Annotated in this window: 46 protein-coding genes; 23 read left to right on the top strand and 23 right to left on the bottom strand. The window is 73.5% G+C overall.

Translation table 11 applies throughout. The annotated features are described in order from the left end of the window. Together ACFWP2_RS27770 and xylB are read right to left on the bottom strand one after the other, a co-directional pair. The coding region (locus ACFWP2_RS27770) for an ROK family protein (protein WP_380456314.1) at positions 1-932 on the bottom strand (932 nt) is incomplete at its 3' end. A 12-nt stretch (positions 933-944) separates the two neighbouring features. After that, the gene (xylB, locus tag ACFWP2_RS27765; RefSeq protein WP_380456312.1) at positions 945-2,375 is read right to left on the bottom strand and encodes a xylulokinase; all 1,431 of its coding nucleotides are present in this window, start codon (positions 2,373-2,375) and stop codon (positions 945-947) included. Between the two features lie 96 nt (positions 2,376-2,471). Between xylB and xylA the strand changes: the two genes are divergently transcribed. Together xylA and ACFWP2_RS27755 are read left to right on the top strand one after the other, a co-directional pair. Further along, complete coding sequence (xylA, locus tag ACFWP2_RS27760; RefSeq protein WP_380456309.1) at positions 2,472-3,644, top strand: xylose isomerase; 1,173 nt, start codon at positions 2,472-2,474, stop codon at positions 3,642-3,644. A 246-nt stretch (positions 3,645-3,890) separates the two neighbouring features. Further along, complete coding sequence (locus tag ACFWP2_RS27755) at positions 3,891-6,062, top strand: glycoside hydrolase family 9 protein (protein WP_380456307.1); 2,172 nt, start codon at positions 3,891-3,893, stop codon at positions 6,060-6,062. A gap of 78 nt (positions 6,063-6,140) precedes the next feature. Here the strand turns inward: ACFWP2_RS27755 and araA are convergent, their stop codons facing one another. From araA to ACFWP2_RS27740, 3 genes are read right to left on the bottom strand one after another with little or no spacing between them, the layout of a single operon-like run. Further along, positions 6,141-7,646 (bottom strand): L-arabinose isomerase, encoded by a 1,506-nt coding sequence (gene araA / locus ACFWP2_RS27750; protein WP_380456305.1) that lies wholly within the window; start codon positions 7,644-7,646, stop codon positions 6,141-6,143. Positions 7,647-7,666: 20 nt separating this feature from the next. Beyond that, positions 7,667-8,362: an L-ribulose-5-phosphate 4-epimerase gene (locus ACFWP2_RS27745; RefSeq protein ID WP_380456303.1), complete on the bottom strand. Its 696-nt coding sequence runs from the start codon at positions 8,360-8,362 to the stop codon at positions 7,667-7,669. Continuing rightward, positions 8,359-10,062, bottom strand: a complete 1,704-nt coding sequence (locus tag ACFWP2_RS27740) for a ribulokinase (protein WP_380456301.1) — start codon at positions 10,060-10,062, stop codon at positions 8,359-8,361. Before ACFWP2_RS27740 ends, ACFWP2_RS27745 begins: the two co-directional genes overlap by 4 nt. A 422-nt stretch (positions 10,063-10,484) precedes the next feature. Between ACFWP2_RS27740 and ACFWP2_RS27735 the strand changes: the two genes are divergently transcribed. The 3 genes from ACFWP2_RS27735 (at position 10,485) to ACFWP2_RS27725 (ending at position 14,908) form a co-directional block, all read left to right on the top strand. Continuing rightward, positions 10,485-11,834 (top strand): PHB depolymerase family esterase, encoded by a 1,350-nt coding sequence (locus ACFWP2_RS27735; RefSeq protein WP_380456298.1) that lies wholly within the window; start codon positions 10,485-10,487, stop codon positions 11,832-11,834. Between the two features lie 478 nt (positions 11,835-12,312). Continuing rightward, positions 12,313-13,287: a glycoside hydrolase family 11 protein gene (locus ACFWP2_RS27730; protein ID WP_380456296.1), complete on the top strand. Its 975-nt coding sequence runs from the start codon at positions 12,313-12,315 to the stop codon at positions 13,285-13,287. 181 nt (positions 13,288-13,468) lie between these two features. Then, on the top strand, positions 13,469-14,908 hold the full coding sequence (locus tag ACFWP2_RS27725) for a non-reducing end alpha-L-arabinofuranosidase family hydrolase (protein ID WP_380456294.1): 1,440 nt from the start codon (positions 13,469-13,471) through the stop codon (positions 14,906-14,908). A 243-nt stretch (positions 14,909-15,151) separates the two neighbouring features. Here the strand turns inward: ACFWP2_RS27725 and ACFWP2_RS27720 are convergent, their stop codons facing one another. After that, positions 15,152-16,141 (bottom strand): LacI family DNA-binding transcriptional regulator, encoded by a 990-nt coding sequence (locus tag ACFWP2_RS27720; protein WP_380456318.1) that lies wholly within the window; start codon positions 16,139-16,141, stop codon positions 15,152-15,154. 330 nt (positions 16,142-16,471) lie between these two features. On the opposite strand from ACFWP2_RS27720, the gene chvE reads away from it, so the two are divergent. The 3 genes from chvE (at position 16,472) to mmsB (ending at position 20,467) form a co-directional block, all read left to right on the top strand. After that, positions 16,472-17,566: a multiple monosaccharide ABC transporter substrate-binding protein gene (gene chvE / locus ACFWP2_RS27715; RefSeq protein ID WP_380456292.1), complete on the top strand. Its 1,095-nt coding sequence runs from the start codon at positions 16,472-16,474 to the stop codon at positions 17,564-17,566. A 114-nt stretch (positions 17,567-17,680) separates the two neighbouring features. Further along, entirely contained in the window at positions 17,681-19,228 is a 1,548-nt protein-coding gene (gene mmsA, locus ACFWP2_RS27710; protein WP_380456290.1) for a multiple monosaccharide ABC transporter ATP-binding protein, read from the top strand. Between the two features lie 3 nt (positions 19,229-19,231). Then, complete coding sequence (gene mmsB, locus ACFWP2_RS27705) at positions 19,232-20,467, top strand: multiple monosaccharide ABC transporter permease (RefSeq protein WP_380456288.1); 1,236 nt, start codon at positions 19,232-19,234, stop codon at positions 20,465-20,467. A 125-nt stretch (positions 20,468-20,592) separates the two neighbouring features. Here mmsB and ACFWP2_RS27700 read toward each other — a convergent pair whose 3' ends face one another. From ACFWP2_RS27700 to ACFWP2_RS27685, 4 genes are read right to left on the bottom strand one after another with little or no spacing between them, the layout of a single operon-like run. Further along, positions 20,593-21,756, bottom strand: coding sequence for a macrolide family glycosyltransferase (locus ACFWP2_RS27700; RefSeq protein WP_380456286.1), 1,164 nt, complete (start codon positions 21,754-21,756; stop codon positions 20,593-20,595). After that, positions 21,756-24,008 carry a cytochrome P450 gene (locus ACFWP2_RS27695; RefSeq protein ID WP_380456284.1) on the bottom strand — a complete coding sequence of 751 codons (2,253 nt, stop codon included), beginning with the start codon at positions 24,006-24,008 and terminating at the stop codon, positions 21,756-21,758. The genes ACFWP2_RS27700 and ACFWP2_RS27695 overlap by 1 nt, the downstream gene beginning before the upstream one ends. A gap of 2 nt (positions 24,009-24,010) precedes the next feature. Beyond that, a complete protein-coding gene (locus ACFWP2_RS27690; protein WP_380456281.1) occupies positions 24,011-41,356 on the bottom strand; it encodes an SDR family NAD(P)-dependent oxidoreductase in 17,346 nt (5,781 codons plus the stop codon). A gap of 2 nt (positions 41,357-41,358) precedes the next feature. Beyond that, a complete protein-coding gene (locus ACFWP2_RS27685; protein ID WP_380456279.1) occupies positions 41,359-64,149 on the bottom strand; it encodes an SDR family NAD(P)-dependent oxidoreductase in 22,791 nt (7,596 codons plus the stop codon). Positions 64,150-64,992: 843 nt separating this feature from the next. Between ACFWP2_RS27685 and ACFWP2_RS27680 the strand changes: the two genes are divergently transcribed. Both ACFWP2_RS27680 and ACFWP2_RS27675 read left to right on the top strand, forming a co-directional pair. After that, entirely contained in the window at positions 64,993-66,162 is a 1,170-nt protein-coding gene (locus ACFWP2_RS27680; protein ID WP_380456277.1) for a cytochrome P450, read from the top strand. Between the two features lie 225 nt (positions 66,163-66,387). Beyond that, positions 66,388-67,473 carry a Rieske 2Fe-2S domain-containing protein gene (locus tag ACFWP2_RS27675; protein ID WP_380456275.1) on the top strand — a complete coding sequence of 362 codons (1,086 nt, stop codon included), beginning with the start codon at positions 66,388-66,390 and terminating at the stop codon, positions 67,471-67,473. Between the two features lie 272 nt (positions 67,474-67,745). On the opposite strand, the gene ACFWP2_RS27670 is transcribed toward ACFWP2_RS27675, so the two are convergent. Genes ACFWP2_RS27670 through ACFWP2_RS27650 form a run of 5 tightly spaced genes read right to left on the bottom strand, consistent with a single transcriptional unit; the run spans position 67,746 to position 72,964 of the window. Continuing rightward, positions 67,746-68,945 (bottom strand): cytochrome P450, encoded by a 1,200-nt coding sequence (locus tag ACFWP2_RS27670; RefSeq protein WP_380456272.1) that lies wholly within the window; start codon positions 68,943-68,945, stop codon positions 67,746-67,748. Next, positions 68,942-69,679, bottom strand: coding sequence for a tRNA-dependent cyclodipeptide synthase (locus ACFWP2_RS27665; RefSeq protein WP_380456270.1), 738 nt, complete (start codon positions 69,677-69,679; stop codon positions 68,942-68,944). The genes ACFWP2_RS27670 and ACFWP2_RS27665 overlap by 4 nt, the downstream gene beginning before the upstream one ends. Before the next feature lie 26 nt (positions 69,680-69,705). Then, positions 69,706-70,461, bottom strand: a complete 756-nt coding sequence (locus ACFWP2_RS27660; protein WP_380456268.1) for a TylF/MycF family methyltransferase — start codon at positions 70,459-70,461, stop codon at positions 69,706-69,708. Positions 70,462-70,520: 59 nt separating this feature from the next. After that, entirely contained in the window at positions 70,521-71,765 is a 1,245-nt protein-coding gene (locus tag ACFWP2_RS27655) for a hypothetical protein (RefSeq protein WP_380456266.1), read from the bottom strand. Further along, complete coding sequence (locus ACFWP2_RS27650) at positions 71,762-72,964, bottom strand: nucleotide disphospho-sugar-binding domain-containing protein (protein WP_380456264.1); 1,203 nt, start codon at positions 72,962-72,964, stop codon at positions 71,762-71,764. Before ACFWP2_RS27650 ends, ACFWP2_RS27655 begins: the two co-directional genes overlap by 4 nt. 252 nt (positions 72,965-73,216) lie before the next feature. Here ACFWP2_RS27650 and ACFWP2_RS27645 point away from each other — a divergent pair, with 252 nt between their 5' ends. The 5 genes from ACFWP2_RS27645 to ACFWP2_RS27625 all read left to right on the top strand — a co-directional run bounded on the left by ACFWP2_RS27645 (position 73,217) and on the right by ACFWP2_RS27625 (position 81,197). Further along, complete coding sequence (locus ACFWP2_RS27645) at positions 73,217-74,374, top strand: hypothetical protein (protein ID WP_380456316.1); 1,158 nt, start codon at positions 73,217-73,219, stop codon at positions 74,372-74,374. Positions 74,375-74,860: 486 nt separating this feature from the next. Next, entirely contained in the window at positions 74,861-77,713 is a 2,853-nt protein-coding gene (locus ACFWP2_RS27640; protein WP_380456262.1) for an AAA family ATPase, read from the top strand. Positions 77,714-77,841: 128 nt separating this feature from the next. Further along, complete coding sequence (locus tag ACFWP2_RS27635) at positions 77,842-79,410, top strand: SagB family peptide dehydrogenase (RefSeq protein ID WP_380456260.1); 1,569 nt, start codon at positions 77,842-77,844, stop codon at positions 79,408-79,410. Next, complete coding sequence (locus ACFWP2_RS27630) at positions 79,407-80,234, top strand: DUF6065 family protein (protein ID WP_380456258.1); 828 nt, start codon at positions 79,407-79,409, stop codon at positions 80,232-80,234. The genes ACFWP2_RS27635 and ACFWP2_RS27630 overlap by 4 nt, the downstream gene beginning before the upstream one ends. A gap of 6 nt (positions 80,235-80,240) precedes the next feature. After that, a complete protein-coding gene (locus tag ACFWP2_RS27625; RefSeq protein ID WP_380456255.1) occupies positions 80,241-81,197 on the top strand; it encodes a JmjC domain-containing protein in 957 nt (318 codons plus the stop codon). 36 nt (positions 81,198-81,233) lie between these two features. Here ACFWP2_RS27625 and ACFWP2_RS27620 read toward each other — a convergent pair whose 3' ends face one another. From ACFWP2_RS27620 to ACFWP2_RS27610, 3 genes are all read right to left on the bottom strand, one after another. Continuing rightward, positions 81,234-82,412, bottom strand: a complete 1,179-nt coding sequence (locus tag ACFWP2_RS27620) for a TfuA-like protein (protein WP_380456253.1) — start codon at positions 82,410-82,412, stop codon at positions 81,234-81,236. 3 nt (positions 82,413-82,415) lie between these two features. Continuing rightward, positions 82,416-83,585 carry a YcaO-like family protein gene (locus ACFWP2_RS27615; RefSeq protein WP_380456251.1) on the bottom strand — a complete coding sequence of 390 codons (1,170 nt, stop codon included), beginning with the start codon at positions 83,583-83,585 and terminating at the stop codon, positions 82,416-82,418. Between the two features lie 111 nt (positions 83,586-83,696). Beyond that, on the bottom strand, positions 83,697-84,860 hold the full coding sequence (locus tag ACFWP2_RS27610; protein ID WP_380456249.1) for a hypothetical protein: 1,164 nt from the start codon (positions 84,858-84,860) through the stop codon (positions 83,697-83,699). Between the two features lie 347 nt (positions 84,861-85,207). Between ACFWP2_RS27610 and ACFWP2_RS27605 the strand changes: the two genes are divergently transcribed. The 6 genes from ACFWP2_RS27605 (at position 85,208) to ACFWP2_RS27580 (ending at position 93,809) form a co-directional block, all read left to right on the top strand. Continuing rightward, on the top strand, positions 85,208-86,446 hold the full coding sequence (locus tag ACFWP2_RS27605) for a JmjC domain-containing protein (RefSeq protein ID WP_380456247.1): 1,239 nt from the start codon (positions 85,208-85,210) through the stop codon (positions 86,444-86,446). Positions 86,447-86,504: 58 nt separating this feature from the next. Then, positions 86,505-87,815 carry a JmjC domain-containing protein gene (locus tag ACFWP2_RS27600; RefSeq protein WP_380456245.1) on the top strand — a complete coding sequence of 437 codons (1,311 nt, stop codon included), beginning with the start codon at positions 86,505-86,507 and terminating at the stop codon, positions 87,813-87,815. Positions 87,816-87,859: 44 nt separating this feature from the next. After that, positions 87,860-87,994: a hypothetical protein gene (locus ACFWP2_RS27595; RefSeq protein WP_279383033.1), complete on the top strand. Its 135-nt coding sequence runs from the start codon at positions 87,860-87,862 to the stop codon at positions 87,992-87,994. 87 nt (positions 87,995-88,081) lie between these two features. Beyond that, a complete protein-coding gene (locus ACFWP2_RS27590) occupies positions 88,082-88,882 on the top strand; it encodes an HlyD family efflux transporter periplasmic adaptor subunit (protein ID WP_380456242.1) in 801 nt (266 codons plus the stop codon). Beyond that, positions 88,882-90,954 (top strand): cysteine peptidase family C39 domain-containing protein, encoded by a 2,073-nt coding sequence (locus ACFWP2_RS27585; RefSeq protein WP_380456240.1) that lies wholly within the window; start codon positions 88,882-88,884, stop codon positions 90,952-90,954. The genes ACFWP2_RS27590 and ACFWP2_RS27585 overlap by 1 nt, the downstream gene beginning before the upstream one ends. A gap of 110 nt (positions 90,955-91,064) precedes the next feature. Beyond that, a complete protein-coding gene (locus ACFWP2_RS27580) occupies positions 91,065-93,809 on the top strand; it encodes an NHLP bacteriocin export ABC transporter permease/ATPase subunit (RefSeq protein ID WP_380456238.1) in 2,745 nt (914 codons plus the stop codon). Positions 93,810-93,824: 15 nt separating this feature from the next. Here the strand turns inward: ACFWP2_RS27580 and ACFWP2_RS27575 are convergent, their stop codons facing one another. After that, positions 93,825-96,899: a lantibiotic dehydratase gene (locus ACFWP2_RS27575; RefSeq protein ID WP_380456236.1), complete on the bottom strand. Its 3,075-nt coding sequence runs from the start codon at positions 96,897-96,899 to the stop codon at positions 93,825-93,827. 129 nt (positions 96,900-97,028) lie between these two features. Between ACFWP2_RS27575 and ACFWP2_RS27570 the strand changes: the two genes are divergently transcribed. After that, the gene (locus ACFWP2_RS27570) at positions 97,029-97,232 is read left to right on the top strand and encodes a hypothetical protein (protein WP_380456234.1); all 204 of its coding nucleotides are present in this window, start codon (positions 97,029-97,031) and stop codon (positions 97,230-97,232) included. A gap of 328 nt (positions 97,233-97,560) precedes the next feature. On the opposite strand, the gene ACFWP2_RS27565 is transcribed toward ACFWP2_RS27570, so the two are convergent. The 3 genes from ACFWP2_RS27565 to ACFWP2_RS27555 form a co-directional block, all read right to left on the bottom strand. Next, on the bottom strand, positions 97,561-97,887 hold the full coding sequence (locus ACFWP2_RS27565) for a hypothetical protein (protein ID WP_380456232.1): 327 nt from the start codon (positions 97,885-97,887) through the stop codon (positions 97,561-97,563). Positions 97,888-98,025: 138 nt separating this feature from the next. Beyond that, complete coding sequence (locus tag ACFWP2_RS27560) at positions 98,026-98,388, bottom strand: hypothetical protein (protein WP_380456230.1); 363 nt, start codon at positions 98,386-98,388, stop codon at positions 98,026-98,028. Between the two features lie 198 nt (positions 98,389-98,586). Next, positions 98,587-98,808, bottom strand: a complete 222-nt coding sequence (locus ACFWP2_RS27555) for a hypothetical protein (RefSeq protein ID WP_380456228.1) — start codon at positions 98,806-98,808, stop codon at positions 98,587-98,589. A 483-nt stretch (positions 98,809-99,291) separates the two neighbouring features. On the opposite strand from ACFWP2_RS27555, the gene ACFWP2_RS27550 reads away from it, so the two are divergent. Next, positions 99,292-99,495: a cold-shock protein gene (locus tag ACFWP2_RS27550; protein ID WP_030918248.1), complete on the top strand. Its 204-nt coding sequence runs from the start codon at positions 99,292-99,294 to the stop codon at positions 99,493-99,495. Positions 99,496-99,599: 104 nt separating this feature from the next. Here ACFWP2_RS27550 and ACFWP2_RS27545 read toward each other — a convergent pair whose 3' ends face one another. Continuing rightward, positions 99,600-100,589, bottom strand: a complete 990-nt coding sequence (locus tag ACFWP2_RS27545) for a transposase (protein WP_380456226.1) — start codon at positions 100,587-100,589, stop codon at positions 99,600-99,602. Between the last annotated feature and the right edge of the window lie 132 nt (positions 100,590-100,721).

Raw genomic sequence — 100,721 nt, 5'->3', positions numbered from 1 at the left:
GCCGCCCGGCGCGCCCCCCGCCCGGCCGCCGGGGCGGGCGGGGGCGCGGCCCGCCCGCCCCCCCCCCCCCCCCCCACGGCCGCCTGGCCCGCGTACTGCTCCAGGCAGCCGCGCGCTCCGCAGGCGCACCGGACGCCGTCCGGGTGGACGGGGACGTGGCCGAGTTCGCCGGCGAAGCCGCGGGCGCCGCGGAACAGCTGCCCGTCGATGACCAGGGCGGCACCGATCCCGGCGTCCGCGGAGACGTGCACGAAGGTCTCCGCGGCCTGCTCGGCGTTCCAGTACTCGGCCAGGGCCCCGAGGTTGGCCTCGTTCTCCGGCTCGGGCACGGTGTCCCGGTCGGGCCAGTGGTCGGCGACGCCGACGGTGCGCCAGCCGAGGTTGGGCGCGCGTTCGACCCGGCCGGCGGGTTCGTTCGCCACCACCCCGGGCACGGCCAGGACCCGGCCCGCGACGCGCAGTCCGAGGGCGCGGGCCTCGGCCTCCGCCTCGGCGGCCAGCTCGGCGGCCTCCGCCAGCACCTGCCCGGCCGGGCGGCCGGCGTTCGCCCGTTCCACCCGGCGCCACACCCGGGGTTCGCCGCGCAGGTCCACGACGCACGCGCCGAGGTGCGTGACCCCGATCTCCAGACCGAGGCCGGCCGGGCCCCGGTCGCTCACCGCCAGCGCGCGCCCGGGGCGGCCGACCCGCCCGTCGGACGCGGTCTCCGCCTCGGTCAGCGCACCCCGCCCGATCAGCTCGTCGACCAGCGAGGAGACGGCCGCCCTGGTCAGGCCGACGCGGGCCGCGACGTCGGCGCGGGACAGCGGGCGGGCGAGCGGGCTGTGCGCGGCGACCGCGCCGAGGACCACCGAGAGGTTCCGCCGTCGCATGTCCTGCTGCGACGCGGGGCCGACGCCCTGGCCGTTCCTCGCTCTGCCGACCACTGTCACGCCGCGCCCCTCCTACCGGTCCCCGGCCGGGGCTCCCTGCAAGGCCCCGGCCCGACGCAGGGTACCGCTGATCCGTTCGAGCGCGTCCGTGTCCGGTGCGACGGGCTCCAGCACCGGGCCCTCGGCGGTGCGCCAGCGGCGTGCCACCGCGTCGGCGGGCTCGCCGGTGAGCAGGGCGGCGGCCTGGGCGGCCGCGCCGAGTGCGACGAGCTCCCGGGCGGCGGGCACCCGCACGGCCCGGCCCGAGAGCCGCAGGACGGTCCGCTGCCAGGCGCGGCCGCGGGCGCCGCCGCCGATCAGCAGCAGCGGCTCCTCGCCCGACGGGTCCTCACCGCCCGCGCGCAGCACGTCGGCCAGCGCGGTGAGCAGGGCGTGGGCGGCGCCGTCGTACGCGGCCTGGAGCAGTTGCCCCGGCGTGGTGTCGTGGCGCAGCCCGTGGACCAGGCCGGACGCTCCGGGCAGGTCCGGTGTGCGCTCGCCGTCCAGGTAGGGCAGCACCACCGCGGTGCCGCCCTCCTCGACGTCCTCGCGGTCGCGTCCGAGCAGGGCGGCGATCCGGTCGACGGCGAGCGTGCAGTTCAGCGTGCAGGCGAGCGGCAGCCAGCCGCCGAGGGCGTCGGCGAAGCCCGCGACCGTCCCGCTCGGGTCCACCGGCCGCTGCCGGCCGACGGCGTAGACCGTCCCGGAGGTGCCGAGGCTGAGCACCGGCTGCCCGGGCCGCAGGCCGAGCCCGAGGGCGGCGGCCATGTTGTCGCCGGTTCCGGCGGCGACCGGGGCTCCCGCGCGCAGCGCCGTCCCCGGGCGGACCACGCCGGCCCGCGCGCCCGGTCCGAGGACCCGCGGCAGCAGCGCCGGGTCGAGGCCGATGCGGTCGAGGAGGTCCCGGTCGTAGCCGTCCGGGCCCCACCAGCCCGTCCCGGACGCGTCGCCGCGGTCGGTCACGGCCTCCCCGGTCAGCCGCTCGGTGAGGAAGTCGTGCGGGAGCCGGACGGCGGCGACGCGGTCGGCGGCGGCGGGCTCGGCGGCGCGCAGCCAGGCCCACGTGGGGGCGGTGAAGGCGGCGGTCGGCAGGCTGCCGGTGCGGCGGGTGATCTCCGCCGGGCCGATCGCGGCCCGCAGCTCGGCGGCCTGGGGGGCGGAGCGGACGTCGTTCCACAGCAGCGCGGGGCGCACCGGCGCGCCGGTCGCGTCCAGGGTGACCAGGCCGTGCTGCTGGCCGGCGATCGAGACGGCGGCGGCGCGATCGGCCCAGCCGGTCCGTACGGCGGCCTGCTCGAACGCCCGCCACCACTGTTCGGGATCGCTCTCCCGGCCGGCTCCCTCGCTGACGGTGTGCGGGGCGCGGCCCTCGCCCAGCACCGTGCCCGTGTCGATGTCGACGGCGAGGGCCTTGGTGGACTGGGTCGAGCTGTCGACGCCGATCACGACACGCTGCTCAGCCATGTGTTCCTCCGCTGGGGTTCCTTCTGACGTCCCGGCATACTAATTTGTTGAGAGCCCTGACAAACACCCCCCTCGCCACCGATCCGGAGCCGCACCATGCCCAGCGACCCGCTCGCCCCCACCCCCGCGCACAAGTTCACCTTCGGCCTGTGGACCGTCGGCTGGCAGGGGCGCGACCCCTTCGGAGACGCGACCCGGCCCGCCCTCGACCCGGTCGAGACCGTCCAGCGGCTGGCCGGACTCGGCGCCTACGGCGTGACCTTCCACGACGACGACCTGATCCCCTTCCGCGCGGGCGAGGCCACCCGCGAGGAGGCCGTCAAGCGCTTCCGCGCCGCGCTCGACGCCGCCGGGCTGAAGGTCCCGATGGCGACCACCAACCTGTTCACCCACCCCGTCTTCAAGGACGGCGCCTTCACCGCCAACGACCGCGACGTGCGGCGCTACGCGCTGCGCAAGACGATCCGCAACATCGACCTGGCCGCGGAGCTCGGCGCCTCGGTCTACGTCGCCTGGGGCGGTCGCGAGGGTGCGGAGTCCGGCGCCGCCAAGGACGTGCGCACCGCCCTGGACCGGCTGAAGGAGGCCTTCGACCTGCTGGGCGAGTACGTCGAGCAGCAGGGCTACGACCTGCGGTTCGCGATCGAGCCCAAGCCCAACGAGCCGCGCGGCGACATCCTGCTGCCCACGGTCGGCCACGCCCTGGCGTTCATCAACGCGCTGGAGCGCCCCGAGCGGGTCGGCGTCAACCCGGAGGTGGGGCACGAGCAGATGGCCGGGCTCAACTTCCCGCACGGCATCGCCCAGGCCCTGTGGCACGGCAAGCTGTTCCACATCGACCTCAACGGCCAGTCCGGCATCAAGTACGACCAGGACCTGCGCTTCGGCGCGGGAGACCTCCGGCAGGCCTTCTGGCTGGTCGACCTGCTGGAGTCGGCGGGCTACGACGGCCCGCGGCACTTCGACTTCAAGCCGCCGCGCACCGAGGACTTCGACGGCGTCTGGGCCTCGGCGGCCGGCTGCATGCGCAACTACCTGCTGCTGGCCGAGCGCTCCCGCGCCTTCCGGGCCGACCCGGAGGTGCGGGCCGCGCTCGCCGCCTCCCGGCTGCCCGAACTCGCCCTGCCCACGGCCGGGGACGGCCTGGCCGGGCTGCTGGCGGACCGCTCCGCCTTCGAGGAGTTCGACGTGGACGCCGCCGCCCGGCGCGGCATGGCCTTCGAGCAGCTGGACCAACTGGCCCTGGAACACCTCCTCGGCGCCCGCTGACCGCAGTTCGCCCCCGGCCGGGTCGTGCCTCGCGCGCGTTCGACACGCCCGAGGCACGACCCGGCCCGCGCGCGTTCCCCGCCCGCGGGCGCCGGAGGACCGGATGCCCTGACGTCACGTCAGTGGCCGTTCGCGTTCGACGCCTTGACGCGGCCCTTGCGGGCTGGCTTGATGGGGCACGTGGGAGCGCTCCCACTCCGGAGCCCCCACCTCCCGCACCCTCCCTCACCGAGGAAGGCCCCACCCGTGCCTCCTGCCACCCCCGTCCGTACCGTGCCGCGCCGCACGGCCGCCGTGCTCACCGCTCTCGCCTTGGCCGGCGCCGGCCTGACCGCCGCCGCCACCGCGACCTCCGCCGGCGCGGCCACCTCGGTCGCTCCAGCGGCTCCGGCCGCCACCGCCGCCGACTTCCCCGTCCGGGTCAACCAGCTCGGGTACCTGCCGGACGGCCCCAAGCGGGCCACCGTGGTCAGCTCCGCCACCACTCCGCTGGCCTGGCAGCTCCGCGACGCCTCCGGAGCGCAGGTCGCCTCCGGCACCACTGCGGTGCACGGCGCCGACCGGGCGTCCGGCCAGTCCACCCACCTGGTCGACTTCGACGGGTACACCGGCATCGGCACCGGCTTCACCCTGGTGGTCGGCGGTCGGCCCAGCCACCCGTTCGACATCTCGGCGTCGCTCTACGACGGCCTCCGCACCGACAGCATGTCCTTCTTCTACCAGCAGCGCAGCGGCATCGCGATCGAAGCGTCGCTGGCCGGCGGCGCCTACGCCCGCCCCGCCGCCCACCTGGGCGTGGCGCCGAACAGGGGCGACACCAGCGTCCCCTGCCGGACCGGGGTGTGCGACTACCGGCTGGACGTGCGCGGCGGCTGGTACGACGCCGGCGACCAGGGCAAGTACGTCGTGAACGGCGGCATCGCCACCTGGGAGCTCGTCAACTCCTTCGAGCGCGCCCGCCGTTCCGGTGGCGACGCGGCGCTCGGCGACTCCACGCTCCGCGTACCGGAGCGCGGCAACGGGGTGCCGGACGTCCTGGACGAGGCCCGCTGGGAGCTGGAGTTCCTGCTGCGGATGCAGGTCCCGGCCGGCCGGCCGATGGCCGGCATGGCCTTCCACAAGATGCACGACGACACATGGACCGCCCTGCCGACCAGGCCGGAACTCGACTCCGAGCAGCGCGAGTTGCACCAGCCCTCGACCGCCGCCACCCTCAACCTGGCCGCCACCGCGGCGCAGTGCGCCCGGGTGTACGCCACGTACGACCCGGCCTTCGCCGCCCGCTGCCTGGACGCGGCCCGGCACGCCTGGGCGGCCGCCGAGGCCAACCCCGCGGTCCTGGCCCCGGCGACCGACAACACCGGCGGCGGCGCCTACGAGGACGCCGACGTCTCCGACGAGTTCTACTGGGCGGCGGCCGAACTCCTCGCCACCACCGGCGAGTCGCGGTACCGGGACGCGGTGACCGGCTCCCCGCACCACGCCGGGCCGGCGGACGCGTTCTGGTGGGGCGGAACCGCGACGCTCGGCCGGATCACCCTCGCGACCGTCCCCGGCGTCGCCCTGCCCGCCGACGACCTGACCCGGCTGCGCGGCCTGCTGACCTCGGCCGCCGACCACCACCTGTCCACCATGGCCGGACAGGGCTACGCGGTGCCGCTCGCCGCCGACGGCTACGTGTGGGGCTCCAACGGCTCCGTGGCCGACAACGCGATGGTGCTGGCCGTCGCGTACGACCTGACCGGTGCGCAGCGCTACCGGGCGGGAGCGCTGGAGTCGCTGGACTACCTGCTGGGCCGCAACGCCCTGGACCGCTCGTACGTCACCGGCTACGGCGAGCGCGCCTCCGAGAACCAGCACCACCGCTTCTGGGCACACCAGAACGACGCCTCGCTACCGCACCCGCCGGCCGGCTCCTTCGCCGGTGGGCCGGACGCGGCGCTGGAGGACCCGGTGGCGAAGGCGCTGCTCGCCGGCTGCGCACCGGCCGCGTGCTACGTCGACGACATCGGCTCGTACTCCACCAACGAGGTGGCGATCAACTGGAACGCCTCCCTCGCCTGGCTCGCGGCCTTCGCCGCGGAGCGCCGCGGCGCCCCGTCGGCCTCGTGCTCCGTGTCGTACGGGCTCGGCAGCTCGTGGGGCGACGGGTTCACCGCGACGGTGACCGTGCGGAACACGGGAACCTCGCCGGTCTCCGGCTGGACGCTCGGCTGGAACTTCGCGGGTGACCAGAGGATCTCCACCGCGTGGAACGCCACCGTGACCCAGTCGGGGAGCGAGGTGACCGCCCGCGACGCGGGCTGGAACGGCACCCTCGCACCGGGCGCCACGGCGGGCTTCGGCTTCCAGGCGACCTACTCGGGCACCAACGGGGCACCCGCCCGCTTCACCCTCAACGGCGGCGCCTGCGCCTGAGCGCCCGACCCCTCCCGGATGTGCACGTGCCGGCGGGGCGGCACCCGTGGCGGGTGCCGCCCCGAGGGGGCGACGGGCTCAGAAGCCCTGTGCCAGGCGGTGGTACGCCTGGTTCCAGCGCAGCTCCCGGGTGAACCGGCGGATCGTCGTGCCGCCGTCGATCAGCACCAGTTCGGTGCCGAGCATCTCCGCGAGGTCCTCCAGGTGCTCGGCGCCGAGCGCGCCGGTGAGCACCGTGTGGTGCGGCGCGCCGGCGGCGAGCCAGGCCTCGGCGGAGGTCCGGAAGTCCGGCCGCGGCCGCCAGACCGCGCGGGCCACCGGGAGCCTGGGCAGCGGCTCGGCCGGGTCGACCACGTCGATCTCGTTGGCGACCAGCCGGAAGCGGTCGCCCAGGTCCGCCAGCCCGACCACCACGGCCGGGCCGGGCGCGGCGTCGAAGACCAGCCGGACCGGGTCCTCCCGGCCGCCGATGCCCAGCGGGTGCACCTCGCAGGACGGGGTGGCGGCGGCGATGCTCGGGCAGACCTCCAGCATGTGCGCGCCGAGGATCAACTCCCGCCCGGGCTCCAGGTGGTAGGTGTAGTCCTCCATGAAGGAGGTGCCGCCAGGCAGGCCGGCGGCGGCCGCCTTGAGGGTGCGCAGCAGCACCGAGGTCTTCCAGTCGCCCTCGCCGCCGAATCCGTAGCCGTCGGCCATCAGCCGCTGCACGGCCAGGCCGGGCAGCTGGCGCAGCCCGCCGAGGTCCTCGAAGTTGGTGGTGAAGGCGCGGAAGCCGCCCGCCGTCAGGAAGGCCCGCAGGCCGGCCTCGATCCGGGCGGCGTAGCGCAGCGCGTCGTGCCGCTCACCGCCGGGGCGCAGGGCGGGGGCGAGCCGATAGCCGTCCTCGTACTCCTTGACCAGTTCGGTGACCTCGGCCTCGGATGCGGCGTCGACCGCCTCGACCAGGTCGTTGACGCCGTAGGTGTTGACCGAGACGCCGAACCGGAGCTGGGCCTCGACCTTGTCCCCCTCGGTGACGGCGACGTCGCGCATGTTGTCGCCGAACCGGGCCAGCTTGAGGGTGGCGAGTTCGGCGCGTCCGACGGCGGCGCGGGCCCACGACCCGATCCGGCGGGTGGTGACGGGGTCGCTGACGTGTCCGGCGACGGTCTTGCGGGCGACGCCCAGGCGGGACTGGATGTAGCCGAACTCGCGGTCGCCGTGGGCGGCCTGGTTCAGGTTCATGAAGTCCATGTCGATGGTGGCCCAGGGCAGTTCGACGTCGGCCTGGGTGTGCAGGTGGAGCAGCGGCTTGCGCAGGGCGTCCAGTCCGGCGATCCACATCTTGGCCGGGGAGAAGGTGTGCATCCAGGCGATCAGGCCGATGCAGTCGTCCGCCGCGTTGGCGTCGAGGCAGATCCGGCGGATGGCGCCGGCGTCGGTGAGCACCGGCTTCCAGACCACCTTGACGGGCAGTTCCGCCGAACCGTCCAGGGTCTCGGCGATCCGCCGGGACTGCTCGGCGACCCGGCGGAGCGTCTCCTCGCCGTAGAGGCCCTGGCTGCCGGTCAGGAACCAGACCTCGCGGCCCTCGATCGACGTCATGATGGGTGTCTCCTTGCTGGTCAGCGGGCGGGCTGCTGGCCGTACACGTTCTGGTAGCGGAGGTTGAGGCGGTCGATGTCGGCCTGGGCGATCGGCAGCGGTTCGCCGAGCTGGCGGGACACGTGCACGGTGCGGGCGACGTCCTCGCACATCACGGCGGCCTTGACGGCGGCCCTGGCGTCCTTGCCGATGGTGAAGACGCCGTGGCTCTTCATCAGGACGGCGGGCGAGCGGTGGCCGCGCAGGGTCTCCACGATGCCGCGGCCGATCGAGTCGTCGCCGATCAGCGCGAACGGGCCGACCGGGATCTCCGCGCCGAACTCGTCGGCCATGGCGGTCAGCACGCAGGGCACGGCCTCGCCGCGGGCGGCCCAGGCGCAGGCGTAGGTGGAGTGGGTGTGCACCACTCCCCCGACCTCGGGCATGTGCCGGTAGACGTAGGCGTGCGCGGCGGTGTCGGAGGAGGGGGCGTAGTCGCCCTCGACCACGTTGCCGTCCAGGTCGCACAGGATCATGGACTCGGGCGACAGCTCGTCGTAGGGGACGCCGCTCGGCTTGATCACCATCAGGTCCTCGCCCGGCACCCGGGCGGAGACGTTGCCGGCCGTCCAGACCACCAGGTCGTAGCGGACCAGCTCCTGGTGCAGGTCGCTGACCTGCTGCCGGAGCAGGTCGATCGGGTCGGTGGGGTCGATCGGGTCGGTGGGGTCGCTCATGATTCCTCACTGTTCTGCGTCGGGGCGGTGTCGCCCCATGCGGAATCGCGCAGTCGGCGCAGGCGGTGCAGCTGCTTGTCGGCGGGGGTGCCGAAGTGCTCGTGCAGTTCGCGGTACTCGGCGTACAGGGCGTCGTAGGCGTCGGCCCGGGCCGGGTCGGGCCGGTAGGCGGCGCGCTCGACCCGGCCCATCGCGGCGGCCGCCGCGCGCACGTCGGGGTGGGCGCCGGCCGCGACGGCGGCGTGGATGGCGGACCCGAGGGCGGGGCCCTGGGCGGAGACCGCGAGCGAGACCGGGCGGCGCAGGACATCGGCGTGGATCTGCATCAGCAGCTGGTTCTTCTTCAGGCCGCCGGCGACGATGAACTCGGTGACCGGGACGCCGCCGTCCTCCAGCGCCTCGACGATGGTGCGGGTGCCGAAGGCGGTGGCCTCCAGGAGCGCCCGGTAGACGTCCTCGGGGCGGGTGGCCAGGGTGAGCCCGACGAGCACGCCGGAGAGGTGGTGGTCGACCAGCGTGGAGCGGTTGCCGTTGAACCAGTCCAGCGCGACCAGGCCGTGCCCGCCGACGGGCTGGACGGCGGCCTTGCGGGTGAGCAGCTGGTGGGCGTCCTCGCCCCTGGCCTCGGCCTCGGCCAGGTAGTCGGCGGGCAGGCCCTGGCGCAGCCACCAGGCGAAGATGTCGCCGACGGCGCTCTGCCCGGCTTCGTAGCCGTACGCGCCCTCGACGATGCCGCCGTCGACGACGCCGCAGATCCCGGGGACGTCGGCGAGGGTCGCGGCGTTGACGACGTGGCAGGTGGAGGTGCCCATGATGGCGAGCAGCCGTCCGTTCTCGACCGCCTGGGCGGCGGGGGCGGCGACGTGGGCGTCGACGTTCCCGGCGGCGACCGCGATGCCCTCGGGCAGCCCGGTCCAGGCGGCGGCCTCGGCGGTCAGCGACCCGACCCGGGAGCCGAGGGCGGAGAGCGGGTGGGCCAGCCGGGTGCGGGCGAAGTCGGCGAAGTCCGGGTTGAGGGCGGCCAGGTACTCCTCGGACGGGTACTCGCCCTCCTGGAAGATGCCCTTGTAGCCGGCCGTGCAGGTGTTGCGGCTCTCGGCGCCGGTGAGCTGCCAGACGATCCAGTCGGCGGCCTCGATCCAGCGTTCGGTGGCGGCGTAGACGCCCGGGTCCTCCTCCAGGAGCTGCAGCGCCTTGGCGAACTGCCACTCGGCGGAGATCTTGCCGCCGTAGCGGCCGATCCAGCGCTCGCCGCGCTGGTGGGCGAGGTGGTTGATCCGGTCCGCGTGGCTCTGGGCGGCGTGGTGCTTCCAGAGCTTCGGCCAGGCGTGCGGGCGGTCGCCGAGGGCGGTCTCGGCGAGCGGGGTGCCGTCGGCGGTGACCGGCAGGACGGTGCAGGCGGTGAAGTCGGTGGCGATGCCGATCACGGTGGCCGGGTCGACGCCGGCGGCGGCGAGCGCCGCGGGGACCGCGGTGCGCAGCACCCGGCGCCAGTCCCCGGGGTGCTGGAGCGCCCAGTCGGGCGGCAGCTTCCGGCGGGTGCCGGGGAGTTCGTTCTCGATGACGCCGTGCGGGTACTCGTGGACGGCGGTGCCGAGTTCCTCGCCGTCGCTGACCCTGACCACCACGGCACGACCGGACAGCGTGCCGAAGTCGACGCCGACGACATGGCGCTCCGGGGAGTCGGAGGTTGGTGGCACGTTCACGTCCTTCGTAGCAGGTCGGGTTCGCGGTGCCGGCCGCCGGGCCGGGTCCGCGACGGTGCGGGGGCCCGGCGGCCAGTCTGCCCGTCCGGGGTGGACGGGGCCGCACGCGCCGGGCGGGCCGAAGCGGGCGGGCCGAAGCGGGTGGGCCGGCCCGGTGTGCGGGTTTCGCTCAGGTGAATTGTTAACGCTCACAATTCGCTGCGACAAGGGCCGGGGGGCGCGTTACCCAATCTTGACCGGCTCGCTCCGGCACCCCGGGCGCCCGAGTGGTGTTCACGCCCGTCTCCCGGGCCCGCCGCTCCCCGGACCGCGGCGACGGTCACGCGGATCCGGGCGCGTCCCGGGTGTTGTCTTTTCGGCGGTGACGCCCGAACAATACGTAACGCTCAAAACAAATTCGAACGGAGAGAGGTCCCGTGTTCCGATCCCGCTCCCTCACGTCCCGCTTGCTCGGCCTGGTCGCCGCGGTCGGCCTCGCGGTCGGCCTGAGCGTTCAGGCCGCTCCCCGAGCCGACGCCGCCTCGCTGACCCAGGTCACGGGCTTCGGCCCCAACCCCACCGGCCTGCTCATGCACCTGTACGTGCCGAGCAGCGTCAAGCCCAACCCCCCGATCCTGCTGGCGCTGCACGGGTGCCAGGGATCGGGGCCCTACCTCTACTCGAGCACCGACTTCGCGTCGCTGGCCGACCGGTACGGCTTCCTCGTCATCTACCCCTCGACCAACCCCGGCGGAAGCTGCTGGGACGTCTCCTCCGACCAGGCCCTGACCCGCGACGGCGGCAGCGACCCGGTCGGGCTCATGTCGATGATCACCTACGCGGAGCAGCACCACGGCGGCAACGCCGGCGCCGTGTACGTGACGGGGCAGTCGTCGGGCGCGATGATGACGAACGTGATGCTCGCCGACTACCCCGACGTGTTCAAGGCGGGGGCGGCGTTCATGGGAGTGCCCTACCACTGCTTCCACACCGGCTCGGTCCGCGACTGGAACGCGCCCTGCGCCCAGGGCCAGGTCTCCAGGACCCCGCAGCAGTGGGGCGGCCTGGTGCGCACCACGGGGTACCCCGGCTACACCGGTCCGCGTCCGCGCGTACAGCTGTGGCACGGTACCGCCGACACCGTCCTGAGCCACAACAACCTCGGCGAAGAGATCAAGCAGTGGACCGACGTCCTCGGCGTGAGCCGGACCCCGTCGGCCACCGACACCCCCGCGGGCAACTGGACCCGCACCCGGTACGACGACAACGCCCGCACCACCCAGGTCGAGGCGTACAGCCTCGCCGGGTTCGGACACCAACTTCCGGTTCAGGGCACCGCGATGGCCGCCCAGGCCATCCACTTCATGGGACTGGACTCAGGCTCCTCCGGCGGCGGTACGACCGGCGCGCTGCGGGCGGTGGACGCGGGGAAGTGTCTGACCGATCCGAGCACGACGCCGGGTGCGCAGCAGCGGATCTCCACCTGCAACGGCGGTGCGAACCAGACCTGGACCCGTACGCCGTCGAAGCAGCTGACCGTGACCGCGGGCGGCAGCACGCTCTGCCTGGACGCCGACGCGCACGGCACCAGCCCCGGCACCAAGGCGATCGTCTGGTCCTGCAACGGACAGGCCAACCAGCAGTGGCAGCTGAACGCCGACGGCACCGTCACCGGTGTGCGGTCGGGACTCTGCCTGGACGTGGCCGGTCTCGGCACCGCCGACGGCACGCCCGTCCAGCTGTGGACCTGCAGCGGCGGCAGGAACCAGCAGTGGACGCTGGGCTGACGCGCACCGCCGCCGGCCGGCACGCCCGCCTCGGCGGCTACCCGAAGCCACGCCGAAACTTTCGAGCCATCGCGGGCGAAGGTTCTTTCCCCATGCGAGGGTAGTCCCACGGGAGTCGGCAGAGTGCCGGCCAAGCCCTCCGGCCCGCCGTCGAACGTCGCGCTCCCGACCTGCGTCTGTTCTCGCGGGGACGGACTCAAGGGCGAGCGAATCTGTCGATCCTCCTGCCGAAAGTGTTGACAGCCCGTCAGGCACGGGCCAACACTGTCGCCGTCGACAGGTCCGAACCGCCTTGGAGCCGGGCCGCGTTCGCCACCCGACGTCGGGGTCAGCGACGTCGATGACGAGTCGACTCCGTGCACCCCCCTCGCCACTCCGTGCACCCCCTCGTGACGCCGTCCGGCCGACCAGCCCCTTCGCGGCGTCGGCGGCACGGGGCCGCGCCCACCCCCACCCCTCGGCAGGACGGATCCCTCCTGTGAACTCCCCCCACCCCAAGAGCCGTACGCCCGGCCGCTCCTGGCGGCTCGTCGGCAAGGCGCGCGTCCTCGCACCGGCCCTCGCGGCCGTCCTGATGCTGCCCGGCACGGCCGAGGCCGCGACCGTCACCACGAACCAGACCGGCACCGACGGCGGGTACTTCTACTCGTTCTGGACCGAGGGCACCGGTGCGGCCTCGATGGCCCTGAACGGCGGCGGCCACTACGGCACCTCCTGGAGCAACGCCGGCAACTTCGTGGCCGGCAAGGGCTGGCGCACCGGTTCGCGCAACCCGGTGACGTACTCGGGCACGTGGAGCACCAACGGCAACGCCTACCTGTCGCTCTACGGCTGGAGCACCAACCCGCTCGTCGAGTACTACGTCGTGGAGAACTACGGCTCCTACAAGCCGACCGGCACGTACAAGGGGACCGTCACCAGCGACGGCGGCACCTACGACATCTACCAGACGACGCGCTACGACGCCCCGTCCATCGAGGGCATCAAGACCTTCAACCAGTACTGGAGCGTCCGCCAGGCCAGGCGGACCGGCGGAACGATCACGGTCGCGAACCACTTCGACGCGTGGGCCCGGTACGGCATGAACCTCGGGACCATGAACTACGAGATCATGGCCACCGAGGGCTACCGGAGCAGCGGAAGCTCCGACATCACGCTGGGTTCCTCCACCGGCGGCGGCACCGGCGGCGGCTGCACCGCGACGCTCTCCGCCGGCGAATCGTGGAGCGACCGCTACAACCTGAACGTCGCGGTCACCGGGTCCAGCACCTGGAAGGTGACCGTGAAGGTCCCCTCCCCGGAGCAGGTCAGTGCGACCTGGAACGTCAACGCGTCCTACCCCGACGCCCAGACCCTCGTCGCCACCCCCGACGGCGCGGGCGACAACTGGGGCATGACCGTCGCGAAGAACGGCAGCACCACCTGGCCGACGGTCTCCTGCAGCGCCAGCTGACGCCCCGTACCGCTCACCGCGGCACTCCGGGCGCGGCCCCTCCGGCCGCCGCGCCCACCCCCTCGACACACGGCCGTTGACGGCGTCCGCTTCCACGCGACAGCGCGCCCGAGATTGTTAGCGCTCACAAGACTGTCGACAAGGCCGTGCGACGACTCCACCCACTCACAGAGGAGATCCCATGCGCGGAAGAAATCCCCACCGCAGGCGACTGCCCGCGGTGCTCACCGCCGCGGTCGCGGCCGTGACGGCACTGGCGGCCACGCTCGTCGCCGCCCCGGCCCAGGCGGCCACCAGCGGCGCCCTGCGCGGCGCGGGTTCCGGCCGGTGCCTCGACGTACAGAACGCCGGCCGGACCGACGGCGCGGCCGCGCAGATCTACGACTGCTCGAACGGGGCCAACCAGCTGTGGACGGCCGCCTCCGGCGACCAGCTGACCGTGTACGGCGACAAGTGCCTGGACGTTCCGGGCCACGCCACCACGGCCGGCACCAAGGTGCAGATCTGGACCTGCAGCGGCGCCGCCAACCAGCAGTGGCGGCTGAACGCCGACGGCACCGTGGTCGGCGTCGAATCCGGCCTCTGCCTGGACGTCACGGGAGCCGGCACGGCCAACGGCACCGCGGTGCAGCTCTGGACGTGCACCGGCGCCGACAACCAGAAGTGGACCGGCCTGACCGGACCGTCGACCCCGAGGCCCACCCCGACGGCCGGCACCTGCGCACTCCCGTCCACCTACCGGTGGTCCTCGACGGGCGCCCTGGCACAGCCGGCGAACGGCTGGGCGTCGGTGAAGGACTTCACCGACGTGGTGTACAACGGCAAGCACCTGGTCTACGCGTCCAACGTGTCCGGGTCCTCGTACGGCTCGATGATGTTCAGCCCGTTCACCAACTGGTCCGACATGGCCTCCGCCGGGCAGACCGGGATGGGCCAGGCCGCGGTGGCGCCCACGCTGTTCTACTTCGCGCCCAAGAACATCTGGGTGCTGGCCTACCAGTGGGGCCAGTGGCCCTTCATCTACCGCACGTCGAGCGACCCGACCAACCCCAACGGCTGGTCCGCGCCGCAGCCGCTGTTCACCGGCTCCATCCCCAACTCCGGCACCGGCCCGATCGACCAGACCCTGATCGCCGACGGCCAGAACATGTACCTGTTCTTCGCCGGTGACAACGGCAGCATCTACCGGGCGAGCATGCCGATCGGGAACTTCCCCGGCAACTTCGGCTCCTCCTACACCACGGTCATGACCGACACCGCGGCCAACCTCTTCGAGGCCCCGCAGGTCTACAAGGTCAAGGACAAGAACCAGTACCTCATGATCGTCGAGGCGCAGGGCGCCGGCGGACGCTACTTCCGCTCCTTCACCGCCACCAGCCTCAACGGCTCCTGGACCCCGCAGGCCGCCACCGAGAGCAACCCCTTCGCGGGCAAGGCCAACAGCGGCGCCGGCTGGACCAACGACGTCAGCCACGGCGACCTGGTCCGCGACAACCCCGACCAGACCATGACCATCGACCCCTGCAACCTCCAGTTCCTCTACCAGGGCAAGTCCCCCACCGCCACCGGCCCCTACGACCAACTGCCCTGGCGCCCGGGCGTCCTGACGCTCCAGCGCTGACCCGCCCGACCCGCGGTGTTCCCGATCGGGGGCGGCCCGGGCCGACACGGCTCCACCCGCCCGACGGACTCCACCGCATCGAGGAACCCCAGCCGCGCGCCGGCCGGGGTTCCTCCCGTCCGCGGGCCGGCCCGGCACACCACCGACCACCGGCCACCGGCCACCGGACGATCGGCTGTGCGCGGGCGCCCGGCTCGGCGGAGGACGTCGTACGGGGTCAGGGCGCCGTGGCCCGGCCACCGCTCAACGGCGGCCGACGGGGGCCACGCTGCGCCGCAACACCATCTCCGGGGAGACCTGCACGTGGGCCCGGGAGCGCGCCGCGCCCTCCAGCCCCTCGACCAGCAGCTCCAGCGCCCTGCGGCCGAGCTCGCCGAAATCCTGCCGCACCGTGGTCAGCGGCGGGCTGAAGTAGGCGGCCTCCGGGATGTCGTCGAAGCCGACCACGCTGATGTCGCCCGGCACCGACCGGCCGGCCTCGTGGAGCGCGCGCAGCAGGCCGAGGGCCATGTGGTCGTTGGCGCAGAAGACGGCGGTGACGTCCCGCAGCCCGGCGATCCGCAGACCCGCCTGGTAGCCCGAGCGAGCACTCCAGTCGCCGCGCTCCACGTGCGGCACGGCGGCCCCGGCCGCCTCCAGCGTACGGCGCCAGCCCTTCTCCCGGTCCTGGCTCTCCAGCCAGTTGGCCGGTCCCGCCAGGTGGTGGACGGTGCGGTGCCCCAGGTCGAGCAGGTGCCGGGTGGCCGCCTCGGCGCCGGAGAGGTTGCCCACCGACACCATGGGCACCTGGATCTGGTCGCCCGAACCGACCGCGACGAGCGGCACCGAGGTGGAGAGCCGGGCCACCGCGCTGACGGCCGAGGTCTGCGGCGCGATCACGACGACGCCCTCCACGCCCTGGTCGCGCAGCCGGTCGACCGCCTCCTGGACCGAACGGCCGTCCAGGGACCGCAGACTGGTCACGCTCACGAAGTACCCGGCGCTGCGCGCGGCCTGCTCGATGCCGTACAGCATCGCCGCGGGCCCGTAGAGCGTCGAGTCGAAGCTGACCACGCCGAGCGTCTGCGACCGGCGGGTGACCAGGGCGCGCGCGGCGGAGTTGGGCCGGTAGTCGAGCTCCCGGATCGCGGCCAGTACCCGCTCGCGGGTGTCCGGCCGCACGTGCGGGGCGCCGTTGAGCACCCGGGAGACCGTCTGGTGGGACACTCCGGCCAGTTTCGCCACGTCCGCCATCACGGGCTGGCGCTGTTCGGTCTCCGTACGGTCGGTTCCCACTCGCAGTTCCCTCCTCGGTTTGGACCACAGTACGCGACCGGATCCCCACCGGGTCGCGGCCCCCGGATTCCGGCGGCGGCCGGGCTTCCCGGCCCCGCCTGTCAGGTACCGAACCGTGATCCAGGGCTCTTGACGGTTCAAGTGTGAGCGTTAACACTCTTGTCTCGCCAGGCCGCAGCCGCTGCTCCCCCACCCGGGTGACCCCGCTCCGGCCGGCCCCGCTCGACCGCTCCCAGTCACCCAGCAGGGGTGCGCTGTGCCCGGTCGCGGAACATCACTGGAGGAACTGTGCGGAAGATTTCGGCGGGCCTCGTCGCCGCGGGCCTGGTGCTCTCACTGGCGGCCTGCGGACAGAGCGCCAACGGTGCCGGTGACGGCCCCGCCAAGGGCGATGCCAAGGGCGGCCTGGTCGGCATCGCGATGCCCACCAAGTCGTCGGAACGCTGGATCAACGACGGCGACAACATGGTCAGGGAGTTCCAGGCCAAGGGCTACAAGACCGACCTGCAGTACGGCGACAACGTGGTGGAGAACCAGGTCTCCCAGCTGGAGAACATGATCACCAAGGGTGCCAAGCTCCTGGTGATCGCCGCCATCGACGGTTCCTCCCTCACCAACGTGCTGCAGAAGGCCGCCGACGCCCACATCCCGGTGATCTCCTACGACCGGCTGATCCGCGGCACGGCCGACGTCGACTACTACGCGACCTTCGACAACCAGAAGGTCGGAGTCCTCCAGGGCAGCTACATCGTCGACAAGCTCGGCCTCAAGGACGGCAAGGGCCCGTTCAACATCGAGCTGTTCGCCGGTTCGCCGGACGACAACAACGCCACCTTCTTCTTCAACGGCGCGATGAGCGTCCTCAAGCCGTACATCGACCAGAAGAAGCTGGTCGTGCAGAGCGGCCAGACCGAGTTCAACCAGGTCGCCACGCTGCGCTGGGACGGCGGTGTCGCCCAGTCCCGGATGGACAACCTGCTGAGCAAGGCCTACACCTCCGCCCACGTCGACGCCGTGCTCTCGCCGTACGACGGCATCTCGATCGGCATCCTGTCCTCGCTCAAGGGTGTCGGCTACGGCACCGCCAAGTCGCTGCCGATCGTCACGGGCCAGGACGGCGAGCTGGCCTCGGTGAAGTCGATCATCGCGGGCGAGCAGACCCAGACCGTCTACAAGGACACCCGCCAACTGGCCAAGGCCGCCGTCCAGATGGGCGACGCGCTGCTGACCGGCGGGAAGCCCGAGGTCAACGACACCAGCCAGTACGACAACGGCGCGAAGACCGTCCCGGCGCAGCTGCTCCAGCCGGTCAGTGTCGACAAGGAGAACTACCGGAAGGTCCTGGTCGACAGCGGCCAGTACACCGCGGACCAGCTCAAGTAGCCCGCGGGGCCCGGTCGACGGGCCCCGCGCCGAACCGGCGGTGCGCGGCCCGGGCTTCCCGGGAGCCCGGGACCTCCCCGACCGCACCGCCCCGAACGATACGGACGCACACCCATGGCTGGACCCGTTCTCGAAATGCGGTCGATCAGCAAGTCGTTCCCCGGCGTCAAGGCGCTCTCCGAGGTCAACCTCAGCGTCGCCGCCGGCGAGGTGCACGCCATCTGCGGCGAGAACGGCGCCGGCAAGTCCACCCTGATGAAGGTGCTGAGCGGCGTCCACCCGCACGGCTCCTACGAGGGCGAGATCCTCTTCGAGGGCGAGCCCTGCCGGTTCAGGGACATCCGGGCCAGCGAGCAGCGCGGCATCGTCATCATCCACCAGGAACTGGCGCTGGTGCCGTACCTGTCCATCGCCGAGAACGTCTTCCTCGGCAACGAACACGCCTCCCGCGGCGTCATCAGCTGGCGCCGGACGCTCACCCACGCCGCCGAGCTGCTCCGCCGGGTCGGCCTCGACGAGAGCCCGCACACCCGGATCGCCGATCTCGGCGTGGGCAAGCAGCAGCTGGTCGAGATCGCCAAGGCCCTGGCCAAGAAGGTCAGGCTGCTCATCCTGGACGAGCCGACCGCCGCGCTGAACGACGAGGACAGCCGCAAGCTGCTCGACCTGATCCTCGCGCTCAAGGCGCAGGGCATCTCCTGCATCATCATCTCGCACAAGCTGAACGAGATCGCCCGGGTCGCGGACTCCGTGACCATCCTGCGCGACGGGCGGACCATCGAGACCATCGCGATCGGCCCCGGGGGCATCTCCGAGGACCGGATCATCCGCGGCATGGTCGGCCGCGACCTGGAGCACCGCTACCCCGAGCGCACCCCGAAGATCGGCGAGGTCGCCTTCGAGGTCGAGGACTGGAGCGTCCGGCACCCGATCGACCAGCAGCGCACGGTGGTGGACGGCGCCTCGCTGAACGTGCGGCGCGGCGAGATCGTCGGCATCGCCGGCCTGATGGGCGCCGGCCGCACGGAACTCGCGATGAGCGTCTTCGGCCGCTCGTACGGGCGGTGGGCCGCCGGCCGGGTCCGGCTGCACGGCCGGGAGATCCGCACCCGGACGGTGCCCGAGGCGATCGGGCACGGCATCGCGTACGTCACCGAGGACCGCAAGCAGCTCGGCCTCAACCTCATCGACGACATCAGCCGGAACATCTCGCTGAGCGCGCTGCGCAAGGTCTCCCGGCACGGCCGGGTCGACCGGCACCGGGAGGCCGAGGTCGCCGAGTCCTTCCGGCGCACCATGAACATCAAGGCCCCGACGGTGTTCACCCGGACCGGCACGCTCAGCGGCGGCAACCAGCAGAAGGTCGTCCTCAGCAAGTGGATCTTCGCCGAGCCGGAGGTGCTGATCCTCGACGAGCCCACCCGCGGCATCGACATCGGCGCGAAGGCGGAGATCTACACGGTCATCGCCGAGCTGGCCGCCGAGGGCAAGGCGGTGCTCGTCATCTCGTCCGAACTCCCCGAACTCCTGGGCCTGTGCGACCGGATCTACACCATGGCCGAAGGCCGGATCACCGGCGAGGTCGCCCGCGCCCACGCCACCCAGGAATCCCTCATGCGGCTCATGACCATGAGCGCCGCATCCAGCAACGAGCAGGTGTGAGGCATGGCCCAGACCGAGATCATCCCGGATTCGTCCCCGCAGGCACCGCAGGCCGGTCCCGGCCCCTCCCTCGGCGGCGTGCTGGCCCGCGCGCTGCGCGGCAACGTGCGCCAGTACGGCATGCTGGTCGCCCTCGCGCTGATCGTGCTGCTGTTCCAGATCTGGACGGACGGCATCCTGCTCCAACCGCTCAACATCACCAACCTGATCCAGCAGAACGGCTACATCCTGATCCTGGCGATCGGGATGATGATCGTCATCATCGCCGGGCACATCGACCTCTCGGTCGGCTCGCTGGCCGCCTTCGTCGGGGCCGCCGCCGCGGTGATGATGGTCAAGCAGCACCTGCCGTGGCCCGTCGCGGTGCTGGCCGCGCTGGTGATCGGCGCCCTGGCCGGCGCCTGGCAGGGATTCTGGATCGCCTACCTCGGCATCCCGTCCTTCATCGTCACCCTGGCGGGCATGCTGCTGTTCCGCGGCGGCACCCAGATCCTGCTCCAGGGCCAGTCGGTGGCGCCGTTCCCCAAGGGCTTCCAGAGCATCAGCAGCGGCTTCCTCCCCGAGGTCGGGCCGCACACCGACTACCACAACCTCACCCTGCTGCTGGGCCTCGCGGTACTGGCCGTCGCGGTCCTCCAGGAGGTGCGCGGCCGGCGCCGGACCGCCTCGTACGGGCTGGAGCCGCTCCCGCTCGCGCTGTTCCTGACCAAGCTCGCCGTGATCACCGCGGCCGTGGTGGTCTTCACCCTGCTGCTGGCCAGCTACCACGGCGTGCCGATCGTGCTGCTGATCCTCGGCGCGCTGCTGGTCGGCTTCGGCTACCTGATGCGCAACTCGATCATCGGGCGCCACACCTACGCCATCGGCGGCAACGAGGCGGCGGCCAAGCTGTCCGGGGTGAAGAGCAGGCGCGTCGTCTTCCTCGCCTTCACCAACATGGGCGTCCTCGCGGCACTGGCCGGGCTGGTGTTCGCCGCGCGGCTCAACGCCGGAACCCCGCAGGCCGGCATCAACTTCGAACTGGAGGCGATCGCCGCCGCCTTCATCGGCGGCGCCTCCGCCAGCGGCGGTGTGGGCACCGTCCTCGGCGCCATCATCGGCGGCCTGGTGCTCGGCGTGCTGAACAACGGCATGTCGCTGGTCGGCGTCGGCACCGACTACCAGCAGGTCATCAAGGGCCTGGTCCTGCTCGCGGCCGTCGGCTTCGACGTCTACAACAAGCGCCGGGCCGGCTCCTGATCCCGACAGCGGAACCACCCCGGATCCGCGGCTCGCCCCCGGCCGTCCTCCATCGGACGTCCGGGGCCGAGCCGCGTTCGGCCGGAGCGGGGGGCGGGTGCGGACCGCCCGGTGGCGCCCGGCCGCTACCGCGTCAGCAGCTCCTCCAGGACGTCCGCCCCCTTGGACGCTCCGCCCGCCCCGTACACGATCCGACTCAGGGCCTCCGCCCGGGGGCGGCAGGACCGGACCTCCTGGACGGCGTCGCGCAGGCCCTGCACGGTCGGCTCAGCGAGCGTCCTGCCGACCTTCAGCTCCTCCGCCCGCCGGGCGACCGCCCGCTGTTCCGGGATCTGCGGCACCGCCACGAAGGGCACCCCGTGGTAGAGGGACTCCATCACCGAGTTCATCCCGGCGTGGCTCAGGAACACCTCGGCGTGTCGCAGCACCGCCACCTGCGGCACGTGCGCGTGCACTTCGACGTTCGCCGGGATCGGGCCCAGCGACTCCTGGTCCAGCCCGCCCACCGCCATGACGACCTGCCAGTCGGTGTCCCCGAACGCCTCGATGCAGGTCCGGTAGAACTCGGGCCGGTCGTTGAAGACGGTTCCCAGCGACACCAGCAGCACCGGGTCCTGCGACCGGGGGCTCCACTCCCCGGCGGTCTGCCGGCTGCTCAGCGACGGCCCGACGAAGTGGAAGCGCTCGTCGAAGGTGTCCCCCGACATCTGGAACTCGCGGGGGATGAACACCAGGCTCGTCGGGGCCACGTAGCCGAACATCAGGTTCGGGTCCTCGAGGAAGGTGTGGCCCTGCGCGAACTTCCCCATGTCCTGGATCGCGGCCACCAGCCGGGGGTCGGTGTGGTCGAAGTCGGCCGGCAGGTACACCTGCGCCGCCGAGAAGGACTCGTTCTCCGCGAAGGTCGGCACCAGGGAGATCTCCCGCACCTCGAGCAGGTTCGCCAGCATCCTCCCGGTGAAGGTCACCGAGTCGTAGCACACCGCGTCCGGCGGGTCGGCCGTGAAGTGCTCGGCCAGGACGGGGAAGGAGGCACGCGCGTCGTCGAGGTAGTACTCCAGCGTCACGGCGAGCTGTTCCGCGGTGAAGTCGCCCCGCGCCGCCATGTCGGGCGGCAGCTGCGAGGGCAGGGTCACCGGCGACGCCCCGGCGGAGACGGCGGCGTCCATGGTGTCCGGTCCCGTGGCGTAGCTGACCCGGTGACCGCGCCGGACCAGCTCCTCGACCAGCGGCAGGGTCGGGTTCACATGCCCGGACGCGGGCGCGCTCACGAAGGCGAAATGGGCCATCAGCTCTCCTCCAGGACGACCGGCAGGGTCTTGTGCCCGTTGGTGAAGAAGGAACCCAGCGGCTCGAGTTCGGACGACGGGACGGCCAGCCGCAGCCGGGGGAAGCGGGAGAACAGCGCGGACAGCGCCGTCGCCGCCTCCAGCTTCGCCAGGGGGCTGCCGAGGCAGAAGTGCACGCCGTGCCCGAAGGTGAGGTGGTCGGCCCGCGACGGCCGGGTGACGGAGAAGTCCTCCGCGTCGGCGCCGTGCTGCGCCGGGTCGCGGCCGGCCGCGCCGTAGGACAGCAGGATCGCCTCGCCCTTGCGGATCCGCACGCCGTCCGCGGAGATGTCCTCCACGGCGTACCGCAGCGGCAGGTTCGGCACCGGCGCCTGCCAGCGCAGGGTCTCGTCCACCACGTCCTCCCAGGTGCTGGTCCCGGACCGGACCAGGTCGAGCTGGTCCGGGTGCGTGGCCAGCGCGTGGATGGCGTGGTCGAGCAGGTTGACCGTCGTCTCGAAGCCGGCGGAGATGGTCAGCAGCAGGGTGTCCAGCAGTTCCCGCTCGGACAGCCGGGTGCCGTCCGCCTCCTGCGCGGCGATCAGGTCGCTGGTCATGTCGTCGCCGGGGTCGCGCCGCTTGGCGGCCACGAGTTCCTTGAGCAGCATGTACAGCTCGCCGGAGGCGGCCTGCACGCCCGCCGGGTCCGCGTCGAGGCTGAACACCGCGTCCACCAGCCGCCGCAGGTCGGCGCCCGTCTGCGCGCTCACCCCGAACAGTCCGGTGATGACCTGGATCGGCAGCGGGAACGCGAACCGCGCGCGCAGGTCGACCGTCTGCCCCGGCGGCACCGCGGCCAGGTCGGCGATCAGGCCGGCCGTGATCTCCTCGACGCGCGGCCGCATCGCCTCGATCCGGCGCGGGGTGAACGCCTTGGCCACCAGGCTGCGCAGCCTGGTGTGGTCGCTGCCGTAGGCGGTGAACATGTTCTGCATCGCGACCCACATGATCAGCGGCCAGTCCGGCGGGATGTCGCCGTCGCGCCACATGGGCCAGTGCTTGTTCGCGTCCTTGGAGACCTTGGGGTCGAGCAGCAGCTTCTTCGTCAGGTCGTGCCCGGTGACGGCCCAGGCCGACACGCCACCGGGCAGTTCGACGGGCGTGGCCGGGCCGCGCTCGCGCAGGGCGGCGGCCTCGCCGAAGATGTCGCCGCCCGAGGGGTCGATGACGTACGCGTCGGCGGGCCGGGCCTGCGCGCGCACCGGCTCGGTGAGGACGGTGGTCGTACGGGGCTTGGGCGGCTCGGTGACCTCCAGCAGGGCCGCGGTGAACCGCGAGCCCATGCCGAGGCCGATCGACATGATGGTGTCGCCGGGCTTGAGGGTCTCGTCGTGCAGCAGGTGGTCGATGCCGAGCAGTTGGTCGCACGGCCCGACGTGGCCGAGCTCGCGCAGCATCGGCCAGGTGGTGCGGCTCAGGTCGATGCCGAGCGGCTCCAGCACGACGACCTCCAGCTGGGCCAGGCCCAGACCGGTGACGACGAACCTGGTGATGTCGGAGACGGCGACGCCGCCCTCCTTGGCGGCCTGCTCGACCGCGGTGACCAGTGCCCCGCTCATCAGCGTCAGGTACGGGGCCAGGCCGGTGACCTCGATCGGCGTACGGTTGCGGTGGCCCTCGGGGTCCGGGATCGTCGGGGTGGCCAGGACCTCCATCTGGGTCGCGGAGCTGTTGGCGGTCGCCACCAGCCGCGCCCGGCCGCCCTCGCGGTTGAGCACCGCCGCGACCGCGCCGTCGGCCAGGAAGATCCCGATGGAGGGCTGCCAGCGTTCCCACCGCGGCGGCAGGAACCGGGCGGTGGCCGTGACCAGGGTCGCGGTCGCGGCCGGGTCGGCCACCAGGTGCGCGGCGGCGGACTGCAGCGCGGCCGAGCCGCCGTTGCTGGTCGCCTCGACCTCGTAGACGAGGGCGTGGCCGAGGCCGAGGACGCGCTGGAGGTGGCAGGACGACGCCATGTGGTCCTGGTGGTCCATCTGGGCGTAGGCGGCCATGGAGATGTCGGCGCCGCTGTGGCCGGACTCGCGCAGGGCTCCGATCGCCGCGTGCACGGCCATCGCGTGCTCGGTGACGTCGTCGGAGTGGGTGAACGACACGAAGTCCGACAGCGCGAGCAGCCGACGCATGGTCTCGGTGTCGGGCACGGCCTGCGTCGCGGGCGTGCGGGGCGGCAGGTACCGCCCCGTTCCACCGATGTAGACGTTGTCCCAGATCATGATCAGTCCTTTCCCCTGAGTGCGGACAACCCGGCTCCGTATCCGCTGAAGTCGAGCAGCCATGTGCTGATGGCCAGCGCCGTGGCCGCGGAGTGCTCCTCCAGGACGGTGAAGTGGTCGCCCGAGACGGTGAGCACCTCCTGGACGGTGGTGGACAGCCGGGGCCACGAGCGCTTCCCGGTGCCCACCAGCAGCACCGGCGCGGTGACGGGCTCCGGGGCGCCGGCCAAGTCGAGGTAGCGGCCCATGGCCACCAGCCGGTCGTCGTCGACCGGCTGGACCTGGTGGGCGGCGTCGAGCATCCCGGTGAGCACACCCGGCAGGTCGTCGGGGTAGCCGTCGATGAGCACCACGGCGCTGGGCCGGGCCCCCCGCCGTTCCAGTTCCCTCGCGGTCTCCAGCGCCAGCCACGCGCCCACCGAACGGCCGACCAGCACCGGCTCGGCGACGGCGGACGCGGCCTCGGCGAGTGCCTGGACCAGGACGTCGGCGTCCGCGGGCAGCGGGTCGCCGGCGAAGCCCGGCAGGGTGACCGCCGTGACGTCGCGGGCGGCCTCCAGCGCCGCGGCGAACCGCCCGTACTCCTCGATGCCGCCGGACGCCAGCGCGGACGGCAGGCAGACCAGCGACGGCTGGAGGAAGCCGGTCGCGAGGGCGACCGTCCCGGCCTTGGGCGCGTCGGTGGCCGGGCTCAGCCGGGACGCCGTGGCCAGCAGGTCGAGGCCGTCCTGCGCGCGGCCGACGTCGACGGCCTTGCGCAGCAGCTGCTCCATCGGCCCGGCGACCCGGTTCTCCGGCGAGCACAGCTGCCCGTAGAGGTGGTTGACGAGTTGTTCGGGCGTCGGGAAGTCGAAGACGAGGGTCGCCGGGAGCTGGAGCCCGGTGGCCGCGTTGAGCCGGTTGCGCAGTTCGATGGCGGTCAGCGAGTCGACGCCGTGGTCGCGGAACAGCTGACGCGGGTCGTCGATCCCGCCGGGGGCCATCCCGAGGATGCTCGCGCTGTGTGTGACGACCAGGTCGAGCAGCAGGGCGCGCTGCTCGGGCTCGGGCAGGACTTCGAGCCTGGCCCGCAGGTCGCCGGGGCCGGCCGCCGGGACCGGCGCGCGCCGCGGCCGGACGAGTCCGCGCAGCAGCGCGGGCGGGGTGTCGATCGCCGCGAGGTCCAGGCGGACCGGCACCAGCACCGGGCGTTCGCCGACCAGGGCGGTGTCGAACAGGCCGAGGGCCTGCTCGGTGGCCAGCGGCAGCATCCCGGTCCTCGCCAGCCGGCGGTGGTCGGCCTCGGTCAGGTTCCCGGTGATGCCGCTGGACTCGGCCCACTGGCCCCAGGCCAGGGAGGTGGCCGGCAGACCGCGCGCGTGCCGGTGCTCGGCGAGCGCGTCGAGGAACGCGTTCGCGGCGGCGTAGTTGGCCTGCCCGGGGGCGCCGAACACTCCGGACGCCGAGGAGAACAGCACGAACGCCCGCAGGTCCAGGTGCTCGGTGGCCTCGTGCAGGTGCCACGCGGAATCGGCCTTCGAGCGCAGCACCGTGTCGATCTGCTCCGGTGTCATCGATCCCACCACGGTGTCGTCGACGATCCCGGCGGCGTGCACGACGACCCGCAGGTCGGGGATCGAGGCGACGAGATCCCTCAGCGCCGCCGGGTCACCGGCGTCGCAGGCGACCACGGTGAGGGCGTCGCCCAGCTCCTGCCGGAGCCCGGGCGGCTCGACGCCGCGGCGGCTCGCGAGCACCACGTGCGGGGCGCCGTGCCGCGCGACCAGGTGCCGGGCGACCAGGACGCCGAGGGTGCCGGTGCCGCCGGTGATCAGCACGGTGCCGTCCAGGGGCGCGCCGTCCAGGGGCCCGGCCGGGGCGGCCGGGGCGGCCCTCACCAGCCTCGGCACGAGGGCGGTTCCGTCGCGCAACTGGATCTCGGGTTCGCCGTCGCTCACGGCGGCGCGCACCGCGGCGGGGATCGCCCGTCGTGAGGCGGCCGTGCCGTCGTGCCGTACGGTCAGGATCCGCCCGGGGTTCTCGCTGTGCGCGCTGCGCAGGAAGCCGCGGGCCGCGGCCGAGGCCAGGTCGTCGCCGGTGAGGACCACGAGCCGGGCCGGCGTGTCGGTGGCCAGGAACTCCCGGACCGTGCCGAGCAGTTCCCGGGTCACCGCGTGGGCGGCCGCGACCGGTTCGCCCCCGCCGACGACCTCGTGGAGGACCGTCTCGGTGTCCGGGCCGTCCGGTGCCGCCATCGGGGCCCAGTCGACGGCGAACAGCGTCTTGGGCCGGCGCCCGGCCCCGGGACCGGCCGCTTCGACGGGCCGCAGGACGATCTCGTCGATGCTCACGACCGGCGTCCCGGCGGTGTCGGTGATCCGCACCGCGTAGGTGTCCGGCCCGGTCGGGTGCAGCACCACGCGGACCGTCGCGGCCGACCCGGTGACCGATACGCCGGAGAACGAGAAGGGCATCCGCGCCGGTGTGCCGCCGTCGCCGCCGTCCCCGGCCGCGAGGCCGGCGAGCAGGGTCAGCGGCTGGATGGCGGCGTCCAGGAGCGCGGGGTGGACGTGGTACCCGGTGAGCTGCGCGGGGTCCGCCGGGAAGCTCACCTCGGCGTGCAGGTCCTCGCCGTGCCGCCGGATGCCGGTGAGCCCCTGGAAGGTCGGCCCGTACTCGTAGCCGGCTTCGGCGAGCCGGTCGTAGAGCGAGCCGATGTCGATCGGCGCGGCCTCGCTGTCGTCCGCCCCCGGCACGGCCGTCCATTCGGCCCGTGTCGCCGGGTCCGCCGTCGGACTGAGCACGCCGGTCGCGTGGCGGGTCCACTCGTCGGGCTCGGCGGAGGTGCGGGAGTGCACGGTGACGGGCCTGCGTCCGGCGTCGTCGGGCGCGCCGACGGTGACCTGCACGTGCACGCCGTCCTGCCCGGACAGCACGAGCGGCGCCTCCAGGACCAGCTCGGACAGGACGGGGCTGGCCGTGTGCTCGCCGGCCTGGACGGCCAGCTCCACGAAGGCCATCCCGGGCAGCAGCGTCGCACCGAGCACGGTGTGCTCGGCCAGCCACGGGTGGGCGGAGGCGGAGAGCTTCCCGGTCAGCACCACGCCCTGCCCGTCGGGGAGCTTCACCAGGGACCGCAGCAGCGGGTGGTCGGGCGTGTCGAGGCCCTCCGACGGGATGGTGGGCTGGAGCCAGTAGTGCTGGTGCTGGAAGGCGTACGAAGGCACCCGCGCGCCCGACGTTCCCGCCGGCGCCGCCGTGGGGGGCGACCAGCGCACGGCGCCGTCCGCCCACAACCGCCCCAGCCCCGCGAACAGCCGCTCCGGAGAATCACCACCACGGCGCATCAGCCCGGTCCCCACCAGCAGCGGATGCGGACCCACCTCCACGAACCCGGTCACACCCTGGCCAGTCAGCCACTCCACGGCATCGGCGAACCGGACCGGTTCCCGCACCTGCCGCACCCAGTACCCGGGATCCCCCATGTCCACCGGACGCCCGGCCACCGTGGAAACCACCGGAATCACCGGCTCACCGAACGACAGGCCCGCGACCACCTCACCGAGTTCCTCCAGCACCGGATCCATCCGCGCCGAATGGAACGCGTGACTGACCGCCAGCCGCCGCACCCGGCGCCCGCGGCCCCGCCACACCTCGGCAACCGCCATCACAGCCGCCTCGTCCCCGGACACCACGACCGCGTCCGGCGCGTTGACCGCCGCCACCTCGGCGCCCGGCACCAGCGACCCCGCCACCTCCTCCGGCGACGCCTGGAGCGACACCATCGCCCCACCCGCGGGCAACCCCTGCATCAACCGGCCCCGCGCACCCACCAGGGCGCACGCGTCCTCCAGCGTCAGGACCCCCGCCGCATGGGCCGCCGCCACCTCACCGACGGAATGCCCGACCACGAAGTCCGGCCGCACACCCAGCCACTCCACCAGCCGGAACAGCGCCACCTCCAACGCGAACACCCCGGCCTGCGTGAACTCCGTCTCCCCGAGTACGCCTTCCGCGTCCTCGAACAGCACCTCCACCGGCAGGCCCAGCAACCCGCACACCTCGTCCAACACCCGGGCGAACACCGGGAACTCCCGGTACAACCCCCGCCCCATCCCCGCCCACTGACCACCCTGACCGGAGAACACGAACGCCGACCGGCCGGAGTCGCGGGCCTCACCGGTCACCAGACCGGAATGCACCTCCCCGCGCAGCAGGGCCGCCAGTGCCTCCGGTCCGGTCACCACGGCCCGATGGGAGAACCGGGTCCGCGCGGCGAGCGCGGCGGCGATCCCGTCCTCGTCGGGGGCCTTGGCCGCGTACGTCTGCAGCCTGCGGGCCTGGGCCCGGAGCGACTGCTCGGACTTGGCCGACAGCAGCCACGGCACCGGCACGACGGCCGCAGGGGCGGGCGCGGAAGCGGGATCGTGGGCAGCCGGCTCCGGGGCCGGGGCCTCCAGGATCACGTGCGCGTTCGTCCCGCTGATCCCGAACGCCGACACACCCGCACGACGAGGACGGCCCGCCTCCGGCCAGGGCCGGGCCTCGGTCAGCAGGGAGACCTGACCCGCCGACCAGTCGACATGGGAACTCGGCTCGTCGACGTGCAGCGTCGACGGCAGCTCACCGTGCCGCATCGCCATGATCATCTTGATCACGCCCGCCACACCGGCGGCGGCCTGGGTGTGGCCGATGTTGGACTTCACAGACCCCAGCCACAACGGCTCGTCCCGGTCCTGACCGTAGGTCGCCAGCAGCGCCTGGGCCTCGATGGGGTCACCGAGCGTGGTGCCGGTGCCGTGGGCCTCCACCGCGTCCACGTCCGCCGCCGACAGCCCCGCGTTGGCGAGGGCCTGACGGATCACCCGCTCCTGCGACGGACCGTTCGGCGCGGTCAGCCCGTTCGACGCACCGTCCTGGTTGACCGCGCTCCCCGCGACGACCGCCAACACCTGGTGACCGTTGCGCCGGGCGTCCGACAACCGCTCCAGCAGCACGACACCAGCGCCCTCGCCCCACGCCGTCCCGTCGGCCGCCTCCGCGAACGCCTTCACCCGGCCGTCGGCCGCGAGCCCCCGTTGACGCGAGAAGTCGATGAAGGCGGCGGGGGTCGCCATGATCGTGACACCGCCGGCCAGGGCCAACGAGCACTCACCCGAACGCAGCGCCTGCGCCGCCAGGTGGATCGCCACCAGCGAGGACGAGCAGGCCGTGTCCACCGACACCGCCGGACCCTCCAGCCCCAGCAGGTACGACACCCGTCCGGAGGTCACACTCGTCGCCGTGCCGGTGGCCACGTAGCCGTCCGCGTCGCGCGAGATCTGGTCCACTCCGCCCGCGTAGCCGGAGGCCCAGATGCCGGTGAACACGCCCGTCTGGCTGCCCCGCAACGACGTCGGATCGATCCCGGCGTCCTCGAACGTCTCCCACACCGTCTCCAGCAGCACCCGCTGCTGCGGATCCATCGCCAGCGCCTCACGCGGCGAGATCCCGAAGAACGCGGCGTCGAAGCCACCCGCGTCCCCCAGGAAACTCCCCGACCGCGTGTACGACGTCCCCGGGGCACCGGCCGGATCGTAGAGCCGACCCACGTCCCAGCCACGGTCCGACGGGAACTCCCCGACCGCGTCCACGCCACCCGACACCAGGTCCCACAGTTCCTGCGCCGAGCCCACCCCACCCGGGTACCGGGCCCCCAGCCCGACCACGACCACCGGATCACCCGATACGGGGATGCCTACCGTCACGGGCGCGACCGTCCCGCGCTCCTGGCCGAGGACCACCTCCCGCAGGTATTCGGCCAGCCGGGCCGGGGTCGGGTGGTCGAAGACCATCGTCGCCGACAGCCTGGTCCCGACCGCCGCGGACAGCCGGTTGCGCAGTTCCACGCCGGTCAGCGAGTCGAAACCGAGGTCCTTGAACGCCCGGTCGGCACTGACGGCCGCGCTGTCGCTGCGGCCGAGGACGGCCGAGGCGTGGGTGCTGACCAGGTCGAGCAGGATCTCGCGCTGCCGGTCCTCGGGGAGCGATCCCAGCTCGCCCGCCAGTCCGGTGGTCCCCACCGGCTTGCGGGTGCGGGTCAGCGCGCGCAGCACCGGCCGGTCGCCCAGGGCGGACACCTTGATCCGGGCCGCGACCGCCGCCGGTTCCTCGGTGTCCAGGCCCCCGTCGAACAGCCCGAGTGCGTAGTCGGTCGCCATCGGCGGCAGCCCCGCGCGGGCGAGGCGTTCACCGTCGGCCTCGGACATCCGCCCGGTCAGCCCGCTGGCCTCGGCCCAGAAGCCCCAGGCCAGCGACACGCCCGGCAGGCCCTGGGCACGCCGGTGCGCGGCCAGGCCGTCGAGGTAGGCGTTCGCCGCCGCGTAGTTGGCCTGTCCTGCCGCGCCGAGCGTGCCGGCCGCCGAGGAGAAGAGGACGAAGGCGGTGAGGTCCAGTCCCCGGGTGAGTTCGTGCAGGTTCCACGCCGCCCGGGCCTTGGGCTCCCAGACGGCGGCGAGGCGCTCGGGCGTGAGGGACTCGACGACGCCGTCGTCGAGCACACCGGCCGCGTGCACGACGGCCGTCAGCGGACGCTCGGCCGGGATCGAGTCCAGCAGGGCCGCCAGCGCGTCCCGGTCCGCCACGTCACAGGCGGCCACGGTCACCTCCGCGCCCAGCCCCTCCAACTCCTCACGCAGTGCCACTCCGCCACCGCTGCGGCTGACCAGCACCAGATGCCGCACACCCCGCTCGGCCACCAGATGCCGGGCCACATGACCACCCAGCGTCCCCGTACCACCGGTGATCAACACCGTGCCCTCGGGATCGACCGGCTGGGGAACCGAGAGAACGATCTTCCCCACATGAGCGGCCCGGCTCATGAACCGGAAGGCGTCCCGCGCGCGGCGGACGTCCCAGGTGGTGAGTGGTGGCAGGCGCAGCTCGCCCGCGCCGAGCAGCCGGACGGCCTCGGCCAGGATCTCCCCCAGCCGCTCCGGTCCCGCGTCGGCCAGGTCGAAGGCCAGCACACCGGGCCGGACGTCGGCCTTGCCCATCTCCACGAACCGTCCGCCGGGCGCGAGGAGCCGCAGGGAGGCGTCCAGGAACTCGCCGGACAGCGAGTTCAGGACGACGTCCACGGGCGGGAACTTCTGCTCGAACTCCAGGGTCCGGGATGAGGCGATGTGGTCCTCGTCCAGCCCCAGGGCACGGAGGGTGTCCCACTTGGCCGGGCCGGCCGTGGCGAACACCTCCGCCCCGAGCCGACGGGCCAGCTGGATCGCCGCCATGCCGACACCACCGGTACCCGCGTGGATCAGCACCCGCTGACCGGCCTCCAGCCCGCCCAGATCGAGCAGGCCGTACCACGCGGTCATGAACGCGATCGGCACGGTGGCGGCCTGGGTGAAGGTCCACTCGTCGGGGATGCGCACCAGCACCCGGTGGTCGGCGACGGATTCCCGGCCGAACGCGCCGGGCAGCAGCCCGGCGACCCGGTCACCCGGCCGCAGCCCGGTGACCTCGGCGCCGACCTCGGTGACGACGCCCGCGCCCTCGCTGCCGAGCAGCGCCTCGCCGGGGTAGACGCGGAGGGCGATCAGCACGTCCCGGAAGTTCAGGCCGGCCGCCCGCACGGCGACGCGCACCTCCAAGGGCCCGAGCGGGGCCTGGTCGTACGGCAGGAACGCGAGGTCGTCCAGGCTGCCCGTGACCGCCTGCGTCAGCCGTCCCTCGAACTCCGACGGCGCGGAGCGCACCAGCCGGGGCACGTAGACGGCCCCGCCGCGCACCGCCACCTGGTCCTCGTCGCCGACCGACAGGCCCTCGGGCAGTTCGTCGGCGTCCACGAGCACGAACCGGCCGGGGTGCTCGGACTGCGCGGACCGGACCAGGCCCCAGACGGCCGAGGCCTCCGGGTCGCTCACCGCGTCACCGGGAACGGCGGCGACCGCGCCCCGCGTGCGCACCACGAGCCGTTCGCCGGGCCCGGCCAGGAAGTCCTGGACGGCCGTCAGCGCCTCGGCGACCGAGCCGGGCGAGACGACGGCGTCGCCGAGCGCGCCCTCGCCGGGGGTCAGCGGAATCCACTCGAGGGCGTACAGCGGGCCGCGTTCGGTCATCGGACGCGTCGTCAGCGCCTCGATCGTCGCCACGGGCTCGCCGGAGCGGTCCGCCAGGTGGACGGCGTACGTGCCGGGGCGCACCACCGTCAGCCGCACCCGCGCGGAGGTCACGCCGGTGCGGTGGACCGCGATCCCGCCCAGCGAGAACGGCAGCCGCACGTCGCCTTCCGTGCCGGCCAGCAGCGCCAGCGGTTGCAGGGCGGCGTCCAGCAGGGCCGGGTGGACGGAGAACCGGGCCGCGTCCGGCACGGTGACCTCGGCGAACACCTCGTCGCCGCGGCGCCACACCGCCTGCACGGCCTGGAAGGCCGGCCCGTACTCGTAGCCCGCCGCGGCGAGCGTGTCGTAGAGCCCGGTGACCGGTTCCGCGCCGGCCGGCGGCCACTGCGTCAGCTCCCGCCCGACCACGGGTTCCCCGCTCACCGTGCCGGTGGCGTTCCGCACCCAACCGTCCGTACGGGACCGGACGTCGACCGTGCGGCGGCCGGTCCCGTCCGGCGCGCCGACGACGACCTGCACGTCCACCGCGCCGTCCACGGGCAGCGTCAGCGGCGCCTCCAGGACCAGTTCCTCCACTGCCGCCCCGGCCGCGTGCACCACCAGTTCCACGAACGCCGTCGCGGGCAGCAGCACCGTCCCCAGGACGGAGTGGTCCGCGAGCCAGGGGTGGGTGGCCAGGGAGAGCCGACCCGTCAGGACCCGCTGCTCGCCGACCTCGACAGCGGCGCCGAGCAGCGGGTGGTCCACCGAGTCGAGCCCGGCCGCGGACACGTCTCCCGCGCCTCCGGCGAGCCAGAACCGCGTCCGCTGGAAGGGGTAGGTGGGCAGCGCCACCGGCTCCGCCGCAGGGATCGGCCAGCGCACCGGCGCACCCGCGACGAACAGCCGCGCCGCGGCGGCCAGGAACTCGGCCGGGGTGCCGTGGTCGCGGCGCAGCGTCCCGGTCACCACACCCGCCTCGTGCTCCTCCAGCGCGGGCGTGAGCACCGGGTGCGGGCTGATCTCGACGAAGACGGGGTCGCTGCCCGAGGCGAGCAGCAGCCGGGTGGTCTGGTCGAACAGCACGGGTGCGCGGAGGTTGCGGTACCAGTAGCCGGCGTCGAGGACGGAGGTGTCGACGGACTCCGCGGTGACGGTCGAGTAGAAGGGGACGTCCGCGCTCCTCGGCGTGATGTCCGCGAGGTCGGTGAGCAGTTGCTCGCGGATCGCCTCGACCTGGGCCGAGTGGGCGGCGTAGTTGACGGGCAGGCGCCGGGCGCGGATGTTGTCGGCCTCGCAGGCCGCCAGCAGCTCCTCCAGCGCGTCCAGATCGCCCGAGACGACGACCGAACCGGGGGCGTTGACCACCGCGACGGTGATCCGCTCGTCCCAGCGGGCCGTGAACTCGACGGCCCGCTCATGCCCCAGGCCGACCGACACCATCCCGCCCTGGTCCGCCAGAGCGACCAGCGCCTTGCTCCGCAGGGCGACCACCTTGGCCGCGTCCTCCAGGGACAACGCCCCGACGACGTACGCGGCGGCGATCTCACCCTGCGAATGCCCGACGACGGCATCCGGCTCGACCCCGTGCGCACGCCACAGCGCGGCCAGCGCCACCATCACCGCGAACAGCGCGGGCTGCACCACATCCACCCGCTCCAGCGACCCACCGCCGATCAGCACCTCCACCAACGACCAGTCCGTGTACGGCGCCAACGCCGCGTCACACGCGTCGACCGCCTCCCGGAACACCGGCTCCGAGCGGTACAACTCCCCACCCATACCGGCCCACTGGGCACCCTGCCCCGGAAACACGAACACCGAACGACCCAGCGGACGGGCGATCCCGGTCACCAGACCCGGCGCCGTACCCCCCTCGGCCAGGGCCTCCAGGGCTTCCGCACCGCTCAGCACCGCGCGGTGCTCGAACACGGCGCGGGCGGCCAGAGCGCCCCCGACCGCCGCCGCACTCACCTCGGGATGCGCGGCGGCGAAGGCACCCAGCCGACGCGCCTGCTCCCGCAGCGCCGCTTCCGACTTCCCCGACAGCACCCAGGGCACGACCCCGCCCGTGGACTCCGCCGGAACCCCGGCCGGCTCCTCGGCGGCCGCCTCGATGACGACGTGCGCGTTGGTGCCGCTGATGCCGAACGCCGAGATGCCCGCGCGAGGCAGGTGGCCACGGTCGGGCCAGGGCCGGGCCTCGGTGAGCAGCCGGATGTTGCCGGACTCCCAGTCGACGTGCGAGGTCGGCTCGTCGACGTGCAGCGTCGGCGGCAGTTGCCCGTGCCGCATCGCCATGACCATCTTGATCACGCCCGCCACACCGGCGGCGGCCTGGGTGTGGCCGATGTTGGACTTCACCGAGCCCAGCCACAGCGGCTCGTCCCGGTCCTGACCGTAGGTCGCCAGCAGCGCGTGCGCCTCGATGGGGTCACCGAGGGTGGTGCCGGTGCCGTGCGCCTCCACCGCGTCGACGTCCGCCGTCGACAGCCCCGCGTTCGCCAGGGCCTGACGGATCACCCGCTCCTGCGACGGACCGTTCGGTGCCCCGAGGCCGTTGGAGGTGCCGTCCTGGTTCACCGCCGAGCCACGGACCACCGCCAGCACCCGGTGGCCGTTGCGGCGGGCGTCGGACAGGCGTTCCAACAGCAGCAGGCCCGCGCCCTCGGCCCAGGCCGTCCCGTCGGCCGCCTCGGCGAACGCCTTCACCCGGCCGTCAGGGGCCAGGCCGCGCTGACGGGAGAACTCCGTGAACCCCAGCGGGGTCGCCATCACCGTCACACCGCCGGCCAGGGCCAGTGAGCACTCCCCCGAACGCAGTGCCTGCGCGGCCAGGTGCAGGGCCACCAGCGAGGACGAGCAAGCCGTGTCCAGCGAGACCGCCGCGCCCTCCAGGCCGAGCAGGTAGGCGATCCGGCCGGAGGTCACGCTGGTCGCGGCGCCCGTGCCGAGGTAGCCCTCGGAGTCGGCGGGCGCCTGGTCGCCGTAGCCGGAGGACCAGATGCCGGTGAACACACCCGTCTGGCTGCCCCGCAACGACGTCGGATCGATCCCCGCGTCCTCGAACGTCTCCCACGCGGTCTCCAGCAGCACCCGCTGCTGCGGATCCATCGCCAACGCCTCACGCGGCGAGATCCCGAAGAAATCCGCGTCGAACCCCGCCGCGTCCGCCAGGAACCCACCCGACCGCGTGTACGACGTCCCGGGATGATCCGCGTCCGGATGGAACAGCCCCTCGACGTCCCACCCACGATCACCCGGGAACGCCCCGATCGCGTCCACGCCGTCCGCGACCAGCCGCCACAGGTCCTCCGGCGACCCCACCCCGCCCGGATACCGGGCCCCCATGCCCACGATCACGACCGGATCGTCCGACACCGACACCGCGGGCACCACCGAGGCCGCCGACGCCACACCCCCGTCGAGGATCTGGCCCAGCAGATGCTCCGCGAGCTGCCCCGGGGTGGGGTGGTCGAAGATGACGGTGGCGGTCAGGCGCAGGCCGGTGGCGGTGTTGAGCCGGTTGCGCAGTTCGACGGCGGTCAGGGAGTCGAAGCCGAGGTCCTTGAACGGCTGCCGGTCCCATGCGGCCCCCGGTTCGCTGTGCCCGAGCACGGCGGCGGTGTTGGCGGTGACCAGGTCGAGTGCGGCCCGCAGCCGTTCGGCCTCCGGCAGCGTCCGCAGGCGGTCGGCGATCGCGCCGTGGCGCGCCGGACGCCGGGCCGCCTTGCGGGAGACGAGGCCCTTGAGGGCCGCCGGGGCCGCCGGGGAGCCCGCCAGCACGGACAGGTCGAGGCGTACCGGCACCAGCGCGGCCCGGTCCGCGGCCAGGGCCGCGTCGAAGAGCGACAGGGCGTGGTCGGTGGCCAGCGGCACGACCCCGGCGCGCGTCAGCCGGTCCTGGTCGGCACCGCTCAGGTGCCCGGTCATGCCGCTGGCCTCGGCCCAGAAGCCCCAGGCCAGCGAGGTCGCCGGCAGTCCGAGGGCGCGCCGGTGCACGGCGAGGGCGTCGAGGAAGGTGTTGGCCGCGGCGTAGTTGGCCTGTCCTGCCGCGCCGAGCGTGCCGGCCGCCGAGGAGAAGAGGACGAAGGCGGTGAGGTCCAGTCCCCGGGTGAGTTCGTGCAGGTTCCAGGCCGCCCGGGCCTTGGGCTCCCAGACGGCGGCGAGGCGTTCGGGGGTCAGGGACTCGACCACGGCGTCGTCGAGCACGCCGGCCGCGTGCACGACGGCCGTCAGCGGACGCTCGGCCGGGATCGACTCCAGCAGGGCCGCCAGCGCGTCCCGGTCCGCCACGTCGCAGGCGGCCACGGTCACCTCCGCGCCCAGCCCCTCCAACTCCTCACGCAGTGCCACTCCGCCACCACTGCGGCTGACCAGCACCAGATGCCGCACACCGCGCTCGGCCACCAGATGCCGGGCCACATGGCCACCCAGCGTCCCCGTACCACCGGTGATCAACACCGTGCCCTCGGGATCGACCGGCTGGGGAACCGAGAGAACGATCTTCCCCACATGAGCGGCCTGACTCATGAACCGGAACACGTCGACCGCGTCCCGGACCCCGCGCACGTCCAACGGCAGCGGTGCGAACCCGCCGTCCGTGAAGGCCCGTACGACGGCGTCCAGGATCTCGCCGAGCCGTTCCGGCCCCGCGTCGGCGATGTCGAACGCCCGGTAGACGATGTCGGGGTGGTCGGCCGCGTCGCGGATGTCGGTCTTGCCCATCTCCACGAACCGGCCGCCGGGCACGAGCAGCCGCAGGGAGGCGTCGACGAACTCACCGGACAGCGAGTCCAGAACCACGTCCATGGACGGGAACTTCTGCTCGAACTCCAGGGTGCGCGACGAGGCGATGTGGTCCTCGTCCAGTCCGAGGGCGCGCAGGGTGTGCCACTTGGCCGGGCCGGCCGTGGCGAACACCTCCGCCCCGAGCCGCCGGGCCAGTTGGATCGCCGCCATGCCGACGCCGCCGGTGCCGGCGTGGATCAGCACCCGCTGACCGGCCTTCAGCCCGCCCAGGTCGAGCAGGCCGTACCACGCGGTCAGGAACACCACGGGCACCGACGCGGCCCTGGCGAACGACCAGTCGTCGGGCATCCGGACCAGCAGCCGCTGGTCGGCGACGGTGACCGGACCGAAGGCACCGGGGACCAGGCCCATGACGCGGTCGCCGGGCCGGAACGGGCTGTCCGGGCCGGTTTCGAGGACGACGCCCGCGCCTTCGCCGCCCATCAGGGCCTCGCCGGGGTAGACGCCGAGGGCGATCAGCACGTCCCGGAAGTTGAGTCCGGCCGCCCGCACGGCGATCCGGACCTGCCCGGGCTCCAGCGGCTCCACGAGCTCCGGGCGGGGCACCAGCGCCAGGTCGTCGATGCTGCCGGTGCCCGTGTCCTCCAGCCGCCAGGTCCCGTCCGGCGGGGTGAGGCTCGCGCCGACCCGGACCAGGCGGGGGACGCGCAACGCCCCTCGGCGTACCGCCAGTTCCGGCTCGTCGGTGCCCGCGATCAGCGCGGGGTCCCAGGTCGAATCGGCGTCGACCAGGACGAACCGGTCGGGGTGCTCGGCGCGTGCGCCGCGGACCAGGCCCCAGACCATCGAGTGGTGGAGGCCGACCACGTCACCGGGCGCGGCGGCGACGGCGTTGCGGGTGACGACCGCCAGCCGCGTCCGCTCGCCCGCCAAGTGGTCCCGGATCACGGCGAGTACGCTCCGCGCGCTCTCGTACGCCGCCTCGACGGTGTCCGCCCCGGGCTCCGGCGCGGACACCTCGTGGACGACCAGGTCCGCGGGGCCGCCGTCCGTCGACGCCGCTTCGAAGGGGACCCAGTCGAGTGCGTACAGGCTGTCCGGGACGGCGGTGGCGTCCCGGACGGTCAGCGAGGTGATGACCGCGACCGGGGTGCCGTCCGGATCGGCCACGGCCACGGTGTACGTGTCCGGCCCGGTGGCGGACAGGCGTACGCGCAGCGTCCGGCTGCCCGTGGGCCGTATCGCCACTCCGCTGAACGCGAACGGCAGGCCGGTGCGGTCGGTGAGGAAGGCCATGGGGTGCAGGGCGGCGTCGAGCAGCGCGGGGTGCAGGGCGAACGGTTCCTCGGCGGGAAGCTCCACCTCGGCGTAGACGGTGTCGCCGTCCCGCCAGGCCGCCGTGACGCCCTGGAACGCCGGCCCGTACTCGTAGCCGAGCACGGACAGCGAGTCGTAGAGCCCGTCGACGTCGAGGGGCTCACCGGCCGCCGGCCAGTCCCAGGCTCTCAGCACCGGCTCCTCGCCCAGGGTCCCGGTGGCGTGCCGCACCCACTCGTCGCCGTCCCGCGAGTACACCGTGAGCGGGCTGCGGCCGTCGTCCTCGGGGCCCACGACGACCTGGAGGTGCACCGGGGCGTCGTCGAGGACGAGCGGCGTCTCGAGCACCAGCTCCTCGACCCCGCGGCCGAGCCGGCCGGCCGCGTAGGCCGCCATCTCCGCGAACGCGGTGCCGGGCAGGAGGACGGAGCCCCGCACCGCGTGGTCGGCCAGCCACGGGTGGGTGGCGAGCGAGATCCGTCCGCTGAGCACCGCGCCGTCGGGCAGTTCCACGAACGTGCCGAGCAGGGGGTGGTCGCCCGACGCCGTCGGGACGGGCCGCAGCCAGTACGGCTGGCGCTGGAAGGCGTACGTCGGCAGGCCGACGAGCCCGGTGCCTTCCGGGAACCGCCAGTCGACCGGGACACCATGGACGTGCAGGCGGCCGAGCGAGGTGAGGAAGTCCTCCTGGTCGCGCCGGAGCGTGCCGGTGACGAGGAGGTCGGAACCGTGGTGGTGACCGCTCTCCTCGACGGCGGAGACCAGGACCGGGTGCGGGCTGGCCTCGACGAAGACGGTGTGGCCGTGGTCGAGCAGCAGCCGGGTGGTCCGGTCGAACAGCACGGGCTCGCGGAGGTTGCGGTACCAGTAGTCGGCGTCGAGGGCGGAGGTGTCGATCTCCTCGCCGGTCACCGTCGAGTAGAACGGGATCGCCGCCGGGCGCGGTGTGATGCCGGCGAGGTCGGTGAGCAGTTGCTCGCGGATCGCCTCGACCTGCGCGGAGTGGGCGGCGTAGTCGACGGGCAGGCGCCGGGCGCGGACGCCGTCGGCCTCGCAGGCCGCCAGCAGCTCCTCCAGCGCGTCCAGATCACCCGAAACCACCACGCTGTCGGCCGAGTTGACCACCGCGACGGTCAGCCGGTCGTCCCAGCGGGCGACGAACTCGGCGGCCCGCTCATGCCCCAGGCCGACCGACACCATCCCGCCCTGGTCCGCCAGGGCGACCAGGGCCCTGCTGCGCAGGGCGACCGCCTTGGCGGCATCGTCCAGTGACAACGCGCCGGCCACGTACGCCGCCGCGATCTCGCCCTGCGAATGCCCGACGACGGCATCAGGCTCCACACCATGCGCACGCCACAGTGCCGCCAGGGACACCATCACCGCGAACAGGGCGGGCTGCACGACGTCCACGCGCTCGAGCGGGGCACCGTCCAGGACATCGGCCAGGGACCAGTCGGTGTACGGGGCCAGGGCCTGGGCGCACTCGTCCACGGCGGCCCGGAACACGGGGTACGCGGCGTACAGCTCCCGACCCATGCCCACCCACTGCGCACCCTGCCCCGGGAACACGAAGACGGTACGGCCCACCGGATGGACGGTCCCGGTGACCAGACCCGGTGCCGACCGGCCCTCCGCCAGTGCCTCCAACGCCTCCGCACCGCTCAGCACCGCACGGTGATCGAAACGCGACCGTCCCGCCAACGCCCGGCCCACGGCGGCCGCGTCAACCCCCGGATGCCCGGCCAGGAACGCCCCCAGCCGGCGCGCCTGCTCCCGCAACGCCGCGTCCGACTTCCCCGACAGCACCCACGGCACCACCCCGTCCGCGGACCCCGCCGGAACCCCGACCGGCTCCTCGTCGGGCGCCTCGATCACCACGTGCGCGTTCGTACCGCTGATACCGAACGCGGACACGCCGGCACGGCGGGGACGCCCCGTCTCCGGCCACGGCCGGGCCTCGGTGAGCAGTGAGACCTGGCCCGCCGACCAGTCGACGTGGGAGGTCGGCGCGTCCACGTGGAGGGTCCTCGGCAGTTCACCGTGCCGCATCGCCATGATCATCTTGATCACACCCGCCACCCCGGCGGCGGCCTGGGTGTGCCCGATGTTCGACTTCACCGACCCCAGCCACAACGGCTCGTCCCGGCCCTGACCGTAGGTCGCCAGCAGCGCCTGCGCCTCGATGGGGTCACCGAGCGTCGTCCCGGTGCCGTGGGCCTCCGCGGCGTCCACGTCCGCCGTCGACAGTCCGGCGTTCGCCAGCGCCTGCCGGATGACGCGTTCCTGGGACGGACCGTTCGGCGCCGCGAGTCCGTTCGACGCGCCGTCCTGGTTCACCGCCGAGCCACGGACGACCGCCAGCACCCGGTGGCCGTTGCGACGGGCGTCGGACAGGCGTTCCAGCAGCACCAGGCCGGCGCCCTCACCCCAGGACGTACCGTCGGCGGACTCGGCGAACGCCTTCACCCGGCCGTCGACCGCGAGCCCCCGCTGCCGCGAGAACTCGACGAACCCCGCCGGCGTCGCCATGACCGTCACACCACCGGCCAGCGCGAGCGAGCACTCACCCGCCCGCAGCGCCTGCGCCGCCAGATGGATCGCCACCAGCGAGGACGAGCACGCCGTGTCCACCGACACCGCCGGACCCTCCAGCCCCAGCAGGTACGACACCCGCCCGGAGGTGGCGCTGGTGGCCGTTCCGGTGGCGAGGAAGCCTTCGAGGTCCGGCGGCGGCTGGTTGCCGTAGCCGGAGGACCACAGGCCGGTGAACACGGCCGTGCGGCTGCCGCCGAGTGTGGTCGGGTCGATGCCGGCGTACTCGAAGGTCTCCCAGGCGGTCTCCAGCAGCACCCGCTGCTGCGGGTCCATCGCCAGCGCCTCGCGCGGCGAGATGCCGAAGAACCCGGCGTCGAAGCCGGCACCGTCGGCGAGGAAGCCGCCCGACCGGCTGTAGGTCGTACCCGGCCGGTCCGGGTCCGGGTCGTAGACGACGTCCCATCCACGGTCCGGCGGGAACTCGGTGATCGCGTCGGCACCGTCCGAGACGAGCCGCCACAGGTCGGCCGGGGACTCCACGCCGCCCGGGTAGCGGCAGCCCATGCCGATGATCGCGATCGGCTCGCGCGCGGCCTCCTCCATGGCGGCGAGGCGCTTGCTGAGCACTCCCAGGTCGGCCGTGGCGCGCTTGAGGTAAGTGCGGAGCTTCTCTTCGTCGGACATCGCTACTTCTCCTCAGCGTTGCGGGATTCGCCCGAGCGGATGACCTCGGTCCGGCGGTGCACATCGTCCAGAAGGCTGAACAGTTCGTCGTCGCTGGCCTCGTCGACACCGGCCGCGGAGCCGGTGCGTTTGGCGGTCCAGGCCGCGAGAAGTGCTTCGAGGCGGGCCGCGACGGTCTCGTAGTCGGCGTCGGCGGCCGCCGCGTCCAGGGTGGACTTGAGCCGGTCGAGTTCGGCGAGCAGGGGGTCGGGTCCGCTGCCGTGCAGCCGTGTGTGCACGAAGGCGGCGAGGCGGGCCGGTGTCGGGTGGTCGAAGACGAGCGTGGCGGGCAGGCGCAGGCCGGTGTCCGCGTCGAGCTGGTTGCGCAGCTCCACGGCGGTGAGCGAGTCGAACCCGATGTCGGTGAACGCCTGGTCGGGGTTGACCGCCTCCGGTGACGCGTGCCCCAGGACGAGGGCGACCTGGCCCACGACGAGTTGCAGCACGTCGGCCTGCGTCCACACGCGGTCGGCGGTCTGCCTGCGCCGGGGCCGTACCAGCTCCCGCAGCAGGGCGGGCGGGTCGCCGGCGCGGCGCAGCGCCGGCAGGTCGAACCTGACGGGGGCGAGGGTGGGGGTGTCCGCGGTCAGCGCGGCGTCGAACAGGGCCAGCGCGTCCGTCGTCGGCAGCGGCTGTACGCCGGCCCTGACCAGGCGGTGCCGGTCGGTGGCGGTCAGACCTCCGGTCATGCCGCTGGCCTCGGCCCAGTAGCCCCAGGCGAGCGACACGGCCGGCTGTCCCTGGGCGTGCCGGTGTGCGGCGAGGCCGTCGAGGTACGCGTTCGCCGCCGCGTAGTTCGCCTGGCCCGCGCCGCCCAGCACCCCGGCCGCCGACGAGAACAGCACGAACGCCTCCAGGTCCGAGGTCAGTTCGTGGAGGTGCCGTGCCGCGAGCGCCTTCGGCTCCCACACCCGCGCGAACTGCTGCGGGGTGAGGGATTCCACGACGGTGTCGGCCAGCGTGCCCGCGGCGTGGACCACCGAGGTGACCGGGTGTCCGGCGAGCAGCCGCGCCACCGCCTCGCGGTCGGACACGTCGCACGCCACGATGTCGGCGGTCGCGCCCAGCGCGGCGAGGTCGGCGGTCAGCGCTGCCGCGCCGGGGGCGTCCGGGCCGCTCCGGCTGACCAGCAGCAGGTGCCGCACGCCGTGCCGCACGGCGAGGTGGCGGGCGATCGTGGCGCCCAGGGTGCCGGTGCCGCCGGTGACGAGCACCGTGCCCTCGGGGCTGAGCGGCGAGGGCAGCGGTTCGGTCCGCGCCCGTTCGAGGCGGGGGACGTGGACGGTGCCGGCGCGGATCGCGAGCTGGGGTTCGTCGCCGGCCAACCGGACCTCGTCGCCGTCGGCACCGTCGACCAGCACGAACCGGCCGGGGTGCTCGGTGGCGGCCGACCGGACCAGGCCCCAGACGGCGGCGGCCTGCGGGTCGACGTCCTCGCCCGGCCGGACCGGCACCGCGTTGCGCGTGGCGACCACCATGCGCGGGGTGTCCGTGGTGAGGAAGTCCTGGATCACCCGCAGGGTCTCGACCGGCGATGTGGCGTGGTGGACCGGGATGTCCGGCCCGGTGGTCGTCGTTTCCAGGACCGGCCACGCCACCCGGTACGGCACGTCCCGCGTGGTGGCCCCGGCCGGCCGGCGCAGGGTCAACGAGGCGATCTCGGCGACCGGCGCGCCCGACTGGTCGGCGAGGGCGATCGCGCAGGTGTCCTGGCCGGTGACGGTCAGCCGGACCCTGGCGTGCTCGGCGCCGCGCCACCAGGAGATCCCGGCGAAGGAGAACGGCATCTTCGCCCGGTCGTCGGCGACGGTCACGGTCTGGATCGCGGCGTCGAGCAGGGCGGGGTGCAGGGCGAACCGGGTGTCGCCGGAGGGTACGGCCACCTCCGCGTAGAGGGTGTCGCCGTCGCGCCAGGCCGCTCGCAGGCCTTGGAAGGCCGTGCCGTAGGCGAATCCGGCGTCGACCAGGTTGTCGTAGAAGGCGTCGAGGTCGACGGCTTCGGCCTGCGGCGGCCACTGCCGCGCCCAGGGGTCCCGTGGTTCGACGGGTACGGCGCCCAGCGTCCCGGTGGCGTGCCGTACCCACTCGCCGTCCGTGCGCGAGTGGATCGAGACGCTGCGCCGGCCCTCCCGGTCGGGGCCGACGGTGACGGACACCTGCGTGCCGTCCGCGACCACCAGCGGTGTCTCCAGCGTCAGGTCCTCGACCGCCGGGCAGCCGACGTGCTCGCCGGCCCGGAGCGCCAGGTCCACGAACGCCGCGCCGGGCAGCAGGGGCGCGCCCGCGATGACGTGCTCGGTGAGCCACGGCTGCGCGGCGGTGGCGAGTCGTCCCGTCAGCACCACGCCGTTGTCGTCCGGGAGTTCCATGGCGTCCCGCAGCAGCGGGTGGTCGATCCGGCCGTCACCGGTCGGTTCCGGGGTGGTGGGGTGGAGCCAGTAGTGCTGGTGCTGGAAGGCGTACGAAGGCACCCGCACGTCCGCCGTCCCCGCCATCGCGGTCGCGGTCGTGGTCGCGGGGGGCGTCCAGCGCACCGCGCCGTCCGCCCACAACCGCCCCAGCCCCGCGAACAACCGCTCCGGAGAATCACCACCACGGCGCATCAGCCCGGTCCCCACCAGCAGCGGATGCGGACCCACCTCCACGAACCCGGTGACCCCCTGGCCCGTCAGCCACTCCATCGCGTCCGCGAACCGGACCGGCTCCCGCACCTGCCGCACCCAGTACCCGGGATCCCCCATGTCCACCGGACGCCCGGCCACCGTCGAGACCACCGGGATCACCGGCTCAGCGAACGACAGACCCGCCGCCACCCTGCCCAGTTCCTCCAGCACCGGATCCATCCGCGCCGAATGGAACGCGTGGCTCACCGCCAGCCGCCGCACCCGGCGCCCGCGGCCCCGCCACACCTCAGCGACCGCCTCGACCGCGGCCTCGTCCCCCGAGACCACCACCGCGTCGGACCCGTTGACCGCCGCCACCTCGGCACCCGGCACCAGCGACCCCAGCACCTCCTCCGCCGACGCCTGGAGCGACACCATCGCCCCACCACCGGCCAGGCCCTGCATCAGTCGGCCCCGCGCACCCACCAGGGCGCACGCGTCCTCCAGCGTCAGGACCCCCGCGACATGGGCCGCGGCGACCTCACCGACCGAGTGCCCCACCACGAAGTCCGGCCGCACTCCCAGCCACTCCACCAGCCGGAACAGCGCCACCTCCAACGCGAACACCCCGGCCTGCGTGAACTCCGTCTCCCCCAGCACCCCTTCCGCGTCCTCGAACAGCACCTCCACCGACAGCCCCAGCAGGTCGCAGACCTCGTCCAAGACCCGGGCGAACACCGGGAACTCCCGGTACAACCCCCGCCCCATCCCCGCCCACTGACCGCCCTGACCGGAGAAAACGAACGCCGACCGGCCCGGGGAGGCAGTGCCCGTGACGATTCCGGGCTGTCCGTCGATCAGCGCTTCCAGGCCGGCCGGGTCCGTCAGCACGGCACGGTGCGGGAACCGGGCCCGCGCGGCCAGGTCCGCGGCCACCTCGGCCGGCGTGACCTCGGGGTGCTCGGCGAGGAACCCGCGCAGCCTGCGGGCCTGGTCGCGCAGGGCCTGCTCGGACTTGGCCGACAGCAGCCACGGCACCGGCACGACGGCTGCGGGCGCGGGAGCGGACTCGGATGACGTCTCCTCGGCCGGCTCCGGGGCCGGTGCCTCCAGGATCACGTGCGCGTTCGTCCCGCTGATGCCGAACGCCGACACGCCGGCCCGGCGGGGACGCCCCGTCTCCGGCCACGGCCGGGCCTCGCTCAGCAGCCTGATGTTGCCGGACTCCCAGTCGACGTGCGAGCTCGGCGCGTCGACGTGCAGCGTCGGCGGCAGTTCACCGTGCCGCATCGCCATGACCATCTTGATCACGCCCGCCACCCCGGCCGCCGCCTGGGTGTGGCTGATGTTGGACTTCACCGACCCCAGCCACAGCGGCTCCACCCGCCCCTGACCGTAGGTCGCCAGCAGCGCCTGCGCCTCGATGGGGTCACCGAGCGTCGTCCCCGTTCCGTGCGCCTCCACCGCGTCCACCTCGGACGCCTCCAACCCGGCGTTCGCCAGGGCCTGACGGATCACCCGCTCCTGCGACGGACCGTTCGGCGCGGTCAGCCCGTTGGACGCCCCGTCCTGGTTCACCGCCGAACCCCGCACCACCGCCAGCACCCGGTGACCGTTGCGCCGGGCGTCCGACAACCGCTCCAGCAGCACGACACCCGCGCCCTCACCCCACGCCGTCCCGTCGGCCGCCTCGGCGAACGCCTTCACCCGCCCGTCGGCCGCGAGCCCCCGCTGCCGCGAGAACTCGACGAACCCCGACGGCGTCGCCATGACCGTCACGCCACCGGCCAGGGCCAGCGAGCACTCACCCGAGCGCAGCGCCTGCGCCGCCAGGTGGATCGCCACCAGCGACGACGAGCACGCCGTGTCCACCGACACCGCCGGACCCTCCAGCCCCAGCAGGTACGACACCCGTCCGGAGGTCACACTCGTCGCCGTGCCCGTCGAGAGATAGCCCTCCAGGTCGGGCGGCTGTGCCCCGGCGCCGTAGCCGGATGCCCAGATGCCGGTGAAGACGCCCGTCCGGCTGCCCCGCAGCGACGTCGGATCGATCCCCGCGTCCTCGAACGTCTCCCAGACCGTCTCCAGCAGCACCCGCTGCTGCGGATCCATCGCGAGCGCCTCACGCGGCGAGATCCCGAAGAACGCGGCGTCGAACTCGGCGGCGGCGTCGAGGAAGCCGCCCCACCGCGTGTACGACCTCCCCGGACCACCGGCCGGGTCGTAGAGACGACCCACGTCCCATCCGCGGTCCGACGGGAAGTCCCCGACCGCGTCAACCCCGCCCGACACCAGGCGCCACAGCTCCTGCGCCGAGCCCACTCCACCCGGGTACCGGGCTCCCAGCCCCACGACCACGACGGGGTCATCCGACACCGGAACCCCGACCGGCACGGGTGCGGCGGGGGCCTGGCGCCGGGCGCCGACCAGGAGGCCCCGCAGGTGGCCGGCCAGCGCGCCGGGGGTCGGGTAGTCGAAGACCATCGTCGCGGGCAGCCGTACCCCGGCGACCGCGGACAGCCGGTTGCGCAGTTCCACCGCGGTGAGCGAATCGAAGCCCAGGTCCTTGAAGGCCCGCTCGGCGCTGACGGCCGCGGTGTCGGGGTGGCCGAGGACCGCGGCCGTCTGGCCGGTGACCAGGTCCAGGACGCGGCTGTGCTGCTCGATCTCGGACAGGGCCGCCAGTTCCCTGCCCAGGCCCGGCCGGTCCGTACGCCGGGCGGGCCTGGTGCGGGTGAGGCGGCTGAGCAGCGGGCGGCCGGCCGCCGCCGACAGGTCGAGGTGTGCGGGGACCAGCGCGGGATCGGCGGCGCCCAGGGCCAGGTCGAACAGGGCCAGCGCCTGGTCCGTGGGCATCGGCAGCACACCGGCGCGGGCGAGGCGCTTGCGGTCGGTGTCGGTGAGGTTCTCGGTCAGCCCGCTGGCCTCGGCCCAGTGCCCCCAGGCCAGCGACACGCCCGGCAGGCCCAGGGCGCGCCGGTGCACGGCGAGGGCGTCCAGGAAGGCGTTCGCGGCGGCGTAGTTCGCCTGGCCCGGGCCGCCCAGCACACCGGCGGCGGACGAGAAGAGCACGAAGGCGCTCAGGCCGAGGTCCTTCGTCAGCTCGTGCAGGTGCCAGGCGGCGTCGGCCTTGGGCCGCAGCACCCGGTCGATCCGGTCGGGCGTGAGGGATTCGACGACGCCGTCGTCGAGCACGCCGGCGGCGTGCACGACCGCGGTCAGCGGACGCTCGGCCGGGATCGAGTCCAGCACGGCCGCCAGCGCGTCCCGGTCGGCCACGTCGCAGGGCACCACCTCGGCGTCGAAGTCCACCTCCGCCCCGCTCCTGCTGAGCAGGAGCAGGTGCCGGATTCCGTGCTGTTCGCGCAGGTGCCGGGCGACGAGGCGGCCCAGTGTTCCGGTGCCCCCAGTGATCAGTACGGTGCCGTTCGGGTCGAGCGGGCTGGGCGCCGCGGCCGCTTCGGCCCGGACCAGGCGGGCGGCGTGGGCGGCGCCGTCGCGGACGACGAGCTGCGGTTCGTCCCCCGCGACGAGGACGCGGTCGTCGGTGTCGACGAGCACGAACCGGTCGGGGTGTTCCGCCTGGGCCGCGCGGACCAGGCCCCAGACGACGCTGGACGGCAGGTCGACGGGCTCCGGCCCGACCGCGCCGCGGGTCACGACGGCCAGCCGGCCGTCCCCGTCGCGCAGGAAGTCCTGGAGCACGCCCAGCGTCTCGGCGGCGACGGTGTGCGCGGCCGCCACGGGGTCTCCCGCCGGGGGCGTGACGTGGTGGACGGCCGGGGGTTCGCCGGTGCTCTCGACGGGCACCCAGTCGAGGCGGAAGAGCTGGTTGGTCCCGGCGGCCGCCATGCCCGGCGGCCGGTGGCGCACGGTCAGCGCGTCGATCACCGCCAGCGGCCCGGATTCGTCGGCGAGCGCGACCCGGAAGGTGTCGGGGCCGGTGGGTGTGAGGCGGACCCTGGCCGTGGAGCCGGCCTTCCGCATCGACACCCCGGCGAAGGAGAACGGCAGGCGGCCGGCCGCCAGCAGGGTCAGCGGCTGGAGTGCGGCGTCGAGCAGCGCGGGGTGGAGACCGAAGCGGTCGCGGGTGTCGGCGGGCAGCGCCACCTCGGCATAGAGCTCGTCGCCCTGCCGCCGGATCTCGCGGACGCCCGCGAACGCCGGCCCGTACTCGTAGCCCTGGGCGGCGAGGGTTTCGTAGAAGTCGGTCAGGTCGACGGGTTCACCGGCCGGCTGCCAGGTCTCGCCGGTGTCGTACGGGTGGGGGCGGTCGCCGGTCGCCAGCATGCCGGTGGCGTGCCGCAGCCAGGTGCCGCCCGTCCGGGAGTGCACGGTGACGGGGCGTCGGCCCGTCCCGTCCGGCGCGCCGACGACGACCTGGACCGGGACGGAGCCGTCGTCCGGCAGGATCATGGGGGCTTCCAGCACCAGTTCGTCGAGGACGTCGCAGCCCGCCTGCCGTCCGGCGTGCAGGGCGAGTTCGACGAACACGGTGCCGGGCAGCAGCACGGAGCCCAGGACGACGTGGTCGGCCAGCCACGGCCGGGTGGCCGTCGAGAGCCGCCCCGTGAGCAGGACGCTCTGGTCCCCGGCCAGTTCGACGACGGCCCCGAGCAGCGGGTGCCCGGCCGAGTCCAGTCCCGCCGCCGACACGTCGCCCTTCGCGGCGACGGGGTTCAGCCAGTACGGCCGGTGCTGGAAGGCGTACGTCGGCAGCGGGACGTGGTGGGGCTCGCCGGGGAGGACCGGCGTCCAGTCGACGGCCACGCCTTGCGTGTGCAGGCGCGCCAGGGCGAGGTGGAACTCCTGCCGGCCGCTGTCGCGGCGCAGCGTGCCGGTCACGAGGCCGTCCATCACCGGCGCCAGGACGGGGTGCGGGCTGACCTCCACGAACACGCCGTGCCGGTCCTGCGTGAGGGCTTCGACGGCGAGGTCGAACAGCACGGGTTCGCGGAGGTTGCGGTACCAGTAGTCGGCGTCGAGGGCGGAGGTGTCGATCTCCTTGCCGGTGACCGTGGAGTAGAACGGGACGTCCACCGTCCTCGGCTCGATCCCGGCGAGGTCGGTGAGCAGTTGCTCGCGGATCGCCTCGACCTGCGCGGAGTGGGCGGCGTAGTTGACGGGCAGGCGGCGGGCGCGGATGTCGTCGGCCTCGCAGGCCGCCAGCAGCTCCTCCAGCGCGTCCAGGTCACCCGAGACGACGACCGAACCGGGGGCGTTGACCACCGCCACGGTCAGCCGGCCGTCCCAGCGGGCCGTGAACTCGACGGCCCGCTCGTGCCCGAGACCGACCGACACCATCCCGCCCTGGTCCGCCAGGGCGACCAGGGCCCTGCTGCGCAGAGCGACCACCTTCGCCGCGTCCTCCAACGACAACGCCCCCGCCACGTACGCGGCCGCGATCTCGCCCTGCGAATGCCCGACGACGGCATCCGGCTCCACACCATGCGCACGCCACAGTTCGGCCAGCGCCACCATCACCGCGAACAGCGCGGGCTGCACCACATCCACCCGCTCCAGCGACCCACCGCCGGTCAGCACCTCCACCAACGACCAGTCCGTGTACGGCGCCAACGCCGCGTCACACGCGTCGATCACCTCCCGGAACACCCGCTCCGAGCCGTACAACTCCGCGCCCATGCCCACCCACTGGGCACCCTGCCCCGGGAACACGAACACCGACCGACCCGGCGAACCGGCCACACCCGTGATGACGCGGGGGTCTCCGTCGGCGAGGGCGGCCAGTTCCGCCATGAGGTCGGTCCGGGTGCTGCCCACCAGCGCCGCCCGGTGGGCGAGCATGGCGCGGGTGGTGGCGAGGGCCCGGCCGATCGCGGCCGGCCGGAGTCCGGGGTGGGCGGTGATGTGGTCCGCGAGCCGTCGGGCCTGGGCGCGGAGGGCGTCGTCCGTCTTGCCGGACAGCAGCCACACGGTGGGCTCCGCGGAGTCGTCCGCGGCGGGTCGTTCGGGGGTTTCCTCCGGGAACTGTTCGATGACGACGTGGGCGTTGGTGCCGCTGGCCCCGAAGGCCGAGATGCCCGCGCGGCGGGGACGCCCCGTCTCCGGCCACGGCCGGGCCTCGGTCAGCAGCCGGATGTCACCGGTGTCCCACTCGACGTGCGGCGTGGGCTCCTGGACGTGCAGCGTCGGCGGCAGTTCGGCGTGCCGCATCGCCATCACCATCTTGATCACGCCGGCCACACCGGCGGCGGCCTGGGTGTGGCCGATGTTGGACTTCACCGACCCCAGCCACAACGGCTCCACCCGGTCCCGGCCGTACGTCGCCAGCAGCGCCTGCGCCTCGATCGGGTCACCGAGCGTCGTCCCCGTACCGTGCGCCTCCACCGCGTCCACCTCGGACGCCTCCAACCCGGCGTTCGCCAGGGCCTGGCGGATGACGCGTTCCTGGGAGAGGCCGTTGGGCGCGGTCAACCCGTTGGACGCGCCGTCCTGGTTCACCGCCGAACCCCGCACCACCGCCAGCACCCGGTGACCGTTGCGACGCGCGTCCGACAAGCGCTCCAGCAGCACCAGCCCCGCGCCCTCACCCCAGGCCGTGCCGTCAGCCGTCGACGAGAAGGGCTTGCACCGGCCGTCGGGGGCCAGGGCGCGCTGGCGGGAGAACTCCGTGAACTGGAGGGGGGTCACGCTCACGGTCACCCCGCCGGCCAGGGCGAGGGTGCACTCCCCCGAGCGCAGTGCCTGCGCGGCGAGGTGGATCGCCATCAGTGACGAGGAGCAGGCGGAGTCGACGGACACGGCCTGGCCCTGGAGGCCGAGCAGGTAGGAGACCCGGCCGGAGGTGATGCTCGGTGAGATGCCGGTGGCGAGGTAGCCCTCGGTGTCGGGCGGTGCCTGGTCGGGGCTGCCGACGTAGCCGGAGGACCAGATGCCGGTGAACACACCCGTCTGGCTGCCCCGCAACGACGTCGGATCGATCCCCGCGTCCTCGAACGTCTCCCACGCGGTCTCCAGCAGCACCCGCTGCTGCGGATCCATCGCCAACGCCTCACGCGGCGAGATCCCGAAGAAGTCGGCATCGAACCCCGCCGCGTCCGCGAGGAACCCACCCGACCGCGTGTACGACGTCCCGGGATGATCCGCGTCCGGATGGAACAACCCCTCGACGTCCCACCCACGATCCGACGGGAACGCCCCGATCGCGTCCACCCCACCCGACACCAGGCGCCACAGGTCCTCCGGCGACCCCACCCCACCCGGATACCGGGCCCCCATGCCCACGATCACCACCGGATCGTCCGACACCGGCACCGCCGGCGCCACCGGCACCACACCCTTTGCCGCACCGGAGAGTTCGGCCGTGAGGTGGTCGGCGAGGTCGGCGGGGGTGGGGTGGTCGAAAACGAGGGTCGCGGGCAGCCGCAGGCCGGTGGCGCCGGCGAGGCGGTTGCGCAGTTCGACGGCGGTCAGGGAGTCGAAGCCGAGGTCGCGGAAGGCGAGGCCGGGGGTGACCGCGGCGGCGTCGGTGTGACCGAGGACGGTGGCGGTGTGGGCGGCGACCAGGGACAGCAGGTCCGACGCGGGGGCCTTCGGCGTCGGCAGGGTCTGCGGCATCGAGAGGTCGGCCGTGGTCAGCGCGGGACGTCCGGCGGCCAGCGCGGTGTCGAACATGGCCAGGGCGCGTTCGGTGCTGATGGGGCGGACGCCCTTGCGGGCGAGGCGTTGGCGGTCGGCCGCGGTGAGGTGGGCGGTCATGCCGCTCTCCTGCTCCCAGTAGCCCCAGGCCATCGACACGGCGGGCAGTCCGAGGGTCTGCCGGTGCGCGGCGAACGCGTCGAGGTAGGAGTTCGCGGCGGCGTAGCCGGCCTGGCCGGCGTTGCCGAGCACACCCGCGGCCGCGGAGAACAGCACGAAGGCGGCGAGGTCGTGCTCGCGGGTCAGCTCGTGCAGGTGCCAGGCGCCGTCGACCTTGGGACGCAGCACCCGGTCGAGCTGCTCCGCGGTCAGCCGTTCCATGACGGTGTCGTCGAGCACGCCGGCCGCGTGGACGACGGCGGTGAGCGGATGCTCGGCCGGGATCGAGTCCAGTACGGCCGCCAGCGCGTCCCGGTCCGCGACGTCACAGGCCACGACCCGCACATCGGCGTCCCCTCGCAGCTCCGGGTGCGGCAGCGCGCCGCCGCCGCGGCTGAGGAGCAGCAGGTGCCGTACCCCGTGGCGGGACACCAGGTGCCGGGCGACGGCCTGGCCGAGGGTGCCGGTGCCGCCGGTGATCAGCACGGTCCCGTCGGGGTCGATCGGCTGGGGGACGGTGAGGACGATCTTGCCGGTGTGGCGGGCCTGGCTCATCAGCCGGAAGGAGTCGACGGCCTGGCGGAGGTCCGCGGCGGTGACCGGCAGCGGCTCCAGCGTCCCGTCGGCGACCATCGCCACGACCTTGGCGAGGATGTCGCCCTGCCGCGCGGGGTCGACGTCGTTGAGGTCGAAGGCCCGGTAGATCAGGCCCTCGGGTGAGCGGACGTCCGTCTTGCCCAGCTCGACGAACCGTCCGCCGTCGGCGAGCAGCCGCAGGGAGGCGTCGGTGAGTTCTCCCGCGAGCGAGTTGAGGACGACGTCCATGGTCGGGAACCGGTCGGCGAACAGGGTGTCGCGGGACGAACCGATGTGGTCGTCCGCCAGTCCGAGGCGCCGCAGGGTGTCCCACTTGGCGGGGCTCGCGGTGGCGAAGACCTCCGCGCCGCTGTTCAGGGCCAACTGCACGGCGGCCATGCCCACGCCGCCCGCGCCGGAGTGGACCAGGACCCGGTCGCCGGGGCGCAGTTCGCCGAGGTCGAACAGCCCGTACCAGGCGGTGGTGAACGCGATGGGCACCGACGCCGCCTCGGTGAAGCTCCAGTCGTCGGGGATCGCCGTCAGGAGCCGGTGGTCGGCGACCGCGCGCGGCCCGAAGGCGCCGGGCATCATTCCCGTGACGCGGTCGCCGGGCCGCCAGGCCGTGACGCCGGGGCCGACCTCGAGGACGGTGCCGGCCCCTTCGCCGCCCAACGGGGGCCGGTCCGGGTACATGCCGAGGGTGATGAGCACGTCGCGGAAGTTCAGGCCGGCCGCGCGTACGGCGACCCGTACCTGTCCGGGTTCCAGCGCGGCCTCCTGCCAGGGCAGCAGGGCCAGGTCGTCCAGTTGCCCGGTGCCGGACTCGCTCAGCCGGTACGCACCGTCGGGGGCGGCCAGTTCCGGGGCGTACCTGGCCTGCCGCGGCACGAGGACGCCGTCCCGGCGCAGGGCCAGTTCGGGTTCGTCGCCGGCCGTCATGGCGGCCCGGACCGCGTCCTCCTCGGACGCGTCGCCCATGTCGACCAGGACGAACCGGCCGGGGTGCTCGGCGGCGGCGCTGCGGACCAGGCCGCGTACGGCCGCGCCGGCCACGCCGCGGGTCAGGACGGCCAGGCGTGCGGCCGCCCGCTCCGGCTGCTCGGCCAGGAAGTCCTGGACGAGCGCGCGGGCCCGCTGGACGAGGGCGTGCACGGAGTCCGCGTCGGCTTCCGCGGTGAGGACCGGGCTCGGCACCACCTCGGTCGGCGTGCCCGCGGTGAGGGGCACCCACCGGGTGTGCAGCACCGCGGCCCGGGCCTCGGCGGCCGGACGGACGGTCAGCGCGGTGATGTCCGCGACCGGGTTGCCGGACAGGTCGGTCACTGTCGCGCGGTAGGTGCCGGCGCCCGTGCGGGCCAGGTGGACCCGGGCGGACGACACACCGGTGGTGTGCACGGCGACGCCGGAGAAGGAGAACGGCAGCCGGACCCGGGTGTCGGGGCTGAGCAGGATCAGCGGCTGGAGTGCGGCGTCCAGGAGCGCGGGGTGGAGGCCGAAGCGGGCGCCGTCGGGGACGGACACCTCGGCGTACAGTTCGTCCTCGCCCTGCCACAGCTCCCGCACGCCCCGGAACGCGGGTCCGTACTGGTATCCGAGTCCGTCGAGGAAGGCGTAGAACCCTTCGGGGTCCACGGGTTCGGCGTTCCTCGCGGGCCAGTCGAGGCGACCGGCCGTCACCTGGCCGCCGAGGGTTCCGGACGCGTGGCGGACCCAGCCGTCGCCGCCCTTGGAGTGCACGGTGACCGGGCGGCGGCCGGCGTCGTCCGGGGCGCCGACCGAGACCTGGATGTCCGTGGGGGTGTCCGAGAGCGCGAGGGGCAGGTGCAGGACGAGGTCGTCGAGGGTCCCGCCGGCCAGGGTGGCGAGTTCGAGGAAGGCGGTGCCCGGCAGCAGGACCGTGCCGTCGACGGCGTGGTCGGCCAGCCAGGGGTGGGTGCGGGTGGAGACGCGGCCGCTGTGCACGGTGGTCCCGTCGGGCAGTTCGACCGTGGTGCCCGCCAGCGGGTGCCCGGTGCCGTGGTCGTCGGCCGCCGGGGTGAGCCAGTAGGTGCTGCGCTGGAAGGCGTAGCCCGGCAGCCTGACGCCGTGCGGGCGCTCGTGCGGCCAGGTCACGGCGACACCCTGGACGTGGAGGCGGGCCAGGGCGGTGTGGAACTCCCCGATGGCGCCGTGGTCGCGGCGCAGGGTGCCGGTCGCCACGCCGTCCAGGTCCTGCACCAGCACCGGGTGCGGGCTGACTTCCACGAACACCTCGTGGCCGTCGGCGGTGAGCCGGGCGGTGGCCAGGTCGAACCGTACGGGTTCGCGGAGGTTGCGGTACCAGTAGCCGGCGTCGAGGGCGGCGGTGTCGACGGGTTCCGCGGTGACGGTGGAGTAGAAGGGAATCGCCGCGGGCCGGGGCCGGATGTCCGCGAGGTCGGTCAGAAGCTGCTCGCGGATCGCCTCGACCTGCGCCGAGTGCGCCGCGTAGTCGACGGGGATGGCGCGGGCGCGTATGCCGTCGGCCTCGCAGGCCGCCAGCAGTTCCGCCAGGGCCCCGGGTTCGCCGGACACGACGACGGTCGAGGCGGAGTTGACCACCGCGACGGTGATCCGGTCGCCCCAGGGGCGCAGGTAGCCGGCGGCGTCGTCCGCGGACAGCACGACCGAGACCATGCCGCCGTGTCCGGCCAGGGCGACCAGGGCCCTGCTGCGCAGGGCGACCGCCTTGGCGGCGTCCTCCAGGGACAACGCGCCGGCCACGTACGCGGCCGCGATCTCTCCCTGCGAGTGCCCGACGACGGCATCGGGCTCGACCCCGTGCGCACGCCACAGTGCGGCCAGGGCCACCATCACCGCGAACAGCGCGGGCTGCACGACGTCGACCCGCTCCAGCGAGCCACCGCCGGTCAGCACCTCCACCAACGACCAGTCCGTGTACGGCGCCAACGCCGCGTCACACGCGTCGATCGCCTCCCGGAAGACCGGCTCCGAGCCGTACAGCTCCGCGCCCATGCCCACCCACTGGGCACCCTGCCCCGGGAACACGAACACCGACCGACCCAGCGGGCGGGCGATCCCGGTGACCAGACCCGGCGCCACGCCGCCCTCGGCCAGGGCGTCCAGGGCCTCGGCGCTGCCCACCACCACGGCCCGGTGCTCGAACACCGTGCGGGCCGCCAGAGCACCCCCGACCGCCGCCGCGCTCACCTCGGGACGCACGGCGGTGAAGGCACCCAGCCGGCGCGCCTGCTCCCGCAACGCCGCGTCCGACTTCCCCGACAGCGGCCAGAGGACCTGGTCGTCCGCGCGGCCCCGGGGAGAGGGTGCGGCGGAGTCGGCCTCGGCGGGCTGTTCGAGGATGCTCTGCTCGATGATGACGTGGGCGTTGGTGCCGCTGATGCCGAAGGCGGAGACGGCGGCCCGCCGTGGCCGCCCGGTCCCGGGCCAGGCGACCGGTTCGGTGAGCAGGCGGACCGCGCCGGAGGCCCAGTCGACGTGCGGGGTGGGCGCGTCCACATGGAGGGTCCTCGGCAGTTCGCCGTGCCGCATCGCCATGATCATCTTGATCAGGCCGGCCACGCCGGCCGCTGCCTGGGTGTGGCCGAGGTTGGACTTCACCGACCCCAGCCACAACGGCTCGTCCCGCTCCTGACCGTAGGTCGCCAGCAGCGCCTGGGCCTCGATGGGATCACCGAGCGTGGTGCCGGTGCCGTGCGCCTCCACCGCGTCCACCTCGGACGCCTCCAGCCCGGCATTGGCCAGGGCCTGACGGATCACCCGCTCCTGGGAGGGGCCGTTGGGCGCGGTCAGCCCGTTGGACGCGCCGTCCTGGTTGGTGGCGGAGCCTCGGACGACCGCCAGCACCTCGTGGCCGTTGCGGCGGGCGTCGGACAGGCGTTCCAGCAGCAGCAGGCCGGCGCCCTCGGCCCAGCCCGCCCCGTCGGCCGCGGCGGCGAAGGACTTGCTGCGGCCGTCGGGTGCGCTCGCCCCCTGCCGTGACATCTCGGTGAACAGCGTGGGTGCCGCGTTGACGGTCACGCCGCCGGCCAGGGCGAAGGAGCATTCCCCCGAGCGCAGCGCCTGAACGGCCAGGTGCAGGGCCACCAGGGACGACGAGCAGCCGGTGTCCAGGGACAGTGCCGGGCCGAGCAGGCCCAGCTGGTACGCCAGCCGGCCGGACCCCACACTCGACGCGGTGCCGGTGACCTGGTAGCCCTCCAGGTCGTCGGGGACCGGCCCGGCGGCGTAGCCGGTGGACCACACGCCGGTGAACACGCCGGTGGACGTGCCCTCCAGCGTGGTCGGGTCGATACCGGCGTACTCGACGGTCTCCCACGCGGTCTCCAGCAGGATCCGCTGCTGCGGGTCCATCGCCAGCGCCTCACGCGGCGAGATCCCGAAGAACGCCGCGTCGAAGTCGCCGGCGGCGTCGAGGAAGCCGCCCCGGGACGTGCTCGACGTGCGGGGGCGGCTGCCCGTCGGGTCGTACAGGCGGTCGAGGTCCCATCCCCGGTCGGCCGGGAAGTCGCCGACCGCGTCCACGCCGTCCGCGACCAGCCGCCACAGGTCCTCGGGGGTGCCGACGCCTCCGGGGTAGCGGCAGCCCATGCCGATGACCGCGATCGGCTCGTCCGTCGCGGCCGGGGCCGGGGCCTGCGGCGCGTCCTGCTCGCCGGAGTCGCCGGACAGGTGGGCGGCCAGCCGTGCCGGGGTGGGGTGGTCGAAGATGAGGGTGGCGGGCAGTTTCACCCCGAGCGCGGCGGTCAGGCGGTTGCGCAGTTCCACCGCGGTCAGCGAGTCGAAGCCCAGGTCCTTGAACGCCTGCCGGGGGTCGAGCCGCTCGGGGGTGGCGTGTCCCAGCACCCCGGCGACGTGGGTGGTGATCAGCTCCAGCAGGTCGGTGCCGCCGACGGGGGGCGCGGGTCGGGGGGCCTGCGGCCGGCTGTGGGTCTCGGGCAGGTCCCGCAGCAGCCGGCTCGGCCGCGCGTGGGTGTAGGCGCGGGCGAACTGCGCCCAGTCGGCCTCGGTGACGACCGCGAGGGCCTCGTCGTGGTCGAGGACGTCCTGCAGCGCGTCGAGTGCCCGGCCCGGGTCCAGTTCGCCGAGGCCGAGCAGGGTGCGCTGGCGCTGCACGGGCTCCAGGGCGGCCATGCCCCCTTCGGCCCAGATGCCCCACGCGACGGAGGTCGTGGCGCGGCCCTGGGCGCGGTGCTGGGCGGCCAGGGCGTCGAGGAAGGCGTTGCCGGCGGCGTAGGCCGCGCCGTGGCCGTCGCCCCACACGCCCGCGGTGGAGGAGAACAGGACGAAGGCGTCGAGGTCCGGCAGGAGTTCCGCCAGGTTCGCCGCCCCGGCGACCTTGGCCGTGATGACCTCGGCGAACTCCGCCGGTGTCGTGTCGGCCAGCCTGGTCGCCCTGATCGCACCGGCGGTGTGGAAGACCGCGCGGATGTCGCCGACGCGCTCGACGAGGTCCCGCAGGGCGTCCCGGTCGGCCACGTCGCACGCCACCACGGTCACCCGCGCCCCGGCTGCCTCCAGTTCGTCGCGCAGGTCGGCCGCGCCGAGTGCGTCGGGGCCGCGGCGGGAGGCCAGCACGATGTGCTCCGCGCCCTGCCGCGCGAGGCGGCGGGCCACGTGTCCGCCGAGCGCGCCGGTGCCGCCGGTGACCAGCACCGCGCCCCGCGGCCGCCAGGACCGCGCGGCCGGGCCCGACGGGGCCTTGCGGCGCAGCCGCTTGGCGAAGCGCCGGGCGCCGCGGATCGCCACCTGGTCCTCGCCCGTGCCGGCGAGCACGACGAGCAGCGCGTTCACGCTCTCCTCGTCGGGCACGGCGGGAAGGTCGACCAGGCCGCCCCAGCCGTGCGGGAACTCCAGCGCCGCGGACGCGCCGGTGCCCCATGCCAGGGCCTGGGCCGGGCTGGTGACCGGGTCGGTGCCCGAGGTGCTCACGGCGCCGCTGGTCGCGCACCACAGCGGGACGGCCGCCGTCCGCACCGGGTCCGGGGTGCGGAGCAGATCCAGGGTGCGGACCAGGCCCGCCGGGAGCACCGGGTGGTCGGGGTGCGGCTCCTCGTCCAGCGCCAGCAGCGACAGCACACCGTCCGGCCCGGGCCGGGCGTCGCCGGTGCCGGCCGCGTCCCAGGTGTCGGCCACCGCGAAGCCCCGGTCGCGCAGGGCCTCGGCCCACGGGTGCCCGGTCGGCGCCAGGACGAGCCAGCGGGCGGGGTCCACCGGGGCCGCGGTGGCGCTCGTCGGCGCCCATGCCACTTCGTACCGCCAGTCGTCCCGGGGCACCGGCGGCGTCGCGGTCACCCAGTAGGGCTCGCGCTGGAAGGCGTACGTGGGCAGGTCCGCCCTGGCTGCGGTGCGGGGCAGGACCGGAGTCCAGTCGACCTCGGCTCCGGCGGCGTGGAGGCGTCCCGCCGCGGCGAGGAACTCGGTGAGGCCGCCGTGGTCGCGGCGCAGTGTTCCGGTGGCGGCGGCGTCCAGCGCGGGCACCAGCACCGGGTGCGGGCTGACCTCCAGGAACAGGTCGTGGCCGTCGGCGGTGAGCCGGGCGGTGGCCAGGTCGAACCGAACGGGCTCGCGGAGGTTGCGGTACCAGTAGCCGGCGTCGAGGGCGGAGGTGTCGACCGGCTCGCCGGTGACCGTGGAGTAGAACGGGATCGCCGCCGAGTGGGGCGTGATGTCGGCCAGTTCGGTGAGCAGTTGCCCGCGGATCGCCTCGACCTGCGCGGAGTGGGCGGCGTAGTTGACGGGCAGGCGGCGGGCGCGGACGCCGTCGGCCTCGCAGGCGGCGAGCAGGCCGTCCAGCACGTCGAGGTCGCCGGACACCACGACCGCCGCGGGTCCGTTCACCACGGCGGTGGTCAGCCGCTCGCCCCAGCGGGCCAGGTAGCCGGCGGCCTCTTCGACGGACAGCGCGAGGGACACCATGCCGCCCCGGTCGGCGATGGCGGCCAGTGCCCTGGACCGCAGCGCGACGACCTTGGCGGCGTCCCGCAGCGACAGTGCGCCGACGACGTAGGCGGCGGCGATCTCCGCCTGGGAGTGGCCGACGACGGCGTCCGGCTGCACGCCGTGGGACCGCCACAGGTCGGCCAGCGCCACCATGACGGCGAACAGGGCCGGCTGCACCACGTCGACGCGGTCGAGCGAGCCGTGGCGCAGTTCGTCGACCAGCGACCAGTCGGTGTACGGGGCCAGGGCGGCGGCGCAGGCGTCGATGCTCGCGCGGAAGACCTCGGACTGCTCGTACAGGTCACGGCCCATGCCCGCCCACTGCGCCCCCTGCCCGGGGAAGACGAACACGGTCCCGCCGGTACGGGCCGACGGCCCCGGCAGTCCCGGCAGTCCCGGCAGTCCCGACGGGAGCGCGGCCAGGCCGGACAGCAGGTCGTCCCGGTCGGCGCCGACCACCGCGGCCCGGTGCTCGAACCGGGTGCGGGCGGCCAGGGCGCGGCTGATCGCGGCGGCCGGGACGTCGGGGTGGGCGGTCGCGTACGCGTGCAGCCGCTCGGCCTGGGCGCGCAGCGCGGCGTCGGTCTTCGCGGACAGCAGCCAGGCGGTGGGGGTGGCCCGTCCGGCGGGCTCGGGAAGGTGGGCGGGGTCCGGGTCGGAGGACTGCTCGATGATCAGGTGGGCGTTGGTGCCGCTGATGCCGAAGGCCGAGATGCCGGCGCGGCGCGGGTGCTCGTGCTCCGGCCACGGCCGGGCCTCGGTGAGCAGCCGGACGCCGCCGGAGGACCAGTCGACGTGCGGGGAGGGGGCGTCCACGTGCAGGGTTCCCGGCAGTTCGCCGTGCCGCATCGCCATGACCATCTTGATCAGGCCCGCGACGCCGGCGGCGGCCTGGGTGTGGCCGATGTTGGACTTCAGCGACCCCAGCCACAACGGCTCGTCCCGGTCCTGACCGTAGGCGGCCAGCAGGGCGTGGGCCTCGATGGGGTCGCCGAGGGTGGTGCCGGTGCCGTGGGCCTCCACCGCGTCCACGTCCGCCGCCGACAGCCCCGCGTTGGCGAGGGCCTGACGGATCACCCGCTCCTGGGAGGGGCCGTTGGGCGCGGTCAGCCCGTTGGACGCGCCGTCCTGGTTGACCGCGCTTCCCGCGACGACCGCCAGCACCCGGTGACCGTTGCGGCGGGCGTCCGACAACCGCTCCAGCAGCACCAGGCCGGCGCCCTCGGCCCAGCTGGTGCCGTCGGCCGCGGCGGCGAAGGGCTTGCTGCGGCCGTCCGCCGCGAGGCCGTGCTGGCGGGAGAACTCGGTGAAGCCCAGCGGTGTCGCCATGATCGTGACACCGCCGGCGAGCGCCAGCGAGCACTCGCCCGCGCGCAGGGCCTGGGCGGCGAGGTGGACGGCGACCAGGGACGACGAGCAGGCGGTGTCCACGGACAGCGCCGGACCGCGCAGCCCCAGGTGGTAGGCGACCCGGCCGGACGTGACGCTGGTCGCGACGCCGGTGAACAGGTAGCCCTCCAGGTCCTCCGGCAGGCCCGGCCCGGTCGCGTAGCCGGACGACCAGACGCCGGTGAACACGCCGGTGTGGCTGCCGCGCAGCGAGGCCGGGTCGATCCCGGCGTGCTCGAAGGTCTCCCAGGCCATCTCCAGCACGAGCCGCTGCTGCGGATCCATGGCGAGCGCCTCGCGGGGCGATATCCCGAAGAACGCCGCGTCGAAGCCGGCCGCCGCCTCCAGGAACCCGCCCCGGTTGATGTACGTGGTGCCCGCGCCGCGCAGTTCCGGGTCGTACAGGCCGCCCAGGTCCCAGCCGCGGTCGTCCGGGAAGTCGCCGATCGCGTCCACGCCCTCCGCGACGAGCCGCCACAGGTCGTCCGGCGAGGCCACCCCGCCGGGGAAGCGGCAGCCCATCCCCACGATGACGACCGGGTCGTCGTCGTGGGCGGCCGGGGCGACGGGGGCCGACCGGTCGCCGGGGCCGGTGCGCAGCCAGTCGATCAGCTCCGCGGGCGTCGGGTGGTCGAAGACGAGACCGGAGGGGAGCTGCCGGTCCAGGGCGCCGGCCAGGCGGTTGCGCAGTTCGAGCCCGGTGACCGAGTCGAAGCCGAGGTCCTTGAAGGTGAGCGCGGGATCGATGTCCGCGGGGTTCTCGTGGCCCAGCACGAGCGCGATCTGCGCGGTGACCACGGCGGCCGCGTCCACCGTGTCGCCCGACCCGGGGTCACCCGGGTCCGTGCCGCCGGTCCCGGCGGTCTCCGCAGCGCGCGTCCCCGGGCCGGCCGGGGTCCGTCCGCTCTGCCCGGCCGTCGCTTCGGGCAGCCAGTACGAACGGCGTTGGAAGGCGTACGTGGGCAGGTCGACCGGCGCGGCCTCGGTGACGGCCGGGGACCAGTCGACCGGCACGCCGGCCACGAACAGCCGGGACAGCGCGGTCAGGAAGGCGTCCGGCCCGCCCCGGTCACGGCCCAGCGTGCCGGTGGCGACGCCGGGCACGCCGGTCCGCTCGCGGTCCTGTTCCAGGGTCTGTTCGAGGGCGGGCAGCAGCACCGGGTGCGGGCTGACCTCGACCACGACGTCGTGCCCGTCCGCCAGCAGTGCGGCGGTGGCCAGGTCGAAGCGGACCGGCTCGCGCAGGTTGCGGTACCAGTAGCCGGCGTCGAGCTCCGTGGTGTCGTCGAGGAGGCCGCCGGTGACCGCGGAGTAGTACGGGATGCTGCCCTGCCGCGGCCGCACACCGTCCAGTTCGGTGTGCAGCCGCTCGCGGATCGCCTCGACGTGGGCGGAATGGGAGGCGTAGTCCACCGGGACGACGCGTGCGCGGACACCGTCCGCCTCGCAGGACTCGACCAGTTCGGACAGGGCCTGCGTGTCGCCGGACACCACGACCGAGCCGGTGGCGTTGACCACGGCGACCGTCAGCGCGCCGCCCCAGCGCGCCACGTGGTCCTCGGCCCGCTCGGCGGACAGGGCCACGGACACCATGCCGCCCCGGCCGGTCAGCGCCACCAGGGCCCGGCTGCGCAGTGCCACGATCCGGGCCGCGTCGGACAGCGACAGCGCGCCCGCGACGTAGGCCGCGGCGATCTCGCCCTGCGAGTGCCCGACCACCGCGTCGGGCTCGACACCGAAGGAGCGCCACAGCTCCGCCAGGGACACCATCACCGCGAACAGGGCGGGCTGCACGACGTCCACGCGCTCGAGCGGGGCACCGTCCAGGACATCGGCCAGGGACCAGTCGGTGTACGGGGCCAGGGCCTGGGCGCACTCGTCCATGGCCGCCCGGAACACGGGGTACGCGGCGTACAGCTCCCGTCCCATGCCCACCCACTGCGCACCCTGCCCCGGGAACACGAAGACGGTACGGCCCGGGGTGCCGGCCCGGCCGGCGGCGACCTGGTCCGAGTCGAGCAGGACCGCGCGGTGCGCGAAGCGGGTTCTGGTGGTGGCCAGCGCGTGCGCGACCTCGGCTCCGGTCAGGTCCGGGTGGCTGCGCACGTGTTCGCGCAGGCGCTCGATCTGTGCCCGGAGCGCCTGCTTGGTCCGCGCCGTGACGATCCACGGCGCCGGCCGGTCCTCGGGGGCGGGCCGCCGGGCCGCCGGCGCGGCCGCGTCGGGCGCCTGCTCGACGATCACGTGCGCGTTGGTGCCGCCCATGCCGAACGACGACACGCCGGCGAGCAGCGGCGCGTCCGGCCGCGGCCAGGGGGTCAGAGCGGTCTGGACCCGCAGCGCCAGTGCGTCGAGCGGGATGCCGGGGTTGGGGGTTTCGTAGTTCAGGCTCGGCGGCAGTGCGCGGTGGTACACGCTGAGGACGGCCTTGAGCAGACCGACGATGCCCGCGGCGCCTTCCAGGTGGCCGACGTTCGTCTTGGCGGATCCGACCCGCAGGGCGCCGTCGGCGTCGCCGGACCCGGCCGGGTCGCGGTAGGCCGCCGCGAGGGCGGCGGCCTCGATGGGGTCGCCGACGGCGGTGCCGGTGCCGTGCAGCTCCACGTACTGCACATCCGCGGGACGCACGCCGGCGCGGGCCAGTGCCTCGCGGATGACCTGTTCCTGGGCCTGCGCGCTGGGCACGGTCAGGCTCCGGGTGGCGCCGTCGTTGTTGACCGCGCTGCCCCGGATGACGCCGTAGACGCGGTCCCCGTCGGCCAGGGCCCGGTCCAGCGGTTTCAGGACGAGGAAGGCGCCGCCCTCGCCGCGGACGAAGCCGTTGGCCCGGGCGTCGAAGGTGAAGCAGCGGTCGTCCGGGGACAGGCCGCCGAACTCCGCCGCCCCCTCCTCGCGGGCGGCGGTCAGATTGAGGTTCACCCCGCCGGCCAGGGCGACCGTCGACTCGCCGCGGCGCAGGCTCTCGACCGCCAGGTGCACCGCGACCAGCGCCGACGACTGGGCCGTGTCGACCGTCATGCTCGGTCCGCGCACGCCGAGGAAGTGCGAGACGCGGTTGGCGATGACGCCCCGGCTGGTGCCGGTCAGTGTGTGCGGCGTGATGTGACCGGGGTAGGCCAGGGACGTGTAGTCCTCCCACATCGAGCCGACGAACACCCCGGTCGGACCGCCCGTCAGCGTGCTCGGCACGATCCGGGCGTCCTCCAGGGCCTCCCAGGCGAGTTCGAGCATGAGCCGCTGCTGCGGGTCCATGCCGGCGGCCTCACGGGGGGACACCCCGAAGAACGCCGCGTCGAAGCCGTCCACCCGGTCCAGGTAGCCGCCGTGCCGTACGCCCTGCCGGCCCGCGGGCGGCGCGGTGATCGCGTCGGCCCCGTCGCACAGCAGTCGCCAGAACGCCTCCGGATCCGGGGCTTTCGGCAACCTGCCCGCGATTCCGATGACAGCGACACGATCAGCGTCCGAATCCAGGGGGAAGCGCATCACATCGACACCTCGTGAGCCGGGGGGATGAAGGAAGGCGGGGGTGTTTCCGTAGCAGTCCCGATGGTGCGGCTCCGGCCGCGCGAGCGGCCGGATCATCGAGCGCGCGGGCAGCGCCCGGCGACCCGGTGGTATCCGGACCCGGACTCGACCTCGTTCCGGGCGCCTGGATCAGTGGAGCGGTCCTCGAGCGCGACAGCGTTGGCGACGCTCTTCGGGGAAGATGCACTGGTGAGCTGAGCGTTGGGGCCGAATCGATGATCGTTCCCGGGGCGCACACGAGCATGGCAGCAACATCACGCCATCGCCATGGGCCGGGCGAAGGCTGTCTCAAACGAGGCACATCACAACGTCATATGCCCGCACGATAAAAATTCCGTGGCGAGATCCGTCCCGTTCCCAGGAAACGCGTCGTTTCTCACGGACGGCCCGTCGCGGTGTCCGCCGGCGGACCTGCCCGGCGAACCTGCCGGCGCGATCACGGAAGTTCCTCCACGCCCCTGCACCGCCACGACCGGGCCGGGTTCACGGGAACCGTCGACGCCGCCGGTGACAACGCCCTAGAATCCCATTCGCACTCGCGCAGAAGAACGTCCTCGACCGTCATCCGGCCACCCGGGAAGACCTCCGCACGGCGATCACCACCCGGATCGAGCGAACCGACCGCCGGCGCCGCCGACAGCTCGGGCCGAACCGCTCGCCCCATCGACGTCGAGACGATCGCGAGGCGCCACCGCCCGCGGCGGCACACCATCCAGCTGTCACCGATCCGCGCATCGGTCCCGGTCGTTCGCGCCCGGCAACCGACGCCCGGTCATGGTGACATCCAGTCAGGAGGCAGCGATGCGAGCCACGTTTCCCCTCAGTACACCCCACCACCTCGACAACGAGCCCGAAGCCGAGGCCCTGCTCGCGCAGGCTCCGGTCGTCCTCGCGACGATGGGTCCGGCAGACGTCTGGCTTGCCCTCTCCTACAAGGCGGTGCGCCAGGTCCTGAGCGACAGCCGGTTCAGCCGGGAGGCGGCCACACTTCCGGGCGGCTCGCTGAAACTGTCCGTCGCCGCCGACCCGCTGCTGATCTCCAGCCAGGACGGCGAGCGCCACGCCCGCCTGCGCAAGCTGATGTCGCAGGCGTTCAGCCCGCGCATGGTCGATCAGCTCGAGCCACGCGTGCAGTCCATCGTGGACTCCCTTCTCGACTCCCTCGATCCGACCGCGGATCTCGTGGCGGGTCTCTGCGCTCCACTGCCGCTGATGGTCATCTGCGAGCTGCTCGGCGTGCCCTACTCCGAGGCGGAGGCCATCCGCCGGTGGACCAGGCGGCTGTTCGTCACGAACATCACTCCGGACGAACTGCGGGCCGCACAGGGCGAGATGCAGGAATGGCTCGCCGACCTGGTGCGTCAGAAGCGGGCGCGGCCGGACGACGGGTTGATCTCGGCGATGGTCGCCGCCAACGACGAGGGCGACCACCTCACCGAACCCGAGCTGCTGGCCAACCTCGAGGGCCTGCTGATCGCCGGCCACGAGACGACCGTCAACCAGCTGGGCAACTCGTTCCTGACCCTGCTGCGCCACCCGGACCAGCTCGCGCTGCTGCGGTCGTCACCGGACCTGATCGGACCGGCGGTCGACGAACTTCTGCGCTACAGCAGGCTCTTCACCTCCGCCGAGGTCCGGGTCACGACCGAGCCCGTCGTTCTGGAGGGCGTCGAACTGGGGGCGGGCGAAGCGGTGCTGCCGGTCATCGTCGCGGCCAACCGCGACCCCGGCGTGTACCCGGATCCCGGCCGCTTCGACATCACGCGCGAAGGACCGGCGGCGCACCTCGCCTTCGGGCACGGGCCGCACTTCTGCCTCGGCGCGATATTGGCCCGCCGGGAGATGCGGGTGGCGATCGGGTCCGTGGTGAAGCGGTATCCGGGACTGCGCCTCGCCGTTGACGAGTCCGAGCTCAGCTACGTGCCGGAACTCGTCTTCCGCGGCCTGCAGGCGCTGCCGGTCACCTGGTGATCCGTGGTCCCTCGTACCGCAGGCGCGGGAGTCGGACGGGATCGACCGGTCGGGGCACTCCCCGACCGATGACCCCTTCCACCACCTTCGACCTGCGGTACGCAAAATGAAATGAACGCCAGTCATTTCATAGAGCGCAGGAATTCTTCAAACCCCCGGCACTTCATCAGAAATTCCAACATCCCTGGATTAGGATTCGACCTGGACCCAATCCAGGAGGAATTCATGCGACTTTCGCGTAAATATGCACAGAATATTACCCAGGGGCCGACCCGTGCCGACCTGGCGTTAGCCCCTGTCCTGCCCTACCCCGACGGCTGGTCGGCGGTGGCGTTCTCCGGCGAGCTGAAGCCCGGCTCCGTGCTCACCCGCCGGCTGCACGGCGAGGACGTGGTGCTGTACCGGCTGCGCAACGGCGTCGTCCGAGCCGTCCAACCGTACTGCCCGCACTTGGGCGCCCACTTGGGCCTGGCCGAACTCGACGGTGACGACCTGGTATGCCCGTTCCACCGGTTCGCCTACGGCCCGGACGGAGCGTGCGTGCGGACCGGCTACGGCACACCGCCTCCGAAGGCGTCGCTGACCGGCCTGCCGGTACGCGAGGTGAACGAGGCCGTATTCGTCTGGTGGCACCATGACGGCCGCGCCCCGGATTGGGAAATTCCGGAAATCCACACCATCGGCCATCTCCCCCGGCGCTACGGCACCTGGGAGATGCCCGGCCATGCCCAGGAAATCATGGAGAACTCCGTCGACGTGGGACACTTCGGCACCCTGCACGGCTGGGCCAAGGCGGAGCTCCCCACCCCCGTCGTCTTCGGCGAGAAGACCTTCCACGTCTCGATGCGGGTCCGCGAGAAGTTCCCGCTGATCGGCGAGAGCCCCATCGACATCGAAGTCGACGGATACGGAATCGGTTTCCTGCACTCCGACAGCCACACTCCGCGGCTCCGGACGCGGATGTGCACGCTGATCATGGGCACGATGATCGAGCCCAACCGGATGCAGTACCGGCAGGCGAGCCGGCTCGTCTTCGACGAACCGTCGTCGCTGCCGAAACCCCTGGCACACCAGGTGAGCCGCACACTGTCCCGGCTGCTGATCGGTCCCCTCATCAGGTTCAGCGAGGACTTCACCGCCGTCGACTACCCGATCTGGTACAGCAAGAAGTACCGGCCGCACCCGCGGCTCGCCAAGGGTGACGGTCCGATCGGCCCCTTCCGGCACTGGGCCAGGCAGTTCTATCCGCACAACCAGGATGAACGGTCCTTGCCCGGCCCCCAGAGCTCGGACCTCGCCCGGTTCGACTGACACCTTGCCGCCGCCCGGCGACAGGGATTCCACGGACGGGAACCCGGGGATGCGGGCGCAGGCGCTGACAGGGGCCTCCGCCGCCGCGCAGGCGACGGAGGCCCCCGTCACGAAGACGACTCCGGCGGCCACCTCACCCGGCGCTCCACCGACCCCGGCCCCCGCGAGCCCGCCCGCGCCGCGGTCACGGCGACTCCCGCCCTCCGGGAACAGCGGGCCTCATCGGCCCGGGGCGAGCCGGCCGGACTCGACGGCCCAAGCGCCGCCGGCCCTCACCAGGCGACCGGCAGGACGAGCGGGCGGGTGAACAGGTTGTCCTCGTCCCAGGGGAGTTCGTCCGCGTCGATCGCGAGGATGAGTCTCGGGAACCGGGTGAAGAGTGCTTCGAAAGCGATCCTCAGGTGCGCTCGGGCCAGTGAGGCGCCCAGGCAGAAGTGCGGGCCGGCGCCGAAGGTCCTCGATCCGTCCGTACGGCGGTGGATGTTGAACCGGTGGGGGTGCTTGTAGTGGTCCGGGTCCCAGGTCGCCGCGATCATCGGCGTGACGACCGACTCCCCCGCGCGGATCGGCACGCCGCGGATCTCGGTGTCCTCCAACGCGACTCGCGGGTTGGACAGGTAGCCGTTGTGGTGGAACCGCAGGATCTCCTCCACGGCGGCGGGCCACAGCCGCGGGTCGTCGAGGACGCTCTGCAGTTCCTCGGGGTGCCTGAGCAGGGTGACGATGCCGGTGGACGCCGAGGAGACGAGCGGTTCGATCCCGGTGACGAGCAGGTAGCTGACGGTTCCGTGCAGCTCGTCGGAGGTGATCTCGTCGGCCTGGCGGGCCGCGATCAGGGCGCCGATCGGATCGGTCGGGTCGGGGGCGGACCACTTGTCCGCGACGATCTCGGCGGCCAGCGCACCGATCTGCTCGGTGGCGGCGGTGACGTCCGTCCGGTCCGCGTTCTGGCTGGTCTGCTCACGGAAGCAGCCGTGCAGCGCCTCGCGCCGGTCCGCCGGGATGCGGAGCAGGCCGCAGCTGACCCGCAGGGCGAGGGGCGCCGTGTAGGCGCTGACCAGGTCCGCGGGGTTGCTTCCCGCGGCCATCGCCGTCAGCAGGTCCTCGGCGTGCGCCGCGATGGCGGTGGAGGACCGTTCGGCGGCTCGCCGGTTGAACAGCGGGTTGAGGATCTGCCGTACCCGGGTGTGCCGGGGCGGGTCCAGGTTGAAGATGCCCCCGGGCACGGAGTTGAAGTCCTCGCCGATCAGTCGCGGCGCGCCCGGGTAGACCAGGTCCCTGGAGAAGCGCGGGTCGGTCAGGACTCCCGTGATGTCGTCGTGGCGGGTCAGCAGCCAGGTGGTCTGCCCACTGGGCATGCGCAGCGGGCAGACCGGGCGCTCCCGCCGCAGCGTGGCGTACAGCGGAGGCGGGGTCCCGTGCTCGCCCGCGGGCAGCGGCCACTGGAGGATGTCGGTGTCCGACGAGGTCACGACCGGGCTCCTCTGGTATCGGCGTTCGGCGGCGCGGCCTGTTCGACGGCCGATGCCACGGCCGGCTCTGCGGCGGGCTCGACGGCCAGGGCGATGGTGGCGAAGCCGTGGCCCGGCGCCGGTGCCAGGGCGGGGACTTCGTGGTTCCACAGGGCGAGCTGCAAGGGCCAGGGACGGTTGTAGAGGAGGAGGGCGGTCCGCGTCCCCGTGATGCCGGGCAGGTCCAGGACCAGCGGGAGTTCGGCGAGGACGTAGCCGAGGTTGAGTTCGATCTGCGCCGTGGTCGGCTCGCCTCCGAGAACGGCCCTGAGGTAGCAGCGGGACGTCTCCCGGCACAGCTCCCGTAACCGGCCGTCCGAGCGGAAGACGTCGTCGACCTGGGCACGCAGCTCGCGGTAGCGCTTCCGGTTGACGAGCCGGGTCCAGCTGTTGACCCGGGCGTGCGGGTTCGGTCCGGAGGCGTCGAGGCCGCGCCGTGCCGCCGCGCGCATCCTGCGCACGGCCCGGGTCGCGCTCTGTGCGGCCTCCCGGGGTGCCCGCCCGCAGGCGATGAGGCCGAAGGCCGTCTCGTAGCCGGGCAGGACGGCTTCGACGTGCCGAAACCTTCCGGCGGCCCAGGCCAGCAGGGTCTCGACGGTCGCGGGCCGGTAGAACCCGTTGAACGGGCTCAGTCCGAACACGGCGGCCTCACCGCTGTCGAGGATCTCCCGCGACTGCTCGTTGAGGGGGTGCACCGTGACGGCTTCCGCCGGGACCGCGATCACAGGCTCCGCCGCCAGTACGCGCCGCAGACGTCGATCCGTCGGATCGGGTCGTCGATCCGCTGCTCCTGACGGAAGTCGTGCACAGCGGCCCGGCACGCCGGGATGACGTAGTCGTCGACGATCACGAACCCTCCGGTGGACAGCCTGGGATACAGGTGGGTCAGGGCGTCCCAGGTGGATTCGTAGAGGTCGCCGTCGAGCCGGAGCAGCGCCAGCTTCTCGACCGGCGCCTGGGGCAGGCTGTCCCGGAACCGGCCCGGGAGAAAGGTGACCTGGTCGTCCAGCAGCCCGTAGCGGCGGAAGTTCTCCGCCACCTCCTCCTGGGGCACGCCGAGTACCCCGTTGGCCTGGTGCAGGGCCAGTTCGTGGTCCAGGGGGTGCCCGTCCGCGCCCACCTCGGGGATGCCGGTGAAGGAGTCGGCCACCCACACGCGGCGGTCGGTGATGCCGTGCGCCTTCAGGAAAGCGCGCATGAAGATGCAGGCCCCGCCGCGCCAGACGCCGGTCTCGATGAGATCGCCGTCGACGCCGTCCGCGACGACCCGCTCCAGGCAGTCGTGCAGGTTGTCCAACCGCTCCATTCCGATCATCGTGTGTGCGGCGGCGGGCCAGTCCAGGCCTCCGTGCCGTTCCTCGGCCCGGTAGCCGGTCGGTCCGTCCGGAGTGAGCCCGCCGTCCTGGTAGATGACATTGGTCAGGACCTTCTTCATGAGGTCCAGGTAGAGGTGCCCGTCACTGTCGCAGTCGTCCACTGGCTGTCTCCCTGGCAGGTCGGTCGTGGTCCGGATCGGTCCGGAGGTCTTGGCGGACGTCACGCTGGTGGTGCGGAGCACCCGCGGTCGATGAAGTCGGGAGCGCCCTCCTCGGAGTTGACGCCCTTCTCGACGAAGGCGAGGTTGTGGTAGATCGTCAGGGCCACGGCATGCCGGTCGGCGTAGGACGGTCCGGGCGCTGCCGCCGGTGGCACCCACTCCCGGTGGTGCAGGCCGTCGACGAGCCGCTTGAGCAGGCCGACCGAGGTTCCGGGCCCGGCGACGGGGCCGGCGGTGCCGCCGTAGCCGGGCCAGTAGGCGGTCTGGAGATCCTCGACGACGTACAGCCCACCCGGCCGCACGTGCGGGAACAGGGCGGTGAAGGAGGCTCGCACATGGGCGTTGAGGTGACTGCCGTCGTCGATGACGATGTCGAACGGCCCGAACCGACGGCCGAGGTCGTTCAGGAGTCCGGGGTCGCCCTGGTCCCCGACGGCGGTGGCGATGCGGGGGCCCCGGACGCCGGGTTTGGGGACGATGTCGAGCCCGAGGACCAGTGCCGCCGGGAAGTAGCGCTGCCACATGCGCAGTGACGCGCCGCCCTGGTCGGGTGCGTCGTAGCCGCCGATCCCGATCTCCAGCAGGCGGATCGGCGCGTTCCGGAAGCGGGCGAAGTGCCGCTCGTAGTGCTGGGTGTACCAGTGGAGGTCGGCCCACTTGTCCGAGCCGAACCGGGTCGAGAGCCCGCCGAGGTCGACCGGGTGCCGTTGGCAGGCGGCCACGACCGCCTGGACCGCGACCGCGAGTCGCTGGCGTTCACGGACGATCGAGGTGAGCGCGCCGGGGGCCGGGCCGGGCGCGTTCAGCTCGGCGCAGGTGGTGACCCGCCGACTGGTCCGGCGATCGGTGCCGGGGCCGTAGAGGCCGCGCAGGAGGTCGACGGCGTCATGGGTGATCCGCACCGGCGCCGCCTGCCAGCCGTCCCGCTTCCAGGTCAGCCCGTCGCGGTCGACGGTGAGGAGGCGACAGGCCCGTTCACCGTCCGACGTGATCTCGAAGGCGAGGTGCGCGGCACCGTCCACCGGCACCGGATCGCACCGCACGGCCAGTTCCTCGACGACGACCTCCGCGACCCGGTCGAGCCCGAGGGCACCGACGGCCCGCGCCAGCCCGTGTTCGTCGGCCGCCGCGCGCAGCAGCGGTTCGATCGCGGGCCAGCCGGAGCCGGCCGCCACGCTCGTGGCGGCGTCGCCGGCCGGTGCCGGGGCCGGGGCGCCCGCCGGTCCAGGGCCGGTGAGGGTCATGACGCGGCCTCGACCAGCTGCCGGACGACCTGCTCGGGGCCGGGCATCGCCTTGATCTCGTCCCGGACCTGCCGGCAGGCCTCGCGGATTCGCCGATCGGTCAGTGCGCGGCGGATTCCGTCGACGAGTGCCTCGGGGTCGATGTCCCGGTCGGGGAACGCCACCCCCACCCCCCGCTCCACCACCGCTTGTGCGTTCACCGGCTGGTCCGCCACCTGGGGCAGGACCAGCTGCGGCACACCGTTGGCGAGTGCGGTGAAGGTGGTGCCCGAACCTCCGTGATGGACGACGGCGGCGCAGCTCGGCAGCAGGGCGCTGAGCGGCGCCCAGTCGACGACACGGAGGTTCGGCGGGAGCGGCCCCAGGCCGGACGGATCCGCCCCGCCCGTGGTGAGGACGATCTCGGCGTCCTCGGCGGCCAGCGCGTCGGCCACGTCCCGCAGGACCGGGGTTCCACCGACCGCGGGAAGCACCGACCCCCAGGTCACGCAGATGCGTGGGCGCCGCGGCGCAGCGCTCAACCAGTCGGGCAGCACGGCACCGCCGTTGTACGGGACGTAACGCATCGGCCATCCGGCCTTGGCGTCCGCAGGGCGCAGGCTCTCCGGGCACAGGTCGACGGTCGCCACCGGACCGGTGAGCGCACCGGTGATGCCGTGGCGTTCCCGGACGTCCTCCAGCGCGCTCAGCACCGCGGCGAAGGACGGGTAGGGCAGCCCGATCCCGTGCATCACGCAGGGGATTCCGGTGGCCTCGGCGGCGAGCTGACCGCCGGCCAGGAAGGTCGTGAAGACCAGGAGGTCCGCGCGCCACCGGCGGATCAGGTCCACGGTGCCGTCCACCATCCGGCCTCCGACCCCGAGGACCAGGGCGGCGACGTCCTCGCGCGCGGGGTCCGGCCGGTCGGCGGCCGTCGGGCCCGGCCGGTCCGCCGCACCGGTGAACCGGCGCCAGGCGTCGGACAGGTCGTACCGGTCCGGCCGGTTCTTCGTGACCCGGACACCGAGCCGGTGGTAGGAGTCGGCGGCGTCGCCGTCGGAGACGTCCACGGTGGCCAGGCCCGAACGCGCGGCCATCTCCAGGCTCGGTCCGGTCGCGGCCACGAGTACCTCGTGACCGGCCGAATGCGCCGCCCACATGGTGGGAACCGCCGGCATGAGGTGGCCGACCCCGGGTGCCACCACGAACAAGATGCGCACAAAGTGCTCCTAACCGGCTGGAGGCATCGAGGATCGCCGAATTCGGCGTGATTCGTTGGGATTGTCCAGCTCGGCCGCACCGCATTCAAGTACGCCGGGCCGGGACTCTCACCTCGAGTGCAATCGCACCGAACATCACACCGGATTGCACGGGACTCGTATTCCGGGGGCGGCTTGACCGGAAGCAACGGGCACGAGAACGTGTCACACGACAGTCGTTCCAATGGAGTTCAGACAAAGGGATTTCATGTGATGAGCACATTCTCGGATCCCATGACGGACAGGGATGTCGATTCGGCCACGCCCATCGAATGCCTCAGGCTGGCGGGAGACGACACCCGCTCCCTGCACTCCGTCGTCCACTCCTTCGAACTGGCCGACCTCACGGCCGTGTTGGTCGACGAGATCCTGTTCCGCTGCGATCCACCGGGCAACGCCGAACCGGTCACCATCATCCTGGATGTCACGCGCGGCGAGGAGCGGGTCAGCACCTCCTTCCTCGTACAAGCCGGTCGGCCCGTCGGCCTGAACGATGCGGACGGCCCGGCCGCACTCTTCCGCATCGAATACGATGTGCTCGACCTGGTAAGGGAGTTGTTCGGGCCGTCCGTGCCCGGCGGGCCGGCGAACCGACGGACCGAGCTGCGGTTCGTCCCGGAGTCCATGACGGTGGACGGTGTTCGCCCGCTCGGCTCGATCATGGCGGCGGCCAGCACCGTCCTCACCGGCTGCTCCTCCGACCACCCCGGACTCGCCCGGCTGGCCGTGCGCCACGACTCGGACAAGTGGGGCGGCCTGCACTGGTTCGCCGCGCTGTACGAACGCCACCTGCGTCAACTACGCGACCAACCCGTCCGCGTGCTCGAAGTCGGAATCGGCGGATACGACCACCCCACCCTGGGCGGCGGGTCATTGAAGATGTGGAAACACTACTTCCCGCGCGGCCTGGTATTCGGAGTCGACCTGTACGACAAGAGCGGTCTCGACCAACAGCGCCTGCGCACGCTGAAGGCCGACCAGAGCGACCCTGCCCAACTGATCGAAATCGCCGAAAAGCACGGCCCGTTCGACATCGTCATCGACGACGGAAGTCACATCAACGAACACGTCAGAACAACATTCCGGGCGCTGTTCCCCCACGTGCGCGCCGGAGGCGTCTACGTCATCGAGGACCTGTGGACCTCCTACGCCCCGGGCTTCGGCGGGAACGAGGACCCGGAGGTGTGCGAGAGCACCACGCTCGGCCTGGTCAAACAGCTCGTCGACGACCTGCACTACGAGGAGCAGCCGTCGAAGGCCACCGGCGGAGTCGGTCCGTCCCTGGCCGGAATGCACCTCTACCGCAACATCGCGTTCCTGGAGAAGGGCCGCAACGCCGAAGGAGGGATCCCGGGCTGGATCCGCCGCTGAGTCTTCGAGAAGACCCACCGCTCGACTCACGTTGTGTCCGCCCGCCGGACCATCCGCCGCGGCTTCGGCTTCCGCGCTGCTGACGCGTCATCGCCCTCGCCATGCTCTGCCTCGGCGGCAACCGACCCACCCCGCCCCACCGCCAACCCGCGTGATCACACCCACAGGTACGTCAGAAGAACCCGAAAACAGGTGCCGGCCGACCGCGGCGCACTCATCTCGGGCGCGGAGGAGGCCCTCGGTGGCACCGGTGGCCTCGGGGTGTCGCCGAACCGGGCATCTCCGGTGGCACCGCCCTGAGTCTGTGAGGAATGCCACAGGTGTCTCTCGACCGTCCAGGCGAACACTCCCCATCTCCTGTCACATACTCCTCTGTGCAAGGAGGACGCCGGAAGACGGCAGCCCGGCAGGGCGAACGAACAGGCCCGCGCCGGGCGCGGACGCGAGCGGCACGGGCACGAAGGCACTCCTGGGGAGGAAGTTGCGGTGTTGCCCCTCGGTTCCCTGGCCTCCCGCGCCGCATGTGACCCACCGGCCGCGGCGCCCACTGCTCCCACCGTTCCGCACCTGCGCGAATACGATCACGCTCGGGCCGCCCTCGACCAGGCCCTCGTGCAGGGCGCCCGCGGCGCCGGCGGATCCCTCCTGATCACGGGGCCGGCCGGCACCGGACGCACGGCCCTGCTCGACGACGCCGCCGCGGCGGCCCGGCAGCGCGGGTTCACCGCCCTGCACGCCCGGTGCAGCTACGCCGACCGCGACGCGCCACTGGAACTCCTGCGCCGGCTCGCGCGGTCCGCCTGCCAGGCGGGCGACCAGCGCCGCTGGCTCCCGATCGCGCGGCAGGCCGCGGCGATGCTGGTCGGCCTGCCCGCGGAGGACGCCCTCCGCACCGCCGCGCTGCGCGGTCTGTACGACGTCCTCGGCCGGTTGGCCATGCCGGAGGCCGCAGGACCGCTGCTGGTGGCCGTCGACGACGTGCACTGGGCCGACGAGGATTCCCTGCGGTGGCTGGTGGGCCTGGCCGAACGCTGCAGGGACGTTCCCGTGACCGTCGTCCTCAGCTTCTGCCCCGGCGCCGAGGCGCACGGCACCGACCTGTTGGCCGAGCTGACGCTCACCCAGACACGGGAGGTGTCGCTGCGCGAGCTCGGGCGGCCCTCGGTGGCCGCGGTCCTCGAACACCACCTCGGGGCCGGCCCCGACGAGGAATTCACCGACGCGTGCCTGGCCGCCACCCGCGGCAACCCCCACCTGGTCACCGCACTGGCCGCCCGCCTGGCACAGCTCGGGCACGGCTGCGACGCCCGGGCCGCCACCGCTCTGCCCGACATCGTGGTCGACTCCGTGGCCCGGTCGGTGGGCGGCCGACTGCGCCGGCTGTCCCCCTACGCGCTGGACGTCGTCCGCGCCGTCGTCGTCCTCGCGTCCCCCGCGACGCCGGCCCGGATCGCCGAGCTGACCGGACTCGGTCGGCCGGTCGTCACCCAGGTGGTCGAGCGGCTGGTGCGCCTCGGTGTGCTGGCCGCCGGCCCGTCCGGTGTGACCATGCGCCACCCGGTGCTGACCACGGCCGTCAGGGCGGCCCTGGCCCCCGGCGAGGCCGAGGCGCTGCACGGCAGGACCGCCCGCCTCCTGCACCAGAGCGGCGCCGCGCCCGACGCCGTCGCCCGGCACCTCGTGCACGCCCTGCCCGGCGGAGAACCCTGGGTCCTGGACGCCCTGCGGGCCGGTGCCGCCGACCGCCTGGCCGCCGGGGACCCCGGCACCGCGTGCTGCTATCTGCGTCGTGGTCTGGCCGAGCCGCTCGCCCCCGAGCCCCGTTCCGCGCTCCTGCTGGAACTGGCCGAGGCCGCCACCCGCACCGACCTGGCCGAGGCCGCCACCAGCCTCGACGAGGCGATCCGGCTCTCACCCGAAGCCGGCCGCACCGTGTGCCGGACCCCCGGCCTGCTCGACCTGGTGCTGCTGGGCGCACCGCCCGACCAGGCCGAACGGATCGCCCTCGTCCTCGTCGGCCCACACCTGCGCGACGCCGACCCGGCCCTCGCCCTGCGGCTGTCCCACTGCGGGGTGCGGGGACCGCTCCCGCCGCTGCCCGGGTCCCCGACGGTCGGCGGGAACACGGGCAGCGGCGGCGCGTTCGCCCAGGCGCTGGCCGCCCTGACGAGGCTGCACCGGCAGGCGGGGAACGCCACCGCGTCCGCGGACGCGCAGCAGGCCGCGCGGTCCGAGTTCCCCATCACACCCGCCCACGTCATGGCCCACCTGTGGGCGGCCGACGTGATGATCCACACCGGGCAGCCGGAGTCGGCCGGCACGCTGCTGGAGGCCGCGCTCATCCGCACCCGCCGAGGGCGGCACCAGCCCCTGGAGGCTCTCACCCGGTCCCTGCGCTCCCTGCTGCTCCTGGCGACCAAGGGACCGGCCGCGGCCCTGGAGGACGCCCGCGCCGCCGCCGCGACGCTGCACGCCTGCGCCGCCGCCCCCTCGGGACCGCTCGCCACCCTGGTCCGAGCCCGCCTGGTCCACCTGCTGACGCTGACCGGACGTCACGAGGAGGCCGCCACGGAACTCGAACGCGCCGGCGTCCCGGAGGCCCTGCCCAGCGGATTCGCCGGCGCCACCCACCTCTTCGCGCGCGGCGAGCTGAAGGCCGCGCTCGGCTACACCGAGGACGGTGCCCGGGACCTCCTGGAATGCGGCCGGCGCATGCGGGAGTCCGGCATCGCCGATGCGCTGCTGCCCTGGCGCTCCTCGGCTGCCCGCGCTCTCCTGTCGGTCGGCCGGGACGGGCAGGCCCGCGAACTCGCCCTCGAACAAGCACAGTCGGCGCGCACCCAGCACGCCCCCGGGGTCCTCGGCCTCGCGCTGTCCGTCGCGGCCTGGACGGCCGGCGGTGCGGCGCCGGACGTCATGGCCGAGGCGGTGGAACTGCTGCGGGCCTACGGAGCGCCGCACGACCTGGCCCGGGCCCTCACCGACCAGGGCGCGCTGCTGCACCGGACCGGACGCACCGGCGCCGCCCGCACCGCCCTGCGCGAGGCCGTCCAACTCGCCCAGGACATCGGCACCACCGGCGTGCTGGAGCACGCCGCCGCCGAACTCACCGCGGCCGGGGGCCGCATACCCCGATCGCGCCGGAAGGGCGTCGACAGCCTGACCGCCACCGAACGCAAGGTCGCCACGCTCGCGGCCACCGGCCACACGAACCGGGAGATCTCCAAGTCCCTGTTCGTCCAGCTGCGGACCGTCGAGATCCACCTGACCAACACCTACCGCAAGTTGGGGATCGAGAGCCGTCACCAGCTGCGGCACGTCCTGCCCGGTGCCACCTGACCTCCCCGGAGACCAGAGCCACCGAGGAGCGGACCGAAGACAGTTCCCCCGGTCCTTGACCGCGCCCGGCGGACCTCCGCACGATGCCGGGTGGGAGCCCCGGGGCCGCACGACGAAGGGACCGAGCAGTGCAGAACGAGCCGGGCGCCGACGGCGGGGACCAGCAGGTCTCCTTCGCCGCCGACGTGCGCCTCCACCTCGACGACGACCGGCTCGTCGTTCACCGCGCACCGCGGTCCTACGTGCTGCGCGGCCTGCCGCCCGAGCTCCGCGACGTCCTGTGCGGCCTCGCCCGCGACCCCCTGCCGCTGCCGGGCGACCCGGCGGCGGCGCCACCGGCGCCGGGCCGGGCGGACCACGCCGCCCTCATGCGGGTACTCGAACACCTCAGCCACCTGCTGGTGCGCGACCTGCGCGCCTCCGACGGCCGCACCCTGCTGCGTGTCGAACCCCTGCGGGCGCTGTCGCTGACCCTGCCGCCCCCGATGGCGGCCGACACCCCGATCCGGCTCTCCCGGTTCGCCCTGCTGCGCGCCGACGGCGGCGCCATCGTCCTGGAGTCCCCCCGTTCACCGGCTCGCCTGCGGCTCACCGACGACATGGCCCGCGCCGCGGTCCTGCAGCTGGCCGAACCCCGCACCGCCGAGGACCTGCTGTCGGTCGCCGGGCCCGGCGACCCCGGTCTGACCACCGGGGTCATGGCCCGGCTCGCCGGACTGCTCATCGGTCTCGACCTCGCCGAGACCCCGGGGCGCGGCGGCGAGGACGACGACCCGGCACTGCGCCAGTGGGACTTCCACGACCTGCTCTTCGCCGCCCGCAGCACCCCGTCGCGCGACACCCTGCCGCGCTTCCTCAACGTCCTGCCGCCCCAGCCCGCGGTGCGCCCGCACCCGCCCGGTGCCGCCCGCGTCCCGCTGCCCCGGCCCCGGCTGGCCGACCTGCTGCGCGACGACCCCCCGCTGACCGTCGTGCTGGAGTCCCGCCGTTCCTGGAAGCACTACGGGGACGAGCCCGTCACCACCCGTGCGCTGGGCGAGTTCCTCTACCGCACGGCCCGCGTCCGCAGCCGCCTCGGCGATCGCCCCGGACCGTACTACGCGTGGGACACCCGCCCGCTGTTCGAACGCACCTCCCGGCCCTACCCCGGCACCGACGGCATCCACGAACTCGAGTTGTATGTCACCGTCAGCCGCTGCGACGGACTGCCCGCCGGTACCTACCACTACGATCCGCTCGATCACGCGCTCGTCCCGGTCGAGCGCTGCGAGCGGGTCGGCGAGGTGATGACCCGTCGCATCAGCACGTGGCACCGGGCCACCCCCGACCTGGTGATCACCGTCACCTCACGCGTCCAGCGCCTGTCGTGGAACTACGGTGCGATCGCCTACGCCCTGACCCTCCAGCACCTCGGCGTCCTGCACCAGACGATGTACCTGGTGGCCACCGCCATGGGACTGGCGCCCTGCGCGCTGCGTGGCGTCGCTGATCCGGACACCGTCACCGCGGCCCTCGGGCTGGACGGCACGCGCGAGGTCGTCCTCGGCGAGTTCCTGCTCGGAACCCGCCCCCACGACGCCCCGGCCCCCTCGGGTGCGCCGGACGCGGACGGCTGGGAACCCGTCAACTCCGCCGACTGGGGCCACCGGGCCGCCACCCCCGGCGCACCCGAAACCGCCATGGGACAGGAACGATGACGACGCCACCGCGCACCCCCGGCCGGGCTCCCCGCTCCGCCGCACCAGCCGACGGCGGGGCCAGTCCCCTGCCGCTGACCGCCTACACCGTCGACGGCGGCCCCGACCTGCCCCTGGTGCCCGCCCCCGTCCACCGCGAGTGGATCGCGGCGACCGACGAGGGCTTCGCCCGCCGCTGCCTGCCGCTGATGATGGCCAACCAGTCGGAGTGGTGGATCCTCAACAACAGCACGTTCACCGTCGAATGGGAGGGCAACCGGCACGCCCCCGCCCTGCGGGTGCGCTACGCCGACGAGAACGCCCGACGGGCGGCGTTCAGCAACTTCGGGCACGGCGTGCTCACCTTCCACCTGCCCTACCTCTTCCGCACCCCGCCGGGCTGGGACCTGCTCGTGCGCGGCCCGGCGAATCTGCCCAAGGACGGGATCACGGCCCTGTCGGGACTCATCGAGACCGACTGGACCAGCGCGTTCTTCACCATGAACTGGCAGGTCACCCGGCCGCACCACCCGATCGAGTTCCGCGCCGGGGAGCCGGTGTGCGCCTTGGTGCCGCAACGGCGCGACGAGCTCACCCGTTTCCGGCCCGAGACCACCCCACTGGCCGGATCGCCCGAGGAAGCGGGCTACCGCGCCTTCAGCGCCAGCCGGGACCGGTTCAGCGAGGAACGCCTCGTCCCGGGCACCCGGGCGCACCAACAGCAGTTCCAGCGCCACTACCTGCGCGGCGAGAACCACCACGGCGAGCGGTTCCCGGAGCACCGGCGCAAGGTGGACCTCCAACCGTTCACCGACCGCGCCCCGAACGCCGAGGAGAAGGAGTAAGTAGCCATGCCCCTGCCGGAATTCGACCTGGCACGGCTGCTCGCGCCGGTCACCGTCGAGGAGTTCGAACGCGACTTCCGCGAGCTGCAGCCCCTGCACGTGGCGCGCGAACAGCCCGGCCACTACCGGGAGTTGCTGACTCTCGACGACTTCGACAGACTGCTCGCGCTGTCCGGCCCCGACTTCCACCAGCTCCGGGTGGTCCACGCCGGACGCAAGGATCCCGTCGAACCGGGTACCCGCCTGGGCACCGTCTACGACGCCTTCGAGGCGGGCGCCACCCTCCAGGTGCAGCACGTCGACTCCCGCTGGGAGCCCCTGCAGCCGCTCACCCGGGCCCTCGGCCAGTGGGCCGGCGCCAAGGTCTGGGCCAACGCCTACCTCACCCCCGGCGGCAACGCCCAGGGCTTCGTTCCGCACCACGACGGACACGACGTCCTGGTCGCGCAGATCCACGGCACCAAACGCTGGCGCCTCTACGGCGTGCGCACCCCGCTGCCCTTCGAAGGCCGGATGTTCCGGGAGAGCAGCCCGGGGGCCGCCCGGTACGACCGGCACCTCCTCCTGCGGGCCGGCGATCTGCTCTACCTGCCGCGCGGCACCATCCACGCGGCGGCCACCGAGGACGTCACCTCCCTGCACCTCACCATCGCCGTCGAGCCGGTGCTGTGGTCCACCGCCATCCAGGACGGGATCCGCAGGGTCTTCGAGCAGGATGTCGCCTTCCGCCGCTCGATGCCGCCCGGGTTCGCCACCCGGCCGCGGACCGAGGAGACCATGGCCGAACTCCTTCGCCTGCTGTGGGAACGCCTCTCGCCGCGGGAGCTGGTCGCGCAGGCGCAGCGCACCGCCGCCGGACTCCAGACCCCCGGCGCACGCGGCCGCCTCACCGCCATCGCCGCGGCCGACCCTGCCCCCGGTTCTGACCCCGGCGCTGACCCCGGCCCCGACTCCGAGGAATGACGGCGGGAGCCCGGCCCGGGCTCCCGCCGGTGCGGGTCACGCCCTCGCGTGGATCAGACGGACACAGGCTTCTTCGACCCACTCGAAGGGGATGCCACTGGGGAGGTTCCCGTCCCGCAGGTCCGCTGCGAGCGACTCCCACGTCTGGTACCCGTGGTGTCGCGCGACACTCCCCCGGACCTGCTGTTCGTGATCAGGGGTCACCTCGGCGCCGTGGCCGAGCTTGTGAGCCTCCAGCCGAAGTACCGCGTGCCACAGCATCACCTCGGTCTCGAACTGCCCGAATGAGGCGACCTTCTCCATGAGGCGACGGGGAATCTCCCGCCGGTCCCGAAAGACGCGGGCGAGGGCTTTCTCGGCCAGCGGGTTCCGCGGCGACCTCGGGCAGTCCTTCGCGGCGACGCCGTCGAATTCCGGCTCGTCGGCGACCAGCCACCGCAGGTACTTCCGATACCGCCCGCCACCGGCCAGGAAACACGGCAGCTCGGTGTCGAGCCGTGGCCGGTCGTACCCGAGCAGCGGATCGTGAGAGAAGTACCGCGGCCCCCGGTCGAGCGTCCGGGCCACGTCGTCGAATTCGCCGTGGTCAGGCGTAGCAGCCAGCAGGCGAACAGCGCTCAGCGCATCGGCCCGCTTGATGTCGACGGCCGCACAGGCTTCTCGTAGCGCCCCGTCCGGATCTCCCACTCCTGCTTTCTTGAGGATCATTCGCCATGTTCTGTCGGGGTAGTACAACGCCGTCGCGGCGTGGATCAGCGCGTCCTGCTGGGACGACGTGATCAGGCGGAGTCCGCGCAGCCTCCGAACGGCCGCGCGGATGTTGACCAGGGCGACACTGACCGCCGAATAGTCCCGGTCGGGATCGGTCGCGACCGCCACCGGGTCGTCCGAATCCAGCAGCCCCGTCCGGTACATCCGGTAGACCGCACCCACGCCCCGCACGCCTGCCGGCCAGCATTCCGCCGCCCGGATGGCCCCCATGCTGGACGCGCCGAAGATCTGCGCACCGTCCTGGGCGACGTCCACGACCTCACGCGTCGAAACGGGGAGTTCGTGCGCGAAGGTGCCGTCGATGACGAGGATGCGGGTGCTGCCTCCCTCCCTCGCCCGGTACACGTCTCCGCGCTTCGCGGGCGGCAGCACCTCGGCGGCGGGCAGGAGCTCCCGGGCCTGGCCGGGTGCCAGGGAAGGACCAGTGAAGACAGTCGTTTTCATCGCTCAGACCACCGATCCGAGCATGCGGAGAGTCGGGGTTCGCGAGGTCTCACCGTAGGAGCAGGCAAGGCCCGGCACGAGAACGCGGACGACGGGTACGCCGAGGTCCGGGCGCGTCACTTCCGTCACCAGACAGTGCTCCGTTCCCGCGGCACGCAGCCGGCCGACGACCTCCTCGATGCCCTGCAGGACGTCGTCGCAGCCGCTCCTCTCCTGGGGGAACGCCAGGGTCGGAGAGCCGTAGTAGAGCTCCGACCGCCTCTTCTGCTCGGCGGGCCTCCGCTTCGAGTGGACGCTCTCGAACACGTCACGAGCGCCGCCGGCGACACCACTGTGCGCTTGGCAGGCTTCGGTGATCGCACGGACCAGTGCGCGCCGGGGATCGAGGTCGGCGCCGTACCCCCCGAAGGTCACCGACTCGCCCGCGGAGCCGAAGAAGTCGTCGTCGATGAGCACCACGCCGAACACCGGCACACCGATGGCGCTCGGTATCTCCTGAATGCGCACGACCAACCGCTGATCGCCCAACTTCTCGATGAAGTCCCGCGCGGTTCCCGGTGGCACGGTCGCCGGATCCACGATCCTCAGCGGGCGGGGCGGAGAGAACCCCGGGTCGTGATGGGCGGTGTAGAAATCCTCCTCGGACACGGCGTCCCGCTCGATGAGTTCGTACAGCGCGTGGAGCACGGATTCCGCATAGGAGTTCCCCGACGCCAGCCCGTTCGTCTCGATCCGGGCGGTGAGTCCCTCGCTCGCCGGATTCAGCACGAGGTCGGTCGGCACCAGCCTGTGGTCCTTCCCCATCAGGTCGTACGCTCCCGTCCACGAGAACACCGCATCGGGCCGGTACGACGTGTCGGACGGGAGGTCGAACGCCGTCGGGTCCACCGCTCCGGAAGCGGCCAGGTCCTGATAGGACCCGCTGACGACCCGGTCGGGCGGCAGGGCCTCGGCCGATACCCGCTCGATCGCCTCCATGACGGCGCTCAGTTTCGCCGCGAGGGCCGTGGCGCCCTTGCCCATGCTCACGGCCAGGTCCTTGGCCAAGGGCGTGACGGCCGACCACACCGGAACGCCGATGAAGTCGATGGGCGCCAGGTCGTACACCCGCGTGATGGGAACCCGGGGCAGCAAGGGCGCGAGCCACTCCCACGTTTCGGCGAAGTCCCTCACATGCCCCGCCTCCGTCCTCGCGGTGCCGTGCTCGAACGACGAGGGGCCGAGAGACGTGAGACTTTCCGGTGCTACCTGGCGCACGTCGGCTTCCTGTTCTGCGGTCGGGGGTCAGTTCAGTGGGCCGGTGAAGTCCGGGGCGACGTAGTGCAGCAGGCACATCGTGACGTGACGGCCGGCGGGCAGCGGGTCGCGCCAGTGCTCGTCGTCGGTGCCGCTGTAGACGACCGCGTCGCCCATGCCGAGCGCGACCTCGTGCAGGCGGTCGGCGGTCCGGATGCGGAACGGCCACGGGTCCGCGCCGGCCGGGTCGTCGTCCACGCACAGCGAGACGTTCCACCGGCACTGCGGGCGGTCCCGGTGGGGCGCGAGGGCGGCCCCGGGCTGGTAGGTGACCGCCCAGGTGTACGAGGGCCGCACCGGCTCGCCGGCCCACGCGGTGACGGCCCGCGCGAGCTGCCGCTGCACGAACAGGGTGACGGCGTCGCAGTACATGCCGTCCCGCAGGCCGTCGCGGACCTGCTGGCGGTCCGTGCTGAAGCAGCCCTCCCGGCGCATCCGCCGGAAGTGCCGCCGCAGCGCCGCCACGAACAGCGGAGGGAACACCCCGCGCAGGACCAGTACCCCGTCCCCGCTCTCCTCCGCTGGGGCCGCCGGCGGCCCCAGCGGGGTGCGGGGCACGAGCACGCCCGCCAGCCACAGGGCCCGCAGCGCCTCCCGGGAGAGCGCTGCGGGGGGCGCGCCCTCCAGGGCGACCCGCCGCAGGTCCGGGCCCCAGGTGCCGTCGCACCACCAGGGCACCACGGTGCCCGAACGGGCGTCGCGCACCCAGACGACGGGCCGTTCGGCGGCGAAGTCCCGCGGGCCCGAGACGACCGCGTGGCCCTCGGGTGCGTCCGCGGCGACGGCCTGCGGCAGCTCCGGGCCGTACTGGACGTGGAGACCGGGGTTGACCCGCAACTCGGCGGCGTCCGGCACCGGAAGGCCGGCAGCCCGCGGCGGCAGCAGGACGAGCAGCTCCTCGTCGACATCGCAGCGCAGCCGCAGTTCCTCCAGTCGGGCCGGGGCCTCGTCCGGCGGCAACAGCAGGCCCAGGCGCACCGCCGCCTGGCGCTTCTCCTGCGGCGTCGCCTGCTGCCCGGCCAACAGCGCTGGCAGCAGGGCCAGTTCGGCGGGGGCCGTCAACCTGACGCGCTCCACCGGACGCCCGCGTCTGCGAACGGAGAGGAACACCTCCAGGGTCACCTGCGGGTTGGCGACCAGGTCGTCGTTCATGAGCGCGCCAGGCCCTGCCCTTCCGTATCCGGTCCTGCGGCGTCCTGTCCTGTGGACGGCGAAGAACTGCGAAGAACTGCGAACTGCGACTGCGACTGCGACTGGGGGAACCCCGCCGAGTCGACCAGAGGCACCGGTGTCCCGGCAAGGCGCAGCCCCAGGGATTTCGGTGACTTCTCGGTCCGCGCCGGACCCGAGAACTTCACCACAGGATGTGCCCCGGGACGGTTGTCGAATCGTGCCGGTGCGTGTGGGCTGTGGAGCGGGCCGCCTGCCCCGGCGGGGTCCGCCGCCCGGCGCCTGGGGAACCGCTGCCGGCCCAGGCCACCGACCCCGAGGAGGATGCCGTGCGGTTCACCGCCCTGTCACAGATCGTCCCGTCGCCCGAGGACTTCGTGGCGAACCCGCCGACGCGCCCCCAGGTCTGGTCGATGCCGCCGGAACCCCTGTGCCGGCTGCTGGACCACGCCGGTATCGACCGGATGCTGCGCACCGGTGTCCCGGCCGCCGCCTTCCGCGCCGTGCGCGACGGCAGGGGCGTGGACCCGGCCGAGTACGTCTGGGGGGAGCGTCCCATCGAGCGGCCGTTCGCCGACACGGTCCGGCCCGGCGCCGTCGGCACGCTGCTGCGTGACGGCTCCACGATCGTCCTCGACGTGCTGCACCGCTTCTGGGAACCGGTCGGTGACTTCTGCCGTCGGCTCGGCCACGAGGTGGGCCTGCCCGCCTCCGCCACCGGCTTCATCACCCCGGCCGACCAGCCCGGTTTCCCCTACCACCACGACGAGGGCGGCAACCTGCTCATCCAGACCTCGGGCAGCAAGACGTGGCGGGTGCACGAGGCGACGGCCCCCGACCCGCTGCCGCACGAGACGCTGCGCCGCAACAGGCCCGACGAGGCCGAATCCGCCCGCCTGGCGCAGCGGCCGCCCGCCCTGGAAACCACGCTGCACCCGGGCGACGTGCTGTGGATCCCGCGGGGCTGGCTGCACAGTGGGATCGCGACCGGGGAACCCTCCGTGCACGTCGCCGTCGGCTTCGTCCCCATGCTCACCCGCTACTGGCTGGCCGGGAAGCTGGCCGAGCGACTGGACGAGCGGCGCCCGGAGTTCGCCGGCTTCCGCCGGGAACTGCCCTGGGGCATCACGCGAAGCCCCGGCGAACTGGCCGCCGTCCTCGCCGAGGTGGCCGAGGAACTCGCCGAGGCCCTGCCCCTGGTCGACGCGGCGGGCCTGGCCGACTCCCTGGTGCGCGACATCCGCAAGAACTTCCTGGAGCCGCCCGGCACACCGACGGTCTCCGCGACCGCGGACCCCACCGGCCCGACGACACCCGTCGTCCTGGTCCCTGAAGCGGTCGCCGGTGTCGAGCGCGCTGACGCCGGCCGGCTCCGCCTCCACCTGGGCAGCACCACCCTCACATTGCGCGGAGCCGTCGCCGACCGCATCGAAGACCTGTGGGCCGCCGACGGCGGGGAGCGGTGGTGCGCCCACGACATCGCGCCGCTCGCCGGCGAGGCCGCCGCCCTCGACCTCGTGCGGACCCTGCTGCGGCTGGGTGTCGCGCGCCGCGCCGACGCCGACTGACCCGGCACTGCCCGAGCAACCCACCGCAGCTTCCCCGCCGGAACGGAGAGACCGGACCATGCGCTACCGAGCACTCGCGAAGCTCGTGCCGTCACCCGAGGAGTTCCTGTCGGACCCGCCCACCACTCCGCAGGTGTGGTCGATGCCGGCAGGCGAACTGTCCGGGCTGCTCGACCTCGAGGGCGCCGACGAGCTGCTGCGCGACGGGGTGTCGGCGGCCGACGTGCGCATCGTGCTCGGTGGCCGGGAGGTGCCGCCGGCCGACTACACCTGGGGCGAGCGGTCCCTGGAGCCGTCCTTCGCCGGGCACGTGCGCCCCGGGGCGGTGACCGGGCTGCTCGACCGGGGCGCCACCCTGGTGCTGGACAACATCCACAGGTACTGGCGGCCCGTCGGTGACTTCTGCCGCGGCCTCGCCCACGAAGTCGGCACGGCCACGACCGCCACGGCCTTCCTGACTCCGCGTGGCAACACCGGCTTCCCGTACCACTTCGACGAGCGCGGCAACGTGCTGGTCCAGACCGTCGGCAGCAAGACCTGGCGGGTGCGCGAGCAGCCCTTCCCGGACCCGCTACCGCACGAGACCAACCACGACAACGGCCCCACCGCCGCGCAACTGGAGCGGTTCGCGCACGAGCCCGCCGCTCTGGAGGTGACCCTGCACCCCGGCGACGTGCTGTGGATCCCCCGCGGCTGGCTGCACAGCGGCACCGCCACCGACGAGCCCTCGGTGCACGTCACCATCGGGTTCGTGCCGATGCTCACCCGGCACTGGCTCGCCGAGCAGCTGGTACGCCACCTGGGCAGCCGCAAGGGCGAGTTCACCGGACTGCGCGCCGAACTGCCGTGGGGCCTGGCCCGCGACACCGGTCGGCTGACCGAAGTGACCGACGAGGTGCGGCGGGAACTGATCGAGGCGCTGGCCCGGGTGGACAGCGCCGCCTTCGCCGACGGCGTCGCCAGGCTGGTGCGCGGTGGCTACCACGAACCGCATGTCGCTCCCGTCGCCGCGGCCCTGGGCCCCGCCGTCGACGCCGACGCCCTCGTCGTCCTGGTCCCCGAGAGCCTGTTCGACATGGTCCACGGCGACGGTGGGCGGCTGCGGCTGGACCTCGCCGACCGGTCCCTGACGCTCCAGGGCCCCGCCGCCCGCTTCCTGGCGGCCCGGTGGGGCCAGGGCGGTCAAGTCCCGTGGTGCGCCCGCGACATCCCCGGCGTCACCGAGGAGGCGGCCGTGGCGCTCATCCGCACCCTCCACCGCGCGGGCATCGTCCGCCGGCCGGCACCGGAACGCCGCGGGTCACCGAGGGACCTACCGTCACATCTCCCGCAATCCGTTGACCCGGAATCAGGCCGGTCCGAACCTTGAGGCGTCCGACCAAGACATTCCTGTCTCGAGAGAAAGGAAAAGGCATGGCTGCGAACGACATCGATGCCGCCCAGGACGTGGACGCCGAACTCGCGGCGACCGAGATCATCATCACCGAGGAGGAGCTGGAGGACGTCTCCGGCGCCTCCCTGCCGATCCCGCGCCTGCTGAACACCTGATCGACCGGGTGCCCGGGCCGGCGACGGCCGGTTCCCGCCGGATCGCGGCCGGCCCGGGCACCCGCCAAGCGAAAGGTGCACACCCGTATGGAGTTCCGTCGCCGCGCCCTGGCCAGACTCGGCCGGGCCGAGGAGTCGGATGTCCCGGTCGTGCTCGCGGGCACCCGCAGCGTGCTGCTGCTCGCGCTGGCCACCGTCCTCGTGGCGGGCGGCGCCGTGTGGGCCTGCGCCGGATCGCTGCCGCAGACCGTGCACGCCCCCGGAGTCCTGACCCGCGCGGCCTGCAGCACGACCCTGCGCAGCCCGGTGGCCGGCCGGATCGTCGATGCCCCCGTACCCGAGGGCGCCGAGTTCACGCCCGGCACCGTGCTCTTCACCGTCGCGGGCGCCGACGGGCCGCACCTGGTGCGGGCGGCCTCGGCCGGCCGGATGGCCTCCGTGCTGGCCGTGGTCGGCGGGGAGGTGACCGTCCGCGACACCCTGGCCGTGATCGAACCGGGTCCGGCCGGCTCCCCGCTCGAAGCCGCCCTCTACCTACCGCCCGCCGACGCCGCCCGCGTCCGGCCCGGCCAGCACGTGGACCTCGCGGTGCTGTCGGTCCCCGACCAGAAGTACGGCGTGGTGCGCGGCACCGTGCAGGAGGTCGGGGCCCACCCCCAGAGCCGCGCACAGCTCGCGGCCTTCCTGGCCGACCCCGAACTCGCCGGCGACTTCGTGGCCCGGGGCGAGCCGGTCCGGGTCATCGTGCGCCTCCTGCCCGGCAACACGGTCAGCGGCTACCGCTGGTCCACGCCGCAGGGGCCGCCCTACCCGATCGACACCCGCACCCTGGTCAGTGCCGCCATCGACCTGCCGCCGGTCAGGCCGGTCAGCCTGGTGGTGTCCTGATGCCGACGGCCGTGCGGCACCGCCGGGTGCGCACCCCGCGCGTCCAGCAGATGGAGGCCGCGGAGTGCGGCGCCGCGAGCCTGGCCATCGTGCTGGGACACCACGGACGCCACGTGCCACTGGAGGAGCTGCGGATCGCGTGCGGGGTCTCGCGGGACGGCGCCACCGCCGCGGCCCTGGTCAGGGCCGCCCGGAGCTACGGCATGAACGCCCAGGGACGGCGTCTGGAGCCCGGGCAGCTGGCCACCCTGCGCCAACCCACCGTCGTGTACTGGCAGTTCAACCACTTCCTCGTCGTCGAGGGCTTCAGCCGCCGATTCGGCAGGCACCTGGTCCACCTGAACGACCCGGCCTTCGGCCGCCGCAGCGTCTCGGCCGAGGAGTTCGACGAGAGCTTCACCGGCCTCGCCCTGACCATGAACCCCGGCGGCGACTTCGTGCGGGCCGGACGCCGGCCCGGCCCGCTCGCCGGACTGCACGGACGACTCGCCGGCACCGCTCCCCTGTTGTGGCTCATCCTGCTCTGCGGTGTGCTGACCACCCTCACGGGCATCGCCCTGCCCGCGCTCACCCGGTGGTTCGTCGACCTGGTCCTGCCGCACGGCGACCAGCCCCAGGCCCTCTTCCTCGCCCTCATGGCCGCCACGGTGCTGCTCACCGCGGGGGTGACCGCGCTGCGCCAGGGATTCGTGCTGCGCGTCCGCCTCGTCGCCGCCACCCGCTCCTCGGTGCGCTTCCTGCGGCACCTGCTGCGGTTGCCCACCGCCTTCCACGGCCGGCGCAGCACCGCCGACCTCACCCGCCGCATGACCTCCCACGACGACGTGGCCACCGTGCTGTCCACCGACGTCACCAACCTCGCCGTCAACGCCCTGACGGCGGCGGTCTACCTCGCCCTGCTGGCGACGTACGACACCTGGCTCACCGGCGTGACCGTGGCCCTGTCCCTGGTGAACCTGGCCGCCGCGCGCCAGGCGGCCAGGGCCCGTGCCGACGGCGCCACCCGGCTGGCGGCCGACGAGACCAGGCTCTTCACGACCACCGTCAACAGCCTCCAGCTCATCGAGATGCTCAAGGCGACCGGCGGCGAGGCCGAGAACTTCCGGCGCTGGACGAGCGCCCTGGCCACGGTGGTGACGAGGCGCCAGCGCGTCGACGCCGTCGGCTCGCTGCTGATGGCGGTCGCCCCGACGGTGGCCGCCGTCAACGGAGCCCTGCTGCTCCTGATCGGCGGGGTGCAGGCGGCCCACGGGCGGCTGAGCATCGGGGCGCTGGCGGCCTTCCAGGTGTTCGTCACCGGCTTCAGCGTCCCGCTGGCCCAGCTGACCGCCTCCGTCGGCCGCCTCCAGGACTTCGGCGTCCTCGTCGCCCGCCTCCGGGACGTGGAGGACGTTCCCCCGCAGGACGCGGAGGACGCGGGGGGCACCCCCACGGAGCCCGACCCGCTGTCCGACGGGCAGGGCACACCGCACCGGCTGACCGGTCACCTGGTCCTGGACCGTGTCAGCTTCGGCTACAACCCGACCCGGCCCCCACTGCTGCACGACGTGTCGCTGACCGTGCGGCCCGGCCGGCAGGTCGCGCTCGTCGGTGCCTCCGGCAGCGGCAAGTCCAGCGTCGCCCGCCTCGCGCTGGGCCTGCACCGGCCCTGGAGCGGCACCGTCACCCTCGACGGACGCCCGTTGGACGACGTGCCGCACCAGGCCCTGACCTCCTGCGTGGCCTCCGTCGAGCAGGACGTCGTGCTGTTCGAGGCGAGCCTGCGGGACAACATCACCTTGTGGGACCCCTCCGTGCCGGACGAGGACGTCGTCGCCGCCCTGCGGGACGCCGCCGTCCTCGAGGCGGTCCTCGCGCGCCCCGGCGGCATCCACTGCCAGGTGGCCGAGGACGGCCGCAACTTCTCCGGCGGTGAACGCCAGCGCCTGGAGATCGCCCGCGCGCTGGTGCGCAACCCCCGCCTGCTCGTCCTGGACGAGGCCACCAGCGCCCTGGACGCCGAGACCGAAGCCGTCGTCACCGACCGGCTGCGCCGTCGTCGTCATCGCCCACCGGCTGAGCACGGTGCGTGACAGCGCCGAGATCATCGTCTTCGACGACGGACGGGTGCGCGAACGCGGCACGCACGACGAACTGCTCGCCGCCGGCGGGCTGTACAGCCGGCTGGTCAAGGAGGGCTGACATGGAATCCCGGACCGCCGCACCGGCGTCCCCTGAGCCCGCGGCCTCCCTCGCCCGCCGCGGCGAACCCGCCGGTCAGGGGCCCCTCACCCTCACCTCCACCGGCGTGCTGTGGCTGGTCGCGGCCGGATCCGCCGACCTGTTCGCAGCCGACCCGGCGGGGATGGGAGGCCCCTGGCACCACCTCGCCCGGCTGGGGCCCGGTGCCGTCCTGGCCGCCCCCGCCGCCGGACCCCGCCACCAGCTCGTGCTGCGTCCCCTGGCCGACGCCCGGCTGCGCGCCATCGACCTGCCCGAGGACCCCGCCGACCCCCTGACCGGCCCCGAGCTCACCACCCTCGACCTCGGCGTCGACACAGTCCTGGGCGTGCTGGCCGACTTCACCGCCGCGTCCGCACCGGGCCCCAGCCTCTGCGCGGCACCACCGACCGGCGCCGTACACGCCGCACACAGTGGGCAGGACCGCACCGGCACTGCCGTGCACGAGCGCGCCGCAGTACGCCTCGCCGACGCCCTGCGCGCCGCCGAGACGGCCATCGACACCCGGGAACGGCGCCGGGACCGTCAGGCGGCCGCCTCCGGGCAGGCCGACCGGGACGCCCGGCGGCGTGCGTCGGACGCCCTGCGGGCCGCGGTCGCTCCCGGGCGGGTCGCGGCCGTCGTCCCCGGGGAGGGTACGGACGCGGCCGACCGCTACGCCGCCGTCGCCGTCGCCCTCGGCCTGCCCCTCGCCCCCGACCGTGCCCCCGCTCCGGCCCCCGCCGGACCCCTGGCCGGGCCCGGAGACGAGGGCGACCCCGTCGCGGACCTGGAACGCCGCACCGGCACCCGGGCCCGCCGGATCGCCCTGACCGGGCCCTGGTGGCGCTTCGACCACGGCCCGCTGCTGGGCCACCGCACGGCCGACGGCACCCCCGTCGCCCTGCTGCGGCGGTGGGGCCGCTACCAACTGCTGGACCCCGACGGGGGCAGTTCGCCCGTCACCGCGCGCACCGCCGCGACCCTGGAGCGGACCGCTGTCACCTTCCACCGCCCGCTGCCCGCCGGGCCGTTGCGGCTGCGCGACCTGCTGCGCCACGCGATGCGCGGTTCGCGGGCCGACACCGCCCGCATGGTCGCAGCCGCGCTCGCCGCCGTGCTCCTGGCCTCCCTCGTACCGCTGGCCACCGGCACCGTCCTGGGCTCCTACGTGCCCGCCGGGCGCACCGGCAGCATCACGCAGCTGTGCCTGGCGCTGGTCGCGGCCGGCCTGGCGTCGGCGGTCTTCGGGGTGGTCGAGAACGCCGCCCTGCTGCGGTTGGAGGGACGGCTGGAGGCCACCGCCCAAGCGGCGCTGTGGGACCGGCTGCTGCGGCTGCCAGTGCGCTTCTTCAGCCGCCGCTCCACCGGCGAGCTCGCCCAGACCGTCCTCGGCGTCCTGGCCGGGCGCACCGCGCTGGCGGGCCTGACCTCCCTGATGCTGCACTCGGCCGTGGCCGTCGTGGTCGGCCTGGCGCTGATGTACTGGATCAGCCTGCCACTCGCCCTGGTCGCGACCGGGCCGATCCTCGCCGCCGTCGCCGTGCTCGGCCGGCTAGGTCTCCTGCAGGCCCGGGCCCAGGAGGAACTGCTGGCCCGCAGCAGTGCCGTGACCGACCGGGTCTTCCACCTGCTGCGCGCACACACCAAGATCCGGGTGGCCGGCGCGGAGGACCGCGTCGTCGCCGACTGGGCGGAACGCTACCGCGACCAGCAGTGGGCGACCCGCCGGGCGGTGCGCCTGCAGAACACAGTGGCCGTGCTGGCCGCTTGCTACCCGCCGCTGTGTGCGACCGTCGTCTTCCTGGCGTCCGGTCCCGTCGGCGCCGGGGTCTCCGAGGCACGGTTCCTGTCGTTCTACGCCTCGCTCTCGGTGGCCGTCAGCAGCGCCGTGCAGGTCGCCGTCGCGCTGAACTCGGCCCTGGCCGCCGTCCCGCTGTTCACCCGGCTGCGCCCGCTGCTCGCGCACCCGCTGGAGGCCGGCGCGGACGCGGAAGCGCCTGGACAGCTCGCCGGTGACATCACCGTGGAGCACCTGTCCTTCGGCTACGAACCCGGTGTACCGGTGCTGCGGGACGTCTGCCTGCGGGTGGGTCCCGGGGAGATGCTCGCCGTGGTGGGCCCCAGCGGCTGCGGCAAGTCGACCCTTCTGCGCCTGCTGCTCGGCTTCGAGCAGCCGTCCTCGGGCGTGATCCGCTACGACGGCCGCGACCTGGCGACCCTGGACGGCACCGCCGTCCGGCGGCAGTGCGGCGTGGTCACCCAGCACGCACGGCCGCTCGACGGCACCATCCTGCAGGCCATCACCGCCGAACGCGGTCACACCCTGGAGGAGGCGTGGCAGGCCGCCCGGCTCGCCGGACTCGACGAGGACATCGCCGCCATGCCGATGGGCATGCAGACGCTGCTGAGCGACGGCGGCGCCCTGTCGGGCGGACAGCGGCAACGCCTCGCCATCGCCCAGGCCCTGATCAGGCAGCCCCGCATCCTGTTCTTCGACGAGGCCACCAGCGCGCTCGACAACGTGGCCCAGGCGGTCGTCGCCGACAGCACGCTGCGGCAGCGGGCGACCAGGATCGTCATCGCCCATCGGCTCTCCACCATCGTGAACGCCGACCACGTCATCGTGCTCGACGCCGGCCGAGTGGTCCAACAGGGCGCGCCTGCCGCGCTGATGGCCGACGCCGACGGCCCGTTCGCCCGGCTGGTGCGGCACCAGCTTCACTGACTCCCACCCCGCCGGTCAACCGGGGCCGGCGTTCCGGTGGCGCAGGCTGCCGAGGTGGTCGCGTGCCACGCCCCGCAGCACCGCGAGCGTTCGGGTCTCGTGCCCACGATCCGGGCCGATCAGCCGGTTGTGCTGCATGTGCAGCAGCCCGTCGACGGCCACCGAGGTCCGCTCGTCGAGCGGCGCGCCGATCACGGCCTCGCCGAAACGGCGCGGCGCACCGCTCCGCGCCCACAACCTCGCCACCGCCCCGGCTCCCGGCAGCCCGCCGAACGCCTGCAGGCAGCGGCCCGGAACGATCCGGGTGAGCGCCGCCGCCCGGTGGCGCCGGTAGAACTGCCGGCCTTCCTCGGTGTTGGGGTACTGGCGGTCCACCCACTCCCACCACGGCCAGTCACCCAGCGCGTCGAGCAGGACGCCGTGCTGCGCCGCCGCCACGATCTCCGACGGCAGGCCGTCGCCGCCCGCGGCGCACACCGGAATCAGGCCGAGCGCCGCCCGGCTGTCGAGGGCGAAGACCTCCTCCGCCAGTGCCAGGGCCGCCGGGCCGCCGTAGCGCTGCTGCTCCGGGCGGTAGCCGTCGAGCACCCAGTCGCCGACCAGCCCTTCCTCCCGCAGCCGCGTCAGGCCCGCGTGCAGCGTCGGCAGCACCTCGCGCAGCAGCACCGCCGGATCGCCGTGCAGCCGCAGCCGCAGGTGCGGGGCCGGATCCTGGTACCGGGTGAAGAACCAGCGGTCGGTGTGCCCCGACTCCCGCACCGCCTCCAGGAGGCGCCCCAACGGTCCGGCCAGGAGCCGGTCGTGCTCCTGCGCGGCCGCGTACAGCTTGACGTACAGCCACTCCCCGCCGGGGCTGTGGAGGGGCACGGGCGAGACCGGCGGCACCGGGGCGGGGCGGGCCGGCGGCGCCGCGGGATCGGGCAGCCGGGTCAGTGACACCGCGATCTCGTGGGCGTGCCCACCGAGCCAGCCGAAGGCATCGGGGGCGGACGCCAGGTCCTCCTGCACCTCGACGCTGCCGTCGCGCAGCTCCTGCCGGAGCACCTCGCGGTGCAGCGGTTCGTCCAGGTCGAGCGCGCAGACCCGGTCCCCGGCCGCCGCGAGCACGTGCCGGGCCACGCCCAGCGACGACCGCCACTCCTCGAAGGCCGCCCGCCACCGTGCCGCCGGGACGTCCGGGCCGAGCATGCCCGGTGCCGGCCGCCACCGGGCCGGGGTGACCACCACGCGCCCGTGCCGCACCCGCGGCAGGAACGGGTGGGCGTCCATCGCCCCCCAGCGCCACGGCGACCAGGTCGCCTGACGCACCGTGGACAGCTCCAGCAGGAACCGCACGAGCGGCGGCGCCGCGGTCGCGCTCAGCAGGTGCGGCTTGCGCACGACGACCTCCCGGCCGCGCTCCGGTTCCACCAGCCGCAGCCGGCCCCGGTCGGCGACGACGGCCAGCCGCCGCCAGTCCAGCGTGCCGGGGGCCGACCGGTCGGCGAAGACCCCGACCGGCAGGACCTGGTCCAGCAGCCGGGGCACCTGGCTGATGTTGCGGTGCCGTGCGCCGGCCGGTTCGAACATCACCTGGGCGCGGAGTGCCCCGGGCGGTGCGGGTTCCGCCACCAGGGCCGCGACCTCGCGGGTCCCGAGGAGGCCGGCGAAGCGTCCCGCCGAGGCGCCCGCGCTCTCCGAGCCGCCGGACGGCGACAGCAGCAACGCGAAGTCACCCGCCGCCAGTTCCGGCACGCTCCGCGCGAGGACCTGGACGAACAGTTCGAGCGACGCGGGGCCCGGTTCGCCGTCGTGCGCGACCTCCAGCCGCCGCAGCGTCTCCTCCCCCAGCAGGACCTCCCGGCCGCCGTCGCGCACCGCGTCGTGCACCAGCCGGGCCAGTGCCGCGTCCCGCTCCCCGCCCGGCCGCGGCCGACGGTGCGCCGCCGGCCGGGCGGCACCCGGCAGCCCCAGGCCCCGGTGGGGGTCGGTCAGTTCGGGCAACGGCACCGACAACCCGTCGCCGTACCGCTCGGTGAAAGCCGCGGCATAGGCGTCCAGGTGCGGCAGGATTCCGTGGTGCGGCGACATCCGCCACAGCGAGGCCGCCAGGTGCTCCAGTTCGCGGCCGACAGCGGGCGGCAGGCCCACCGCGGCGTCCGCCCGCACGTCGACCTGGAGCGGCGGAGGCCCCGACTCGCGGACCCCGCGCAGCACCGCTTTCGCCCGGCGCAGCTCCTCGCGCCCATCACCCGGCGACGTACGGGCGTAGGCCTCCAGCGCTTCCCGCGCCCCGGCCGGCACGGCCCGCGTCCCCGGGACGGCGCGCAGCCGCAGTTCGTCCAGCGCGGTAGCGCCGATCACCTCGGCCGTCAGGGAGGTGAGCAGGAACCGTGCCGCGACGAGTCGGCGCAGCAGCACGTCGGCCCAGTGCGGTGCAGGTGCCAGCCCGCGCTCCACCAGTTCCCCGGCCAGGGTGGAGAACCGCACGGGCAGCGCCGCGCGCTCGAACACGAACCGGACCGCAGGGCCCAGCCGGACCGATCGCTCCCGCCCCGCCGTGGCGCCGTCCGCCGGTGCCGCCCACGGCAGGTGCAGCCGGTCGCCGCGGATCCGGCACAGGTCGTTGACGACGACCTGCGCGTCGCCGACCGGCCCGCCCGCCGCCACGCACGCGTCGACGACCCCCGCGAACCACTCGGCGTCCGGGCGCACCGACTTGCGGTGCGCTTCGCCGACCCGCGCGTAGGGCGCGGGCGTCAGCTCCGCGAAGGCGACCCCGGCGAAGGTTCCGAAGGGGGTCGGGCGCCGGGTGATCCGCAGGGCGTACTTCGTCAGGGCCACGGCCACCGCGACCAGCCGCCCGCGCCGCGGCACCCGGCCCTGCTCGATCCGCCGCAGCGCCGACGCGAGCGAGTCGCTCGCCAGCTCCACCGCCTCGCGCAGCACCGGGTGGGAGGCCAGGGCCGTCACGTACGCGGCCAGCTCCTCGTCGGTCCCGTCCGGGTCGCACCGGGCGGCCCGCGGACCCAGTGGGTCGAGAGCGCCGACGGGGAGGGCGGCGATCCGCAGGACGACCCGCTCGGCGGCCGCGTACCCAGGGGTGGTCATGCCCCCACTCAACGGTGGCGACAGCACGGTGGCAATGGCCCGTACCAGGGATCTCGGCATATTCCTCGGTCCCGCGGCCTGCGCGAGGCCGCCCCCTACCCGCCCGCGGCCCTGCCCGCCCCGCTCCAGGTGGCCGGCGCGGCCGGAAGCCTGGTCCTCGTCCACTACCCGCTCGCCCACAACATCGGCGGCCACTTCGGCACCGCAGCCGACGAGCGCCGCGAGACCGTGTACTTCCGGCTACGCGCCGACGGTCACCGCGGCCGGTGGCACGAGGCCGCCACCAACCCACTACTGGAATTCACCCGGGACGCACCGGCCCTCGGGAGCTGACCTTCAGTAGCGCTCGGCGGTGAAGCCATCAACCGTATGTGGACGCCGGCCCGACTGCCGTCCGCATACGGCTTCCACGGCCGTAGACCGGCGCCATGGCCTTGATCACGTACGTGCCGCTACGAGACCAAGCCCCCCAGACGGTGGTCGCAGCCCGGAGTCGCACACCAAGCGCTCCCCCGGCTCCCCCAAGCCAGTGACAGCCATCTGCCGGCGCAGGGCCCAGCAACCGTTGACACCCGAAACGACGACTGGCGGCGAGACGCAAGCGCCGAGCGGAACCCCAAAAGCAACGCTTCCGCAGGTCAGAGCACCCGTCCGCGCGACTTCAACGGAATCGCCAGCAGCTCCTGCGCGCCGGCGCGATCAGCGCCGACCAGCTGCGCAAGGTCGTCCCGGACCTCAAGGAACGCTGACCAGCCAGGTCACGCCACCGAGCCGACGGGTAGGTCGAGGCCCCGGGCGGTGACCAGGTGGGTGGTGCCGTCGACCGGTAGGACGGCCCGACCACCGCGGCCCGGCCGGCCTCGACCGCGTCGGCGAGCACGCGGGAGCGCTCCACCAGCAGGTCGACGGTGTGCCGCACGAACCGCCGGTTGCCGGCCGGCAACGTCTCGAAGGCTTCCCGGGGCGTCGCAACGAGGGCTCCGGTCATGGCCGCAGACTACGACCCGGCCCTGACCTCCGCGCGGACACCCCTTGCCCGCTGGCTGCGCCGTCGTGGCCCCGGCGAACGCGCTGCTGCGGGGAGGCAAGGCATCGAGCCGGTCGGCCACTTGGCCCGATGTGGCGATCAGGAATCGGAGTAGCTGAGGTCCCCGACCGTCCAGCTGCTGACGTCCTCGATGGCGATGCGGTACATGCCGCCGGTGTGGGGCAGCCCGAAGTCGCCCTGCAGGATCTTCGCCCGGTGGAGATGCAGATGGGTGGGCCGTGCGGGCGGGCCGTCGGCGGGCGGGGCGAAGAGAGCTGCGAACGGCTTCAAGTGCTCCGAGGCCTGGAGGACCTCCGCCACCCGCTCCAACCACAGGGTCACCGGCGCGAGCCTGCCGGTGATCACCGCGCCTGGGACCACCACGGTCAGCGACATCTGATTGCTGTGCTCGGACTCGACCATCGCGGCGATGTCGACGAGCAGCCCGTCAGGGTTCGACATGTGCCACAGAATATGACACCGCCTCCGCGAACCCAAGGGCCTGGGCAGCAACCATGGCAGTCACGAGCCTTGCCCCTGCTGTACGGCAGCCGTGAGGGCCGGGCCGTCCCCCGGCCGTCGCGCCGGCCAGGGGTGTACCGCAGGGCCCGCCCCATACGCGAGGCGGCGGACTCGGCGGAGAACGGCGTGCGTCCGGTGTCAGAGTTTGAACATCGCGGTGTAGGGCTGGGTGATGCGTTCCTGTCGCGATCCGAAGTCGACGAGTACCGCGATGTCGCCTTCGACGCCGATGGCCCGGCCGAGGCCGTACGTGTCGTGGGTGACGCGGTCACCGACGGCGAAGTGCTTGCGCGGTGCTTCGGTCCGGGCTTTGAAGGGACTGGTGGGCAGGACACGGCGGGGTGCTGCAGATTTCGTCATTCCATGCAGTATGCGCCGAAAGTCGCCGGAGCGCGCCTTCTTCGTGCACTCGATTTCGGAGCGCCTCAGGATGGTGACGGTGGGCGTGGCACTCGCTTTCGCGGGTCTGCCGCGCCGAGGGCAGAGGCTCGGCGCCTGCGCGACTCGCCCTCTCGGGGAGAGCGACCGGGCGGAGCCCAAGGGGTGGATGACATGCCTAACTGGGCTGCCATGCAATCACTTTGACAGTCTCCGTGGCCTCGCGGCCGGCACCCTCGGCAAGGGACGTCGCAGAACCGTGGGTGGAATATCCACCCACGGCGAGCCTGGGCCTGCTAGAGTCGTTTGAGTTGCAGTAGTGGTTCCCATGAACTTTGTGTGCGCCTGCTGATGTTTCGCAGGCGCATTTTTGTTTCCCGGCTCTTCCCCGGGTGGGTGCTCATCGCGGCGACTCGAAGCGCGCGCTGTGCGCGCTTCGGACAGCCCCTTGAAGGAGATTTCTTTATGGCTAATGGCACTGTGAAGTGGTTCAACGCGGAAAAGGGCTTCGGCTTCATCGAGCAGGAGGGTGGCGGCCCCGACGTCTTCGCCCACTACTCGAACATCAACGCCAACGGCTTCCGTGAGCTGCTCGAGGGCCAGAAGGTCGAGTTCGACGTCACGCAGGGCCAGAAGGGCCCGCAGGCCGAGAACATCCGCCCGCTGTAGTTCTTCTGCCACGGCACCCGCCTGGTAGCGAGGGGCCCGCACCGCGTACATGATGCCCGGTGCGGGCCCCTCGGCATTGCTCCGCCCCGCACATCCCCGGCCGTTCAGGCCCCCCTGGCTCCGCCACCGGCGGCCATCACCGCACGAGACGCACAGTGCCGCGTCCGTATCGCCGCCCCTCCGTGACATCCCACGGTTCGTGGATCTCCGTTCCCGCCCCGGCGGTGAGCGCAGACCTGAGGTGACGTGCCGCACGGTTCCACCGTCCACGCCCCACACTCCACACTTTCGGCCCGTTCCCACGCGACCTCCTGCCGGCGCCCCGCGCCGCCGAGCCGCCTCGTGACGCCCTCGCCGCCGCTGGAGGTCCACAGGCCCAGGATGTCCCGGTATCCGTCCGCGGTGACCCCCAGGACGACGTAGACGGGCCGGTTGGCGACCTGTCCGTCGCGGACCTTGATGTTCACGGCGTCCACGAAGAGTACCGGGTAGACCGCATCGAGTGGGCGTGTGCGCCAGTCGGCCATGCCCTCCAGGACCCGGTCGGTGATCGTGGAGACGGTCTCCTTGCTGGTGGTCATGCCGTAGACCTCGGCCAGGTGCGCGACGATCTCCCCGGAGGTCAGGCCCTTCGCGGTCAGCGACACCACCAGGTTGTCCAGGCCCTCGGTGCGGCGGGCGTGCCGGGGCACGACCTTCGGCGTGAACGTCCCGGCCCGATCCCGCGGGATCTCGAGCGTGACCGGCCCGGCCTCGGTCATCACCGTCTTCATGCGGTAGCCGTTGCGGGCATTGCCGCCCTTGCGCGCCGAGCGGCCCGGCTCCGCGGTCGAGGCCAGGTGCTCGTCCATCTCTGCTTCCAGCGCCTGCTGGAGCAGGTGGCGGGTCAGCTGCTGCAGCAGGCCGCCCTCTCCCAGCAGCTGCATCCCGCCGGCCCTGGCCTGCTCGGCCGCCAGCTCGGCGACCGACGCCACCACATCCGACCCGCCGGTGTTCTTCCTCGGACCCATGTCCAAGGCATCGGCCCCACCAGGCTCTGACGAAACCGAACCGTCAGAAACCGACTCGATCTGGGGATCCGTCAGTGAGCTCATCAGTGTCTCCCTTGATCAGGGTGTCCACCTGATTCATGGCTCTTACAAGATTTTCGTAGTCGGTGATCGTCCTGGGCCCTGGGTCAGCTGAGCAGGATGCGCTGGCGTAGAAGGCGGTGACCCGCGCGGCCG

Origin of the sequence: Kitasatospora sp. NPDC058444, from assembly GCF_042721415.1 — a bacterium.
Taxonomy (GTDB): domain Bacteria; phylum Actinomycetota; class Actinomycetes; order Streptomycetales; family Streptomycetaceae; genus Kitasatospora.
Note: the sequence above shows the minus strand (reverse complement) of the source record. Positions and strands in the feature narration are given on the sequence as shown.

Excerpts from the sequence above, each read along its gene's own strand:
- xylB (WP_380456312.1), bottom strand. The coding sequence starts at position 2,375 with ATGGCTGAGCAGCGTGTCGTGATCGGCGTCGACAGCTCGACCCAGTCC.
- xylA (WP_380456309.1), top strand. The coding sequence starts at position 2,472 with ATGCCCAGCGACCCGCTCGCCCCCACCCCCGCGCACAAGTTCACCTTC.
- araA (WP_380456305.1), bottom strand. The coding sequence starts at position 7,646 with ATGACGTCGATCGAGGGCCGCGAGGTCTGGTTCCTGACCGGCAGCCAG.
- ACFWP2_RS27745 (WP_380456303.1), bottom strand. The coding sequence starts at position 8,362 with ATGAGCGACCCCACCGACCCGATCGACCCCACCGACCCGATCGACCTG.
- ACFWP2_RS27725 (WP_380456294.1), top strand. The coding sequence starts at position 13,469 with ATGCGCGGAAGAAATCCCCACCGCAGGCGACTGCCCGCGGTGCTCACC.
- ACFWP2_RS27720 (WP_380456318.1), bottom strand. The coding sequence starts at position 16,141 with ATGGCGGACGTGGCGAAACTGGCCGGAGTGTCCCACCAGACGGTCTCC.
- mmsA (WP_380456290.1), top strand. The coding sequence starts at position 17,681 with ATGGCTGGACCCGTTCTCGAAATGCGGTCGATCAGCAAGTCGTTCCCC.
- mmsB (WP_380456288.1), top strand. The coding sequence starts at position 19,232 with ATGGCCCAGACCGAGATCATCCCGGATTCGTCCCCGCAGGCACCGCAG.
- ACFWP2_RS27700 (WP_380456286.1), bottom strand. The coding sequence starts at position 21,756 with ATGGCCCATTTCGCCTTCGTGAGCGCGCCCGCGTCCGGGCATGTGAAC.
- ACFWP2_RS27695 (WP_380456284.1), bottom strand. The coding sequence starts at position 24,008 with ATGATCTGGGACAACGTCTACATCGGTGGAACGGGGCGGTACCTGCCG.
- ACFWP2_RS27690 (WP_380456281.1), bottom strand. The coding sequence starts at position 41,356 with ATGTCCGACGAAGAGAAGCTCCGCACTTACCTCAAGCGCGCCACGGCC.
- ACFWP2_RS27685 (WP_380456279.1), bottom strand. The coding sequence starts at position 64,149 with ATGCGCTTCCCCCTGGATTCGGACGCTGATCGTGTCGCTGTCATCGGA.
- ACFWP2_RS27680 (WP_380456277.1), top strand. The coding sequence starts at position 64,993 with ATGCGAGCCACGTTTCCCCTCAGTACACCCCACCACCTCGACAACGAG.
- ACFWP2_RS27675 (WP_380456275.1), top strand. The coding sequence starts at position 66,388 with ATGCGACTTTCGCGTAAATATGCACAGAATATTACCCAGGGGCCGACC.
- ACFWP2_RS27655 (WP_380456266.1), bottom strand. The coding sequence starts at position 71,765 with ATGACCCTCACCGGCCCTGGACCGGCGGGCGCCCCGGCCCCGGCACCG.
- ACFWP2_RS27645 (WP_380456316.1), top strand. The coding sequence starts at position 73,217 with ATGAGCACATTCTCGGATCCCATGACGGACAGGGATGTCGATTCGGCC.
- ACFWP2_RS27630 (WP_380456258.1), top strand. The coding sequence starts at position 79,407 with ATGACGACGCCACCGCGCACCCCCGGCCGGGCTCCCCGCTCCGCCGCA.
- ACFWP2_RS27625 (WP_380456255.1), top strand. The coding sequence starts at position 80,241 with ATGCCCCTGCCGGAATTCGACCTGGCACGGCTGCTCGCGCCGGTCACC.
- ACFWP2_RS27620 (WP_380456253.1), bottom strand. The coding sequence starts at position 82,412 with ATGAAAACGACTGTCTTCACTGGTCCTTCCCTGGCACCCGGCCAGGCC.
- ACFWP2_RS27610 (WP_380456249.1), bottom strand. The coding sequence starts at position 84,860 with ATGAACGACGACCTGGTCGCCAACCCGCAGGTGACCCTGGAGGTGTTC.
- ACFWP2_RS27600 (WP_380456245.1), top strand. The coding sequence starts at position 86,505 with ATGCGCTACCGAGCACTCGCGAAGCTCGTGCCGTCACCCGAGGAGTTC.
- ACFWP2_RS27595 (WP_279383033.1), top strand. The coding sequence starts at position 87,860 with ATGGCTGCGAACGACATCGATGCCGCCCAGGACGTGGACGCCGAACTC.
- ACFWP2_RS27590 (WP_380456242.1), top strand. The coding sequence starts at position 88,082 with ATGGAGTTCCGTCGCCGCGCCCTGGCCAGACTCGGCCGGGCCGAGGAG.
- ACFWP2_RS27585 (WP_380456240.1), top strand. The coding sequence starts at position 88,882 with ATGCCGACGGCCGTGCGGCACCGCCGGGTGCGCACCCCGCGCGTCCAG.
- ACFWP2_RS27580 (WP_380456238.1), top strand. The coding sequence starts at position 91,065 with ATGGAATCCCGGACCGCCGCACCGGCGTCCCCTGAGCCCGCGGCCTCC.
- ACFWP2_RS27575 (WP_380456236.1), bottom strand. The coding sequence starts at position 96,899 with ATGACCACCCCTGGGTACGCGGCCGCCGAGCGGGTCGTCCTGCGGATC.
- ACFWP2_RS27565 (WP_380456232.1), bottom strand. The coding sequence starts at position 97,887 with ATGACCGGAGCCCTCGTTGCGACGCCCCGGGAAGCCTTCGAGACGTTG.
- ACFWP2_RS27560 (WP_380456230.1), bottom strand. The coding sequence starts at position 98,388 with ATGTCGAACCCTGACGGGCTGCTCGTCGACATCGCCGCGATGGTCGAG.
- ACFWP2_RS27555 (WP_380456228.1), bottom strand. The coding sequence starts at position 98,808 with ATGACGAAATCTGCAGCACCCCGCCGTGTCCTGCCCACCAGTCCCTTC.
- ACFWP2_RS27550 (WP_030918248.1), top strand. The coding sequence starts at position 99,292 with ATGGCTAATGGCACTGTGAAGTGGTTCAACGCGGAAAAGGGCTTCGGC.
- ACFWP2_RS27545 (WP_380456226.1), bottom strand. The coding sequence starts at position 100,589 with ATGAGCTCACTGACGGATCCCCAGATCGAGTCGGTTTCTGACGGTTCG.